Raw genomic sequence first — 115,343 nt, 5'->3', positions numbered from 1 at the left:
CGACGACGAGCTTCTCGCGCACCACGTTCGGGAGCGGCGTGAACTCGATGATCGATGTCGCCGGGATCTGGCGGAGGTAGTGGGGAAAGAGCAGCGATGCGACCGAGTGGATCACCTCGGGGAGCTCGTCGTCGAGCTTCTGGCGGATCTTGCCGGTCAGGAACGCGACGCCCTCGAGCAGGCGCTCGACGTCGGGGTCCCCGCCTTTCTCCGCGAGCATGGGCGCGATCCCGGGGTAGGCGGCGGCGAACTCGCGCCCCAGATCCCGCAGGTAGGTGAGCTCGTCCTGGTAGTACTTGTTGAACATCCTCTCGCCACCGCCAGTCGACCGCCGGGGCCGAAGGCTGTCAACCGCCGTGAGCCGGGCCGCCGGGCGGGGGCTACGTCATCCGGACATTGCCGCTCTGGTCCACTGCAGCGCCGAGCCGGAGCGCCTGCCGCCGGCCATCGGGAAAGTGGATCTGCGCGGTGATCTCGAACTCGAGGACCATCGACTGGATCGCGTCCGTGCGCAGGTGCCGGACCTGCACGTTCTTCAGCCGCGGCTCGTAGGTCTGGATGCAGTTCTTGAGCGAGCGCTGCACCAGGCCGATCGCCTCGGGGAACTCATGCAGCACCTCCGAGACCTCCATCAGGCCGTAGTCCGGGCAGGTCAGCGAGCTCCCCTGGCGGGTGTTCAGCATGTGCCCGAGGTGCGTCAGGATGGCCGACTCGAGGTCGTGATCCCGGTAGGTGTGCCGCTCCGTCGAGTGCGGGTCGGCCGCGTGCGCGATTCGGGTGAGGAGGGAGGCACCGGCCACGGCGGGATCGTAGATCAGCTCGCGCCTCGAGCGGAAGCCCGCCCGCTCAGCGCGGCGTGAGCCAGTCGTCTTCCGCGGAGACGCCCCCGTCGTTCCAGATCCAGACGACCTTCTGGTACGTGAACGCGACCTCCTCCTGCTCGGGCGCGCGCGCTTGCGCCGGGTTCCTCACGTTGAGCATGTGGAACTGGATGCTCGAGATGTTCGCGTTCGTGAGCTGGACCGTGAAGACTGGCTTCTCGATACCGATCGCGATCGACCTGTAAAACTGGAGCTCCCAGCGGGGGATGCTCTCGTTGTGGCTGAGGACGTTGAGGAGGAGCGGGGTGGACCGATCGAGGTCCTTCGTGACGATGAAGGGCTTGTGCATCCGCTTGCCCGTCGGGCGTCCGGTGACCGGGTCGCGCGGCCCCACCAGCGAGTGGAATACCTCGGTGACGAGGATGCTACCTTCTCGCCCCTTCTGGGTGACGGATCCCCTGATTTCCCCTTGTCTTTCGCCGGTGAGTCTGAGGTAGGCGCTGAGGGGCATGCCAACATTCTGAGCTTGCTGCGGGTGATGGCCATGCCTGATTTTGAGGAACCCCCTGGAGCGGGGCGCATCTTCGTGCGCTACGGGTTCATCCGCAGAGTGAAGCTCGCTGCGGCGTACTTTCGTACGCCTCACTCGCCTGCCTAGCGGCCAAGCCCGTAGCGCACGAAGCTGCGCCCCGCTCTGATGCCCCAACGTCAGGACGACAAACGCAACCGGGCGACCCGAAGGCCGCCCGGTGCGACGAGACATCTACCGCTAGACGCTACTGGTTCGGCGTCTCCCAGTCGTCGTCCGCCTGGCGCGCGCCGTCGCCGTCATCGTACGACCACTCGATCTTCTGGTACGTGAACGAGATCCGCTCGTACTCCGGCCGGTCCTTGCTGCCGTCCGTGAGGCGGGTGTTGTCCATGTGGAAGTCGATGCTCGCGACCGTCGCGTTCGTGAGCGTGACCGTGTAGTGGTTCTGCTCCTTGCCGACGTTCTTCGAGGCCGCGGTGCCCGGCGTGTAGAACTTGAGCTTCCACTCCGAGATGCTCTCGTTGGTGACCAGGGCGTTGTAAAGAAGGGGGGTCGACTTGTCGAGCTCCTTCGTGATCACGAAGGGCTTGTGCTGGCGCTTCCCGCTGGGCATGCCGGTCGCCGGATCACGCGGGCTCACGACCTGATGCTGCACCGAGATGACAGCGATGGTCTTCTCGCGACCCTTCTGGGTGACCGAACCATCGATGGGGCCCTGGGTAACGCCCTTCAACTGGAGATGAGCTTGCAACGCCATGATCAGATGCCTCTTCCTTCAAGAACTCGCCGCCTGGGCTCAGTCTACGCCCCATTGCGCGCTGGCAGACGGTCCGCCCCGTCGGGACTAGGAGTTAAGAGACGTAGAGATAAGACTCTCATCGTATCTCTACCCCTGTTCGTCTCAGGGAGTCCAGAAGGTAACTCCCTCCTTGGGAGCGTCAAGACTTTTGTGTCCCGGGGCAGCGCGGGTTTCTTGGCATTCGGTTCGCTTTTGGTTGGGGTTTGGTTCGCGTTTGGTTCCTGAGAGCGCGCAATATTCCGTCGCGAAGCCATCGCTTCCATAAGAGGACGCGGGCGTGTCCATCGCGTTGCGGGCGTGTGGGGAACGTGACGACGCGCGGGACGGCAGCGTGATCTGGCATGCGTGCGACCGCCGACACCGAGAACGAGGCGGGCTGGCCGGCCAGAGCCGTTGGCCGGCCAGAACCGTTGGCCGGCCAGAGCCGTTGGCCGGCCGGCCCCGTTGGCCGGCCAGGGCGTTGGGTCGCGAACTCGCCTTGGCGACGCCTTGCATGATACGAAGAGCGCGTGAGCATCGTTCGCTTCGGCTCCGTCGTCGGCCTGGGGCTCGCCGCCGCCCTCGCGGGCTGCGGATCGTACCCAGAGCAGCCACACGGCGAGCTCCAGACACGCAAGCAGAATCCGATCCCGGTGTGCACGACCCAGCTGCCGCCTGCGAAGCGCGGGGCAGGCGGCAAGGCGGCCGTCCGCACCCTCGACCCAGACCAGTGGCTGAGCGTCGTCATTCCCGGCTACAGCGAGGAACGCGGGATCGGACCGACCGACGTCGACTGTACCGGCCACTACGTGTTCGCCAACGAGACCCTGCGCGGCGGCATCTCCAAGTCCGGCTGGCCGCGCAAGATCGATCCCGACGAGGTCGAGATCCGCTCCGGGCCGGAGGGGCTTCGCGCCGTATGGGTGCGCGTCCTCAAGTTCGAGAACGGCGACGAGGGCGGCCTCGTGGCGCTCGTGCGAGCGGCCGGCGATCGCGCGGACGTCTACGGGGTCGGCAGCTTCCGCGCGCCCGCCAAGGGGACCAAGCTGTCCCCGGTGCGCCTCGGCAACGACAACCTCGTCGTGGCCGAGACGAAGAGCTGCCCTGATCCCGACGACTGCCGACAACGAGCCCACTTCTACCTCGCGCGAAGGGGACGGCTGATCGAGGCGGCGTCCGTCGACCTGGAGCGGACGGCGGTGGTGCCCTCCGTCACCGAGCGCGGGCTCTACGCTCGCTACGTGCTGCGCACCGACGTCTCCTACAAGCCGAACGGCATTCAGCTGCTCGAGCAGGTGCGGGTGAAGATCGTGAAGCACGACGACGGCAACCGCGACAGCGACCGCGAGCTCCGCCGCGTCGAGTTCCAGCGATTCCTCCGGGTGGAGCGAGATACGCTCTTCTCGTCGAACGATCCGCTCTGGGAGCGCGTCGTCGGACAGGACTAGAGCGGCGGTCACCCGCTTCGGATACGGGCCCACCTCGACGTTTTCGGTGCTCAGCGCACGGGAGTGCGCTTGCGCGCCGAAAACGCCGATCTGGGCCCGTCTCCTGTGCGGGTGACCGCCGCTCTGCTCGGCATGGTGCAGAGGGGGGCGGAAGCCGCTGGAGAACGGCAGGCGCGGCCAGGGGGTCGTAGAGGGAGCGCGGGGGGCGGGGGGCGGGGGGCCGCCGGACGCGCGCCTTGCCTGCGCATGGCGCGGACGCGGCGCGCGTGATCTGCTCGAGCCTCGACCTGCCCCCCTGCGCTCCCCCCACGACCCCTGGCCGCTCCAGGGAGCAGAGGGAGGCTTGCCAGCGAGGGGGAGTAGGGAGGCCTGCGGGAGAGGGGAGGGGGCCTGGCGGAGAGGCGGCTACCAGCAGAACAGCGCGTTGCCGTAGCCGCAGTTCGGGCGCTGGAGCATCGCGTAGGCGGTGCCGACGGCGAGGCCGCTCAGGAAGCCGGTGACGCCGCCGATCGCGATCTGACCGGCGTTCTCGTGCGGCCGCGTGTCGCCGGGGGCGACGCTCCGGGCGATGGTGGTGACGACCGAGGCGGTGAGAGGGAAGGCCACATTGCCGATGAAGCCGCCGGCGTTGAAGCGGCCAGACGAGTAGCGGAACGTGTCGACCACGAAGATGCCCGTCCCCGCGCCCGTCGCGCCCCAGGAGGCGAACGCGTGCGTCGACGGGCCGCCGAACGACTCGCAGCCCGAGTCGGACACAGCCGCCTTCGTCTCGTCGATCGAGCAGCCAGGGCGCGTCGACTCGAGCGCGTTCTTGATCGGCAGGTCCACGAGCAGCGTCAGCGCGGTCATCGTCATGGCGGGCGCCATGACCGAGAAATGCCAGCGCCCCTTCCAGCCGACCGTGGCCTCGGGATCGCTGTAATAGACACGCGGCATCAGGAAAACGACGGAGCTTCCCAGCACGAGGCTCACGTCCGAGACCGTGGCCCAGTTCTTATCGCGTTGGACCGTCGTCTGCGCGGCCGCCTCGAGAGGGGCGAGGAGGCACGCGGCCACCGCCAGACATCCTGCTGCTACGACTTTCTCCCTGATTCGCATGAACGGCGCCTCGCGTTCGGCCGCGCCTCCGGCGAAGATCGGCGAGCCCAAGACGCGGCTCGCCGCGCGAAGCCCCGCCGTGTTGGGGCGCTAGCGTTTGTTCGGATTCCCAGAGCCGGGGAAGCGGACGATGCTCCGGCCTCCCGACTCGCCGGACGACCCATAGTCCTCTGCGGCGGTCGCAGCGTACGCCCGAGAGAACTGCTCGCCAAATATTTCCCGAAAAGTCTCCTTGTCCTCCCCCGAATAGTCGCCGTGGCGGCGCTCGTAGAGCTTCCAGAGCTCCTCGTACCTGTTCGAGAACAGCCCGCCTTTCTTGCCCGCGCGCTCGAGCTTCTCCTCGAGCGTCTTCGGGGAGAGCTTGACGAGCAGCGACCTCACGCCCCCCATCACGCCGTTCAAGAGCGCGATCTGGTGGCTCATGACATCCACGAAGATCTCGTGCAGGTGCCGCGCGGCGTCCGGGCCCCCGACCGGCGTGAGCAGGACCGTGCCGAGCTCCTTCGCGTCCTGCGCGTTCGCGACCTTGTCCGTCTCCGCGGAGCGATCGCGCGCCAGCACCTCGGCCTCGAACTCCTGATAGCCGTCGCGCAAGCTCACGAAGCACTTCAGGAAGACCTCCATCGTGTCGCGGAGCCGCCGCGCGAAGTTGACGATGCCCGCGACGTCGTCGGGCGGCTTCGTGCCGGGCGCGAGGGCGCCCGCCAGCTCGGAGAGCGCTGCGAACGCCGCGTTCGCCGGGGCCAGCTCGCCGAGCGTGCGGTAGTCCACGCCGTAGTACTGAGAGATCTTCTGGAAATCCCGCTCCGCGAGCACGCTCGGGTGCTCCTCGCCGAGCCGGCGCAGGTAGCTCTGGCGCGCGTCGGGCGGGAGGCGCGCGAGGTGATCCCAGATCATCCGGTAGACCGCGGCCCACGCGGTCCGGTACGCCTCCAGGTACGGGACCACCTGCCGCAGGTACGGGTCTTCACCGCCGGGGGCGGCGCGCTTCTGCGGGCTGATCAGCGCGGAGAGGTTGTCTCCGCCCGTGCCGAGCAGCGTGCCGTCGTTCGGGCTCTCGGACTTCAGCGGCGCCTCGATGATCGCGAGCCGGATCTGGATCGGGCCGATCGTGATCTCCGGCTGGCCGCTCACGTCCACCGAGGTGTCGCGCGCCAGCCGGTGCCCCGCGAACATCGTCCCGTTGGTGGAGCCGAGGTCGCGCACGAGGATCCGGCGATCGCGGACGTCCACCGCCGCATGGAACTGGGAGATGTAGGGCCGGTCGATGTGAAGGTCGTTCAGCTGATTCCTGCCGATCCGGACAGGGAAGCGCTCGAACGAAGCGTCGAAGCTTTGGTTGGCCTGGGTGTCGGACACGCGGGCCGAGAGCGCCGCCGGCATGGGTGCAGACTAGCAGACCCGCTCCGCCGGACGGGAGTGCCTGACATCCATCCGCACCATGCGGCCCGCCAGTCCGCGTGCGGCCCACCCAGAGGCCACGCCGAGGCCGGCCCGCCCAGAGGGCGCCGAGGCCGGCCCGCCCAGCCCCCGCCCACCCGGGCCGGCCGGTTTGTTGACCGGTTTGCCTACATGGTGCGACGTTGAACCACACGCAAATGAGCCTCGTCCACAAGATCCCTCCCCTGGTCTCGGCCCTGGCGTTTGGCTACGGGGTCGGGATGGCGGCGCCCCAGTCGGCGATCACGTCGGTCCAGTCGGCGGTGTCGACCTACCAGCTCGGGGCACCGCGGGCGACGGCGCCGGTCGTGGCGCTCGCCGCGGCGCCGCCGCCGACCGCGGCGCCTGCGCGCGGGCTCGACGGCCCGGCAGCGCCGCCGGGGGGCGAGTCGCGGGAGCTGTGGCGGCTGCGCGAGGCCGCGGGGCGCGACGCGCGGGAGGGCGCCGCGTGCGAGGTCGACCGGCCGAGCTTCTCGCGGCCGCCGCGCGCGTTCTCGGCGGAAGGCAGCTACGCCGACGACGTGGACGATCTCGACGCGGCCGGCGCCGAGGCGCTCTCGAAGCTGCAGCTGCCGGACCTCCGGCTCGCCGTGTCGCGCCGCACCCTCAAGTACGTCCGCTTCTTCACGCGCACCGACCGCGGGCGGCAGATGTTCGAGACGTGGCTGAAGCGGAGCGGGCGGTACCAGGAGATGATCCAGGCCGAGCTCAGGGAACGACGGCTTCCGGAGGATCTCCTCTGGGTGGCCATGATCGAGAGCGGCTTCGACCCGCGGGCGAAATCGCCGGTCGGCGCCGTCGGGCTCTGGCAGTTCATGCCCGCCACCGGCGCGGTCTACGGGCTCCAGCAGACGCGGCACCTCGACCAGCGGAAGAACCCGCGCCTCGCCACGCAGGCGGCGGCTCACCACCTGCGCGATCTCTACCTGCGCTTCGGCAGCTGGGATCTCGCGCTCGCGGCCTACAACATGGGCTACGAGCAGCTGCTCGACCGCATCGATCGCTACGGGACGTCCGACTTCAACGAGCTGGCGCGCCAGGAGGCGATCCCCTCGGAGACGGCCGCGTACGTGCCGAAGATCGGGGCGGCGGCGATCGTCGCGAACAACCTGGAGCGGTTCGGGTTCGATGAGGTCGCGGTGAGCCGGCCGATCGACGCCGCCGAGATCGCGGTGTCCCCGGGGACGCCGCTCAAGACGCTGGCGAAGGCCGCCGGCGTCGGGACCTCGACGCTGCGGAAGCTGAACCCCGACATCCTGGGGGACCGCGTGCCGCCCGGACGGGGGGACTTCCTCGTGATGCTCCCGTCGGACACGCTGGCGCGAGCGCAGGCCGCGCTGCCCGCGATGCTCTCCACGGACGTGCTCTCCACGGACGACGCGTCGATCCTCGATCCGGTCGACCTGCTCGGCGGGCGCGACTTCGCGCCGCGGAGGGGGAGCCGGGACGACGAGAGCCTGCTCTCGCTCCTCCCGAAGCCCGCGCGGAAGCGGGCGGCCGAGACGGCGGAGACGGACGTGGATGACGACGGCCGGCCTGCGCTCGGCAAGCGACGCTCGATGCGTGATCCCGTGGCGATGTCGTCGCTCGACGACGGCCCGGAGGGCTCGTCCGACGACGACGCGGCCAGCGCCCCGCCGCGGACGCGCGCCGCGCGCGGGCAGTCGCGGTCCGCGCGCGAGGTGATGCTCTACCGCGTCGCGCCCGGCGATACGCTGATCGGCGTGGCGCGGCAGTTCGTCATAGACGTCGAGGACGTCGCGCGCGATAACCGTATTGAGCCGGACCAAAAGCTCCGCGTCGGCGCCCTGCTCAAGCTGCGGATACGGCCCGACATGGTGGACCGCGTCGCGGCCGGCGAATCGCTCGCCGCGCAGGAGAAGGACGACGGCGCCCGCGACGCGGCGCCGGCGCCGCGCGGCGACGCGACCCGCGGGGGGGCCAAGGCGCCCGCGCGGGAGCGCGGAGACGCGAGCGGGGCCGAGGGCCGCGCCCCGGAGGCCGCGGAGAAGAAGCGCAAGGGGCGAGGCTGACGAGGCGCTTTCGGACGAGGGCGCGCCTCGGTTAGCATGCCGCGCATGCAGCTCGTCGACACCAAAGCCATCGTCAAGCGACTCACAAAGAACTGCACCTCTGCCCTCGAGGCGGCGATTGGCCAGTGTGTCAACGCGCGCCACTACGAGGTCACGCTCGAGCACCTGCTCCTCGCGCTGCTCGACGACGCGAACTCCGACATCGCGTTTCTCGTATCCCACTATGATCTCGACCCGTCGCACCTCCGCGCCGCGCTCCAGCGCAGCCTGGAAGAGCTGAGGAAAGGCAACGCCGGGAGGCCCGTGCTCTCGCCGACGATGCTCGAGTGGATGCAGGACGCCTATCTCGTCGGATCCATGGAGTACGGCTACCAGCGGGTCCGGAGCGGCGTGCTCTTCCAGCGCCTCGTCCAGCAGCCGACCCGGTACTCGGTGAGCAGCATCGGCGCGTACCTCGAGGGCATCTCGAAAGACGATCTCAAGAACAACCTCTCCAAGATCGTCTCCGGCTCCAAGGAGGAGGCCGAGGCCGCGGCGGCCTCGGCGGGCGCGGGCGCGCCCGGGGCCGGGAAGCTGCCGGCCGGGATGGCGAGCGCCGGGCCCGATTCGGCGCTGGCGAAGTTCTGCGTCGACTACACGGGGAAGGCGCGCGCGGGGCAGATCGATCCGATCTTCGGCCGCGAGCGGGAGATCCGGCAGGTGATCGATATCCTCGCGCGGCGGCGCAAGAACAACCCGATCATCGTCGGCGACGCGGGCGTCGGGAAGACGGCGCTCGTCGAGGGGCTCGCGCTGCTCATCGTCGAGAGCACGCCGGAGAACCCGAAGGTGCCGCCGCTCCTGCAGGGCGTCGACATCCTCGGGCTCGACATGGGGCTGCTCCAGGCAGGGGCCGGCGTGAAGGGCGAGTTCGAGAACCGGATGAAGCAGGTGATCGCCGAGGTGAAGGGGTCGTCGAAGCCGATCATCCTCTTCATCGACGAGGCGCACACGCTCATCGGCGCGGGCGGCCAGCAAGGCGGCGGCGACGCGGCCAACCTGCTCAAGCCGGCGCTCGCCCGCGGCGAGCTCCGGACGATCGCGGCCACGACGTGGAGCGAGTACAAGAAATATTTCGAGAAGGACGCCGCCCTCGAGCGGCGCTTCCAGCCGGTGAAGGTCGACGAGCCGAGCGAGCCGGCGGCCGTCGTCATGCTCCGGGGGCTCCGGCCGAAGTTCGAAGCGGCCCACAACGTCATCATCCAGGATGAGGCGGTGACCGCGGCCGTGCGGCTGTCGGCGCGCTACCTGACCGGGAGGCAGCTGCCGGACAAGGCGGTCGACCTGCTCGACACCTGTGCGGCCCGGGTGAAGGTCGCGCTGCAGCAGCGCCCCGCCGCGGTCGAGGACGCCGAGATCCTCATCGTGAACACCGAGACCGAGCTCAAGGCGCTCGAGCGGGATCGGGACAAGGGCGTCCACATCGATCAAGAGCGGGTCGCGGAGCTCAAGGACAAGCTCGCCAAGGCGAAGGCCGAGCTCGAGTCGGTGCGCGCCGACTACGCGAAGGAGACGGCGGGCACGCAGCGGGTCATCGACGCCCGCAAGAAGATGGACGAGGCCAAGACGAACGAGGAGCGGGACGCCGCGCGCCGTGACGTCGTGAAGGCCCTCGACGAGCTCAAGCAGAGCCAGGGCGAGGTGCCGCTGATCCGGCCGGACGTCGATGAGGCCATGGTCGCGAGCGTGGTCGCGGCGTGGACGGGCATCCCCGTCGGCAAGATGGTCCAGGACGACGTGAAGGCGCTCCTCGAGATGGAGGACCGGCTGACCCGGCGGATCAAGGGGCAGACGCACGGCATCGTGAGCATCTCGAAGGAGCTCCGGAGCGCGCGCGCGGGCCTGAAGCCGCTGAGCACGCCGCAGGGCGTGTTCCTGCTCGTGGGGCCCAGCGGCGTCGGCAAGACGGAGACCGCGCTCGGGATCGCCGACCTCATGTTCGGCGGCGAGCGGATGATGACGGTCATCAACATGTCCGAGTTCCAGGAGAAGCACACGGTCTCCCGGCTCATCGGCTCGCCCCCGGGCTACGTCGGCTACGGCGAGGGCGGCATGCTCACCGAGGCCGTGCGCCAGCGGCCCTACACGGTGGTGCTCCTCGACGAGGTCGAGAAGGCCGACCCCGACGTGATGAACCTGTTCTACCAGGTGTTCGACAAGGGCATGCTGAGCGACGGCGAGGGGCGGCTCGTCGACTTCAAGAACACGGTCATCATCCTGACGAGCAACCTCGCGACCGATAAGATCACGAACATGACGGTCGCCGCGCGAGAAGAAGACCCGTCGCGCCGCCTCGACGCGGACGGCGAGTTCATCAAGGAGATCGTCGAGTCGATCAAGCCGACGCTCTCCGCGCACTTCAAGCCGGCGCTGCTCGCGCGCATGACGACGGTGCCGTACCTGCCGATCTCGCCCGACGCGCTCGGCGAGATTACGCGGCTCAAGCTCGACGCGCTCGTCGACCGCCTGCGCAAGAGCCAGCGGATCGAGGCGTCGTACTCGGACGCGCTCGTCGAGACGATCGCGGCGCGCTGCACCGAGGTCGACACGGGGGCGCGCAACATCGACCATATCCTCCGGGCGTCGCTCCTCCCGCTGCTCTCGGTCGCCGTCCTCGAGAAGATGGCGGAGGGGCCGCTTCCGAAGCGGCTCCAGATCGGGGTCGACGCCGAAAAGAACTTCACGATCGCGTTCTCGGACTGAAACGGACTGAATCAGACCGATCGACGCCGCTCGCACACCGAAAGTTGTACTGGCCGCGAGACTCCGCATAAATTGGGCGGAGCATGGTCCCGTTCGCCAAGCTCCTACAGCGTTCGATGTGGATCGGGGAGCCGCGTTCGCCCTCCCCCGCAGGGGAGGGCTCGGCGCGCCGGCCGGGGCCTCGACGTCGGCCGGCGTCGCTCCTCCGCGGGGCGGCCCCGGCGAAGGTCGCGGCGGCCATCGCGGCGGCGACCTTCGCCGTCGGCCTCGGCGCCGCGCTGCCCGCCGCGGTCTCGGGCTGCACGTCCGCCGCGCCGCCGCCCGCGGCCCCCGAGCCGTGCGACGTCCAGATCGTGACGCTCTCGATCTACGCGTCCGACAACATCAACCCCAACGAGAACGGGAACCCCCGGCCCGTGGTCGTGCGGCTCTACCAGCTGAAGAGCAGCGCGCGCATGGAGAACGCGACGTACGACCAGATCCTCCTCAAGGACAAGGAGACGCTCGAGGACGACCTCGCCAAGGTCGACGAGGTCGAGGTCTTCCCGAACGACCTCGTCGAGGTGAAGTTCGAGCGCCTGCCCGACGCGAGCCACCTCGTCGGCGCCGCCCTGTTCCACAGCCCGAAGGGCAACAGCTGGAAGACCTTCTACGAATTCCCGCTCCCGCCCGGAGAGGCCCAGTGCGGCGGCCGCGAGCCCGACGCTGGTCCGCCCGTGGCCGATCCGCGGGTCGCGTTCTTCATCGACTCGACAAAGATCGACAACGGGGTCGAGTTCGACGAGTCGATGTTTCCCAACGCGAGCGCCGTTCGCCGGCTCAGCCTGCCGAAGAAGGTGGCCGCGCCGGAGGCGCCCGCTCGCCCGGGGAAGTGATGGCCGTGGCGCGCGCAGGTCGTCCTCCCAGCTGCAGTCCACGCGACGTGCGCGACGTGACCGCGCGGTCCCCGTCGACGACGAGCGGTCCGATGCGCGCAGCGCAGCGTCGTCGCTCCCTGCGCCCGACCCGCTTTCGCGACGCCGCGCACGGCACATCTGATAAGACTGGACGGGCGACATGATTCACCCGCGCAAGCCGGTCTGGACCGAGGGGCTCTTCATGACCCCTCAGCACCTGCAGCAAACGGACGCCTACCACGAGACGCTGCTCCACGCGCGTCTCCACGCCGTCGTTGGCTATGACTGGGGCATCACGTCCGCCCAGTTCGATGAGCGAGCGCTCTCCGCCGGGCAGTTCAAGGTGGTCAAATGCCACGGCGTCTTCCCCGACGGCACGCCGTTCTTCATCGGCGATCGCGGCGAAGACCAGGTCGAGGCGCGGCCGCTCGAGGGCGCCTTCCCGGCCGCCTTGAAGACGCTCGACGTCTTCCTCGGCATCCCGAACCTGCGCGAGACCGCCGCGAACATCAGCCTGGACCCTGCGAAGGTAGGCCCCGCCCAGCGGTTCGTGGCCGCCCAGACGACGGTCCCGGACGTGAACTCCGGGCGCAACGAGCAGTCGGTCACCTGGGCCCGCACCAACCTGCGGCTCCTCTTCGGCACCGAGCCGCGCGACGCCTACCAGACCGTGCGCATCGCGCAGCTCGTCCGCGACAGCTCCGGCGCGATCGCCCTGCGGAAGAGCTTCATCCCGTCGGTCCTCCGCATCAACACGTCGGATCACATCATGTCCGGCCTCCGCCGCGTGCTCTCGGCGCTCGTCGGCAAGCAGAAGTCGCTCGTCGAGGGGCGGCGCATGCGGAGCGCGGCGTCGGTCGACTTCCAGGCCTCCGACCTCACCAAGTTCTGGCTGCTCCATACCCTGAACTCGTACATCCCGATCGTGTCGCACCTCGTCGACCACGGCGGCGCGCACCCGGAGCAGTGTTATGTCGTCCTCGGCTCGCTCATCGGAGAGCTCTGCACCTTTGCAGCGACCGACAGCGATCCGACGACGATCCCCAAGTTCAACTACCTCGAGCTCGATGGCGTCCTCGAGCCGATGTTCGACCGGGCCTGGAGGCTCATCAACGAGGTTGTCACGGAGCAGTTCGTCATCGTGCCGCTCGAGAAGCGCGAGGACGGCATGTACCTCGGCAGGTTCGAGGACCCGAAGCTGCCCCGCAGCCACGAGATGTTCCTCGAGGCGAAGGGCACGGACGAGGCCACGCTGCGCGAGCGGCTCCCGCGCCTGCTCAAGATCGGCTCGTGGACGCAGATCGGGCACATCCTGCACTCCGCGACGCCCGGCGTGAATGTCGCCATCGAGTACCGGCCGCCGGGCGCCATCCCGATCAAGCCGGGCCTCGTCTACCTCCGCGTCAACCAGAACGGCGATTACTGGAACGATATCCTCGGCTCTGGCACGATCGCTATCTACCAGCCGATCGAACCGCAAAAGGTCGATCTCCGGCTGATCGCCGTCCCGGCAGGAAAGTGAACGTGTCAGGCCGCCCCCTCCGGGTGAGGAGCCCATGAGCCTCTCGCAGACGATGTACTTTGTGTGCTCCGACGTGCTCTCGCTGATCCTGCAGCTCAGGAACTCGCGCGACCTCCCGGCGCCCGACATCCTCCAGCGGCGCGTCCTCGGCCTGTTCGACACGATGATGCAGAACGGGCGGGAAGCGCGCATCCCCGAGCAGGACATGATCGACGCGAAGTTCGCGCTCGCGGCTTTCGCCGACGAGGTGATCTTCAACTCGAACTGGCCGGGGAGGACGCAGTGGCTCCAGAACCCGCTGCAGTTCCAGTTCTTCCAGCTGAACACGGCCGGCGACGGGTTCTTCACGAACCTCGACAACCTCTACGGCCAGCGCGGCAGGAACCACGTCGCGCAAATCTACTTCCTCTGCTTGGCCCTCGGCTTCCAGGGGAAATATCGTCTGCGCCAGCAGGAGGGCCTCGGCGCCGTGATCGAGGGCGTGGGCAACCACGTCGCTGTCTCCGAGGGCGGCGGTGAGGTCCTCGCGCCGAACGCGGAGCGCAAGGACGGCGGGGCGAACGCGGTGCGCCGCGAGCTGCCCTACCTGGCCATCGCGCTCGGGCTGCTCGTGCTGGCCGTCCTCGTGGTCATCGTGCTCCGGCTCGTCGTGGCCTCGGACGCGGAGGGCGTGGCCGACCAGATCAAGAAGCTGATCAGCACGGGGACCTAGGCGACTCCGCCGTTCTCTGCTGTTCCCGAGGGAGACTTCCGATGTGGCTGTGGATCCTGAGCGCCCTGTTCCTCACCGCCGTGTGGGGAGTGTGGTTCATGCTGCGCCCGGCGGCAGGGGAGGGGGCCGAGGCGTTCCCGATCGAGATCCCGCTCGTGGCGACGGCGGTCGTCCTCGCGGTGCTCGTCGGGCTGGCGATCTATAGGCGCATCCGCGCGGCGCGCGCCGCGCGGGCGCTCGAGAAGGCGATCGCGCAGCAGGCGCAGGAGCAGGTGATCAACGCGAAGCCGGAGCGGCGCGCGGAGATCCAGGAGCTCAACCGGCAGATGCAGGAGGGCATCGCCGCGCTCAAGGCCTCGAAGCTCGGCGGGGGCAAGCGGGGCGCCGACGCGCTCTACGTCCTCCCCTGGTACGTGATGGTCGGCCCGCCCGGGGCAGGCAAGACCACCGCCCTCCGGCACTCCGGGCTCGTGTTCCCGTACGTCGACCCCGAGCGCACCGGCGTGCGCGGCGTCGGCGGCACGAGGAACTGCGAGTGGTGGTTCACGAACGAGGCGATCCTCCTCGACACGGCCGGCCGGTACACGACCGAGAGCGATGACCACGACGAGTGGATGGCGTTCCTCGAGACGCTGCTGCAGCACCGCGAGCACAAGCCGCTGAACGGCGTCATCGTCGCGGTGAGCCTGAGCGAGCTGCTCGACGCGAGCGACGAGCAGATCGATCAGACCGGCAAGAAGATCCGCGCGCGCATCGACGAGATGCAGCAGACGCTGCACATGGTCCTGCCGGTCTACGTGCTCTTCACGAAGAGCGACCTGGTGGCGGGCTTCACCGAGTACTTCGGCGACCTGAAGAAGAGCGAGCGCGCCCAGGCGTGGGGCGCCACCGTGCGGCTCGACGAGAACAAGGACGAGCCCGGGAAGATCTTCGACCGCGAGTTCGACGTGCTCGTCGAGAAGCTCCACGCGCGGCTGACGAAGCGGCTCATCGGCGAGCGCAACCGCGAGGTGAAGGAGAAGAGCTACCAGTTCCCGCTCGAGTTCGCGGCGGTGAAGCGCAACCTGTCGGACTTCATCGCGGCGGCGTTCGCGCCCAAGGCGGGCGCGGCGCCCACGCCGATCCTGCGCGGGTTCTACTTCACGAGCGGCGTCCAGGAGGGGCGGCCGCTCGACCGCGTGGTCGGGGCGATGGGGCGCGCGTTCGGGCTCCGCGCGGGGCTCGGCGAGGGCGAGGAGGACGCCGCGGTCCCGAAGGAGTCGAAGAGCTTCTTCCTGCACGACGTCTTCACCAACGTCGTCTTCCCGGATCAGGACCTCGCCGCGCGCTCCGAGGCGGAGCTCCGGCGGCGGCGGATGCAGCGGATCCTGGTCGCGGCGGCCGCGGCGCTCGTGGCGCTGCTGTTCCTCCTGCCGGCGCTGATCTCGTACTTCAACAACAAGGCGCTCGTCGCCGAGACCCGGCGCATCTCGGACGAGATCGCGTTCGTGGACTGGTCCGGGCGGGCCGGCACGCCGCCGAACGTGCGCGCGAACATCGACAAGCTCGATCGGCTGCAGGAGCACGTGGGGAAGCTCGACGGTTACGTCGAGAACACGCCGATCGAGTACGGCTGGTTCATGTTCCAGGGGGACAAGCTGTTCCCGCCGACGATGGGCCAGTACATCATGAGCTTGAAGCAGGGCTTCGTCAGCCCTGCGAAGGCGCAGCTCGAGGCGAAGCTCGAGAAGGTGCGCGAGGGGGAGTTCCTGGACGGCTACAACGCCCTGCGGAGCTACCTCCTGCTCGGCAAGGAGTACCAGGGCCACATGGATGAGCAGGCGGCGCGGTGGCAAACCGGGCGGCTCGTCCAGGTCTGGGCCGACACCCTGAAGCCGTTCACCGATCTGCCCGAGAGCGAGCTCAAGGAGCGGCTCACGCCGCACGTCGCGTATTACATCGACCTCGTGCGGCGGAAGAAGCTCGAGGCCGAGGAGCTGAACGAGCCGCTCATCGCCCGGGCGCGCGCCGACCTGCTGCGGGTCGACCCGACGAAGCGCTACTACGATCAGTTTGTAACGAGCCTGATCGATCAGAAGTACGACGAGTCGGGGCCGAACACGCCGGAGAACCTGAAGTACCCGCCGGTGTCGCTCAACGAGATGTTCGCGGATCGGTCCGAGGTGCTGACCGTCATCCACAGCGCGCAGAAGAACCGGGGCGGGACGTGGTTCGAGGTGCAGGGGCCCTACACGGCCAAGGGGCACGCGCAGGTGCTCGAGTCGCTGAAGGAGGGGAGGAAGAAGCTCGAGCGCGAGCTCTGGGTGCTCCCGCTGTCGAGCGACGAGAAGCGTCAGGGCGACCAGATCCAGAAGGAGCTCGACCGCGTCCGGCAGGACTACGACAACGCGTACATCGCGCAGTGGGAGGCGTTCTTCCGCGACATCCAGGTCGACGTCCCGAAGACGAACCGGGACGCGATCCACGAGTTCAGGGTGCTCTCCACGCCCGACTGGCCCTACCGGCGGCTGCTCCAGCGGCTCTCGGACGAGACGCAGTTCGGGAAGGACGAGAAGCCGAGCCTGCTGACGGCGGACGGCGGCCTGCTCGACAGGGCCAAGGACATGATCGCGCAGAAGGTCGATCGGCGGACGGGCGTGCGGGTCGACTCGATGCTCACGGGGAACCAGCGCGAGCACTACGATCCGGTGCCCGACAAGTTCGAGTCGATGGCCAGCTTCGGGGTGCCCCAGCCGCCGGCAGGCGAAGGGCAGCCCCCGCCGCCCCCGCCCAAGCTCGGCCAGTACGTGGGCCACCTCGAGCGGCTGGCAGGGGAGATGAGCGTCGTCGAGGACGGGCCGCCGGACGCGGACACCTCGAAGGCCACGGAGGCGTTCCAGGACGCGGTGAAGGAGACCCAGGGGCTGCTGCTCTCGATGGACCAGAACGGGCAGCGGCTGATGGAGCCGCTCCTCATGAACCCCCTCCGGCAGGCGTACAAGGCCGTCGTGCGGCGCGCAGGCGGCGCGGCGAGCGGGATCTGGGAGGTCGAGGTCTGGCCGCACTACCGCGACAAGATCAAGGACCGCTACCCGTTCAACCTCGCCTCGTCGCGCGACGCGTCGCTCGAGGACGCGATGGCCTTCTTCAAGCCGAAGGACGGGGTGCTCTGGGGCTTCTACGAGACGTACCTCAAGGGCTTCCACTACCAGGTAGGGCACGAGTTCTTCCCGAAGGCCCACCTGTCGGGGCAGCCGCAGGCGGCGAAGCCGTTCACGCCGTTCAGCCCGAACCTGTACAACTGCCTCCGGCGCTCGAACGAGATCTCCGACGCGCTCTTCGGGAGCAGCGGCGGGGCGGAGCCGAAGGTCGTCTTCCACATCAACATGAAGACGGTCAGCCCGATCGTGAGCGAGGTGGTCTTCGAGGTCGACGGCCAGAAGAGGCTCTATCGCAACGAGAAGGAGTTCTGGCACACCTTCAACTGGCCGGGCGAAGGCGCGAAGGGCGCGAGGATCCAGGTGCGCGGCGCGGGCGGGCTCGACGAGGAGCTCGTGCGCGAAGGGCCGTGGGGGATCTTCCGGCTCTTCGAGGCCGGGACGACCACCGCCCAGAAGGACAACGACGAGCTGTTCACGGTGACCTGGCAAATGACCGCGCCGCCTGTGATCGTGACCATGGAGATCCGGCCGACCCGCGGGAACCACCCGTTCCCGACGAGCTTCTTCCGGGCGACCAACTGCCCTGCCAGCATCGGCGATCGCTTCGGCAAAGGGTGAGGTAGACAGCAACGGAGCCAGCGGGGGAGGGGGTGTCGTGCGGGGGGCCGGCGGGGGCCCCTCCCGCGAACTCGCGCCTTTTGGGGGGCCGTTGCCGTGAGAACGGGGGAGCCGAGACCGGGCGCGAGGCGCTCCGATGCGGGCCGGCGCTCGGATTCGCGGGGCCCTACCCCGCCGGCCCCCCGCACGACACCCCCTCCCCCGCTGGCTCTTTGTGAAAAGGGGGGGAGAGGGGGAGGCAGCGCGGATCCTGGTCGGGGTGACGGGTCGCGCGGACTGGAACGGAGCGTGCGGGGAGGGGGCCGGGCGCGCGGGGGCGGCGGGGGAGGGCCCCGCGAATCCGAGCGCCGGCCCGCGCCGGAGCGGGACGCGAATGATCTCGGCTCATCCGCGCATGTGGCAATGGCCACCAAAAGGCGCGAGTTCGCGGGAGGGCCCCCCGCCGCCCCCGCGCGCCCGGCTCCCTCCCCGCACGCTCCCCCCCGCAACCGGGAAGGTGGTAGCGCTCGGTGAGCGGTTCGTGGTTCACTCCCAGCAGTCATGTTCTGGCGCCGCAAGAAGGGCCCTGCCGCTCCGCCGCAGATCGGCTGCTTCGGCAAGCTGCCCGCCACGGGCGATTTCATCCGGCTGAACGCAGGCGGAGAAGAGCTCGCGGCCTTCGACCGCTGGCTGGGCGCGTCCATCGATTTCGCCCGGCGCGCCATGGGCGCCCATTTCGACGCGCACTACCAGACGGCCCTGGGCCTCTTCGTCTTCCACGGCGAACCGAAAGGCGACGAGCCGCCCACCCGCGGGCTCGTGGGCGCCTGGGCCGCCAGCGGCGATAACGCCGGGCGGCTCTACCCGATGGTGGTGTTCGGGTCCTACGATTACGATCAACTCGTCTCCGCCGGGCCGTCGCTCCCCATCACCCTCTTCCCCCTCCTCGCCGCAGCCCACGACGCCGCTGCGAACGGCAGGACCCTGCCCGTCGACGCCTTCCTCCACCGCGTCTCCCAGATCGCGCCGCCGTCGCTCGACGACCCCGACGCGGCGCACGCCGCCTACCGCGCATGGCTGAGGACCCAGCCGATGAAGGCGCTCTGGGACGCCGGCTTCGGCACCGACGCGAGCCGCTTCTGGGTGCTGCAGAACATCCTCGACTCGGTGATCCCATTCCGCGGTCAGGAGCTCCCTAGGACAGGGCTCGCCCTCAGGCTGCCGCTCGGCGCAGGAGACGCCTACGCCGCCGCCGTGTGGATGGACATGACCCGCCGCCTGTCGAAATGGGGTCGCACGCTGATGAACGCGTTCTGGACACCCCAGCGCACCCTGCTCCTCCACCTCGGTCCCCCCCACGTGGGCTCGTTCCGCGAGATGATCGCGCCGACCACCCAGGCCGAACACATCGCCGATCTCTGCGGACCTCCACGGGTCGAGGAGCACGTTTCCCGACATGCGCTCGGGCCGGAGCTCGACGCGCTCGTCGCCCGGACCGACCTGTCGCTCGACAGCTTCCTGGAAGCCCTCGGCTGAGCCGATGGCCGGGCCGAAGGCACCCGCTCCACCCCGCGCGCGGCCGCTCCGGTGCGCCGTCCGGCTCACCGCCGGAGTCGCCATGCAATCGTCGTCTGATTCGCCGTCCACACCCAGGACGCCTTGATATCCTGCGCGCCCCATGGCCGCTGAAGACGCCGTCCAACAATCCAAAGAGCGGATCGAGGCGCTGTTCGCGCCCATCAACGGCGGCGTCGGCGCCGACGTCACCTACGACGAGGCGTTCGAGGGCCTCAAGAACGAGGTCGACAAGCTGCAGTCGCTCGCGGGCGGCAAGGTCGACTGGGGGCGCATCGCGAGCGTCGCCGATGAGCTCCTGAGCGAGAAGTCAAAGGACTTCCGCGTCGCGCTCTACTACGCGGCGGCGAAGTCGCAGGTCGACAAGCTGCCCGGCCTGCTCGACGGGCTCGTGCTCGTGCAAGAGCTGAGCAACGCGTTCTGGGACACCATGTATCCCGCGATCAAGCGGCCCAAGGCGCGCGGCAACCTGTGCTCCTGGTTCGGAGACCTCGCGGCAGGGACGCTCTCCGGCCTCGCCGTCTCCGCCGCGGACCGCGACGTTGTGAACGCCATCGACCAGGTGAGCCGCGCCCTGGACGTCGACCTCGCCGACAAGCTCGGCGACGCCTACGGAGGGCTCGGCCCGCTGCGGAACGCGGTCCGCAGCCTCGTCGCGAGCCTGCCCGCGGAGGCGCCGCCGCCTCCTCCTCCTCCGCCTCCGCCTCCGCCGCCGCCTCCTCCTCCGCGGGTCGAGCCGCCGAAGGTCGAGGCACCGCCGGCGGCCACGCCGGCGGCCGCCGCGCCGCCGCCCGCGCCCGTGGCCGTGGCCGCCGCGGGCGATCCGGCGCTCAGCCTCGAGGCGATCGTCGACGAGGACTCGGCGCTCACCGCCCTCGGCAAGTGCTCGCCCCTGATGGCGCGCGCGGGCGACGCGCTCCGGGCGGCGGATCCGAAGCGGGCGTCCGCGTACCGCATCCTGCGGGTCGGGCTCTGGGTCGACCTCCTCGACGATCCGGGCGCGTCGTCTCCGACGGGCAGCACGGCGATCCCGCCGCCGCCCGAGCACGTGCTGCAGACGCTCCCGGCGCTCACGAGCCAGGGGGCGTTCGCCGATCTGCTGCAGGTCGCCGACGAGTACGCGCAGAGCTACCCTCTCTGGCTCGATCCGCACCGGTACGTCGCGAACGCGCTCGAGCAGCTCGGCGACGACTACGCCGACGCCAAGCGGGCGGTGCTCGTCGAGGTGGGCGCCCTGCTGCTCCGCGCGCCGCTCCTGCCGACCCTCAAGTTCAGCGACGGTACGCCGTTCGCGGACGGCGAGACGCAGGCCTGGCTCTCGTCCGAGGTCGCGGCCGCGCTCGGCGGCTCGGGTGCGAGCGGCGCCGCAGCCCCGGCGAGGCCGCGGAGCTACCTCGACAAGCCGCTCTCGGAGGCCCGAGGGCTCGTCGCGAACCAGCAACCCATCGACGCGATGGCGCTCCTCGAGAAGGCCGCGGCCGCGGCTCCGTCGGCGCTGGACCGCTTCCGCGTGAGGCTCGCGATGGCCCAGATCAACATCGAGCTCTCCCAGTTCCTCGTGGCGCGGGCGCAGCTCGAGGCGCTGGAGCACCTCGTCGACCACCACCGACTCACCACCTGGCAGCCGGATCTCTGCGCGGAGCTCTACGCCGCGCTGTACACGTGCTACCGGGTCCTGAACCAGGGCTACGAGGCCACCCCCGAGGCCAAGGCGAAGGAGACGCTCTGCTTCGAGCGGGTCTGCCAGCTCGACGCGGCGCTCGCCTTGAAGCTGTCGCTGGGGGAGTGAGCGGGATGCCGAGGAACCCAGGTTGGCGACGAGGGGCACGAGGGGCACGAGGGCAAGGAGGGCGGATGCGCGTCGCGCCGAGAAGCTTGCCCGAGGGGCGGGGGTTTTGTTCTATGCTCGTTCGGCCTGCGGGCGCTCCGCCCGCTGCTGACGGGGAAAGGAGCCTGCGATGAGCGGATCGAAAGAGGGATCGGTCGCGCCGAAAGAGCGCGTGAACATCACCTACAAGCCGGCCACCGGGAACGCGAAGGAGGACGTCGAGCTGCCGCTGAAGCTCCTGATGCTCGGCGACTACACGCAGCGGCCGGATCCGCGGCCCCTCGAGGACCGCAAGCCCATCAACGTGGACAAGGACAACTTCCAGAAGGTCATGAGCGAGCAGAAGCTCGCGCTGACCTTCAACGTGAAGGACGTCCTGTCCGAGCAGGAGAACAGCGAGCTCACGGTCAACCTCAAGTTCCGCCGCCTGAGCGACATGGAGCCCGAGGCGATCGCGAACCAGGTGCCGGAGCTCAAGAAGCTGCTCGACTTGCGCGCCGCGCTGACGGCCCTCAAGGGCCCGCTCGGAAACGAGAAGGCGTTCCGCAACAAGATTCAGCAGATCCTGAGCGACCCGGCTCAGCGCAACAAGATCGTGAGCGAGCTCGGGCTCGACAAGGAAGGGGAGTAAGCGATGGCGACGGAGACACAGGCCGCGGGGAGCGCGGGCGTCCAGACCCTCGAGGGCGGGTCGCTGCTCGACGAGATCCTCGCCGAGACGAAGATGACGCCCGGCGATGAGGGGTACGATATCGCCAAGCGGGGCGTGCAGGCCTTCATCTCGGAGCTCGTCGCCCCGCGGCGCGAGGGGGAGAAGGTCGACAAGGCCTTCGTCGACGCGCTGATCGCGGAGATCGACGTCAAGCTGTCGCGGCAGATCGACGAGATCCTCCACAACCCGAGCTTCCAGAAGCTCGAGTCCGCGTGGCGCGGCCTCAAGTTCGTCATCGACCGGTGTGACTTCCGCGAGAACGTCAAGGTCGAGATGCTCAACTGCTCCAAGGAGGACCTCCTCGCCGATTTCGAGGACGCCCCCGAGGTGCCGAAGAGCGGCCTTTACAAGATCGTCTACTCGGCCGAGTTCGGGCAGTTCGGCGGCAAGCCGGTCGGCGCGATCATCGCGAACTACGAGTTCGGCCCGGGCCCCCAGGACATCGCGCTCCTGCAGAAGTGCGCCGCTGTCGCGACGATGTCGCACGCGCCCTTCATCGCGGCGGCCGGACCGCAGTTCTTCGGCCTGAAGGACTTCCAGGGGCTGCCCAACCTGAAGGACCTCAAGGCGCTCTTCGAGGGGCCGCAGTACACGAAGTGGAACGCGTTCCGCGAGACCGAGGACGCGCGCTACGTCGGGCTCGTGATGCCGCGCTTCCTGCTCCGCCTGCCCTTCGGCGCCAACACCGTCCCGGTGAAGGCGTTCAACTACGAGGAGGACGTGGTCGGCAAGCACGACGCGTACTGCTGGGGCAACGCGACGTACGCCTTCGCCACCCGGCTCGCCGACAGCTTCGCCAAGTACCGCTGGTGCCCGAACATCATCGGCCCCCAGGCGGGCGGCTCCGTGGAGAACCTGCCGCTCCACCAGTACGAGGCGATGGGCGAGATCCAGACGAAGGTGCCGACCGAGATCATGCTCACCGAGCGGCGCGAGTTCGAGCTCTCCGAGGAGGGCTTCATCGGGCTCACGTTCCGCAAGGACTCGGACAACGCCTGCTTCTTCTCGGCCAACTCCGCCCAGAAGGCGAAGTTCTTCGGGCAGAGCGACGAGGGCAGGGCGGCCGAGATGAATTACCGGCTCGGCACGCAGCTGCCGTACATGTTCATCATGTGCCGCATCGCGCACTACCTGAAGGTGCTGCAGCGCGAGCAGATCGGTACGTGGAAGGAGCGCGCCGATCTCGAGAAGGAGCTCAACGACTGGATCGGCCAGTACGTCGCCGATCAGGACGTCGTGTCCGCGGCGACGCGCGGGCGCAGGCCGCTCCGCAAGGCGCGGATCATCGTGACCGAGGTGCCGGGGAACGCCGGCTGGTACAAGGTCGACATGCAGGTGCGCCCGCACTTCAAGTACATGGGCGCGTTCTTCACGCTGAGCCTCGTCGGCAAGCTCGACAAGGAGTGAGCCGCCGGCCACGGCACCGCCGCCACGCGGCGGTGCCAGGCCGCGGCGCAGGGGGGGCGAGGGCGCGCCGCCGGGGGGAATGTTACCTCCCACGGCGCGCCGGCCCACCGATCCCCGCTTGGACGAGCTCGCCTGCCGGCGTAGGCTCGCGCCCATGAGAACGCTCTCCAGGATCTGCGTTTACTGCGGGTCGAACCCCGGCGTATCGCCGGCCTACCGCGAGGCGGCGGTGCGGCTGGGTGAGCTCCTGGCGGCGAGAGGGATCGGGCTCGTGTACGGGGGTGGCCGCGTCGGGCTCATGGGCGCGGTCGCCGACGCGGCGCTCGCGCGCGGCGGTGAGGTGATCGGCGTCATCCCGGGGTTCCTCAACCAGCGGGAGATCGAGCACCGCGGGCTGACCGAGCTCCGCGTGGTCGAGACGATGCACCAGCGCAAGGCGGAGATGGCCGCCCTCGCGGACGCGTTCATCGCCCTGCCGGGGGGCGTCGGGACGCTGGAAGAGCTGTTCGAGGTGTGGACCTGGACGCAGCTCGGCTCTCAGGACAAGCCGGTCGGGCTGCTCGACGTGGCGGGGTATTACCGCCCGCTCATCGCGTTTCTCGATCACGTCGTGGCCGAGCAGTTCATGAAGCCGGCTCATCGCGCCGTGCTGCAGGTCGCCGACGATGCGCCGGCCCTCCTGGAGCTGCTGGCCGCGTGGCGCCCGAGCGCCGAGGCCAAGTGGATGACGCCCGGCGAACGGTAAGCCCATCGCTCGATGTCCGGCTGAACCCTCCTGCCCGCCCTGGCTGGCGGCGCCCTGTCGGCGAGTAAGCAGCAAGGAGCGCGCCATGACCGCCGCTGCGGCGCCCGTCGGGCCACGAGCGGCCCTGTTCCGACGGTCGCTCTCGCTGCCGAGCGCACGGCGTCAGCAGGAGCGATCTCTGCCGCCGTTCTCCCGTGTGCCGGCCGCTGAGCCTCGGCAGGCGCGCAGCCTCGGCGGCGCCGCGGGGACCAGGAGCGATGTGCATTCCGTCGATTCGAGCCCTCTTCTCTCGCCCCGCGCGCCGACGCGCGGACACGGAACGCGCGGACAGCGCCCTGCCGGAGAGAGCCCCGGCAAGCATCCTGCATCCACAACCGTTCTCGCCTCCTGAGGCGCCTATCAGGGTGCAGCCCAGTTGCGGCTTTTGCGAGGCTCCAGCAGGAAACGCCTGAACGCGGCGCGTTTTGCTCATCCGCGACAAGTTCATCCGTATCGCGCTCACCGAGCACAACGCAGGCGAGAGCACCTCGCTGTTCAGCGCGCCGCGCGGGTCATGTAGCGGATTGGCGCAGTTTTCAAGGCGGTGACCTCGCCCGGTCGCGACGTGACGGTCGATGGCTCCATCCCGTCGCCGGCGCGTAACTTGCTAAGACCTGGCGCGGTACGATCCCAATCACAGAAATCGGAGACAAGATGAAGCAGGCCGGGCCGGATCTCCTCTGTTTCTCGCACCTGCGCTGGAACTTCGTCTTCCAGCGACCCAACCACTTGATGAGTCGCTTCGCGCAGGAGAGGCGGGTCTATTTCGTCGAAGAGCCTGTGTTCGGAGACGGGCCCCCGAGGCTCGACGCGAGGCACGTCGAGGCCAATCTCACCGTCATCGTCCCCCACCTCCGCCACCGCGCCGAGCCGGAGGAGGCCCTCGCGCAGCAGCGACACCTGCTCAACTCCTTCGTGCGGGAGCAGGACATCCGCCAGCCGATCCTGTGGTTGTACACGCCGATGTCGCTGCCTATCGCCGCCGACGTGGAGCCATCGCTCGTCGTTTACGACTGCATGGATGAACTTTCCGCCTTCCGGGGCGCCCCGCCGCTGCTCCGGGATCGGGAGCGCGAGCTGTTCGCGCGCGCCGATCTCGTGTTCACCGGCGGCCAGAGCCTCTACGAGGCGAAGCGCGCCCACCACCCTTCGGTGTACGCCTTCCCGAGCAGCGTCGACGCGGCCCACTTCGCGAAGGCGCGCGGGCAGACCTCGGAGCCGGACGACCAGCGCGGCGTCCCGAGGCCGCGCCTCGGGTTCTTCGGCGTCATCGACGAGCGGCTCGACATCGATCTCGTCGCCCGCGTGGCCAAGGAGCGGCCTGACTTCCAGCTCGTGATGCTCGGGCCGGTCGTGAAGATCGACCCCGCCACGCTGCCCCGGCGGCCGAACATCCACTGGCTCGGCCAGAGACCCTATCAGGATCTCCCGGCCTATCTCCGCGGCTGGGACGTCGCCATCATGCCGTTCGCGCTCAACGAGGCGACCCGGTTCATCAGCCCGACGAAGACGCTCGAGTACCTCGCCGCGGGGAAGCCGGTCGTCTCCACCGCCATCCGTGACGTGGTCACGCCGTATGGCGACAAGAAGGCGGTCCACATCGCCGACGCCTCCACCTTCGCGGCCGCGGTCGAGGCGGCGCTCTCCGGGCCGCGGGAGGAGCACGTCGCGATCGCGGACGAGATGGTGAGCGCGACGTCATGGGACAGGACATGGCGATCGATGTCGACGCTCATCGCCGACACACTCCAATCCAAGCGTCCATCGGCCGCCCGGACGGGAGGGGAGGTACCGTGTTCGACTACCTGATCGTCGGCGCCGGGTTCGCTGGCAGCGTGCTCGCGGAGCGCCTCGCCTCGCAGATGAACCGGTCGGTCCTCCTGTGCGACAAGCGGCCTCACATCGGCGGCAACGCGTACGACTGCTACGACGACGCCGGGATCCTCATCCACAAGTACGGTCCCCACATCTTCCACACGGCGTCGCCGCGCATCTTCCGTTACCTGTCGCAGTTCACCGGCTGGCGCACGTACGAGCACCACGTGCTCGCGCACGTCGACGGCAAGCTCGTCCCGTTCCCGATCAACGTGGATACGGTCAACGCCCTCTACGGAACCAGCTACTCGCCCGCCGAGGTCGAGGCGTTCTTCGCGCGCGTCGCCGAGCCGATCAAGCACTGCCGCACCTCCGAGGACGCGGTCGTCAGCAAGGTGGGCCGGGAGCTCTATGAGAAGTTCTTTCGCAACTACACACGGAAGCAGTGGGGCCTCGACCCGTCGGAGCTCGACGCCGCGGTCGCCTCGCGCGTGCCAGCGCGCACGAACCACGATTCCCGGTACTTCACGGACGAGTTCCAGGCGATGCCGCTGCGCGGCTATACGCGGATGTTCGAGAACATGCTCGACCACAAGAATATCCGTGTGCTCCTGAACACCGACTATCGCGAGTTCATGAACGAGGTGAGCTTCAGGGAGATGATCTATACCGGGCCTGTGGACGCGTTCTTCGACTTCCGCTACGGGAAGCTTCCCTACCGATCAATCGAATTCAAGTTCGATACGCACGACAGGGAGGTCTTCCAGCCGAACGCGGTCATCAACTACCCGAATGAGCACGAGTACACCCGCATCACGGAGTTCAAGTACCTCACGGGGCAAGAGCACCCGAAGACGAGCGTCGTGTACGAGTTCCCGAGAGACGAGGGCGACCCCTATTACCCGGTGCCGCGGCCCGAGAACGGGGAGCTGTACCGGAAGTACAAGGCCCTCGCCGAGGCCACGCCGAACGTCCGCTTCGTCGGGAGGCTCGCGACCTACCGGTACTACAACATGGACCAGGTCGTCGGTCAGGCCCTCGCCACCTTCGACCAGATCCGCGAAGCCACGCTCGACGGCGCGGCGGTGACCGTCGCTGCCTGAACGGACCCATGTCTCGACAGCACCTCGCACAGATCGGTATTCCAGGTTCGGTGCCGCCGACGGCCGACGGCGGCGGCCAAGGTTACCCGCGCCCTCTGCTCCGGCGAGAGGACTGGACCTCGCTGAACGGGCCCTGGGAGTTCGCCCTCGACCCCCGGGCGGAGTGGTCCTCCCCGGCCGACGCGCGCTTCGACCGGACGATCGAGGTGCCGTTCGCCCCGGAGACGCCGCGGAGCGGGATCGGCAACACCGGCTTCTTCAAGGCCTGCTGGTATCGGCGGCGGGTCAAGGTGCCGGAGCTGGACGCGTCCGAGCGGCTCATCCTGCACTTCGGCGCCGTGGACTACCTGGCCAGGGTGTGGATCGACGGCAGCTTCGCCGGCGACCACGAGGGCGGTTACACGCCGTTCGAGATCGACATCACGGCGCACGCCAAGGGGCGTGAGGGCGTCACGATCGTGGTGCAGGCGTACGACGATCCGAACGAGCTCGCGAAGCCTCGCGGCAAGCAGGACTGGAAGCTCGAGCCTCACTCCATCTGGTACCCGCGGACGACGGGGATCTGGCAGACGGTGTGGCTCGAGCGCGTGCCGCGCATGCACGTCGATTACCTCAGGTGGACCCCGAACCTCGAGCGCTGGGAGATCGCGGTCGAGGTCCACGTGGCCAACGCGCCGGTGGAGGGCGCGCGCGTCGGGGTGCGGCTGCGGATCGGCGACATGACGATCGCGAACGATCAGTACACGATCGTGGCCGGGGAGGTTCACCGGCGCATCACGCTCTCCGATCCGGGCATCGACGACTTCCGCAACGAGCTCCTGTGGTGCCCCGAGCGCCCGACGCTGATCGACGCCGATATCGTCCTCTACGATCAGGCCGGCATCACGATCGACCGCGTGAAGAGCTACACGGCGCTGCGCTCGGTGGCCGTCCGCGGCGACCGCTTCCTCCTGAACGGGCGGGCGTACCTGCTCCGGATGGTGCTCGACCAGGGCTACTGGGACGGGACGGGGATGACCGCCCCCGACGACGAGGCGCTGCGCCGCGACGTCGAGCTCACGAAGCAGATGGGCTTCAACGGCGCAAGGAAGCACCAGAAGATCGAGGATCCGCGGTACCTGTACTGGGCCGACAAGCTCGGCCTGCTCGTCTGGGAGGAGATGCCGAGCGCCTACCGCCACACGCGCAGGTCGATCGAGCGGCTCGCGCGGCAGTGGCTGGAGGCGATCCGGCGGGATCTCAGCCACCCGTGCATCGTCGCGTGGGTGCCGATCAACGAGTCGTGGGGCGTCCCGAACCTGCCCGACAACGCGAACGAGAGGCACTACGTGCAGGCGCTCTATCACCTGACGAGATCGATGGACTACACGAGGCCCGTCATCGGCAACGACGGGTGGGAGAGCGTGGCGACCGACATCATCGGGATCCACGACTACGATCCGTCGCCCGAGCGCATCGCTGGCCGCTACTTCGCGCACGACGTGGTGCCCAGGCTGCTGAAGCGGGAGAGGCCCGGGGGCCGCGCCCTCGTGCTCGATCCGTCCGTCAGCCACGAGACCGCGATCGTGCTGTCGGAGTTCGGCGGGATCGCGGTCGCGCCCGTGAGCGGCGAGAGCGGCACGTGGGGGTACTCGGCGTGCAGGACCCCGGAGGAGCTCGCCGAGCGCTACTCGGCGCTCATGAAGGTGATCAACTCCCTCGAGCTCCTGGCCGGCTTCTGTTACACGCAGTTCGCCGACACGTACCAGGAGGCGAACGGCCTCCTGTACGCCGACCGTACGCCGAAGTTCCCGCTGCACAGCATCGCGGCGGCGACGCAGGGGATCTCGCTCCTCGGCCCGAACGAGGCGCCCTCGGCGTCGATCGACGGGGGGCTGGCGGACATGCCGGCGCTGGCGGACATGCCCGGGTTCGCGGACATGGGCGCGCCGCGATGACGGCGCGCGGGCAGGGCGGGGCGGGTCGTCGTGGCGGCCCACGGGCGCGCGCCGGACCGGCGGGCGACGGTGCTGGCGGGGGGCTCGCCTCATGAGAGACGGCGCCGGGATCGCGCTCTGGGGCGGCGTCGAGTGCACGATCAACCGCGTCGGCGACCGGTACTTCGACCAGCTGGAGCGCACGGGCCACCACGAGCGCATCGCCGACCTCGACCTGCTCGCGGGGCTCGGCATGCGGGCCGTCCGGTATCCGGTCCTCTGGGAGCGCACGGCGCCGAGCGGCCTGCGGAGCGCCGATTTTTCCTGGGCAGACCAGCGGCTCCACCGGCTGAGGGAGCTCGGCGTCGACGTGATCGTCGGGCTCGTGCACCACGGCAGCGGGCCGCCGTGGACGAGCCTGATGGACGACAGCTTCGCGAGCGGCCTCGCGGAGTTCGCCGGCGCGGTGGCGGAGCGCTACCCGTGGGTGCGCGATTTCACGCCGGTCAACGAGCCGCTCACGACCGCGCGCTTCAGCGCGCTCTACGGACACTGGTACCCGCACCGCCGGGACTCGGCCTCGTTCCTGCGCGCGCTGCTCGTGGAGACGCGCGCTACCGTGGCCGCGATGCGCGCGATCCGGCGCGCGCGCCCGGACGCGCGGCTCGTGCAGACGGAGGATTTCGGCGCGACCGCCAGCACGCCCAGGCTCGCGTACCAGGCCGCGTTCGAGAACCACCGGCGCTGGCTGAGCCTCGATCTCCTGTGCGGGCGCGTGAGCGCCGCGCACCCGCTCCACCGGCACCTCCGCGGCTGCGGCGCGACCGAGGAGGAGCTCGCGCAGCTCGCGGCGGAGCCGTGCCCGCCGGACGTGATCGGCGTGAACTATTACCTGACGAGCGAGCGGTTCCTCGATCACCGCCTCGAGCTTTACCCCTCCTGGACGCACGGCGGGAACGGGCGCGATGCGTACGCCGATGTGGAGGCGGTGCGCGTGCGGGAGGAGGGGATCCTCGGACACCGCGACGCGCTGCGCGAGGTGTGGCAGCGGTACATGACGCCCGTCGCGATCACCGAGGTCCACCTCGGGTGCACGCCGGAGGAGCAGATCCGCTGGCTGGTCGAGGCCTGGGAGGGCGCGCACGCGGCCCGCGCGGAGGGCGCGGACGTGCGGGCGGTGACGCTGTGGTCGGCCTTCGGGGCGTACGACTGGGACAGCCTGGTCACCCAGGCGCGCGGCCATTACGAGCCGGGGGCCTTCGATGTGCGGGGGCCCGCGCCGCGCCCCACGGCGCTCGCGGTGGTCGCGAAGGAGCTCGCGTCCACCGGCCGGACCGAGCACCCGCTCGCCGGGGCTCCGGGCTGGTGGGGCCGCGACGAGCGGCTGCTCTACGGGGCGCCGCGCTCCGCTGCGCGGGGCATCTGCAGGCCGCGCGAGCGCCCGATCCTGATCACGGGCGCGGGCGGGGCGCGCGGCGCGGCGCTGACGCGCGCGTGCGAGGAGCGCGGCATCCATGTCCGGGCCATGGCGCGCAGCGACCTCGACATCGCCGACGCGTCGGCCGTGGATCGCGCGCTCGTGGAGGTCGGCCCGTGGCTCGTGATCAACGCGGCGGGCTACACGCGCGTGCACGAGGCCGAGGACGAGATCGAGGCGTGCCGCCGCGCCAACGTGGTCGGGCCGACCCTGCTGGCGGAGGCGTGCCGGCGCCGCGGCGCGCGGCTGCTGATGTTCTCGTCGGCCTTCGTGTTCGACGGGAGCAAGCCCGAGCCGTACATCGAGGATGACCCGGTCGCGCCCATCAACGCGTGCGGCGAGGCGCAGGCGCTGGGGGAGAGGGGCGCGCTCGACGCGCTGCCGGGCGCGCTGGTCGTCCGCACGGGCAGCCTGTTCGGGCCGCTCGAGGCGCGCAGCTTCGCCGCGCTCGCGCTGTCGATCGTGCAGCGCGGGGAGCCCTTCCGCGCCGCGGACGATCTCTTCGTGTCGCCCACCTACCTGCCGCACCTGGCGCACGCGTGCCTGGATCTCGCGATCGACCAGGCCGAGGGCGTATGGCACGTGGCGAACGATGGGGTCATGAGCTTCGCCTCCTGGGCGAGGATGATGTGCGACGCGCTCGGCCTGCCGTCGCGCGCGGTGCACGCCTGCCCCGCGCGCACCCTCGGGCTCCGGGCCAACCTGCCTCGCCAGGGAGGGCTCCACAGCCGCCGCCGCGCCGCATTGCCGTCCCTGCCCGAGGCCATCGAGCACTATGCCCGGCACCGGGCGGGACCGATGCTGGCGGCCGGATAGCGCTGGCCCGCGAGGCGCAATCAGAGGGGCGGCGGAGGGGCGGCGGAGGGGCGGCGCGCGCGCTGCTCGCGTGCGCGGCGCTCTCCAGGCGAAGAAGCGCCGACGTCGAGCGCCCTCGTCAGACCACGCGCGCGAGGACCACGACCGAGTAGCCGACCGCCGGCTGCTTGCCGGGGTTGTTGTACGAGTGGCGCTGATCGCCGCGGAACACGGCGACGTCGCCCGCGCCGAGCGTGAACCGCTCGCCCCCGACCACGAGCAGCAGCCCCCCCGACTCGCACGTCAGGTACTCGCGGGTGCCCGGGGTGTGCGGGACGCCCGTCATCCGCCCGCCCGGGGGGATCTCGATGCGATCCATCTCCATGCCCGGGATCGGGTCCGGCAGGAGCTTGCGGACGAACGCCTGCCCGGGAGAGCGCGTGGGGAGCGTGTCGCGCGCGTAGAGCTGGCACGTGGCGCGGGGCGCGGAGAGCATCTCCTCGATGGAGACCTGGAGCGCGGCGGCGGCCCGGTGCAGCACGCCGAGCGTCGGGTTCGCCGCGCCGGACTCGAGGTGCGCCCAGGTCGCCCGGGGCACGCCGGCGAGCTTGGCCAGCTGCTGCTGCGTCAGCCCGCGCGCCTCGCGCAGCTGCTTGATGTTCTTCGCGAGCCGCCCCGAGAGCTCCGTGTCCTGGTCCATGACCGGAGATTAGCACTCTTCCAAGACATTGGAGAGCGCTCCAACAAGAGGACCGGCGCGGATTAGGCTGGTGTCGAGGAGGAAGGCACCATGAACGACGAATCGACCGGAAGCGAGGGGCTGATCCAGGCCGGAGCGAGCTCCCGTCCGTCGCTCCCCCGCGCCGCGCGGGGCGAGCGGTTCGCGCCGCGGGCGGCGCTGGTCACCGGGGCGAGCCGCGGGCTCGGCGCCGCGCTCGCCCGGGAGCTCGCGCGGCAGGGCGCGAAGGTGGTCCTCGTGGCGCGCGAGCGCGCGGCGCTCGAGGCCGTCGCGGCCGAGATCGCCGCGCAGGGCGGGGAGGCGCACGCGCTCGCGGCGGACATCGGGGACAAGGGCCAGACGCACGCGATCGCCGGCGCGGCGGCGGCGCTGGTCGGGCCGATCGACCTGCTCATCCACAACGCGAGCACGCTCGGCAAGACGCCGCTGCCGATCCTGCTCGACACCGAGTGCGAGGATCTCGGGCGCGTGCTCGAGGTCAACGTGGTCGGCCCGTTCCGCCTGACGAAGGTGATCGCCGGCGCGATGGCGCTGCGGCGGCGCGGGGTCGTCGTCCACATCAGCTCGGACGCGTCGGTGAACGCCTATCCGCGGTGGGGCGCCTACGGCGCCTCGAAGGCGGCGCTCGATCACCTGAGCCGCACCTGGGCCGCCGAGCTCGAGGGCACGGGCGTCTCGTTCTACGCGGTGGACCCGGGCGAGATGAACACGCGGATGCACGCCGAGGCCATCCCCGACGCCGACCCGAGCACGCTGGCCGATCCTGCGGACGTGGCGAGGCGCGTCGTCGGGCTCGTCGGCCGCGCCGGCGAGGTGCCGAGCGGCGCGCGCGTAGAGGCCGCGCGGCTCCCGGAGGCGCCATGAGCCCCGCCACGTGGCCCCGCGAGAGCCCGCTGGAGGAGCGGCTCCTCCACGTGGACCCGCGAGAGGGGCGCCTGCGCGACGCGCGCATCGCAGATCTGCCCGCGCTCCTCGAGCCGGGCGATCTCCTGGTCGTCAACGACGGCGCCACGCTGCCGGCCTCGCTCCACGGCGCGACCGAGCGCGGTGAGGAGGTGGAAGTCCGCCTCATCGGCGAGCTGTCCGAGGGGCGCTATTCGGCCCTGCTGTTCGGCGCCGGCGACTGGCACACGCGCACCGAGGATCGCCCGGCGCCGCCCGCCCTCGACGCGGGGGACGCGGTGACGTTCGGAGGCGATCTGTCGGCCGTGATCGAGCGGAGGACCGCGGCGCGCCTCGTGGAGATCGCCTTTCGGGAGCGGGGCGCCGCGCTCTGGTCGGCGCTCTACCGGAGGGGGCGCCCGATCCAGTATGCGTACGTCGCGGGCCCGCTCGAGATCTGGCATGCGCAGACGCGTTATGCGAGCCGGCCTCTCTGCGCCGAGCTCCCGTCGGCCGGGCGGCCGCTCGTCTGGGGGCTCTTGCTCGAGCTGATCCGCCGCGGCGTCCGGATCGCCTCGCTCACCCACGCCGCGGGGATCTCGTCGACCGGCGATCCGGCGCTCGACGCCTTGCTCCCGCTGCCGGAGCGCTTCGACATCCCGGAAGAGACGGTGGCTGCGGTGCGTGAGGCCAAGGCGAGCGGGCGCCGCGTCATCGCGGTCGGCACGACGGTGACGCGCGCCCTCGAGGGCTGCGCCGCCCAGCACGGGGGTGAGCTGCGGGCCGGGCCGGGGATCACCGATCTGATCCTTCACCACGGCTTCCGGCCGAGGGTGGTCGACGGGCTCCTGACCGGCGTGCACGATCCGACCGAGAGCCACTTCCGGCTCCTCGAGGCCTTCGCGCCGGCCTCGCTGCTCCACCGCGCGAACGCCCACGCGGAGCAGGCAGGGTATCTCTGTCACGAGTTCGGCGACTCCTATCTTGTCCTGAGCTGACCCGGGCGACGGAAAATCATCGCGCGGAAACGACGGCGAAACCCCTGTCCGCACATCATCGACCGCGTTGCGTGTCGCGGTTCGGCCGGCGCGGCGAGCCCGAGCGCAGCGGCCTTCCCGGCGCGCTCTCGCGCCGAGAGGGCGTGTGATCGGGCCGCCCTACCGTCGGGCGGCGATGGCGTTCGTCCCGCATTGCCGTCATCTCGGAGCGAGCCATGGAAGGAAATCCTGTTCGGGTGAGTTTCGTCGCGGGTCCCGCCGGGGAGTGGCGGGTCGAGCGGATGATCACGGTGCGAGGCGAGGGGCTACCCGCGGCGCCGCGGCTGCAGCGCATCGAGGGGGGCAGCTTCGTCGCGCCGCCGGAGGCGACCTGGGTGCTGGGCGGCGTGAGGAGCAACGAGCGTTATGTCGAGCTCGAGGAGAGGAGGCGCCTCGTCGCGGTCCAGGAAGACCTCGGCCGGGCGTCGAGCGCGCAGGCGGCGCTGATCCCGCTCAGAAAATCGAAGGCGTGGTGGGCGCTCGCGCAGGACGAGCGGCGGGCCATCTTCGAGGCGCGGTCGCGCCATATCAAGGTAGGCCTGGAATACCTGCCGGCGGTCGCCAGGCGGCTCTACCACAGCCGGGACCTCGGTGGCCCGTTCGACTTCCTGACCTGGTTCGAGTTCGCCGAGGGCGACGCCGGCGCCTTCGACGAGCTCGTGGGCAGGCTGCGTGAGACGGAGGAGTGGTCCTACGTGGAGCGGGAGGTCGAGGTGCGCCTGTCGCGCGCATAGTACGGAGTCAGCCTGCGACGGCCGACCCGTCTTTGCGATCGTTCTCGCCTCGATGTCTGCTGCACCCCGAGCACGCGGGCAAAACGAAGAAGGCGCCCAGGTTGCCCCGGGCGCCTTCTACGCCGTCGCGATCACTCGCAGGCGTTCGTCGTCGTGTTGCACGTGGCCGGCGAGGTGCAATTGGAGTCGTCGTTGCACTCGACGCACGTGCCAGCCGCGAACCCGCTGCCGCACACCGTCTTGCCAGGCTGGCCGTCGGCGGTGCAGTCGGTGCCCGCCGGCGCCGTCGTGAAGCTCGGCGTGGCCGGCGTGCCCGTGCACGCGGGGTCCGTCGAGCAGACGGTCGCTGACACCGGGAAATCGGTGACGTCATCGTCCGTCGTGATGCCACCGGCGCCGTTGCACACGAGCCTCTGGCAATCGCCCGGTGTCTGCAAGGACGGCACCTCCGTGCCCGCTGCGTAGCGCTGGCAGGCGCCTGTACCGTCGCAGAGCCCGTTGGTCCCGCACGACGCCGCGCCCGTGTCCGGGCACTCGTCGTCCGGATCGCTGCCGGCCGCGATGTCGCCGCAGGCGCCGTCGACGCCGCCGAGCTTCTTGGCGGCGGAGCACGCCTGGCAGGGGCCGGTGCACGCCGTGTCGCAGCAGACGGCGTCAACGCAGCGCGCGCTGGAGCACTCGGCGCTGGTCACGCAGGACGCGCCGTCCGGCTTGGCCGCGCAGGTGCCGCCGCTGCAGACGCCCGTTGTGCAGTCGTCCGCGACGCCGCACGCCCTCCCGACACCGCACTTGTCGCAGGCCGGAGCGCCGTGGAAGGAGGCTCCGCCGCAGTCGATGTCGGTCTCGTTGCCGTTCTGGTCGGTGTCCATGCAGCCGGGCGTCGCGCACCTGCCGGCCGTGTTGCAGTAGCCGCTCGCGCAGTCCGAATCGCGCGCGCACTCCAGGTCGTCGGCGCAGGGCGCGCAGCCGGAGCCGTCGTCGATGCCGCCGCAGTCGACGTCGGTCTCGCCGCCGTTCAGCAGGCCGTCGGTGCACGACACGTCCACGCACGTGTGCGTGCCACTCGGATCGCAGAGCTGGGGCGCGGTGCAGTCGTTGCCCGAGAGGCAGCCGACGCAGGCGCCGCTGCCGTCGCAGACCTTGCCGCCGATGGTGCACCTCGTGCCAGCGGTCTTCGGTGAGCTGCCCGGAGTGCCGCCCGGGCACGTGCCGACGTTGCATTCGTCGTCGGCCGGCTTGTCGGCGTCGTCGCGGATCGACGTCGTGCCGCCTCTGCCGTCGCAGACCTGCTGCTTGCAGTCACCCGCCGCCTGGCCCGCCATCGTGACGGTGCCGTCGGGCACATTGATCGTGCCGCAGCACCGCGCTTCGCACGTGGCCTTCACGCACTCCGTGGCCGGGGCCGGGCAATCGCCGATCGTGTCGCACGGTGTCGCGCCGCCGGGGCATGCCATCGAGCCACCGGTGCCATCCGAGCCGCCGGTGCCGCCCGAGCCGCCGGTGCCATCCGAGCCACCGGTGCCATCCGAGCCGCCGGTGCCGCCCGAGCCGCCGGTGCCGCCCGAGCCGCCGGTGCCGCCCGAGCCGCCGGTGTCTGACGACGAGCTGGCGCTGCTGCTCGTCGTCGTGTCGCCGCCGGAGCCACCGGACCCGCCGGCGCCCCCAGCGCCGCCCGTGTCGGAGATCCGGCTGCGATCGACGGCGACGATGAGCTCGCAGCCTGTCAGGTTCACCGTGAGCGCGCCCGCCGCGAGCAACAACGCAGGGAGGAATGTCGTTTTCTGGTTCATGCCAACAAGCACATTGGTCAGGGGCCAGACCTGACCTGGGGCCGAGCCTACAGCAAGAGACCCAAGGAATCGCCGGTTTTCTCTGACGAGTCGACTCGGTGAAGTCTGGCGCCGCTCGCGGCTCGATCGCGCGTTGTCCGCGGCGCCGAGCTCCGCGTCCGGTGCGCCGTGCTGGAGGCGGCCGGTTGAGCCCACATCGGGCCACAGCGGAAGAGGACCCAGCCGCCCGGGAGGCATGGACCCAACGCGGGCCCGACCGCCGAGGCCGAGATGGAAGAGCTCGCGCCGGGCGCCTCGTCCCCTCGAGAGGGGACGCGGCCGGATCGCGCCCTTGACCGCCGCCCGTTCATGAGTAAATAAACATTTACCTGATGCCGGCAGACGAGAAAAAGGAGACGCGGCGGGCGCTCCTCGACGCCGCCGCCGAGGAGTTCGCGCGGCATGGGCCCGAGGGGGCTCGCGTGCACGCCATCGTGGCGCGCGCCCGGGTCAACGAGCGCATGATCTACCATCACTTCGGGAGCAAAGATGGCCTCTACCGCGCGGTCCTCGAGGACCAGTGGTCCGGCCTCATCGAGGGGTGGCGGCCGGCGCTCGAGGCGTCGGCGGCGCTCGAGCCGCGCGAGGGGCTCTGGCGCGCGTTCACGATGTTCTTCCGGCTGCTCCTCTCGCGCCCGCTGTGCATGCCGCTCGCGATGCACGAGGCGATGAGCGGCTGGCAGGCCGCGCCGCCCGCGACGCTCGCGATGCTGCCATCGCAGCTGCGCGATCTCTACGAGCGAGGTCAAGCCAGCGGGGTGTTCCGGCGAGACTGCGATTTCGAGCTCCTTTATTGCACCGTCGTCGGGGCGCTGGCCGGGATCGGCATCTTCGGGCCGCGCTTCTCGGACCTTCGGGCGCGCCTCTCGTGCGATCTCGAGCTCGCCGCGCGCCTCGGCGAGCAGACCGTGAGCCTCGTGCTGGATGGCGCGACCACGCCTGGATGGGGCGGCCGCGCGGGCGCCGGAGAGACCACGTGACGTGAGCCTCGTCGATCCGCCGTCACCCGCGGGTCGTCGCTGATCAATCGTTGTCAATCGATCGTTTCTCAACAAGGAGAGCGCGTATGAACGTCGATGTCGTCATCGTGGGCGGCGGTCCGACCGGCCTGATGCTGGCCTGCGAGCTGCGGCTGGCCGGCGTGCGTCCCGTCGTGCTGGAGCGGTTGCCCGAGCCCACCGGGCTCTCCAAGGCGCTCGGCCTCGGCGGGCGCGCCGTGGAGATCCTCGACCACAGGGGCCTTCTCGATCGCTTTCGCGCGGAGCAGAGCGCCGCAGAAATGACGCGCTTCGTGCACTTCGGCGGGATCCCGCTGGCCCTCGGCGGCGAGCACGCGCGCGTCTCCAGGCGCTTCCTGAGCATCCATCAGGCGCGCATAGAGGCGCTGCTGGAGGAGCGCGCGCGCGAGCTGACGACGGAGATCCGTCGAGGTCACGAGCTCATCGGGCTGGATCAGGACGGGGAGGGCGCGACCGTCGCCGTCCGAGGCCCGGACGGCGACTACCCGCTTCGAGCGCGCTTCGTGGTGGGGTGTGACGGCGGCCGCAGCGCGGTGCGCAAGCTGTCCGGGATCGGCTTTCCTGGTCTCCCGCCCTCTCGGCTCCTGCGCCTCGCCGACGTCACGCTGGCCGAGGGCGCGACGGAGGACGGGCACCTCGTCCTCTCCGGTGGTCGCCGCGTTCGCTTCGGGCTCGGCGGGATCGCCCTGGTTCCCCTGGGAGCGGGCGTGTTTCGCGTGGTCACGTCGGAGCCGTATCCGCAGGACTTCGACAGGGACGCGCCGATGACGCTCGACGAGCTGCAGGCCAGCGTTCGCGCGGCGCTCGGCGAGGATCTGCCCGTCCGCGAGGTGCGGTGGTTGTCTCGGTTCACCGACGCCAGCCGGCAGGCGGATACGTACCGCGCGGGCCGCGTGCTGCTCGTGGGCGATGCGGCGCACATCCATCTCCCCGCCGGCGGGCCAGGCCTCACCACCGGATTGCAGGACGCGGTGAACCTCGGCTGGAAGCTGGCCGCGGAGGTCCGCGGCTGGGCGCCGCCGGGGCTCCTCGACACCTACCACGCGGAGCGGCACCCCGAGGGCAAACGCGTGATCATGCACACCCGGGCACAGGGCGCGCTGATGATGCGGGACGAGCGCGTCGCCGCGCTGCGCGAGCTGGTCGGCGAGCTGCTCAAGCACGAGGAGAGCCTGCGGTATGTCGTCGAGATGCTGGACGCGGCCGACGTCCGTTACGAGATGCCGACCGAGCCCGGCGAGCAGCATCCGCTGCTCGGGCGATGGGCGCCGGACGTCCGGCTGACGACGCAGAAGGGGGAGGCGCGGGTCGCGCAGCTCATGCACGGGGCCAGGGGCGTGCTGCTGGACCTGACCGGCGGTGCCGCGCTCGGCGACGTGGCTGCGCCCTGGGGCGATCGCGTGGACGTCGTGAGCGCGCGCTGCGCTGGGCTGCCGCGCCCGGCGGAGGCGATGCTGATTCGCCCCGACGGCTACGTGGCCTGGGCGGCCGCGGCAGGCGAGCCCGAGGCCTCTTCCCACCGCCGGCTGCGCCGCGCGCTCACCGCGTGGTTCGGCGCGGCCTGCGGCAGCTCGGTCGCGGCTTGAGCCGGCGGCGTGCAGCGCCGGCGCAGATCCGGTAGAGGGCATCGCCCATGGCCGAGCCGTCCGAGACCCCTTTCGATCTGCTGGGCGGCGAGCCGGCGGTGCGCCGGCTCGTCGAGCGCTTCTACGACCTCATGGGCCGCGACGAGCCGGCGCTCGCGCGCCTCCACGTCTGCGACGAGGGCGGCCAGGTCGCGCGCGAGAGCCGCGATCGATTCGCGCTCTTCCTGATCGGCTGGCTGGGCGGGCCGCAGGACTACATCGCGGCGCACGGTCACCCGCGGCTGCGGATGCGCCACGCGCGCGTCCCGGTCGATGTGGCGATGCGCGACGCCTGGATGCGCTGCATGCGGGCCGCCATGGCCGAGCTCGACGTGCCCGCGCCCCTCCGCGCCTTCCTCGACCAGCGCTTCGCCGAGGTGGCGGACTTCATGCGAAACCGTCCTGGCTGACGGGAAGCGCAGGCCGGCGCGGCGTGCGGGGTCGCGCGCGTCTCGACGCCCCCATCGCTCCCCGATTTTCCGTACGATACGTCGTCCGCTCTCGTGAGGTCGCGCGAGACGCCTGCCGCCAGCGCACGGGGATCCGCTGCGCCAGGCAGGCCTGCGGCGCCTGGAACCCGTGCGGGGAACGATGTCCCAACTCGACGAGCACCCGATGACCAAGCCCGCTCCGCCGGACGGAGAGCGCACGCCGCCGCAATCGGGAGCCCTCCCCGGTCACGAGCCGGATCGGCAGGGGCCGGGCAAGGGGGAGCGCAGCCCATGGCCATGGGTGAAGCGATTCTTTCGCGAGGTGGACTGGCCCAATCGGGTGGTCCTGGGCGTCTCGGGCCTCGTCTTTGGGGCGGTGCCGTTCTTCTGGTCGCCGGAGCGCTTCACTCCGGTCATCGAGGGGCGCGGCGAGCTCGTGGACGCCGCGGTCTCCGCGGTCCCGCTCGCCATGGTCTTCGTCGGGGCCATGGCGCCTCAGGCGTTCGTCGTGGGGCGCTTCCTTCGGCGCCTGTGGCGGGATTCACCCCCAGGGACGGGCTTGATCCGGCTGAAGCCCATGGGCCGCGGCGGCGTCTTGATCGCCGTCGGTCTGCTGGTGAGCACGTTCGTCACGGTATGGGGGGTGGCGTTGTGGTACGCGGTCCACGGGGACCAGCACACGAGCCCGCAGTACAGGGTTGTCTCCTCGGTCATCGCTGCCCTCATGCTGACGCTCGGCACGCTGCTGACGATCCTGCAGTCCTGGGAGTCCGCCGCGAGGCCTTCGAGGGGCGAGTCCGAGTACAGCACCATCGGTGACCTTCGCGCGCTCGAAGCCAAGTGGATCGGGGCGCGGCGCTGCGCGGCCAACCTGAAGCACCCCTCCACGGGCGATGGCGATGATCCGCGCGGCGCGCACCTCATCGGGCTGTCGCTCTCCGGCGGAGGGATTCGCTCGGCGACCCTATGCCTCGGCTTCCTGAAAGGACTCGCCACGATCCCGACGAAGAGCGGCGAGGTGATCCTCAAGTACGTCGATTACATGAGCTCCGTCTCCGGCGGCGGCTGGGCGGGGGGCGCGCTCACGGCGCTGACGTCCGGCGTTCACCCGGAGGGGGACGCGGAGCCCCGCTTCAAGCCGCTGGAGGCCGACTCATGGAACCGCCTCCTCGACAGGATCCGCCTGCGAGGCGACTACCTCGTCCCCGGCGGGATCGGCCTCACCGCCAACACGCTCCAGCCGCTCCTCATGATCTTGGTCGGCGCGATCGCCAACGCGCTGTCGCTCCTCACGGCCGGGTTCGCGGCGCTCGTTCTCCTCTACCACTCGAGCTCGAGGTCGGGGTTCCTCGCGCGCGCGGTCAAGCGCGGCGTGGCCGAGGTCGTCTCGCGCTTCGATGGAGCGCGATCTCTGTTCTTCACCACGGCTCCCGCGGAGCCGGGCACGCTGCCCGGCGCGATCGCGGCAGAGCTCCCTGTGCTGGACATCCTCGTGTTCGTCCTCGCGTTGGCGGGAGGTGTCCTCCTCTTGGCCTTGCTCGTCATGTACGCCGGGATCCTCCTCTCGCGGCCGTCCGTCCACGAGGCGGGGACCCGGGTCGCCGCTCGCGTGGCGCTGCTCGCGGCGCTCACGTGGTGCTCCCTGCTCGCGCTGCGGGCCGATCCCCTGCTCACCCTCCTCGCCCTGTGCGCTGCCCTGGCCCTCGCGCTTGCCGTCCTGCTGAGCCGCCTGAAGCGCGAGCAGCTCCTCGCGATCATCGGGGTCGCCGTCAGCGGACAGGTGTTCGCGCTCGGCTTCACGGCGCTCTACGATGTCGTGAAGGGCGTCACGTCGGCATGGGCGAACGTCCTCCGGTGGCTGCTCTTCGCGCCGATCCGGCTCACTCAGTCGATCGACGGGCTCGTCCGCGTGCCTGGCCAGCACGACCCGCTGCACGTCGTCGAGCTGATGGTCGTGGCCGCGCTCAGCCTTGTGTTCATCGGGCTCAGCTTCATGACGTCGAGGAACCATACGGGCCTCCACCGGTTCTGGGCCAACCAGATCCGCCGTGCGTACCTGTCGCTGCCGGGCGACTCCGACCGGCCGGCCAGCGATTCTCCCTCCGCCTGGCCGCTCGCCGCGTTGAGGCCCTCGAACCAGCCGCGCGTCGAGAGGACGTACGCGGCGGATCCAGCGCCCTGGAACCTGGGCGGGCCGCACCGCGGCGCGCCGCTCCACGTCGTGACCGCCACGGTCAACACCCCGGGGTCGGACGACCCTGTCCTCTACAAACGGGGCACCGCGCGGTTCGAGTTCAGCCCCTATGCCGTCGGCGGGCCCGCGACCGGGTGGGGGCCAGCCGAGGCCTACGGCGACACGCTCACCCTGGCCCATTCGATCGCCATCAGCGCTGCAGCCGTGAACAGCCAGGGCGGCACGCTGATCCCGCGGTGGGCGCGCGTCGTCCTCACGGTGCTCAACTGCGGTCTCGGCCTCTGGGTCCAGAACCCGCGCTTCGCGAGGTCTGCCGGCGATCCGCACGTGCTCTTCCGGAGGTGGGCGCACTTCTGGAGCGCCTATCAGTTCAAAGAGATCTTCGCGCGGAACAAGGAGAGCGACACGCTGGTCTTCGTCTCCGACGGCGGTCACCACGACAACCTGGGACTGACCACGCTCGTCGAGCGGGAGTGCGAGCTCATCCTGTGCATCGACGCCAGCGCCGACCCCGAGCGGACGTGCGACGAGCTCGCGAAGGCGGCGCGGATCCTGCGCGTGGACCGCGGGCTCGACTTCGAGCTGAGGCGCGAGGACCTCGAGCGCGTTCGCCCGAACGATCCGCGAGGCACCTGGGAGCAGCGCACACCGCGCACGCCGATCCTGGTGGGGAAGTTCAAGCTGGATCCGGGCGCGAAGACCGGGGCGACCGAGAAGGATACGGCGACCAAGGAGGTCACGGTCGTCTACGTCAAGGCCGGCCTCTTGCCGGGGCTGCCGCTCGACGTCCAGCGTTATGCGGAGTCTTACCCCGAGTTTCCGCACCAGACGACCGCGGATCAGTTCTTCGATGAAGCGCAGTTCGAGGCGTACCGGCTGCTCGGCGAGGCGCTCGCTCGCGAGGTCGTGCGCACGCTGGACGACGCGACGGGGAGCGCGGGCCAGAGTTGGGCGAGCACGGTGAATGATCTTCGCCCCGAGCCCCGCGCCGTCGGACCCGGCGACGTCGCCAGCCGCGTCACTCCGGCTTGAGCGCGGCGGGCGTTGGCCGTGGCCGGCGCGCTCGATAGCCCCTGGAGCTGCGCGGCGTGGACGCGTCGCGTAGGCGTGGATGCGTCGCGCAGGCGTGGACGCATCGCGTAGGCGTCGCTCGGTCGCTTTCTGCGCCACCGGCGCAACGATTTCGTGAATCCTCCACCCCGCGTCGGGGCTTCTCCGGACGAAGGATGGAGGAGCTCATGAAAAGCAATGTGGGGAAGATGGATCGGTTGCTGCGTGGTCTCGGTGCACTTGCGCTGCTGGTGTGCGCCTGGGCGGCGCCGCTGACGCTCGTGACGCGCCTCACCGTGTTCGGTCTGTCGGGTGTGTACATGATATTTACGGCGCTCTCGGGCACGTGCTTCGGGTACGCTCTGATCGGCAGATCCACATGCCCCCTCCAGCGGAGCTGAGGCGCGGAATGGAAGCATCGAGAGCACACGAGCCGGTCTTCACGGCGGCGGCGCGCGGCGATGACGGCGCGCTGGAGCTGCTCGTCCGCGCCTACCACGATCGCGTGTATCGCTTCGGGCTGCGCGCGTGCCGCGACGCCTTCGACGCCGACGATGCGGTCCAGGAGGCCTTCACGAAGCTCGCGCGCCGCCCCGACGTGGCGCGCGATCCGGGCGTCCTCTCCTGGCTGATGACGGTGGTCCGGAACGCGTGCCTGCGCATGCTTCGCCCCTTCGCGCAAGAGCGCTCGCGGCTGGGAGATCGGGTGGACGACATCGACGCGGTGCCCTCGGGCGATCTCGACCCTCAGGCAGCATTCGAGCGCTGGCGGCTGGTCCGCGCCGTGCATGAGGCCATCGCCGTGCTGGAGCGGCCCTATCGAGAGGTGCTCGTGCTGCGCGACGTCGAGGGGCTGACGGGCGAGGAGGTGTGCCAGATGCTCGGGCTCGGCGAGGCGGCCATGAAGAGCCGTCTGCACCGGGCGCGGCAGCTGGTGCGGCGGGAGGTCCTCCGGCAGGAGGGCGCGCCTTCCGCCTCGTGGGTGCGGGGAGGGGAGGAGAGGAGAAATTAGCCATGTTCATGAGCAGGAGCCTTGTGGAGCACTTCGCGCGTGGGGCGATCTGCCTCGCGGCCCTCGTGGCCTCGGTGCTCGTCGCGCGCGCTTCCCTCTGGCTGTCGATGGCGCTGTTGCCAGTCGCGCTCGTGGCGGTGGGCGGATGCCCGATGTGCTGGACGCTGGGGTTGATCCAGATGGTCAGCGCCAGGGCGCGAGGGGAGCACCTCGAAGAGCCGTGCGACGACGGCGGATGCGCCTGGGCGCCGCAGAGCCGCCGGTGAGCTAGCGCGAAGCGCTGGTCCCGGGGGCGCGGTCGGCGTATGGACACGGCCACCATGCATCGGGTGTTCATCGACGGGCAGGAAGGTACGACGGGGCTCCAGATCCGCGAGCGGCTGCAGGGCCGCCGCGACCTCCAGCTGCTCGAGATCGACCCGGACCGCCGCAAGGACCCGGCGGCGCGCCGCGCGCTGATCAACGAGGCGGATGTGCTCATCACGTGCCTGCCCGACGACGCCGCCCGCGAATCCATCGGGTGGATCGAGAACCCGAGGACGCGCGTCATCGATCCGAGCACCGCGCACCGCACGGCCGACGGGTGGGTGTACGGCTTCCCGGAGCTCCGCCCCGGCCAGCGCGAGGCCGTCCGCGGCGCGCGGCGCGTCGCCGTCCCCGGATGCCACGCGACCGGGTTCCTCGCGCTCGTGGCGCCGCTCGTCGAGCAGGGGCTCCTTCCCAGGGACGCCCGCGTGATCGCGCACTCGCTCACCGGCTACAGCGGCGGCGGGCGCAAGATGATCCAGGCCTACGAGCAGGCCGACGGGGCGCGCCGCGAGCAGCTCCGCGGCCCGCGCCCGTACGGGCTCACGATGCAGCACAAGCACCTGCCGGAGATGCAGGCGATCGCCGGCCTCGACAGGGCGCCCCTGTTCCAGCCGGTCGTGGGCGACTTCTACAAAGGCATGCTCGTCTCGGTGCCCCTGTTCGCGGACGCCCTGGCGCGGCCGGCGACGCCCGCCGCGGTCCACGAGCTCTACGCGTCCTATTACGCCGGCGAGCCGTTCATCCGGGTGATGCCGCTCGGCGGCCAGGGCGCGCTGGAGGACGGCTACCTCGGCGCGCTGGACTGCAACGACACGAACCGACTCGACGTGTTCGTGTTCGGCAAGCCGGACCAGATCCTGGTCGTGGCGCGCCTCGACAACCTCGGCAAAGGCGCCTCCGGCGCGGCGGTGCAGAACCTGAACCTGATGCTGGGCGCGCCGGAGGCCACCGGCCTCGACTGAGCGCCACCCGGGTCACCCGGCGCGCGTGTAGAGCCGCGGCGCCGAGCTCTCGAGGGCGGCGATCAGGCGCTCCGCGGCGTCGGCGAACGCGCGCCGGAACGCGATCCGCCAGGGCCGGCGGAGCGGGCCGCTCGAGAGCCGTTTGACAACGAGGTCGCCGCTGCTGAGATAGGCTTCCGCCACCCATTCCGAGAGGGTCGCGATCCCCATCCCGGCGCGCGCCGCGTCGACAACGGCCTCCGTGAGCGGGAACCGCAGGAGCTCGATCTTGGGCCGCTGCCGTCCGAAGACGGCGCTCATGAACCAGCGCGCCTCGGCCGGCGTCGCGTTCGGCGTGATCAGCGGGCCCTCGCGGAGGTGGTCGCGCGTGAGCGAAGCCCGCCCCGCGAGCGGGTGCGAGGTCGAGATCACGAAGATGATCTCGTCCGAGAAGAGCGGCCGCTCCACGAGCGCGCAGCCCGCCTCGCGGTCGCTCGGCAGGGACGACGTGGTGAGCAGCGCGACGTCGATGTCCCCGCGGACGAGCGCGGAGACCGGATCGTGGGTGTGCTCGACCGCGAGCACGATCTCGAGGCGGGGCAGCCTGCGCCGGAGGCTCGTCATCGCGGAGGGCAGCCAGCGGTACGCCGTGTAGCACTCGCACACGAGGCGGACGCGCGTCGTCGCGGCGACCGGCGCCGCGACCTCTCGCTCGAGCTCCCGGAGCTGCGCGAGGACGAGCCCGGCCCCCGCGATGAGCCGCTCACCCGCGGCCGTCGGCGTGACCCCGCGCGCGGTGCGCTCGAAGAGGAGCGCGCCGACCCGCTCCTCCGCCTGGGCGAGCGCCCGGCTCACGGCGGACTGCGTGATGTGCATCGCCGAGGCGGCGCCGGCCGTGCTCCCGGCGGCCGCCAGCGAGAGGACGAGCTCCAGATCGCGGATCTCGAGCTGAGGCCGCGGTCCGATGGCAGGAGGCGCAGGGGGAGGCGGTATGCGTGACACGCATAGACCCTATCACGACGATGCGTTGGACGCACAGCCCCGCGAGGCGCACCTTGGGCGCCGTCAGGAGGTTTTCATGAAGCTCTATTTCGCTCCGCTCGCATGTTCTCTCGCCACGCGCATCGCCTTGTACGAGGCCGGCGCGGAGGCCTCGTATGTGGAGGTCGACCTGAAGACGAAGCGGACCGTGGGGGGCGCCGATTACCATGCGATCCACCCGCTCGGGTTCGTCCCTGCGCTCGAGATCGAAGGAGGCGAGATCCTCGCCGAGAACGCGGCGATCCTTCAGCTCGTGGCGGATCGGTTCCCGAAGGCGGAGCTCGCGCCGCGGGATCCGCTCGGCCGGGCGCGCCTCCAGCAGTGGCTCGGCTTCATCGGGAGCGAGCTCCACAAGGCGGTCTACAGCCCGCTGCTGAACAAGACGGCCGCGCCCGAGGTCAAGGCCTATGCGCTGGCCGGGGCGCCGCGCCGCCTCGGCTGGGTGGCCGAACGGCTCGAAGGGCGGGAGTTCCTGCTCGACCGCTTCTCGGTCGCCGACGCCTACCTCTTCGCGGTGCTCAACTGGTCCGTGGTCACGCCGATCGACCTGAAGTCCTGGCCGGCGCTCGCCGCGTACCATGCGCGCCTCCACGGACGTCCCGCCGTGGCGCGCGCCTTCGCCGAGGAGCGGGAGGGCTACTTCCGGGAGCAAGCGCGGCACGCGAAGGCCGCCGAGGCCGTCGACGCGCCGGCGCCGAACGGTTGACCCGAGCGGATCGCGCCCGGCCCGCCCGGCGAGGGGCGCGCCGGGCGCGGCGCGATCTCGGAACGGCCCGGGCGACGATGGCGTGTGATGCGAGCCGACAGCGGGGATGGCATGCGAGAGCAGGCGACGGCAGGCGCGAGGCGATGAGGGCGACGAGAAGCGGCGAGGCGATGGCCGGGGGGGAGGCGACGGCCGCGATGAATGATGGCGGGGGATTGCGCAACCAACCATAGATCGCCGGAGGCTGACGGCCGGCGGCCGGCGACGCACGACCTACGCGCCACGGGCAACGCGCAAAAAGCAACGGCCGCGCGACGTTATGGATCGCTCACGAATGCCGCTTCTCACGCGCGGCCGGCTCTGATACGAGGGTCAATATGAGACACTTGCGACAACTCTTCGTATGTTCGGTCCTGGCCATTGCTGCGATCCCGGTCGGCTGCACGGCGGACGCGCCGGATGAAGCCGAGCAGGAGTCGGATGTCGGCTCGCTCAGCCTGGCCCTCGTCGGGAGCAGCTCCTCGGGCGCGACGTACCGCCTGTCCCACGCATGGTTCGATATCTACGGCCCGACGGCGCGGACCATCTACGGAGGGGGTGACGCGCCGGTGCTCACGGAGGTGCTGCCGGTCGGCGGCTACAACGTATTGCTCCAGCCGGGCTGGGTCCTCGAGCGGTGGACGGGCGGCGGCTACCAGCCCGTCTCGGCGTCCCTCACGTCGGCGAATCCGGTGGGGGTCTTCATCGGCGAAGGCACGACGACGACCGTGGCGTTTCAGTTCCGGGCAGACAGCGATGTCATTTCCGTCGGGCATGGAAGGATCGACATCGTCATCGGGGTCGACGACACGCCGCTGTACGAGAACACCGATGTGGCCTGCAGCAACGGCTACGATGACGATCTGGATGGCCGCGCGGATTGCGCCGATCCGGACTGCCAGGGGCAGCCATTCTGCGCGCCGGTGGGCGAGGACACCGATTGGGAGTGCAGCAACGGCTGGGACGACGACGGGGACGGCCTCCCGGATTGCGCCGATCCGGACTGCCAGGGGTATCCGTACTGCTCGCCGGTGTACGAGAACACCGATGTGGCCTGCAGCAATGGCTATGACGACGACGGGGATGGCCTCGCGGATTGTTCCGATCCGGAATGCCAGTGGCAGCCGTACTGCGTGCCGGTGGGCGAGGACACCGATTGGGAGTGCAGCAACGGCTGGGACGACGACGGGGACGGCCTCCCGGATTGCTCCGATCCGGACTGCCAGGGGTATCCATACTGCTCGCCGGTGTACGAGAACACCGATGTGGCCTGCACCAACGGCTACGACGACGACGGGGATGGCCTCGCGGATTGCTCCGATCCGGACTGTCAGTGGCAGCCCTACTGCGCACCGGTGCGCGAGGACACCGACTGGACGTGCAGCAACGGCGCCGATGACGACGGGGACGGCTTCGCGGATTGCGCTGATGCGGACTGCCAGTCGCAGCCGTACTGCGCACCGGGGCTCGAGAACACCGATTGGGCGTGCAGCAACGGCTATGACGACGACGCGGACGGTCTCGCGGATTGCTCCGATCCGGACTGCCAGGGGCTGTTCATCTGCGCGATATGAGGCCTCGTCATCGAGGATTTCGAGGACGGCGATTTCCACAGTGCCCCGCCGTACGCCAGCGGCATCCCGCCGTTCACGGGGCCCCGGGTGACGTGCAACGACGGGACCGCCCTGCCGATTGACGTGCTCCCCGTTCCGGGGCCTTTCAGCTCGACGGCGCTCGCGGCGCCGCGCGCGGGGTCAAGCGCTGCATGCAGTGCATCAGGCCGGCCCGCAGGTTGGCCTTGGTCACGATGGCGCTGAGGTCGAGACCCAGCGCCACCATCGTCTGGGCCACGGTCGGGCGGATGCCGCAGATGATCCCCTCGGCGCCGAGCAGCTGGATGGCCCGCACGAGCTTGATCAGGTGATCGGCGACCTTCGTGTCCACCATCTGCACGCCGGTGAGGTCGAGGACCGCGAAGCGCGCCCCGCGGCTCGAGATCGCCTCGAGCAGGCTCTCCATGGCGTCGGCCGTCCTCGCGCTGTCGACGACGCCGATCATGGGCAGCGCCAGCACGCCGTCCCACACCTCGATGATCGGCGCCGCGAGCTCCCGGATGACCCGCTGCTGCGCCTCGATCACGTCGAGCTTCGTCTGGAGTGCCTGCTGCGCGCGCTGCCCCTCCGTCACGTCGAGCGAGAACCCGACGACGGTGCTGACGTGCCCCTCTTCCTCCGCGAGGGGGACCATCCAGCTCTCCCATACACAGCCGTGCGCCTCGGCCAGCCCGTGCACCGAGTCACCGGCCAGCGCGCGCGTGACGGCGCCCCCGGCGTCCCCGTAGAGCTCAAAGATGTTTTCCCCGACGTGCTGTCCAGGTTGATGGCCGACAGCCTCCAGCCCCTTGCCTTCATGGTAGAGATACGTCCCGTCGGGATCGACGGCCCACATCGCTATCGGAAGAGCGTTGATCAAGGCGCGGAGCATCTTGTCCCGTGCCCTCAGCTCGGTCAGCTCGTCGAGCGCGCCGTCGCCGATCGGCGGGTCACGAAACGAGCCATAGACCAGTCCATCCGAGCGCGCGCTGCGCACGACGCAGGCGAGCGGTCTGTAACTACGCTCCGCGCTCATGACGCGGCCGTGGACGTGAATGGGGGCCGTGCTCTCGCGTACTTGCTCCCACCTTGTGGTGAGCGCGCTGCGGTCCTCCGGGTGGAAGAGCTCGGTCAACGGGGTTCCTTGCGCCAGCGCGGGCCCGATCGTCTGGCCCAGCGCGTCGCTCCATCGCAGCAGCGCGCCGTCGCCCCCGGCGACGAACAGCATCTCCGTGGAGTGTGCGATAAAATCATCCAGCGAGCTCAGTGCTCCGTTTGCGTCAGCCATCGTTTTCCCCTCCGCAACCGGACAGGCATACCGGGATTGCGCATAGCAAGGTAGATCGATGACCGCACGCGAATAGTAGGGCGCAATCCGCGACGCGCAGGAAGGCAAGACCTTAAACCAATCGTTGGAGCGCACGAGGGGGACATACCGCCTCGGGCGACGCTCGCCGCGCGATCTCCGGCGATCCGTACGACCGGTACGTACCGGTTCGTCCGCGCCGGAGCGGCTCAGCCGCCGGAGCCGGCGTCGCCCATAGGAATGCCGAGCAGATAGAGCTTCTTTGCTCTCCCGCCGGTCACTCCCTTCTCCCATCTGTAATCTTCACTCCGGAGCCCGCTCAACAGCTCATCCAGGTCATCGAGCGTGTAGGTCCTCGCGTTCGAGACCGCTCCATCCCATGCGAAGCACAGCGGGATGATCGGCACGATATAGGTGAAGACGAGCTGCCGCACGGTCATGGGCCTCGCCATGGGCGTGATGAGGAGGCACATCACGAAGTTGATGGGGAGGGCGAGCCACCAGAGAAACGTCGGAGTCCTGTTGTCGCTGATCTCGAATATACAGATCGGCTGCCTGCTCCGCTGGGCCGACTCCAGTATCTTCCTCGCGTCCTCCGGCCTCATGTGATGAAAGCTGCTGACCATTGTCCTGAGGCTCCTGAGACCCACAGCCCCAGCCACTTCGCTGCCGATCTTCGTGGCGTCAACCGGGGTTGTCTGGTAGGATACGTTGCTCCCTTCCTGGTTGTTGATGAGCTCCGCCGCCTCCTTGCTCGGGTACAGGTCCGTGAGTGTCAGCTGGATGCCCTCGAACCCGGGCCTCTCGCGCAGGATCCGCACGACGTCGATCATCGGCCCGCCGCTCCCGGAGCAGAGGTCGATGATGTTCGATGTGTTCGACTCCTTCAATGCTCTGGCGATCAGCCCGGCCAGCGCCTCGCTCGTGCCCAGCGCTCGGTGCATGATCACGATCAGGCGAGTCAAGCAGGCCCGTAGCCACCCGGGAAACCAGCTGAAATCCTCTATCTCGAACAGGTGTATGCGCTTCATTCGCTCCTCGGGGTCGTGCGGCCTGGCCGCGCGCAGCGGCGCGGGTCGAGCGCTGGCTCCGTCGGGCGGCCGGTCGTCTCTCCGGCTGCCCGCGCGGATCGAGTCTATTCAATTTTGCTCTTCGGCGCGATGGCATGGAGGTGCGGCGTGAAGCGCATGATCTTCGAGATGGAGACCGCGGACCCGGATGACTTCATGACGCTGCTCTGGCTCGCCGATCACCCCGACGTCGAGCTGCTCGGCGTGCTCGTCACGCCCGGCTCCGAGGATCAGTGCCGGCTGGTCCGCTGGGGGCTGGATCGCTGCGGGCGGCCGGAGGTCCCGATCGGCGCGCTGCACGGCCCCGCGTGGTGGGAGACGAGCGAGGGCAAGAAGGCGCGGGTCTCCGGCTTCCACCAGGCGTGCTACGGCCCCGGCATCCTGGAGCACCCCGTCGGCGAGGTCGCGGGCGGCCCCGCGCTTCTGGCCGAGCTGCTCCGCGACCCGGACGCCACGGTGCTCGTCGGGGCCGCGCCCAAGAACATCGGCAAGGCGTTCAAGGACGCCCCCGGGCTCCGGCTCGCTCGCTGGGTCCAGCAAGGCGGCTTCGCGGGGGACAACCTGGTCGCCGAGCCGCTCGAGAAGTTTCGCGGGCGCCTCACCTGCCCGAGCTATAACCCCGGCGGCGCGCCCCGGGAGACGCTCGCACTGCTCGCCTCACCGCAGATCGGAGAGCGCAGGTTCGTCTCGAAGAACGTCTGTCACGGGGTCGTCTACACCGAGGCCATGCGCGAGGCGCTGGGCCGCCGGGTCTCCGGGCGGTCGCCGCGGAGCGGCCTGACGGGGATGATCGACGCGCTCGATCGGTACCTGGCAGACAAGGGCGTCGGCAAGGCGATGCACGATCTCGTGGCGGCCGCCTGCGCGCTCGACGAGCGCGTCTGCGACTTCGTCGAGGTCGAGATCTACCGCGAGAAGGGCGAATGGGGGGCGCGGGCCATGGAGGGCACGAACACGCGCATCTCGGTCGCGTTCCACGAGGAGCGCTTCCTCGACGTGCTCGCGCGCTGAGCCGCCGGCGGAGCCCGCCTCACCGGGCTGCGCAGGCCTTGCGGAGGGCGCGCGCCCTGTCGATGCACGCGGCGAGGGCGTCCTCGGGCGGCTCGTCCGGGCACGCGGCCTCGAAGGCGCGAATGGCGTCGCGGAGCCCCCCTGTGCCGCCGACGCCCAGATCGAGCTTGTGCTTGTGGTCGTCGTCGTCGCCGCCGGCGAGCAGGAGCGTTCCGACGACGGCGCCCACGACGACGACGCCCGTGACGACGCCCGCCACGATCACGCCCGTCTTGCCGTCCACGTCCGGCGGCTCCGCGTCCGGGAGCGACGGCGTGCCCACCGGGGGCGGCTTGGCTTCGAGGCCCGCGGCGAGCGCGGTGGTGGCGATGCCGCCCGCGAGCCCCAGGCCGCCGATGACGAGGCTCGACAGCGTGAGCGCGCTCGGCCCCGCGTCCGCGCGTGCGCTCACGCTGGCGGAGAGGCGCACCTGCGCCGCGTTGCACGCGGCGTAGGCGTCGAGGCGGTGGATCTCGAGCGACGCGCGGGGCGCGGTCTCGGGCGGCAGCTTCGCCGCGAGGATGATGTCGTCCGCCGATCGCCGGAACGTGAGAGGTGCGAGCGGCTCGGGGGCGGCCGCGGGCGGCGTGGAGGCCTTGCCGCAGCCGGCCAGTCCACACGCGATGAGCAAGAGCGTCGTGCAGGAGAGGGCATGATCGCGCCTTCGGGTCATACAGCCACGCTACGCCGATCGAGCGCGGCTTCGTCGAGCGAAATTGGCTCGTCGCAGATCGGAACGATCGCCGGCGAGCGGGCTGAGCCTGGATGACAACGTGGTGGGGTCGACGCGTCGAGGAGCGGAAGGTGCGATATGCGCAGGCCTGTTGGCCGTCTCGAACGTGAGCCCCACCGCGTGTGTTAAGATACCACCCCTGGCGGCCGGCCTCGCGTTTCGCGGGAAGATGCCCGGTCACGGCGAGGGTCTTCGCAGGATGGGATTCGAGCGGGCGTTGCGCGAGGTCAGGAGATGAGCACGGCCGATCGCCGGCGGCCGGCGGATGTCCTCGAGGCGCTTCTCCGGGAGCCGCAGCGTCGCGCGCTGTGGCACGCGTCGGCCAGAGCGCTCATGCCGTTCGGCCGCGGTCCGGTGCCCGCCGAGCTCTCGGCCGACCTTCTGGTGCGGGCTCTCGACCTGCGACGTCCTGCCGAGGGGTACGACGAGAAGCTCTATGCACGTCTGGACGTCGCGCACCTGCGCGGCCACGTTGCGCGCGCGCTCGGGAGGATGGGCCGTCGCGCCGCCGTCGCGGTGCCGGTGCTCGTCGAGACGCTGCGCGAGCCGCTCGGGGAGCGGTGCTCGCCCATGTGCTGCTCGGCCTCGTCCGTGCGTCACGAGCAGATCCTCGCCCGGGTCAGCGTGCTCGATGCGCTGCGCCGGCTGGGCCCGCAGGCGGGGAAGGGCGTGCCGGCCGACGTCGTGGCGGCGCTCCTCGCGCCGGCGTCCCGCAGGATCGCCCTGAGCGCGGCGGAGCTCCTCGCGCGACATCCGGAGAGCGCGCTTCACCACCGCGCGGCGCTGCTCGAGGCGCTCGAGCATCCGTACGCGCCCGTGGTCGAGGCGGCCGCGCGCGGGCTCTCGCGGGCGGCCCCGAGCGCCGCGCGCGAGGCGGTGCGTCCTCTGACGACGCTGCTCCGACACGAGCAGGGCGGCGTGCGGCGCGCCGCGATCCGGGCGCTCGTCGCGATGCGCCCGGGCGCGAAGGGAAGCGAGATCGCGCGGGCGGAGGAGCGCTTCGTGTGGCTCGCCGAGCGCGATCCGGACGCCGCCGTGCGGGCGGTGGCCCGCCGCGCTCTCGGGTCGCTCGAGGGCCCATCGGGGGTCGACGGTGGCTAGGACTTCCGCTCGCGGCGCGCGCGCTCGTTCTCCGCGTTGGCCTGGATACGGAGCGCCTCCGAGCCCGGTTCCCTCTGGGCCCCTCGATGGCTGGCGGGGGGTGTCGGCCCATCACGGGGTGAATGCCCGCAGCAGCCGATCGCGCTGCGCCCGCACATAGCGGATGTCCTCTTCGTACAACGCAGGGTGGCCGGCCGCGATGTGTGCCTGGGATGCGGTGTCGCCGGCCGCGGCCCGCGCGCGCATGGAGGCGAGCAGCGCCGCCAGCCGGTCGGCCACGGTGTCGAGCAACAGGGGCCCGGGCGCGAAGCCATAAGCGCGGCAGAACCGAGCTGCGTGCCGCGCCTGGTCCTCGGGGCTGCCGGCGCTGTCCGGGTTGCTCGGCGCGTGCAGCGGCGCGAAACGATAGACAGCGTACGCCACGTCCCACACGCGCGGTCCCGGATGAGCGGTATCGAAATCGATGAAGCCGACGACCCGGCCGTCGCGGACGACACAGTTGTAGGGCGCGAGGTCGCCGTGACAGATGACCTCGGCCGGTGGGCGGGGCGGGAGCTGCCACCGGTCGTCCGGCCCCGACACGAACGTCGCGCTGGCGTCGTGGAACCGGCGCAGCAGGGTGGCGGCGGACGCGAGGAGCTCGGGAGTGCGCAGCTCGGCCGGGAGCGGGTTGTGTACCTCGCCATCGAGGTACGACAGCACCTCGTTCCCCTCGTCGTCGCACCCGAGCGGCTCCGGCGCCGCGTCGAAGCCCGCCGCACGTAGGTGCCGCAGCAGCCGGTGGATGGCAGGCGTGGCCGCCGTCGCGGGCCGGTGGACCCTGTCGCCGCGCCGGCGCACGGTGTTCACGCCGCCCTTGAATACCTGCTCGTCGACCATCCAGCCTCGGCGCGCTACGGCGGGAGAAGGAGCTCCTCGAGGACGGTGGTCAGCTCGTCGACCCTCACCGGCTTGGTCAGGTACCGGTAGAACCCGGCCTGCTCGGCGCGGCGGGTATCCCGGGCCATCGCCGCCGCGCTGAGCGCGATCACGGGGATATCGCGCGTCTCCGGCCACTCCTCGAGCTTGCGCATGGCCTCGTAGCCGCTCATCCCGGGGAGGTTGATGTCCATGATGACGACCTCGGGTTGACGCGAGCGCGCGAGCTCGATGCCGATCTCGGCGTTCGGCGCGGTGATCAGGTGGACGCGCTCGAACTCGGAGATGAGCTCCTCCATGAACGCGATGTTCGACGGGTTGTCTTCGACGTACAGGACCGAATGGCGGACGCCGCCGGGCCCGGCGAGCGGCGACGCCTCCAGGCGCGCGCCCGCCTGCGCCGGGGCGGCGACCGCCGGCGGCTCCTGGTGGGCCGGGAGCTCGATCCAGAACTCGGACCCTTCGCCCGGGATGCTGGCGAAGCCGACGCCGCCGCCCATGAGCTCCGCGAGCCGCTTCGTGATGGCGAGGCCGATCCCGGTCCCCTCGATCGGCCCCGTCTCCTGACCGGCGCGCTGGAAGGGCTGGAAGATCTTCGCGTGCTGCTCCTGGGGGATGCCGATGCCGTTGTCGATCACGCAGATCTTCACGACCCCGTCCTCCGGCATCGAGACCGCGATCGTGGCGCGGCCCCCCCTGCGGCCGTACTTGATCGCGTTCGAGCCGTAGTTCATGAGGATCTGCGCGAAGCGCGTGCGATCCGCCGTGATCTTCGGGAGCTCCGCGGGGAGGGGCGCGAGCGCGATCTCGATCCCGGCGCGCTGGGCCATCGGGTCGAGCGTCGTTTTCACCTCGGCCAGCACCTCGGAGACGTTCACCGGCTCGATCGATACAGTGACGCGGCCCGCCTCGATGCGCGAGAGGTCCAGGATGTCGTCGATGAGCTTGAGCAGGTGCTCGCCGCCCTTGAGGACGTGCTCTATCCGCTCCTTCTGGCGATCGGTGAGCGGCGTCTTCCTGTCGCGGTGCAGGAGCTGGGCGAAGCCGAGGATCGCGTTGAGCGGCGTGCGGAGCTCGTGGCTCATCGAGGCGAGGAACTCGCTCTTCGCGGAGCTCGCGGCCTCGGCGATGCCCCGCGCCTTGCGGAGCTCCTCCTCGCGCTGCACGTCGCCGGTCATGTCCCAGAGGGTGCACACGGTCCCGCCCTCGGCCGTGCGGCGCTCTGTCGCGCGCAGGCTGCGCCCGTCGCTCGTGCAGAGATCCAGCGTGCCATTCGGCTCCGCGTGGTAGGCGAGCATCCTCTCGCGGAAGGCGGCCGGAGGCTCGCCGCCGAGGGCGAACAGCCCCGCGGCGAGGCTCTCGCCGAGGATCTCATCATAGCTCCGCCCCACCATGGGGCCGTCCACCCGCGCGCCGAGCCAGTGCCGGTACACGCTGTTGCAGAGCGCGAGCCGATCCTGCGCGTCGAACACGGCGAACGCGCCCTGGAAGCTCTCCACCGCGCTCCGCAGGAGGTCGCTCGTGCGTTGCGCCACGGCCTCCAGGCGCTTGCGATCGCTGATGTCGCGGATGGCGCTCGAGAAGAGGGTGCCCCCCTCGGTCGCCAGCGGGCTGAGGCTGATCTCGACAGGGAACTCGCCGCCGTCCCTCCGGCGGCCGAACAGCTCCAGCCCCGACCCCATGGGGCGCGCCTTGGGCGAGGCGATGAACGCCGAGCGGTTCGCGACGTGAGACCGCTGGAATCGCTCCGGGAGCAGGATCTCGATCGCCTGCCCGATGAGCTCGCCGCGCGTGTAGCCGAACATTCGCTCGGTCTGGACGTTGACGAACACGATACGTCCCTGTTCGTCGACGACCACCATGGCGTCGGGCGCCGCGTCGATGAGCAGGCGGAACGTGCCGTCGTCGAGCTGGCGAGCGCCAGGTGCCTGGGGCGCCGGCTCGGGTGCAGGCAGGCGCTCGGCGGAGGAGATTTCATGGGTCATCGGGGAACCTCACACAGAACACGGCGCCAGGCGCGTTGTCCTCGATCCGGATGGTCCCGCCGTGCGCCTCGACGGCCATCTTGCAGAACGCGAGCCCGAGGCCGCGGCCGGCGCGGTGGAGGGCTGGAGCGTCGCCTCCGAGCTGGACGAAGCGATCGAACACCTGCTCGCGCAGCTCGGCGGGGATGCCCGGCCCCGAGTCCGCGACGCGGATCTCCACCGCGGCGCCGCGCTTCATGGCGCTCACGGTCACCGCCGTCCCGGGCGGGGCGTGGACGATCGCGTTCTCGAGGAGGTTCTCGATCGTGCGGCGGAGCAGGTCCGGGTCGGCCCGGACGGCGGGCGCCTCGACGGCCTCGCGCAGCGAGATCGAGCGGGAGCTCGCGCGCAGGTCGAGCGCGGCGAACACCTCGAGGACGAGCGCGCGGAGATCGACGCTCGCTCGCTCGGGGACGAGCCTCCCCTCCTCGCTCTTGCTGATGTCGAGCAGGTTGTAGATGAGCCGCAGCAGGGCGCGCGCCTGGTCGCGGATGTGCCGCGCGGAGTCGCGCGCCTCCTCCGGGAGCGCGCGGTCCCGGAGCAGGAACTGCGCGTGCAGGTCCATGCTGCTGACGGGGTTCTTCAGATCGTGCACGACGAACGCCGTGAGCCGCTCTTTCTGGAGCTGGAGGCGCATCAGCGCGTCGCGCTGCTGCCGGACGAGCTCGACGTGGTCGCGCAGCTCCGCGCCGAGCCGGCGCAGCCGCAGGGCGGCCTGCACCCGCACGAGCAGCTCCGACGGGCGGATCGGCTTCGTCAGGAAGTCGTCGCCCCCGGCGCGCAGCGCGCTGTCGAACGTGTCGACGTCGCGGAGCGCCGTCAAGAACACGATCGGCGTGCTGGCGCCCTCGGGCAGGCTGCGGATCCGGGAGCACACGGCGAACCCGTCCATCCCCGGCATCCGCACGTCGAGGAGCACGCAATCGGGCTTGTGGAGCTCGAATTGCTGGATCCCCTCCTCGCCCGTGACGGCGAGCACGACCTCGTAGCCGTCGTCCTCGAGCGTGGCCTGCGCCAGGGCGCGGTTCTGCTCATTGTCATCGACGACCAGCACCTTGGATCTCGGCTCGTGCTGTTCCATACGCCCTCGGCTACGGGCGCAACGTTACATGAGCGGCAACGGCCCTACCATAGCGTTCAGGTCATGGTCGTCCGCTGGACGGCGCCCCGAACCTGTCGTGACAGTGCCAAGATTGCCGTATTTGCCCGTTCTCCGCGCTGCGAGGCGCTACGTCAGCGTCCCGTTACATCGTTTCCCTCGTGGCTTCTGGTGGCGCCGGCTCCGCGAGGGAGGGAGTGCAGCGCAACGCATCGAAAGGAGGCTGTCATGAACATCATTCGTCGCCAGGAGAACAAACTGGCTCTGTCGGGAGCCTCCTTGGATTCGAGTCTCTGGACGCCCATCGGCGGCGTGACGCTCAACCCCTCAAGCTCACGGCGCGAAACCACGCATGAGGTTGTGACCCGCTCAGCGGTCAACGCTCTTGATTCCCATTGCACGCACCGCGAGCGCCGCGAGCAGCGCGCACAGCCACGCGAAGCCGTAAGCGGCCGCCGGGGACACCCACGCGAGCCCCACGTGCAACGCCACGAAGAAGGAGGCGAAGCCGAGCAGGCCGCGCACGAAGCCCGCGAGCAAGGCCACCGTGGCGGCGGCGCCGTGCCTGGGCAGGGTGAAGCACGGCAGGACGTTGCCGGTGATCGGGATCGCGATGAGCAGGCCGCTGAAGCCCGCCGGCGCGGCGCCAGCGCTGCGCACGATGCACCAGGCCATGGCCATCGCCGCGGCCACGCGGCAGGCGAGCTCGACGCGGGGGATGGTCACCGCCGCGGGCGGCTCGCGCCGGCGTGGCAGGGCGAGCGCGCCCAGGGCGGGCGACACCAGCGCTGCGGCGCACGCGAGCGGCGGGGGCAACCGCAGCGCGAGCAGCGCCGCGCCCACCGACAGGAAGGCCGCGTTGGCCGTGAGCAGCGCCACGCCCCAGCGCCGCCCCCACCGCGCGCACCAGGCGAAGGTGAGCACATGAACGATCGTGGCCGGGACACACGCCAGCGTCGCGAGCGCGATCGCGCCGGCGTGGGCCGGCGTCTCCTGCATCAGCACGAAGCCCATGATCGGGCCCACGATCATCGGCAGTCCGGCGAGCGTGCCGCCCACCGCGTGGCCGAAGCGGCGCGCCGCCAGCGAGGAGAGCAGCACCGACGCGCCCACCAGCGCGAGCTTCAGCAGCACGAAGGCCCGTGCCTCCATCGATCGCGCCGCACGGCACGCATGGGTCGCGGGGCCCTGTAGGGGCACACCTCGTGTGAGACAATGCCAGAGGCTCTCCTGCTCGACGCCGCGAGGTGGTCAGACCTCCGGCGCGCGCCGCACCACGCAGCGCAGCGCGGCGAGGCCGGGCCTCGACGCGGCGAGCGGCGAGCGGCGAGCGGCGACGAACGACGCGGCGCCGAAGGGACGCGCCACGTTGCGCCCGCCCGCCGGAGCGCGGGGCTCTCGCCGGTTTGCGACGCTCGGGGCTCTGGGCTGCGCCGCGCTCCCCGTGTACGCTCTCCGTGGATTTCTCATGTCGACATGCCCTACGTGCCGAACCGAGCATGCGGACGGCGTCGCTGCCTGCGCGACGGACGGCGAGACGCTCGCGGCGGAGCCCGCGCCGCCCGGCGCCGATCCGGAGCTCGCGCCGGGCACCCCGGTCGGCGAGTACCGCGTCGAGGCGAAGATCGGGGCGGGGGGCTTCGGCACGGTCTACCGCGCGATCCACCCCGTCATCGGCAAGGCGGCGGCCATCAAGGTCCTGAGCCGCCAGTGCTCCGCGAACCCGCAGCTCGTCTCCCGCTTCGTCGCGGAGGCGCGGGCCGTGAACCAGATCAGGCACCGCAACATCATCGACATCTTCTCGTTCGGCGCCCTCGAGGACGGCCGGCACTACTACGTGATGGAGCTGCTCGAGGGGATGACCCTCGACGCCTACCGCCGCAAGCGCGGGCGCCTCCCGCCCGCAGAGGCGCTGCCCATCCTCGTCAAGATCGCGCGCGCGCTCGACGCCGCGCACGCCGCGGGCATCGCGCACCGCGATCTCAAGCCCGAGAACGTGTTCCTGGTCTTCGACGAGGACGGCGCGATCTTCCCGAAGCTGCTCGACTTCGGCATCGCCAAGCTGCTCGGCGAGTCCTCGGGCGCGGTGCACAAGACGCGGACGGGGCACCTGATCGGGACGCCGCTCTACATGTCCCCCGAGCAGTGCCGCGGAAAGAACGTCGATCACCGGACGGACATCTACTCGTTCGGGATCCTCGCGCACGAGCTGCTCGCCGGCGCGCCGCCGTTCGACGCCGAGAACGCGTTCGACCTCCTGATCAAGCACACGTCGGAGGCGGCGCCCCCCGTGTCGACCGTGGCGACGCACCTCTCGCCGGCGCTCGACGCGCCGCTGCTGCGGATGCTCGAGAAGGACCCCGCGAGCCGCCCGGCGTCGCTGCTCGAGGCGACCGTGGCGCTCGTGGAGGCCGCGCGCGGCGCGGGGTACGAGCTGCCCGGGGGCCTGCTGCGGGCGAGCGACGCAGCCGTCGGGCGCGGCGCCGGCGAGGCCGCCGCGGGGCGCCGCGCGCGCGCCGCGGCCGCGGCGCCGCTGGACGCTGGGCTCGCACCGACGCAGCGCGGTCCCGTCGCGGAAGCGAGCTCGGGGCTGCACGGGAACGAGACGCTCCTGCAGGGATCGCTGCCGGGCAAGCTGGAGAGCACGCCGGCTGCGGCGCCGCGGCGGAGGGCGGCGCTCGCCGCGGCCGCCGTCCTCGGCGTCGCCGTGGCCGCGGCGCTCACGCTGCACTTCGGGCACATGCACCTCGGGCACGGCGAGCCGGTGGCCGATGCGCTGCGCGCGCACGCATCGGCCGCAGCGGAGTCGGCCGCGCTGGTCGCCCCGGTCCTGCCGGCTTCCGCCGTCGCCGCGGCCGCGCCGGAGTCGGCCGCGCCGTCTCCGTCGCTGGAGGCGACCGCCGCGACCGCGCCCGCGGCGAGCGCCGACGCGGCGCCGCCCGACGTCGAGCTGCGGATCCAGGCGACGCCGAAGGAGCTCGAGGTGTGGAGCGAGGGCAAGCTCGTCGGCAAGGCGCCGGGGCCGCTGCGCCTGGCGCGCGGTCGCGCCGTGAAGCTCACCTTCAAGGCGCCCGGGTACCAGGACCAGGCGCAGGAGGTCCCGGCCGAAGCGGACGGCGCGCTCACCGTGGCGTTGAAGAGGGCGGCGTCGACCGCGCGGGGCGCCGTCAGGAAGGGCGACCTGGAAAACCCGTTCCAGTGAGCATGCGCGCGCGGCCCAGCTTCAGGCGACGGGTGCGGGCGATCGGGGGTGCCGCGGCGCTGCTCGTCGCGGCTGCCGGCTCGACCGGATGCGAGGAGCTCGGCGAGATCTCCCCGGGCGTGTGCGGCAACGGCGTCATCGAGCCGTCGCGCAACGAGGACTGCGACTGCTTCGAGGCCAGCGAGCCCTGCGAGGTGACGACGCGGGATGCGCAGGGCGCGACCTCGAAGACCATGTGCAACCCGGCCGGAAGCGAGAACGAGTGCCGCTTCTCGTGCGACGACGTGGACCACGAGTGCCCGAGCGGGTGGGGCTGCGGGGTCGACCGCGTGTGCCGCGTCTCCACGGGCAATTTCAAGCCGCTCGGCGCCGCGCTGCCGCTCGGCGCGCAGCGGCTGATCACGGGTGATCTCGACGGCGATGGCCGCGGCGATCTCGTTGGCGTCGGCTCGACGAGCCTCGAGGCGCTCTATTTCGATGCGAACAGCACGGTGGGGACCCAGGTGTCGATCCCCTCCGCGGGGGACACGCCCGCGCTCGCGCGCCTCACCGACGACGGGACGACGGACATCGCGCTCAGCGTGGGGCCTGGCGTGGCGATCCTGAGCGGCGAGCCCGGCCGCACGTTCGCGCCGGTCCCCGTGCTCGCGTCCGTGTTTCGCCTGGGTTCGCTGCTCGGCGCGGCGTCCGAGACGACGACCCTCCGCGGCGCGCGGCTCTTGCCCGTCGGCAGCACGCGCGACGACGGACAGACGTGGGTCGCCCTGGTCGTCGGGACCGACATGCGTGGGGCGGCGCCGGAGGACGTCATCGCCGTCGTGCAGGGGTCGGAGAGCGGCCGGCTGTCGCTCATCGATCGGCAGCGCGGGCTGCGCGACGTCGCCGGTCCGCTCGCAAGCGCGGAGCTCGGCGGCGGCCCGCTCCACGAGGTGGTCGTCGCCCTCACGGACGACTCGGCCGTGCATATCTACTCGCCGGACGACGGCGCGCACACCGCGGTGGAGCTCCCGGCCGGCGCGCGGATCGCGGGCGCGGCCTTCCTCCGGGACGTGACCGGCGACGGCGTCCTCGATCTGCTCGTGGGCGCCACGTGCGCGCAGCCTGACCCCCGCTTGCCCGCGGACGCGCCCTGCTACGAGCTCGACGTCGCGGAGGGCGCAGGCGGCGGCGCGTTCGGCGAGTTGGCGCCGTACGGCGATCTCTCGTACCCGGCGGGCGACATGAGCTCCGAGCGCTTGCCCGGCTTCGGGGCCCCCGTCGCGATCGGTGATCTCAACGGCGACGGCGTGATCGACATCGTGGATCCCGACGCCGTGAGGCTCGGAGAGGCCCGGCCGTCTCCTCCCTACCAGGTCGAGTTCGGCCGGCTCGCGCCGGCGAACGGCCGGCGCTGGACCAGCGCGGTGATCGCAGACCTGACCGGCAACGGCGCGCCCGACGTCGTCGCCGGCTCCGCGGACGCGACGGATCTGACGTTCTTCAACGGCGTCCCCGGCGCGCAGGCCTCCGACTTCAAGCTCAACGAGCTCAAGATCCCGACGCTGGGCAACGTCTCGAGCTTCGTCGTGGGCGACTTCGACGGCGATCTCCTGCCGGACCTCTCGTTCGCCGAGAGCGCCGGGAGCTCGCTGTCGAGCGCGGATCACCCGACGCTGGCCGTCTGCTTCGGCCGGTACATGAAGGCGCCGGAGCCGCCGGTGCGGCTCGGCGCCTTCGAGGGGCTCCTCGACATCGCGGCGGTGCGGCTCCCCGAGCCGGACGACGCCGTGGACGACATCAGCGTGCTCTTCTCGCACGGCGGGGACGTCGCGTTCAGCCTCATCGAGGGCAGCAGCTCGCGGTCGCTGCTGCCGCCGCTGCCGCTCGTCCGCTCGGGCGACGTGCGGCAGGCAGGCGAGCTGCGCGCCGTGAGGAGCATCGCCGGCCGCTTCGGGGGCGATCGGGCGGAGGTCGCCTCGCTGACGATCGCGCCTCCGAACCCTGGCTCCTCCCGGGGCTCGGCCGAGCTCTGGCTCCTGCCGGCGGTCGACTCGGGCGCCATCGCCATGGCCGACGAGGCCAAGCACCGCGTCTCGCTCCCCGCGGAGCTCGTTCCCTCCCGGGAGCCCGCGTGGGCGCTGGATGGGGTCGCCGTCGATCTCGACAGCGATGGAACCGATGAGCTCGTCCTCTCGCTGCCGATCGAGGTCGCGGAGGAGGACGCAGCGGCGGAGGCGGGGACGCCGGCCCTGGCCGGCGCGATCGCCCTCGTGCGCCGTAGCGCGAGCGGCGCCTTCGAGGCGCCGGAGGCGGCCTTCGCGCCCGCGCCTCACAGGCTGTACGGGGGGCTCCGCGCCGGCGACATGGACGGCGACGGGCACGCGGACGTCGTGGGCATCGCGTACGAGCTGGCGCCAGGGACCCGCAGGATCACGGCGAGCCGGCTCGCCGTCTTCTGGAACACGGGCGATGGCACGATCGAGGCGCCGATCGAGCTCGAGGCGCCCGACCCCAGCCTCGAGGACCTGGCGAGCGAGGTCACCAGCGCCGACTTCGCCCGCGTGGACGCGGGGGCAGGGAGGTCGCTCGTCGTGCTCACGCGCAGCGCGGCCTACGCGCTCGACGTGTGCAGCGAGGGCGCGGCGGACTGCCATGACCTCGGCCAGCGCGAGATCCGCAAGCTCGATGGCCTCCCCGGCGGCTCTGCGATCGCGACGTGCGACGTCCTCGGCGATGGGGTCGACGATCTCGCGGTGCTCAGCGACGGCGCGCTCCGCGTCCACGAAGGAGTCCCGATCCGCCGATGAAGACCTCGCTATGCGCCGTGCTCATGGCCCTCGCGGCGACCGCGCTCGCGCCGAGCGCGGCCTCGGCGGAGGAGGACATCGAGCAGGCGAAGGCGCTCTACAACGCCGGCGCCCAGGCCTACGCCGCGACACGGTACCGCGACGCGGTGCAGTCGTTCGAGGCGGCGTACAGGAAGGCGCCGCGCCCCGCCCTCCTGTTCTCGCTGGCCCAGGCCTACCGGCGCCTGTACGTGGTCGAGCAGAGCCCCGAGGCGCTGCGGGCGGCCATCGCGAACTACCGGCGCTACCTGGAGCAGGTCCCGCAGGGCGGGCGACGAGCGGACGCGACCGAGGCCCTGAGCGAGCTCGGGGTGATGGCCGCGCGCCTCGAGGCGAGCGCTCCGTCGTCGCCCGCCGCGCCCGCCGCGGCGGAGGCGACGCCGGCCGACGTCAGGCCGCGGACCCGCATCAACGTCACCTCGCCGACCGCGGGGGCCCGCGTGTCCATCGACGGCGGCGCGCTGGCCGACGTGCCGCTGATGGCCGAGGTGCAGCCGGGCAAGCACCGGATCAAGATCACGGCCGACGGCCACGTCGACGAGGAGCGCGAGGTGGTCGCGATCGAGGGGGACATCCTCGGGATCGACCGGGAGCTGCGCGAGCGGCCGGCGCTCCTCCAGGTGAAGGCCCCCGTCGGCGCGCAGGTCACGCTGGACGGGCGCCTCGTCGGCACGACGCCGCTGCCGCCCCTCCAGGTCGCCCCCGGCAAGCGGTTCTTCGTCGCCACGAAGAACGGCCACACGCCGTTCTCGCGCGAGCTGACGCTCCGCCGCGGCGAGCGCCGTGTCATCGAGGTGAGCCTCTCGAGCTCCTTCCAGCGGAAGATGTCCTATGGCCTCGTCGCGGTGGGGGTCCTGTCCGCCGGCGTCGGCGTGCTGACGCTGACCTCGAGCCTCGCGGAAGAGGAGACGGCGCGCGAGATCGCGGACAAGCGCGCGGTGCAGGGGATCTCCGAGGAGGAGCTGGGCGACTACCAGGCTCACCTCGACACGCGCGACGAGCTCGCGAACGCGACCATGGGCCTGTTCGGCACGGCCGCGGCGTTCGCCCTCGGCGGCTTCGTGTTCTACGCGTTCGACACGCCGAACCCGCCGCCGCTGCCCGCGCGCACGGACCCTGCGCCCGCGCGCACGGGCGGCCCGATGCTCGAGCTCTCGGCCGTGCCGATCCTCGGGCCGGGGCTCGGCGGGGCGGGGCTCGTCGGCCGGTTCTGGTGAAGGCACCGCGGCGCGGGTCGCCGAGGGCGGCCGTCGCGGACGAGCGGCGGCGATCGATCGCGAGCTAGCGGCTGTATCTGGGAGGAGGTCGACCCGAGCGACGCGCGGTGCTCGGGCGTCGCGGGCCCGCGGGGGAGGCGTCGAACGACGCCTTCGCCCCGCGCGCCCGCCGTCGCTCGATCAGTTGGGGAAACCGTCGAACTGGCAGGTCAGGCTGCAGCCGTCGCCGCCCGTGCGGTTGCCGTCGTCGCACGCCTCGTAGGGTTTCTGCACCTTGCCGTCGCCGCAGTACGGGCCGTAGACGCAGCCCGGCGCGCACTTGCCGTAGCCGCCGGTGTTCTTGCCGTCGCCGTCGTCGCACTGCTCCGGGCCGTTGCGGATGCCGTCGCCGCAGCGCGGGCCGAGCTGGCAGCGCGGGCCGCACTGGCCGTAGCCGCCGTCGTTCTTGCCGTCGTCGCACTGCTCGCCGGGCTGGACGACGCCGTCGCCGCACTGCCCGCCGAGGCGGCAGTTGTTGCTGCAGCCCGTGGCCTCGTTCGGGGGATCGCACTGCTCGCCCCACTCCTCGTCGACGCGGCGGTCACCGCACTTCGCCGCCGGGCTGCAGTCGGGCATGCAGCTCCCGTAGAAGCCGTCGTTCACGCCGTCGTCGCAGGTCTCCGTGCCGTTGACGCGGCCGTCGCCGCAGTACGGCCCGTACTGGCAGAGGGCGTCGCACCCGTTGTATTCGCCGCTGTTCTTGCCCTCGCCGAGATCGCAGTCCTCCTCCACCGGCTGGACGATGCCGTCTCCGCAGCGCGGCCCGAAGATGCACGAGGGACCGCACTTGCCGTACTCGCCGTCGTTGATCCCGTCGTCGCACTCCTCGCCGAACTGCGGCTGGATCACCCCGTCGCCGCAGTGCGCGCCGAGCCGGCAGCTCACGCAGTTCGGGTCGGTCGTGCTGTCGCACTCCTCGCCCCAGTCCGCGTCGACGCGGTTGTCGCCGCACCTCGGCGCCGGCGTGCAGCCCGGAGCGCAGGTGCCGTAGGTGCCGTCGTTCACGCCGTCGTCGCACGCCTCGGCGCCGTTCCTGATGCCGTCGCCGCAGTACGGCCCGTAGTCGCAGGTCGCGGTGCACCCGCCGTACCCGCCGGTGTTCTTGCCTTCGCCGAGATCGCAGTCCTCCTCGCCGGGCTGGACGATGCCGTCGCCGCAGCGCGGCCCGTTGAGGCACGCAGGGCCGCACTGGCCGTACCCACCGTCGTTGACGCCGTCGTCGCACTCCTCGCCGAGGTTCGGCTGCGTGATCCCGTTGCCGCACTGCTTGGGGAGCCGGCAGCTCACGCAGTTCGGGTCGGCCGCGTTGTCGCACTCCTCGCCCCACTCGGTGTCGACGCGGTTGTCGCCGCACCTCGGCGCCGGCGTGCAGCTCGGGTTGCAGGTGCCGTAAGCGCCGTCGTTCACACCGTCGTCGCACCCCTCGGCGCCGTTCCTGATGCCGTCGCCGCAGTACGGACCGTAGTTGCAGGAGGCGGTGCACCCGCCGTACCCGCCGGTGTTCTGCGCGCTGCCGAGGTCGCACTGCTCTTCCTCGGACTGGACGATGCCGTCGCCGCAGCGCGGCCCGTAGAGGCACGAGCGCCCGCATTCGCCGTAGCCGCCGTCGTTCACGCCGTCGTCGCACTCCTCGCCGAGGTTCGGCTGCGTGATCCCGTTGCCGCACTGCGGGGGGAGCTGGCAGTTCAGGCAGTTCGGGTCGGCCGCGTTGTCGCACTCCTCGCCCCACTCGGCGTCGACGTGGTTGTCGCCGCACCTCGGGGCCGCCGTGCAGTTCGCGTTGCAGGTGCCGTAAGCGCCGTCGTTCACACCGTCGTCGCACCCCTCGGCGCCGTTCCTGATGCCATCACCGCAGTACGGACCGTAGTTGCAGCTGGCGGTGCACCCGCCGTACCCGCCGGTGTTCTGGGCGCTGCCGAGGTCGCAGCGCTCTTCCTCGGACTGGACGATGCCGTCGCCGCAGCGAGGCCCGTAGAGGCACGAGCGCCCGCACTGGCCGTAGCCGCCGTCGTTGACGCCGTCGTCGCAGTCCTCGCCGAGGTCCCGCTGCGTGATCCCGTCGCCGCAGTGCTCGCCGCGCTGGCAGCGCACGCAGCTCGGGTCGGTCGTGCTGTCGCACTCCTCGCCCCAGTCGGCGTCGACGTGGTTGTCACCGCACATCGGCGCCGGCGTGCAGTTCGGGTTGCAGGTGCCGTAGAAGCCGTCGTTGACGCCGTCGTCGCACCCCTCGGTGCCGTTCCTCTTGCCGTCGCCGCAGTACGGCCCGATCTGGCACTCGCGCGTGCAGCCGCCGTAGCCGTTCGCCGTGTTGCCGGAGCCGAGATCGCACGCCTCGTACGGCGCGTTGACCGCGCCGTCGCCGCACCGGGGCGGGGCCACGCACCCCGGCGCGCAGGCGTTCGAGGCGTTGGCGTACGTGCTGTTGTTGACCCCGTTGTCGCAGGTCTCCATGCCGTTTCTGATGCCGTCGCCGCAGTACGGCCCGAGCCGGCAGTTGTTGCACTGGCCGTAGGCCGTCCCGTTCTTGCTGCCGTCGTCGCACTCCTCGCCTGGCGTCACGACCGGCGGGTCGACCCCGCACTGCGGCGTGCACACCGACGTGCCGGCGCTGAAGCCCGACAGCGTGAGCTGGTAGTTCGACCCGGTGATGTGGCGCTCGGCCTGGAACACCGCGATCTCGTAGACCTTGCCCGCCTGGAGGTTCAGGTTGACGGGGTAGGGGGTGCGGGGGGCCGGGCAGACGTTCTGGGTGCAGGGGGTCACCTGGGCGTTGCCGTTGTCCAGGATGGTCACGCTCTCCTGGAGCTGCCCGTGGATGCCGCCGATGTCCGCGGTCAGCGTGTTGTTGATGAACACCCAGACGTCGTCGTCACCGAAGAAGGTGAGCACCGGATCGGCCGCGGCGCCGTTCGGCGTGAACTGGAACCAGTACCGCACCTCGCTCGTGAAGTAGAAGTTGTGCCCCTGATCCTGCGCCTTCTCCTGCCCGGAGGAGACCAGGTTGTTGAGCACGGGATCGCCGTTCGGCGGGGCGCGGTCCACCGGCCAGAACGGGTTCCGCTGGTACACGTACCTGCCGGCCTGCGGGGTCAGCTCGATGGTGGTAACGAGCGTCCTGTTGTAGGTCGGGTTGTCCCGGTACCACCACTGGAAGTTGTTCTGCCCCGAGGTCCAGCCGTTCGCGTCGCTCGGCGTGACGAAGCCGGGGCCGAACCTGCTCACGGGCTTGCCGGCGGCGTCGAGCGTCGCCTGGACCGTGTTGTCGATCTGATTGCCGCTCGGGGTGATCTCGAAATCGAAGTGCCCGACGAGGGTGTCGTTCAGGTTGTTGTCACAGGCGGTGTTGCTGACGTTGCGGTTGTAGTCCTCCGGGCACCAGCCGATGAAGTCGCGGATGACCATCGGCAGCCGCATCTCGCTGGGCTGAACGGCGCAGGTGTAGCCCGGCTCGATCGTGCACGTCGCGGAGCAGCCGTCGCCGCTCACGGTGTTGCCGTCGTCGCACGCCTCGGTGGCGTCGCCGGGCAGGAGCATGCCGTCGCCGCACTTCGAGATGCACGCGCCGCCGCTGCAGTTCGGCTCGCCCTTGCAGTCCGGCGTGCAGCCGTCGCGCCAGTTGCGGTTGCCGTCGTCGCAGGCCTCGGTGCCCTCGCGAATGCCGTTGCCGCAGACGGAGAAGCCCGTGCAATCCTGGGGCTCTCCGTTGTCGCAGACGCTCCCGGGCTCGATCCGGCAGGTCTCGTCGCAGCCGTCGTCCGAGAACGGATTGCCGTCGTCGCACTGCTCGGCGCCGTTCTTGACGCCGTCGCCGCAGACGGTCTTGCAGGGGAACCCGACGCGCGAGCAATCCCACCCGTTCTCGATCGTCTTGCAATCGGCGCTGCATCCGTCGCCGCTCGCCGGGGGCTGCTTCCCGTCGTCGCACACCTCGGTGCCGCCGATCTTGCCGTCGCCGCACACGGGCGCCGGCGGCGGGGTGCAGCGCCCACCGCCCGGCGGGCACGTCCAGCCGACCTCGATCTTGCACTGCGCTGTGCAGCCGTCGCCGCCGACAGGGTTTTCCCCGCCGCCGTCATCGCACTGCTCGCCGAGCTGCACCGTGCCGTCGCCGCAATAGGTCCTCACGGTGCAGGGCTGGCCAGGCTTGCAGATCCAGCCCTGTTCGAGCCGGCAATCCGCCGTGCAGCCGTCGCCCGACGCGGGCGGTTTGCGGCCGTCGTCGCACTCTTCGCCGTTGTTCACCCGGCCATCGCCGCACTGGAAGACGAGGACGCAGGCCTTGCCGGGCTCGGGGCACACGTACGCCGGGTCCACCGTCTTGCAATCCGCGCTGCAGCCGTCGCCGCCCGCGGTGTTGCCGTCGTCGCAGATCTCGCCGGGGTTCACGGTGCCATCGCCGCACCGGAACAAGAGCACGCAGGGCTGCCCCGGGGTCGGGCAGCTGTAGAAGGACTCCTGCCGGCACAGGCTAGAGCAGCCGTCGCCGCCCGCGGTGTTGCCGTCATCGCACTGCTCGCCGGTCTCCTTGAGGCCGTTGCCGCAGGCCGGCAGCCGCGTGCACGGCTGGCCCGGCAGGCTGCACTGATACCCCTGCTCGCGCATGCAGTCCGCGCTGCAGCCGTCGCCGCTCCGGGTGTTGCCGTCCTCGCACTGCTCGCCGTCGTTCACGCGGCCGTCGCCGCACCAGTAGTTGAGGGTGCAGGGCTGGCCCGGCGTGGTGCACGTGTAGATCGGGTCCACCCCGCTGCAGTCGGCGCTGCAGCCGTCGCCGCCCACGGTGTTGCCGTCGTCGCAGACCTCGCCCGGGCTGAGCACGCCGTCGCCGCACCGGATCAAGAACTCGCAGGGCTGCCCCGGGGTCGCGCAGTTGTAGAAGGCCTCCTGCCGGCACAGGCCCGAGCAGCCGTCGCCGCTCGCGGTGTTGCCGTCATCGCACTGCTCGCCGGTCTCCTTGAGGCCGTTGCCGCAGGCCGGCAGCCGGGTGCACGGCTGACCGGGGCGGCTGCACTGATACCCCTCCTCGCGCATGCAGGTGGCGCTGCAGCCGTCGCCGCTCCGGGTGTTGCCGTCCTCGCACTGCTCGCCGTCGTTCACGCGGCCGTCGCCGCACCAGTAGAGGCGGGTGCAGGGCTGACCCGGCTTGGGGCAGGTGTAGATCGGGTCGACCGCCTTGCAATCCGCGCTGCAGCCGTCGCCGCCCACGGTGTTGCCGTCGTCGCAGACCTCGCCCGGGTTGATCGCGCCGTCGCCGCACCAGTAGAGGAGGGTGCAGGGCCGACCCGGGGTCGGGCAGGTGTAGAAGGCCTCCTGCCGGCACAGGCTCGAGCAGCCGTCGCCGCTCGCGGTGTTGCCGTCATCGCACTGCTCGCCGCTCTCCAGGGCGGCGTTGCCGCAGACCGGGAGCCGCGTGCAGGGCTGCCCGGGCCGCGAGCACACGAAGCCGGGCTCGCGCATGCAGGTGGCGCTGCAGCCGTCGCCGGACGCGGGCGGGTCGTCGCCGTCCTCGCACTGCTCGCCGTTGTTCACGCGCCCGTCGCCGCAGCGATAGAGGAGGATGCAGGGCTTCCCCGGCTCGGAGCACGCGTAAAGCGGGTCCAGCGTCTTGCAGTCCGCGCTACAGCCGTCGCCGTCCTGGGTGTTGCCGTCGTCGCAGATCTCGCCCGGATCCACCGCGCCGTCGCCGCACCGGATCAGGAGCTCGCAGGGCTGCCCGGGCGTCGTGCAGACGTAGAAGGACTCCTGTCGGCAGAGGCTCGAGCAGCCGTCGCCGCTCGCGGCGTTGCCGTCGTCGCAGAGCTCGCCGGCCTCCTTGAGGCCGTTGCCGCAGACCGGCAGGCGCTCGCACGGCTGCCCGGGCCTCGGGCACACGAAGCCCGCCTCCCGCTTGCAGTCCGCGCCGCAGCCGTCGCCGGCCGTCTCGTTGCGGTCGTCGCACTCCTCGGAGCCGTTCACGCGGCCATCGCCGCAGTCGTAGAGCAGCGTGCACGGCTCGCCCGGCCTCGGACAGACGTACGAGGGATCGACGAAGATGCAGTCTGCGCTGCAGCCGTCGCCGTCCGCGGTATTGCCGTCGTCGCAGAACTCGCCGGGATCGACCACGCCATCGCCGCACGCGATGGTCAGCACGCACGGCTCGCCGGGCGTCGGACACGCGCAGTAAGGCTCGATCTCGCACAGACCGGAACAGCAATCGCCGGGCAGGCTGTTGCCGTCGTCGCACGCCTCGCTGGCCTGGTTGATCTCGCCGTCGCCGCAGGCGGGCTCCTGGGGCAAGAGGCACTCGGGGGGCGGGTCGTCGACGGCGCAGGGATCGGGCCCGCCGCCGCTTCCGCCGCCGCCAGAGGCGACGCCCGAGCCGAAGTCATTGCCGCCGTCGCCGGAGCCGCTGGAGGTCACGCTCCCCGCGCCGCCTGTGCCAGGCTCGCCCGTGGAGGGCGCGCCCCCACCACAGGCGGCGACTATTTGCAGCAATCCAACGGCCAAAGCCAGATAAGACGTTCTCAAACTCACGACACACCTCGACGAACACGAGCGGCTGCGCTCGGGCAGGACCAGGACGAACACGAGCGGCTGCGCTCGGGCAGAAAGGCCGACGACCCGTTTCCAGGGTAGCCCGGCCGCCCTTCGCACCTCTAGGCGAAAATCACTTCATCCTGCGCCACTCGGCCACTCCCGCACGGGTTCCCGTTCGCAGCGGAGTCTGCGGAGCGCCGCTGACGAATGACGCGCGTTGCGCGACGCAGCGACGGATGGACACGGTGTTTCATTTCAGCTGCTGGTGCACGGGCCCGCGGGCCAGGCTGGCAACCCGGTTCGGTCTTGACATTCGCTCTGCGACGGGACGTCGGAGATAGTTTGCGTCCCAAGAGGGCGCGGAGATCTCCGCGCCCCGCGGATCCCGCGGCGGCGCGCTATCCGCCTGCTCGCCCGAGCACGCCGCCGAGGCCCATCCACGCGATGTACGCCCGCTGCACGTCCGCTGTCTTTCGGTTGATCTCCTCCACGGCGCCGTTGCCCAGCGGGTCGAGCACCGTGCGCAGCGGCCGCTCCCCGGTCGGCAGCGCCGTGAGCCTCAGGATCGCGTCCGCGACCTGCTGCGGGTCTGGCGGGCCTTGGCGCTTCATCGTCTCGATCACCGGCTTCCACAGCTCCGTGGCGAGCGCGAACAGGGCGCCATACTCCGCCGCTCGGGCCTCGTCGGCCTGCATCGCGTTGGCCATCACGCCGGTCGTCGGGAACGCGCCCGGCTCGACGATGGCGACGTCGATCCCGAGGGGCGCGAGCTCGTAGCTGATGCACTCGGCCATCGCCTCGAGCGCGAACTTGCTCGCGCTGTAGTGGCCGAAGAGCGGCGTCACGACCCGCCCGACGGCGCTGCTCACGTGGACGAGGAGGCCGCTCTTCTGCCGCCGCATCGAGGGCAGCACGGCGCGGTTGACGCGCACGGCGCCGAGGTAGTTCACCTGGAACGTGGCCTCGGCCTGCGCCACCGTGAACGCCTCGAGCGGCCCCTGGGACAGGACGCCCGCGTTGTTGATCACGACGTCGACGCCGCCCGCCTCGTCGAGCACGCGCGCCACGGCCGCGTCGACCGAGGCGTCGCTCGTCACGTCGAGCTCGATCACGCGCAGCGCGAGCCCCTCGCGCGCGGCGAGCTCCGCGAGCTCGGACGCCGGCCCCGCGTTCTTCGACGTGATCGCGCGCATCGCGGCGAAGACGCGGTGTCCCGCGCGGGCGAGGGTGACGGCGGTCGCGCGGCCGAAGCCGCTGCTGGAACCTGTGATGAGGGAACGGAGCTCTCGGGTCATTCTCGCGCTCGCTTTCGAAAGGGGGAGCAAGGAGCGTATCGCGCTGGATCCACCCGGCGGAACCGGCGAACGGCGATCGTCTCGCTTCTGCGCGCCGAAATAGTTCCACTGGGCCTGGAGCGATCGACTCGTTAGATGGCCGGGCGGCGCGATGCACCCGCGGATTGCCCTCCTTGACCCCTTTGGGTTGAACCGTATAGTCAGCCAGACGGTCGGGCTGCTCACAAAGCGTGTCTGCCGGACCGTCGAGCCCACGACCGCAGCCCTGCGCGGGTTGTGGACGTGTGCGCCGTGGTTGCATCGTCCACCATCACATCATCGGAGGTTCGAATGGAACACTTGATTCGCCAGATCGCCCAGGATCGTCTCTGGAAGCAGTGGATTGCGGCCAACTCGTCCGGTGGGCCGACCCTCGACGCCGGCTGCATCTCGCGGAAGGAAGGGTGCATCTCGAAGAAGGCCGGCTGTATCTCGAAGAAGGCCGGCTGCGTCTCGAAGAAGGCCGGCTGCATCTCGCGGAAGGAAGGCTGTATCTCGAAGAAGGCCGGCTGTATCAGCTGACGGGGCTCCGGGGGCGCGGGCGAGGCGGCAGGACCACGTTCATCTTCTCGTGGTCTTCTGCCTCGCCCGCGCGCGCCCGGAAGAATGGGTGCTGCGCTTCTCGATGGCCGTTCAACCTTCTTCCTGGAGTCGACCCATGGACGCCCACGGACCGACGCTCGCAGCGATGATCGATCAGGTCAGGGACATCCCTATCTACCGCCAGTCGATCGAGGAGGGCTCCTTCCCGATCCTGGAGAAGCCGGAGATCGCAAGAGGCTTTCCGGACAACTGGATGACCCCGAGGCTCGCCGAGGCGCTGAAGGTCGGCGAGGCAGAGCTCGTGCTCTCGACAGGGACCAACCACGCGCGGATGCAGATCATCCGCCCGCCGTTCTTCCTCCTGAAGTCGTACTACCGGCTGTGGAGCGAGCACCCCGACATCGCTGTCACCTGGCATGAGGGCTGCCAGCGCGCCTCGATCACCACGGTGCTCGCGACAGAGCACGTGGCGCGGCTCGCCGCGAGGCGGCGCGGCGCCGAGGTGCCGGCGCTCCCCAGCCTCGAGGATCGCCGGCTCGACGCGCGGACGCTCTATATCAACCTGCGGCTCGACCCGGCGCTCTGGGATCGCGGCGACGTCGAGCGCATGCTCGCCGAGATGACCGCCGTCCGAGAGGCGCACCCGCGACGCCTTTACCACGTCGACTGCGATGGCTATCACCTGGCTCACCTGGTGAAGAAGGCGCTCGATTTTGGAGCGTGGGAGCGCTTTCCGAGGCCGGCCAGCATCGTTCACGCCTACGAGCTCACGCCGAGGAACGTGCGGCGGTTCCTGGCGCAGCACTTCGAGTGCCCGATCGTCGACCTGTTCGGCAGCACGGAGCTCGGATATCTGTATTACAGCGATCGTCACGGCCGCTACTGGCCTCACCTCGACCAGATGCACCTCGAGCTGATCCCTGTCGAGGAGGGCAGCGCGATCTACAGCCTCATCGTCTCGAGCGTCCGCAACCCCTGCATGCCGCTCATCCGCTATCGCTCGGGCGACTGCGCCGAGACGGTCGGCGGCACCCCCGATCCGCTCCGGATCCGCCGGTTCTGCGGGCGCGAGCGGGAGCTCCTCTGGGCGCAGCCGAGGGGCCCGATCTCGCAGGCCGATCTCGACGACTGGATCGCCGTCTCCGCGCCGTCCATCTTCGTCTATCAGCTCCACGCGGAGGGACAGCGGCGGGGCCGATTGCTCTATACAACCTTCGACGGCGCGCCCGTCGCCCCGGCCGCGGCGCGCGCGCTGCGAGAGCGGATCTGGGAGGGCGCCGGCCTCGACTGCGTCCTCGATCACCGCGCCCACATCGCGATCGGCAAGTCCGGGAAGTACGCATGGCTGGTGCAGGGCGGCGAGGCCGCGGAGCGAGGTGGCTCGTGACGATGGAACGACCCAGGGCGACGGCCGCCGCGCTGAAGGCGCTGCTCGACGGCGCGTTCTTCTCCGGCGTGGTGCGCCATTTCGTGCGGACCACCGGCGAGGAGCCCGCGACCGTCGAGCGCCAGGTGCTCGAATGCCTGCGGTACCTCTACCTGATATCGCGCTACCCGGAGCCGCTGGCCGGGCTGTTCTTGCCCGTGGAGCAGGCGATCGACGAGGTCTGGCACTACCTGATCTTGCAGACGCGGGAGTACCGTGAGCTGTGCGAGGAGCGCCTCCCGGGCCGCTTCTTCATCCATCACCGCAGCCTGCCCTACGAGGACTATCAGGAGGCGCAGGCCAGCCGGGAGCAGGCGATCGAGGAGGCGCTGCGCTGGCTGCCGCTCTACCGGGACGAGTTCGGCCCCTTCGACGAGGGCGCGCTGCCTCACTGGACGATGGTGCGGTTTCTCCACCAGCGCCTGGGCCTCTCTCTCGAGGCGATCGCGGCGCTCGACGCGGGAGACGGGGCCGCCCTGCCTGGCGTGGAGCGCGTCACTTGAGCCGTCAGGCTGTCGTCGTCTCGCCCGCGCCCGCCACGTCCGTCAACACGCTGGTCCTGCTGCTTTGCCAGGTCCTGGGGATCGCTTCTGTGGTGTCGGTCCAGTTCGCCGGCAGCGTGGTCGGTGAGCGGCTCGCGAGGGACATGCGGCTCGCGACGCTCCCGGTGGCCGTGCTCGTGCTGTCCTCGGCCCTGGGCACCTGGCCGGCCAGCCAGCTGATGCGCCGCTTCGGGCGCAAGCCCTGCTTCATCGCCGCGGCGCTCCTGTCCGCCGGCTGCCTCGCGCTCGCGGCGCGCGCGGTGGACCGCTCCGATCTCCCGCTGTTCTGCGCGGCGGTCTCTGGCGTCGGCCTGCACGGCGCCTTCGTGCAGCAGTACCGCTTCGCGATCCTCGAAGGGCAGGAGAGCCACAGGGCGCCGCGCCTCCTGACCATGATCCAGCTCGCCAGCGCGCTCGGCATCATCCCTGGGATCTCGCTCTTCGGCCTGCTGGAAGGGCGGACGTCCAGCGAGCTGCCCTCTGCCCTGCTCGTCCTTTCGGCGCTCCAGGTCGTCGCGGCGCTCGCGTTCGCCTCGTACCGGCCGCAGGAAGCGCGGGTCGCGGAGGCCTCCGCCGCGCCCGAATCGGGGGCTCGCGCGCTGTACTGGCCCATGGTGGCGATGGGCGCCGGCGCTTTCCTGGTGATGAGCCTGATCATGGTGCCGACGCCGCTCCAGATGTGCGGCGTCGAGCAGAGCTCGATCCGGCAGGCGGGCTGGGTGATCGAGGTGCACCTCCTGAGCATGTACCTGCCTTCGCTCTCGGTCGGCGCCCTCCTGAAGCGGATGTCGATCGCGGCGCTCCAGGGGCTCGGGCTGCTGTTCCTGCTCGCGGGGTTCGTCATCAGCCTGGCTCCAGGGCTCGAAGGGCACCTGGTCGGGCTCTCGCTGGTCGGGGTCGGATGGTGTTATGTGTTCGTGACCGCGACGACCCTTGTCGCGCGCAGCCGCTCGGGTCCCGAGCGTTTCCGGGCGCAGGGCGTCAATGATCTGTGCGTGTTCGCCGCCAGCGGCGCGGCGTCGCTCTCGTCCGGCGCGCTGCTGGCGGCGCTGGGGTGGAGCGGCCTCGTGCACCTCGGGGTGGCGCTGGTCCTGGGCTTGATGGCGCTCGCGCTTCGCGTCCACCGCGCCTCACGCCCGGCGCCAGCGCAGGGCGGCGCGCGTCTCTGACGCGATCGCGCGGGGCCGCGATCGACGTTTCGCGCATTGGGCGCATTTTGCGCATTTTGCACCTTTCGCGCCTTTCGCGCGCCGATGTCCGGAGAGGGAGGTGAACATCATGTCTGACATGCAGTCGAATCGTTCAGGAGGCGACCCGGCGCCCGTCGGCCCGCTCGACGCCGTCGTCGTCGGCGCCGGGTTCGCGGGCCTGTACATGCTCTACCGCCTGCGCCGGCTCGGCCTCTCGGTCCGCGTCTACGAGGCGGGCGGCGGGGTGGGCGGCACCTGGTACTGGAACCGCTACCCCGGCGCGCGCTGCGACATCGCCAGCATGGACTACTCCTATTCGTTCTCTCCGGAGCTCCAGCAGGAATGGACGTGGACCGAGCGATACGCCACGCAGCCGGAGATCCTGCGTTATCTCGATCACGTCGCGGACAGGTTCGAGCTCCGCGCGCACATCCAGCTCCGGACGCGGGTGACCGCGGCTGCCTTCGACGAGGCGACGGATCGGTGGGCGATCCGGACCGACGACGGCGCCAGCGTGTCCGCCCGGTTCTTGATCATGGCGACCGGCTGCCTGTCCGCCGCGAAGGTGCCCGATCTCAAGGGGCTCGAGGCGTTCCGGGGCGAGCGATACAACACGAGCCACTGGCCGCACGGCGGCGTCGACTTCACCGGCAAGCGCGTCGGCGTCATCGGCACGGGCTCGTCCGGCGTCCAGGTCATCCCCGCCATCGCCGAGCAGGCGGCGCGCCTCTTCGTCTTCCAGCGGACGCCGTGCTTCAGCGTGCCCGCCCGCAACGCGCCCCTGGAGGCCGCTCACGAGTCGTGGATGAAGGCGAACTACGCGGAGCACCGGCAGAGGGCCCGCGAGACGCGCGCCGGGGTCATCATGGACGTCGACCCGCGGTCGGCGCTGGAGGTGTCGCCCGAGGAGCGGGAGCGCGCGTACCAGGCTCGCTGGGAGCAGGGCGGCACCGGCTTCCTCGCCACGTTCTCGGACGTGATGCGGTCCCGGGAAGCCAACGAGACCGCCGCCGAGTTCGTCCGATCCCGGATCCGCGCGGCGGTCCGCGACCCGGACGTCGCCGAGGCGCTCTCGCCGAGGGGGTATCCGCTGGGGACCCGGCGGCTCTGCGTCGACACCGGCTATTACGAGACCTTCAATCGGGAGAACGTCACGCTGGTCGACGTCAAGGCGTCGCCGATCGAGGAGATCACGAAGGCGGGGCTCCGGACGCGCAGCGCCGAGTACGCGCTCGACAGCCTCGTGCTCGCCACGGGCTTCGACGCCATGACGGGCGCCTTGACCCGGATCGAGCTCCGCGGGAGAGGCGGCGAGCCGCTCAAGGCGAGGTGGGCCGACGGCCCGCGTACGTACCTCGGCGTCGCCATCGCCGGCTTCCCGAACCTGTTCACGATCACCGGCCCTGGGAGCCCGTCCGTGTTCAGCAACGCGATCGTCTCCATCGAGCAGCACGTGGAATGGATCGCGGACTGCATCGCCTACCTGCGAGAGCGCGGCTTCGCGCGCATCGAGGCCACGGCCGAGGCGGAGGACGGGTGGGTCGCGCACGCAAGAGAGGTGGCCGACGGCACGCTGTATCCGCTGGCCAGCTCCTGGTACGTCGGGGCGAACATCCCTGGCAAGCCGCGCGTCCTCATGCCCTATGCCGGGGGCGTCGGCGCCTACAGAAAGCGGTGCGAGGCGGTCGCGGCTCGGGGATACGAGGGGTTTTGCCTGTCGAGAGCAGGGTAGCCGCGTCCAACCGGGGAGGGCGCTCGTGATGGGCGCGATCGGCGGGGAGGCCGAGCACGTCGGCTCCCGCTTGCCCAGCCCCACCGGCGCCGCTCGCTGGCGCGAAGGATGACGCGCGAGGGGACCATCTGCAGCGCGCGGCCGTCGGCTGCCCATCGCCTGGCGATCGTGGTAGCTGACCGCGGTGCCAGCCACACACGAACCGTCGTATCTGGTCCCGGAGGCCGTCGTCGCCTTCGATGAGGGCGCGCGGCAGGCGGTCTACGACGTCATCGCCCTGCGGCGCGACGTCCGGCAGTTCGAGCCCGGGCGCGCGCTCGACCGGGCTGTCCTGCGGCGCATCCTCGAGGCCGCGCACCTGGCGCCCAGCGTGGGATTCTCCCAGCCCTGGGGCTTCGTCGTCGTGCGCGACGAGGCGCAGCGCGCGCGCATCCGCGAGAGCTTCCTTCGCTGCCGTGAGGCGGAGGCCGCCCGTTTTCCGGCGGGCCGGCGCGAGCAGTACCTCTCCTACCGTCTCGAGGGGATCCTCGAGGCGTCGCTCAACGTGTGCGTCGCGGTCGACCTGAGGCCTCGGGGGGAGGCGATCCTGGGCACCATCGTCCAGCCGGAGGCGGTGCGCGCGAGCGCGTGCTGCGCGGTGCAGAACCTCTGGCTCGCCGCGCGCGCCGAGGGGGTCGGCGTCGGCTGGGTCAGCATCGTGGAGCCCGCCGTCCTCCGCGCCGAGCTGCGCCTCCCGCCGGGCGTGGAGCCGATAGCGTATCTCTGCCTGGGCCACCCGGTCGCCTTCCGGCGGCGGCCGATGCTGGAAGAGAGCGGCTGGCGAGAGCGGCGCGCGCTCGATGAGGTCGTCCACGAACATGGCATCTGGCGAGACCGCGAGGACGCCGCCACGCCGGCGGCGGGCCGCGCGAGCGAGGCGCCGCGCTCATCGCTCCGGACGACGGCGATCCCACCGCTGGACGCCGCCGCCATGGAGGCCTGTCGTGCGCACCAGGCCACGCTCGGCCTGCCGGCGGGCAGCCTGGGGCGGATCGAGCAGCTCGCGGCGTGGTGGGCCGGCGTGCGTGGCGAGCTCCCGCTCCCGTCGCCCGCGCCGGGGCTGGCCGTGTTCTGCGCGGACCACGGCGTCGTCGCCGAGGGCGTGAGCGCTCACCCGTCGTCGGCGACGACGGCGAGGCTCGCGGACGTGATGGCCGGGGGCGCGGCGGTCTCGGCGCTGGCGGCGCGCCACGGCGTGCGGCTCGTTGCGGTGGATGTCGGCCTCACGGGCGATCTCTCGGCGCTGCCGTGTGCGCCGGTCGTCCCGCTGGTACCGCGGGTGGTGCGGCGCGGCACCGGAAACCTGCGGCGCGAGCCGGCGATGACGCGCGACGAGGCGGCTCGCGCGATGGGGGCCGGCGCCGAGACCGCCCGCGCGCTCGCCGCGGAGGGCGTCACGCTGGCGGGCGTCGGCGACATCGGGATCGGCAACACGACGGCGGCGACAGCGATCCTGTGCGCCCTCACGGGCGCGCCGCCGGCGAGCCTCGCGGGACCGGGCGCCGGCCTCGACGCGGAGGGCGTCGCGCGCAAGGCCGGCGTCGTCGCCGACGCGCTCGCGCGTCACGCGCCTGATCCCGCGGACCCTCTCGACGTGCTGGCGAAGGTCGGCGGGCTGGAGATCGCCGCGATGGCCGGCTTCGCGCTCGAGGCCGCGCGGCTGCGCGTGGGCGTCGTCGTCGATGGGCTGACGGCGTGCGCCGCGGCCCTCTGCGCCGTCAGGATGGCCCCGGCGCTCCGGCCATGGCTCCTCGCGGCGCACCGCTCGGCCGAGCCCGCGGCGGCCCTCGCGCTCACCGAGCTCGGGCTCGAGCCGCTCTTCGATCAGGGACTATGGGTGGGCGAGGGGATCGGCGCCGTGCTCGGGTTGCACCTCGTCGGCGCCTGCGTCTCGACGCTGAGCGGGCTCGACCCTCGTCGCGAGCTCGCGCGCGGCTCCGGCGCTCACGGGGCCGTGGTCTCCGTCCCCGCCTCGGGCGCCGGATCCTTGTAGAACGCCACGTCGTCGATCCACACGCTGAATTGACGGCTCGCTGCGAAGCGGAACTGGACGGCCCAGACCTTCGTCAGGTCGACCGCCTCGAACGCCTGGCCCCAGCCGGACTGCTTGAGGCTGGCGAAGGGCACCTTGATTTGAGTCCAGCAATTCGTCAGCGTGATGGTCTTGGTGAAGTGATCGCTGCATCCGCCGTCAGCAGAGGTGCAGACGCCGCCATCCTGCCAGGTCTGCGTGTCGACGACGTCCACGAGGACCTTGTTGTAGGAGCCTTTGTCGGCGTAGGCAAAGAAGGTGACGCCGCTGAACTCGGAGGCGTTGTAGAGGCCCAGCTGGGACGACGAAGCGCTGTTCAGCTGGAAGCCGAAGAGGGCTCCCCAGCTCTCGAACAGGTCGTCGGCCACGACGTGCGCTGCCAACGTGCTGTCGCCGCGCGGCGCTTCGAGGAGGCTCATCACGAACTGCTCGCCCACTCCGGGCGTCTGCGTCCCCTTGCCATCGTTCGCTACGAACCAGAGCCCTTGCCGTGGGTTCGTTTCATCTTCCACGTCGATGATGAAATGGTCGTCATCTTCCATGTCGTCGATCAACGACAGTTCCAGCGTGGGGTCGCCCAGCGGCGGCTCTGGGCATGCGCCCCCTGCTCCTCCACCTCCCGCATCCCCGCCGGCGCCGCCTTCGCCGCCAGCGCCCCCGCCTCCCGCGTCCGTGCCGCCGGCGCCGCCTTCGCCGCCAGCGCCCCCGCCTCCCGCGTCCGCACCGCCGGTGCCGCCTTCGCCGCCGGCGCCCCCGCCTCCGGCGCCGCCCTTCCCTACCTCGTATGACTTATCGAAGCCGAAGATCTGGGCACATCCAACCCCGAGCACCGCAATGAGGCACCCGCTGGTCCACCGCGCAAAAGCCAGCTTGCTGTTCATGGTCATGGAAGGGATCTCCGAGAAGCTTCGGCCAATCACGATAGGACGCTGCGTGCCAGAATGGAAGCGCGTCGGTCGCGACGCGAGCCGCCGCGGCGCGGGCGCGAGACAGCGGCTTTCGGCCCCTCGCCGGCGCAGCGCTGCTCAGCCTGTCGAATCAAGGCAGCTCGGCAGCGCGCGGCGACCGTTCCCTACATGATATATCGGCGTGAGGAAGCCTCCGCCATCGCCTGTTGGCGACTCGGCAGCTCTGGCGAGCTCCCTGGCGACAGCCCTGTGACGTCAACCGTGTCACGGCGCTGCGGGCGCGCTCTTCCTCGACCGCGCATCGCAATACCGTAGGTGCCGAGTCGCGCGGACGCGCGGCGCGGAGCGTTCGAGCGAAGTCGATGAGCCGAGCGCGTTACCGATCGTGGCGCGGCATCACCGGGTGTTACCGATCGCGGCGCGGCGTCCGTCAACAGGCGCCCTCGGCGCGGCGCCCGCGGGCCGCGCCGGCGAGCGCGAGCCCGAGCAGCGCCGCCTGGACGAGGCATGTCTCCACCGCAGGGTAGATGCCGAGCGCGGTGAATCGAGGGAGCGGCAGCCGGTGGACCGGCAGCAGCCCGCAGAGCTGGAAGGCGGCCACGGCGCGGCCGGCGAGCGGGACGCACAGCAGACAGGCGAGCCAGGCGGGAGGGCTCCCCCAGCGGCGCGCGGCCGCCCGGCTCGCGCGGGAGACCAGCGCCGCGCCGGCGGCGAGCAGCGCGAGCGTGATCGACGCGCCGGCCACGGCGGCCGGCGCGACGGGGAGCGTCACCCCGAGCGCAGCATCGAGCGCCGAGAACCCCGCGCCGAAGCCGGCCAGCAGCGCGGCCGCGAACACGGCCGCTCGGCCGCCTCGCGACAGGCCGTCATGCGACGGATCGTGCGAGCGCATCTGCCGCGCCTCGCGCCGCCGGGCCAGCGCCGCCGTACCGGCGAGCGCCGCGAGCGCGAGCGCGAGCGTCGCGCCTGCCGTGAGCGTTCGCCAGAAGCCGGCCATGTGCCCGAGCGCCGCCGCGACCCAGGCGGCGAGCGCGAGCAGCAGCGCCGCGCCCGACGCGACGTGGACGACACGCCGGCTCCGCGACGAAGCGACGGCGGCGAGGGCGACCAGGAAGAGCGCCGCAGCGGCGAGCTCGCGCAGCGACAAGCGGCTCGAGACCTGGGCCACGAGCCGACCTGGCGCGCCCCCGGACCGCGCGAGCGCCACCTCGGCGTACGTCGCGTCGCGCAGGAGCGTGGCCATGCCCGCGTCGAGCGCCTCCGTCGTCGCGCCTGCCGAGAGCTCCGCTCGCAGGGCAAAGGCGCCGTCGCCGAGATCGTTCGCGAGCGCCTCGTTCACGGTGCGGACGCTCGCCTCGGCCGCGTCGATGCCGTCGAGCTGGGCCGTGCTGAGCGCCGCGCGCGCATCGGCGAGCCTGCCCTCTCGCAGCGCGGCGCGCCCCCTGTCGAGCGCCGCGCGCGCGGCGGAGAGGGGATGTGACGCGGCCTCGCGGCCATACGCGACGCGCCGCCGGAGCTCCGCGAGGAGCGCCGCGTGCCGCTCGGCGGGGATCCCGCGCGCCGAGAGCTCGGCGCGCAGGTCCGCGTCGGAGCGGACCGCGAGCTCGACCATGGAGTAGTCCGGCAGATCGCGCGGCCTCGGGCTCTCGCCGGGCTGCGGGTGGTGGAGGCCGGCGACGTGGAAGGCGAGGTCCCAGCGGTCGCGGGCGGAGAGGAAGGTGAACGGGACCATGGCCGTGCCGCTGACGCCGAATCGAACCGCGGACTCGATACCGACGGGCGCGAGCTGCTCGGCGATGATCGCGTCGTGGAAGTTCGCCGGGTGCGGGACCAGGGTCGCCGCGCGCCGGGTATCGGCGTATCCCGTCGGGCCGTGGCAAGTGGCGCAGTTCTCCTGGTAGAGGGCCGCGCCGCGCTCCGCGTCGGGCCGCGAGAGCGGCGCTTCCGCCAGCCGGAAGGCGGCCGCGACCCGGTCGCGCGCGCCCCTGGACGCGATGGCCACCTGATCCGGAGCGACCTTCGCCTCGACGAGCTCACGCACGCCGACGATGCCCTGCGCGAGGTCGCCCGCCTCGCTCTCGAGCGCGGACGGCTGGATGCGGGTGGCGACCTGGATCGCCTCGCCGAGCAGCGCCAGCTGCTCGTCATACTCGATGACGCTGGTGACGGCGCCGTTCGCAACGCACCCGCCATAATCCATGGCGACGTAGCCGAGCACATGGACGAGGCGGCGCGCCTCGACCTCGGCCGGCTCCCCCGGGTCCGCCAGCGCGGGGCGCTCGCCCAGGAGCAGGACGGCGGCCATGGCGGTCGCGCTGACCGTCGCCATGGCGGTGAGCCCGGCCGTCGCTGCTCGCGGGAGGCGCGGGAGACGTGGAAGACGCGAGGTGGAGCCGGCCCGCGTCGGCGATCCAGCGCACAGTCCCGTCGCGATCATGCGCCCAGGTCGCGCGCGTGGAAGTGGAATCAGAAATCGCGATGACACATATCCCTCATACAATCGAAAAAGAGTTCATGCTAGCTTCCCTCGATCGTGCAGCGACCTCGCTGCTCGACGACAATGCTTTGAGGTCCTCCTGATGATGATCATGCTGCGTGGCGCTCCGGGGCGCTGCGCCAGCTGGCCAGGGAGCAGAAAGGTTTTGCAAGACTGACCCACCGCTGTCGCACGGGGCGGCTACGGGCGAAGGCCCGGCGTCTGTCCTCCGTGCGAGCCTCCGTAACGAGAGCGAGCGGACGCGGCAGGGTGCTGGGGCCACGAGCGCCAAGCGCCAAGCGCCAAAGGCCAAGCGCCAGCGCCGGGCGCCCATTCAGTGAGGGGCAGTGATGGCGAACGCGCGCTCGTCCGACAGTGACGACGGAATTCCATTGTGCTTTGAGCGCGCCCCGGCAATCGCTGCCCTCCGGCGTCGCTCAGAGACCGGAGGGGCGCTGCGCGCTGCGCGCTGCGCGCTGCGCGCTGCGCGCTGCCATCGACGCAAGGCTCTCCGATTTAAGATGATCTCTCATATCTGTTTTCGGTAAGATGGTAGCAGCGCATTCACGTCCGATGCGCTGATCGCGCAGGGTCTGAGGCGCGATGGGATCGTTGGCGTGACCGCGCCGGGAAGGCGCCCTGCTCGCCGCATGGCGAGCGTTCGTTGGAGGCAAGGCGGGATGAATCAGGAAGCACGGAGGGTGAAGCAGTGAAAATGAACCCCGGACATCTGGCCGCAGCGTCGGTGGCAGTGACGATGGCGTGGGCCGGCCAGGCGGCCGCCCAGTCGGTCATGAGGCAGCCCTATCTGCAGTCGTTGACGCCCAGCTCGGTCTACGTGGTGTGGACGACCGACGTGGGCACGAACAGCCGCGTGCGCTACGGCACCGATCCAGCGAATCTGACGCAGACGGTGGATCTCGGCGCGATCGCGACCCAGCACGAGGTGCTCGTCGGCGGGCTCACGCCGAACACCCGCTACTACTACAGCGTCGGTACATCGAGCGCGGTGCTGGCCGGCGGCTCCTCCTCCTTCTACTTCGAGACGGCGCCGCCCGTGTCCACGCCGAAGAAGTTCCGGGCGTGGATCATCGGCGACACCGGCTACGGCGGCACAGCGCCCTGGGCGACGCGAGACGCGATGCTGAGCGTCGTCGGCGCGTACCGCCCCAACCTGTTCCTGCACATGGGGGACATGGCGTACAACTTCGGCACCACCGAGGAGTTCACCAACGGCTTCTTCAATCAGTACGCAGCGATCCTTCGCAACACGGTCGTGTGGCCGACGTTCGGCAACCACGAGGGCCTGAGCTCCGACTCGGCGACGCAGACCGGTCCTTATTACACCGCCTACGTGCTCCCCGCCGCCGGGGAGGCCGGAGGGGTCCCCTCCGGTACGGAGGCTTACTACTCGTACGACTATGCGAACGTCCACTTCGTCGTGCTCGACGGCTATGGCTCCTCGCGTTACTCGACCGGCGCGATGGCGGACTGGCTCGCCGCCGATCTCGCCGCGACGGACCAGGACTGGATCGTCGCGTACATGCACTTTCCCATGTACACGAAGGGCACCCACGACTCGGACGAGGACTGGCTGACCATCGAGCACCGGGAGTTCCTCGCGCCCATCCTCGACGCGGGCGGGGTCGACCTGGTGCTCTCGGGCCATTCGCACAACTACGAGCGCTCGTTCCTCGTGGACGGCGCCTACGATACGCCGACCACGGCGGCCGGGCACATCGTCGACGGGCGCGACGGCAAGCCGCTCGGCGACGGCCCCTACGTGAAGCTCCCTGGCAAGGGGAGCCACGAAGGCGCGGTCCATGTCGTCGCCGGTCACGGCACGTACGTGGGCGGCTCTGGAGGCCACCCGCTCATGTACTTCAGCGAGGCGCAGAGCGGCTCGTGCCTCCTCGACGTCGAGGACAACCGGCTCACGGTGTCCAACGTTCGTTACGATGGCGTGATCACCGATCGCTTCGCGATCGTGAAGGGAACGGCCATCGACGTTGCGGCGCCCGACGGCGGGGAGCGCCTGCCGCCGGGCGGCATCTTCCCGATCCGCTGGGCGACCGTCGGGAACATTCCCTCCGTGCGGATCGAGTACACGACCGACGACGGCGCGACCTGGAACACGATCACGAGCAGCGCGGCCAACACGGGCCGCTACAACTGGGTGGTTCCCTCCATCGACACGGCGACGGCCCTCGTGCGCGTCTCCGACGCCGAGCACCCGCTGCTCTCCGACGAGAGCAACGCCGGGTTCACGATCCAGAGCCTCCCCCGCACGCCTGTCTACTTCGGCGATTACTGGGTTTACGACGACCTGGGCGTCGACCGGGGTACGGCCTGGCGAAACCTCACGTACGACGACTCCTCGTGGAAGGGCGGCTGGGGGCAGCTCGGCTACGGCGACGGCGGGGAGGGCACGACCCTCTACCGGGCCACGCCGTCGTATCCCACGGCCTACTTCCGGAAGATCATCCCGATCGACGGGCCGGTCGCGCAGGCGACCATGAAGCTCATCCACGACGACGGCGTCGTCGTCTGGCTCAACGGCACCCAGGTGGCCTCGAAGCGCGTGACCGGCACGGCCTACGGTGACTATGCGTCCGCGGAGTCGCGCGACGACGAGCTCACCACGGTGACGCTCCCCCCGAGCTCTTTCGTGGTCGGAAGCAACATCCTCGCCGTGATGGTGAAGCAAGCGGCCCCCAATTCGACCGATCTGTCCTTCGACATGGAGCTGACGCTCACCTATGCGCCACCTGGCAGCGGGAGCAGCAGCAGCTCGAGCTCGTCCAGCAGCTCGAGCTCGTCCAGCACGAGCTCGTCCAGCAGCACGAGCGTATCGAGCTCGTCCAGCAGCACGAGCGTATCGAGCACGAGCAGCGGCAGCTCGAGCGCGTCCAGCACGAGCACGGGCAGCGCCATGATGACCAGCGCGATGAGCGTGGGCAGCAGCGGGTCGGGCGGGGCCGGCGGCGCCGGCGGCGCCGGCTCCGGAGGCACGCCCGTGTGCAGGACCGTGCAGCGCGGCACCTTCGGCACGGTCTGGGACGCGACGCTCTGGTCGGGCTCGCCGACCTACAAGGAGGGGTCGTACCCGTCGATCTACACGGGCGGAGTCGGCACCGGAGGTTTCCGTGCAGCGCTCGTCTGGTTCGACCTCTCGTTCATCCCCGCGGGCGCGCCGGTCTACTCGGCTACCTTGACGATCAATCAGGTGTACAAGGCGGCGGTCACCACCGTTCGTCTCCACGAGGCCCTCGCGCCCTGGGGCGAGACGACCGTGAGCTGGAACAGCTACAACCAGAGCTGGGAGCAGCTCAGCTTCGCGTCGATCGTCACCATCAACGGCACAGGCGATCGGACCGCGGATCTCACCGACCTGGTGCAGGACTGGGTGAGCGGCGTCCTCCCGAATTACGGGTTCGTGATGGAAGAGGACGCGGCGGGGGCGACGCAGTGGCGGGCCAGCGAAGACACAACGGCGTCGCGCCGCCCGCGCCTCGAGGTCTGCTACGCACAGTGACAGCGCAGGGCGACGCCCCGGCGGGCATCGCCGGCCGGCCTCGTCGCCCCCTGCGCGTCCAGGATCTCCGATCCATCCCTGTTGAGCGCTGAGCGCCGCGCTGGCCAGCTCGGTTGCGCGGCCCAGCCGCACTGTCTACGCTCGTCCGCCGAACAGCGAGCGATCCGCGAGCGCCGCGGCGGGCTGTCGAGGCCCGCCGCTGGCGCGCGGCGGCGCTGAGAGGGAGGGGAGCGTCCATGTGCGGCATTGCTGGATGGGTGGACTACGAGCGCGATCTGACGCGGGAGCGCGATGTCCTGCAGACGATGACAGCGACGATGAAGCTCCGCGGCCCGGACGACGAAGGAGTATGGCTCGCTCCGCGCGCGGGCCTCGGGCACCGCCGCCTCGCCATCATCGATCTCGAGGGGGGCCGCCAGCCGATGATCGCCGACGAGGACGGCGCGCCGGTGGCCGTGCTCATCTACACGGGCGAGGTCTACAATTTCCGCGAGCTGCGCGGCGAGCTCGAGGCCCGGGGCCACCGCTTCAAGACCCACAGCGACACCGAGGTCGTGCTCCATGCGTATCTCGAGTGGGGCGCGGGCTTCCCCCGGCGGCTGAACGGAATGTTCGCCTTCGCCCTCTGGGACGTCCGCGCCGAGGAGCTCCTGCTCGTCCGGGATCGGCTGGGCATCAAGCCGCTGTTCTACCAGCAGATCGGCTCGGCGGTGCTCTTCGGCTCGGAGCCCAAGGCCATCCTCGCGAACCCGCTCGCGTCGCCGGTCGTGGACGTGGGCGGCCTGCGCGAGCTCCTCGCCTTCGTCAAGACGCCGGGGGCCTCCGTGTTCCGCGACATGCGAGAGGTCCGCCCTGGCCATGTCGTGCACGTGCGGAGGGATGGGATCTCCGAGCGCCGCTACTGGGCGCTCGAGTCCAGGCCGCACGAGGACGACCTGCAGGCCACGATCCGCGTGGTCCGCGAGCTGCTCGAGGACACCGTGGCGCGACAGCTCATCTCCGATGTGCCCCTTTGCTCCCTCCTGTCCGGAGGGCTCGACTCGAGCGCCGTGACCGCCCTCGCGCAGCGGGCGCTCAGGGCAGAGGGCGCGGGGCCCGTGCGCTCCTTCTCGGTCGAGTTCGCGGGGCACGCCGAGCACTTCACGCCGGACGCGCTGCGCAGCACGCAGGACACGCCGTACGTCGCCGAGGTCGCGCGGCACGTCGGGTCGGACCACGCGGGGATCGTGCTCTCCGCAGCGCAGCTGGCCGACCCCGAGGTCCGCGCCGCGGTGCTCCGCGCACGGGATGTCCCGGTCGCGTTCGGCGACATGGATGCTTCGCTGTACCTCCTCTTCCGCGCCATCCGGGAGCGCTCCACGGTGGCGCTGTCCGGCGAGTCGGCCGACGAGGTCTTCGGCGGATACCTCTGGTTCCACGACCCGGAGACGGTGGCGGCGGAGACGTTCCCCTGGATCGCCATGCGCAGGAAGATCCGGGGCGCGAGCGCCGCCTCTCAGCTGCTCGCCCCCGCGCTCCTCGCGCAGATCGACCTTCCGGGCCACGTCGCCGCGCGCTACCGGGAAGCCCTCGCCGAGGTCCCGCCCCTGCCTGGCGAGGACGGAGCGGAGCGGCGCATGCGGGAGATAAGCTATCTGCACCTGACGCGGTTCCTGCCGATCCTGCTCGACCGCAAGGATCGCATGAGCATGGCGACCGGCCTGGAGGTCCGTGTCCCGTTCTGCGACCACCGGCTCGTGGAGTACGTCTTCAACGCGCCCTGGTCGATGAAGACCTTCGATGGGCGCGAGAAGAGCCTGCTGCGCGCCGCGTCCGAGGATCTCCTGCCGCGCTCGGTGCTCGACCGGCGCAAGAGCCCGTATCCGTCGACGCAGGATCCTGCCTATTCGGAGCGGCTCCGAGGCCAGCTCGCTGGGCTCCTCGCCCGGAAGGACGCGCCGGTGCTGCCGCTCCTCGACATGGCCCGCGCCCGCGCCGTCGCCTCGGAGTCGGGAGGAGCGGTCGATGAGATCCTCCGGTCGAGCATGCATCAGGTGCTCCTGCTCGACGACTGGCTGACGCGTTATCGGATCAACCTCGCGCTCTGAGCCCCGCGGCTGGCGCCGGCGGCGAGCGCGACAGCGGCCGCGCCGGGAGGGCAGGGTCGCGCCGCCGAGCCGCCGGCGGGCTCATGTGTCAACCGCCGGTTGACGTCGTTGACGGCGGCCCATGACAGCGGCGAGCATGCCTGTTCGCCGAAGCGGGTGAAACCCTGTCCTTCAGCGGAAAAGTGCAATCATGGTGCCCTGAACAGCGGCCGCGGTCGATGGCGCGCTATGGCCCGGGCATTGCTCTCACGTCATGACAAGACATCACGAAGACATGGCGAGGACATGACGACCCGCGGGGGAGGGGTGCGGAGAGGGAGTGAAGGGTGGGGGTCGTCGGTCGCGCGCAACGTCAACGATTGAGGGATAACATCATGAGCTTGAGATTGACCTATGCTTTCGGTGCCCTGTTGTCGTTCGGTCTCGTCGGCTGCCTCGCGGCAGACGGCGCCGACCTGGATGTGGACGTGGACTCGGCGAGCGACGCGCTCAGCGCCGTCAGGATCGAGGCCGAGAACCAGAACTGGTCCATCTCGTCGGGCGACAAGATCGAAGACAACGCGGACAACGTGAAGCTCCGCGCCAACCAGAGCGGCGATACCTTCAAGTTCTCCGCGTCGGTCGCGTCCGGCACGTACAAGATCGTCCTTCGTTACGCCAAGCGGAACGTGTACGGCAATTACGAGCTCTCCGTGAAGGGATCGTCGGTGAAGTCCTTCGACGCGTATGGCTCCTCCACCGGCGACAGCTGGACGACCGCGACGCTCGGGGAGAAATCGCTCTCTGGCAACGTCGAGTTCGCGCTCACGTGCAAGGGCAAGAGCTCCTCGTCGTCCGGGTACGACCTGAAGGTCGACTACATCGAGCTCGTGCCGGTGGGCGGCGGCGACTCTGGCGGGAGCTCGGGCGGCAGCAGCTCTGGCGGCACCACGACGGCGGGGAGCGGCGGCGTCGTCAGCTCGACGATCGTCGTGAAGGCGGGCGAGACGTTCGACGGCGGCGGCAAGCGGTACATCGCCGACAAGAACACGCTCGGGGACGGCAGCCAGGCCGAGGACCAGAAGCCTGTGTTCAAGCTCGAGGACGGCGCGAAGCTGAAGAACGTGGTCCTCGGCGCGCCGGCGGCCGACGGCATCCACACGTACGGCAACGTCACGCTCGAGAACATCGTCTGGGAGGACATCGGCGAAGACGCCCTGACGGTCAAGAAGTCCGGCACCGTGGTGCTGAACGGCGGCTCCGCGAAGAACGGCGACGACAAGGTGTTCCAGATCAACGCGGCCAGCACGTTCAAGGTGTCGAATTTCACGGCGCAGAACGCCGGCAAGTTCATCCGGCAGAACGGCGGGACCGACTTCAAGGTCGATGTCTTCATCGACCGGTGCGACATCTCGAAGATGAAGGAGTCCATCTTCAGGACGGACAGCAGCAGCAGCAGCGTGACGATGACGAACACCCGCTACAGCGGCATCGGCAAGGAGCTCTTCATGGGCGTGAGCTCCTCGAAGATCACGACGTCCAACGACACGCAATACTGACCCGGCGGACGTCTGGCTGTCCATGGCCAGACGTCGCGCCACGGCGAGGGGACGGTCCGCGGCGTGCTCCGGAGGGACGAGCGCTGGCCGGCCGAGCTCTCGCCGCATCACCAGGGCCGGCGCGTCCTAGCGGGCGCGCCCGAGCGCTCTGGCGCGGTGTCAAGGGTCAAGGAGACTCCGCTCCGGATCCATCGCTCCGGCGGAGTGGCGAGCCGCTCGGAGCGGTGCGTCGTCATGAGAACGTTCACATTCTCTTAGCGATTGCCTCCATCGCTCACCACTCCGGAAAACTACCGCAATATTGCGGATCTTTGTCACGAGGGGAAGCGACTGCCATCGCGGTAGGAACGCCGACGTGGCATCATGCGCCAATGCGTACCATTACGGATAGGCTCACACGTAGCGCTCGATACCTGGCCTTCGTGGCCATGCCATTCGCCATCCTGAACTGCTCCAGCAGCGATCCCGATGAGTCCGGGAACGGCGGGGGCACGACGACGAGCACCAGCTCCCAGAGCGCCAGCAGCGGCAACAGCAGCAGCAGCAGCAGCGCCAGCAGCTCGAGCTCGAGCGGAGGCGAGCCCGCGACCACCACGACGTCGGGGGCCGGGGGCAGCGGAGAGGGTGGCTCGGCGGGACAGGGCGGGAGCGGAGAGGGCGGCTCGACGGGAGATGGCGGCAGCGCGCCCTCCGAGGACTTCGCGCTCGCGAGCACCAATCACGCGGAAGGCGCCAAGTTCGCCGACAAGTACACCTGCCAGACCGCCGGCTTCCAGAACAGCGTCATGCCGGAGCTCCACTGGACCCCAGGGCCTGCGGGCACGAAGAGCTACGCCATCACCTTCATCGATGTCACCCTGGCGCACGGGACACCGTCGCAGGCCAACGGCTATCACTGGGTCCTGTACAACATTCCTGCCACCACCACCTCGCTGCCCGAGGGGTTCAAGCAGGCGGACGCGGCGCAGCTCGGCGCCAAGCAGAACTCGAACTACCTCGGGCCCTGCCCCAATTTCGGCAGCACCACCGGCACGAAGACCGACACCTACGAGTTCACGATCTACGCGCTCGCCGAGGACTCGATCACGATCACGGGCACCGGCACGGCTGCAGTGAAGGACGCGGAGACCAAGCTCGAGGCGAAGCACCTGGACAGCGCGAAGCTCACCGGCACGTCCAACGCCGCCTCGACGCGATGAATCGGTAGCGGCGTCGACGCCCGCGGGGGCCTTGCGGCCGCAGGACGGCGCGAGGCCCCCCGCGCTCGCCGCGCGATAACGCTCGCTCTTTCGTTCAGCGGTGTGAATGGGGACCGAGATGTTGGTCCCCGTCGATTCGCGGGGCAACCTCGTCATTGCGCGAGGGGCGCCTCGATAACCACCCTCGTTTTGTGTGACTGCGGGGCCCATCGCTGACCGGGTTCAGGGGGCCGTGGTGCGGTTCACGCCGAGCCGCTTCATGCGGCTCTGCAGCGTGGTGGGCGGCAGGCCCAGGATCGCGGCGGCCCCGCCTTCACCGTAGATCCGCCCGCCGGTCGCGCGGAGGACCCGCTCGATGTGGCGGCGCTCGTTCTCGGCGAGCGATACCAGCGCTTCCTCCCCGCCTCCCGCGCGACGCCCGCGGCGGAGGTGCCGCGGCGGGTGCCCCGCGAGGCCCAGATCTGCCCCCTCGATGACGCCGGAGGTCGCGCGGATGGCGCCGCGCTCCAGCAGGTTCGAGAGCTCGCGGATATTGCCTGGGTAATCGAGCTGCTGCATCGCCTCGAGCGCCTTGTCCGACAGGCGCAGCTCCACCTTGCCCACGCGCGGACCGATCTCGCGCAGCAGCGCCCTGCACGGCCTCGGGAGATCACAGAGGCGCTCGCGGAGGGGGAGGAGCCGGAGCGGGAACACCGAGAGCCGGTAGTACAGATCCTCGCGGAAGCGCTCCGCGGCCACGGCCGCCTCGAGATCGACGTGCGTCGCCGCGACGACCCGCGCGTTCACCTTGACGCGGCGCTCGGCCCCGACAGGCAGGACCTCGCCCTCCTGCAAGGCGCGCAGCAGTTTGCCCTGCAGCTCCAGCGGCAGCTCGCCGATCTCGTCGAGGAAGAGCGTCCCGCCGTCGGCGGCCCGGAAGAGCCCGGGGCGGGCGCGATGGGCGCCGGTGAAGGCGCCGCGCTCGTGGCCGAAGAGATCGCTCTCCAGGGTGCCCGAGGGCAGCGCCGCGCAGTTCACGGGGACGAAAGGGCGCTGCCGGCGCGGGCTCTGCTCGTGGATGAAGCGGGCGAGGCGCTCCTTGCCCGTGCCCGTCTCGCCGACCAGCAACACCGTCGAGTTCGTCGAGGCCACGAGGAGCGCCTGACGGGCGAGCTCTCGCACCTGCGGGTCCGCGCTCCCGCTGAAGACGCCGGCCTCCTCGGTGATCTCCCCGATGCGGCGATCGAGCGCCGCGGCGCGCTCCTCGCTGGCGAGGCTCCTGCGCGCGAGCTCTTGCCCCTGCCGGACGCAATGGAGAGAGCGCAAGGAGGCGCCCGAAGACCTCTGCGAGGTCGACCACGTGGCGCGGGTAGTCGACGCATTCGGCGCGGTCGAGCGACATGATCCCGAAGACCTCGCGCCCCGTCACCAGGGGCACCACCATGCACGCGTGGCCGGGCGGGAAGTCCAGCACGCCGTCGAACGGGTCGCCGTCGCCGTGGGTGTGCTCCTGCTCGGTGAAGACGCGGCAGCGGCGCTCCTCGATGGCCATCCGAATCGAGGGGAAGGCGTCGAGCCGGAGCCTGTGCCCGCGCACCGCCGGGCTGACGAGCGGCCCGCGCGCGGCCCGCGCCCGCAGCTCGTCGCCCTCCAGCTCGAAGACCACCGCCAGGTCGTACGGCGCGATGCGGCCCAGCCACTCGCTGTCGTTCACCGCCCTCGACGCGCCCTTCGATCGCTACCTCGCCGGCGACCCAGCGGCCCTCTCGGACGCGCAGAAGCGCGGCGCGCTGCGCTTCTATCGGCGGGAGAGCTGCTCGTCGTGCCACCGCGGGGGGAAGCCGACGGATTTCGGCTTCCACAACGTCGCGACACCGCAGGTGGGCACGGGCAAGGGAGACGAGGCCCCGCTCGATTACGGTCGCGGGGGCGAGACGGGCAAGGTCGACGACAGCTATCGATTCCGCACGCCGGCGCTGCGCGACATCGAGCTCGAGGGGCCATGGATGTACAACGGCGTGTTTGCGACCCTGGAAGCCACGGTCCGCCATCACCTGAACCCGGCGGCGTCGCTCGGCGCCTACGATGACGGTCAGGTCGAGCCGGAGCGCGAGGGGACGTACCAGGACGACCGGGCGATCATCGACGAGCTGCTCGACACGGTCGACCCAGAGCTCGCGCCGGAGGGCGATCCGCTCACGGATGCGGAGGTGGCCGATCTCATGGCCTTCCTCTAGGCGCTGACCGATCCCAGCTCGCTCAACTTGCACCACCTGATCCCGGAGAGCGTGCCGAGCGGGCTGCCCGTCGACGATTGAGCCGCAGGAGCCGCGGCTGCTCCCGTCATCGCGTCCGCCATTCTGCCGATTGGCGTTGACAGAACGGCTCCGGCGCGAGCCGACGCTGCTCCAGGAGCTCGAGCCCGTCGCGACAACGTATCGTGCGTCAACGGCTTGCGCGGAGCTAAGCGGCGAGGTGCCTCGACTCGGCGCAGATCCCGCGCTGGGATCCAGGCATCGTGCTCGCGAGCCGATGTTCAGATCACCTCGGAACCGTGCGCAGGCTGCTGGGACGTGCGCAGGTAGTTGAGCGGCGAGTGATCTCCCCAGGAGACACCCAGAGGTATCCAGCCGATAAATGGAATGCCTATGAGTTGCTTCCGTAACAGTGCCAGGATGCCAAGTGCATTGCTCATTGCAAACGTGTGCAGCTGCCTTACGACGCTGCCCCGGCGCACCCAACCGGTATCGCTGGACGCGTACTCTTTCCCGATGTGGAAAAACTTCCCCGTGGTCTTGGGGGGCATGCGCGGCACGAGATCGTTGCCATAGATGTGTCGAAAGACCATTGGTCCGAGTTTTTCTTCAAAGTGTGCACGGAAGCCCGCGTCGCCCACCATGGGCTGCCCATAGGTATAGATACCGCGCAGTTTCTCACGAAGCGGTTCGAAAAGTGGGTCAGACCAGATGAGCGCCGCGGCGAGGACAGCGAGTGCGCCGCCGAGGCTATGACCGGTGATGTAGAGCGCCTTCAGCCTGTCCTGTCGCTCGGTCATGAATTGCGAAGATCCCGCGCCCGGGGGCTCCGGCGCACCTCCTCGCTCGGCGACCGGCTCAGCGCAGCCGATGCCTCGCGGGTCATCCTCGGAACGCCTCTGGATCATGGCACCCGGCGAGCGTACGGCATCGCAGATGGACTGGCCGCAAAGCGCGTGCATCAGCAGCTTGCCGAGCATGGGCCAGAGCGTGAGGAGCCCACGAAGGAACCCGCCATGGACCCTTCCCATCGACATGAAAGGCTCGGGAGAGACGCTCGCGTCGGCCAGCCAGTTGACCACGTTCTGTAATCCCGTTCCACGAAAGCATAGGATCGCGACCTTCCGATCTTCGCTCTGGATGAGGTACGCGATCGTGTCGATGAACAAGGCTGGGTTCGTGTTGGTGATGCCGACCGTTTCATGCTTTGGCATCAGGCCGCGACAGTGCATCACCCTGGACAAAGTGTCGATGTCGGAATATGCCCACGCCGACGCAGTGCAGAGGATATTGGATACGTGGTAGTCATGGAGTGTGGGATCCACGGTGAGCAAGCGATCCATGTTCGCCTCTCCCGGTGGTGATCCCCAGGAACTGACGCCACAAATGTCCTCGCTGTAGATGTGCTCCATCCCTCGTGTGAGCTCACCTGTCTCCGGTATGTCGGGATTCTCCTCGCGATCGACCACCCGGATACAACGGATCTTCATCGTCAACCTCCTGCCCTGTGCGGCTCACAGCGAGCAGATTCGGCGCCGCAGCAACCGGTGGCATTCACAGGAGCTCGCTTCCAGGCGCCATCCTTTGAGAGACGCGCAAGTAGTTTATTGGGTAGTTCTTTTGTAAGAGTTGCCTCGGGAATTGAACCCGTGGCAAGATCGCCTGGATCGTGAACCCCCAAAACGGTATGGTGCTGGAAGCTTGCGGTGCCAGGTACACGCCGATGATGCCGCCAGCGGCAGTGTTGTTGATATATATGGTCATGAATTTCAGTATCAATTTGAACGACATCGGCAGGAGCGTGGTTAAGGGTGCCCAGCCTGCCTCGGACGGGATGAGTGTCTGCCCAAGGGGCCAATACAGACGACCGATGAAGTTCTTTGGTCGATAGAATTTCAATAGTTCTATCGGTGACCATATCTTTGTGGGCAAGTTTATGGGTAGGTAGGTGACAAAGTCGTCGAGGTCAACATGTCTAAAGATCTTGGATCCGAATCTCGGCTCAAATGTGCGAGCAAAATCGCGATCTCCGACATTGGTCTGTCCGTATGTGTAGATGCCTTGCAGTTTTCTTCTTATGGAATGTAGTGTGGGGGTCATCTCGATCAGCGCTGCCGCGAGGACGGCGAGAGCGCCGCCGATGCCGTGGCCGGTGATGTACAGCGCTTCCAGCTTGTCGCCGCCCTTGTCCATGGGAGACGGGAGGATTCGACTCAAACTGTCGGCGTCCAACGCCTGTTCAGGGAGTTGTTGGGGCGGTCGACCATAACGCGTGGCTTCCTCGACGCAGCTGTGCGCCCTGGATTTTGCTCGCATGGCAGCGTCGCAAATGGATTTTCCTTTGCATGCATGCATGAGCAAGAACTCGATCAGCGGCCACAACGACAGGATGCTACGGTAGAGTCCGCCGTGTACGCGACCCATTGACATGAGCGGTTCTTGTGAATCCAATTGAAGCAGCGAGTCGATGGCGTTCTTTATCTCCGCTCCGCAGAAGCACAAGATCGCGACTCTCCGATCCTTGCTTTGGGTGAGGTATGCTGTTGTGTGCTCGAACAGGACGGGGTTGATGTTCGTGATGCCGACGGTCTCGCTTCCGCGCATGGATCCGCGACAATGCATCACCCTCGCGAAGGTGTCGATGTCGGAATATGCCCATGTTGATGCGATGCATAGGATGTTTGCGATGAGGCGATCGTGTTCCCCTGGTTTTGTCTCCAGGAGCCGCTGATATCCTCTGTTCTCGCGTAGGGGTCCCCAGGGGCCACGGCCACAGATTTTGTCCTCGTCGATGCCGTCGCTCCTCGAGCCGCGCTGGCCTGCGACGATTGCGCTCGGATCCTCTGCGTCATCATCCATGCGGATGCCTTTTATGTCCATGCCCCACCTCGCGATGTCTCGGGTTAGCCGCTGTCGGGGCCGAAAGCGGGCGTCCTCGGACGCGCCTCGTATGGCGCCATCCGCTCCGGCCACACAAGCCCCTTCCACACGCCGGCTAGCGCATTTCTCTACGGTACCACTCGCACTTTGCGATGCAATTGATGGCAGCGAAGGCGAGCGGTTGTCGAGATGCCTGGCTGTTGGCGGCGCACCTCTTGTCGATGACCGCCAGTTCGCAGTAGCTCCGGGAGCATGCTCATCGCGCATGGCGCGTCGTCGACGTGACGCCGACGTGTGATGACGTGATGGACGTCCTGCCGGACGCAGCAGGGCACGGCCTTCGCGATGGCCATCCTGGACGGGATGCGACACCGCCTGCGAAAGGTATTCGCTCTGCCGCCGAGTCTCTGGAGGAGATAGGCCACGAGGTGCGCCCCCGGGGTGCACATCTGCCGCGCACTCCATCTCGGGCAGAGGCCGCGCCCGTCGCAGGAGAGAGGGAACAGGAGACCCTGACTCAATCTGTTCACCACCATCAAGCCTGTGCAGCAAGGCAAGCGCCTGGGTGAGCTTTATCGGGATCTCATGAACACTCGCTCTTCCACCGGCGCGCCTAGGTCGTCACACGCCTGCGGAGCGTGGGTGTCGCGCTGTGGACAGCGATCGCTTCAGGTCCCCTCCATGCCCTGGATCTCTCCACGCGACGCGGTGCTGGCTGCCGAGGCGACTCCGCACACGGCGTTCCCCGATGCGCTCCCTCGTGTTCCCTAGGAGTCTGACCCGGGCGGTCGCAGGTATAATGGCTCGATGGCTGTCGCCACGCGCTCCGGGTCTGCCGACTCAAGCCGTCATCCAGAGGCGGGGTTCCGGCGGCGGCCCTCCGGACGCTTCGTGGCCTGTTGCGCCGAAGACAGGCTCTCTGCCAGCCTGCCGTTCTCCGTGTCGATCAGCTTCTTCTCGTACCAGGGACGCGTGGCGTGCGCGCGAGCGAGATACGCGAGCGCGATGACGCCGAGCAGCGGCAAGGCGGCGTAAGCCACGGAGTGGGCCGTCACGTCGGGGCCGATCGCGCTGGCTGAGCTCCACGAGGGGACATAACGCGCCTTCACCGTCTCGCCCTCGCGGAGCCGGGCGAACGCGCCCTGGGACACCTCGTCGGAGAAGGCGGCGCCGCCTTTGCCCCGCATCGTGACCTCGAAGCGGGTGTGGTCGCCGTCCTCGCTCTCTCGGAGTTGCGTCACGGGGACATCCACCGTCTCCCCCAGCCAGCGGCGCGCGTGGAAGGCCGCGAACGCCATGTTGAACGCGAGCGACGCGACGGCCGCGGCGACGGCCCACCGCTTGTGGAACGCCGCCCTGCGCGCGAACCGCTCGCCGAGCGGCTCGGACGAGAGGAGCATGCGCCCCCCGCGCGGGGGCACGAGCAGGTATCCCTGCGCCTGCTCGCGGTACCCTTGAGCTTGAGCCTCGGGATCGGGCGCGCGCCGGAGCTCGCCGATCGCGAAGACCCTCTCGCCTGGCATGAGCTCGGCCACCCGGACGCGCCGGGTGAGATCGACCCGGATCATGCCGTCGAGCGCGTCGACGAGCTGCACGTCCTCGCCCGGCGCGACCCGGATGCGCGCGCCGGACGCGTGGCGGAGATAGAAGGGGTGGACACGGACCTTGCGGCCGCTCTCGGCCCACTGGTGGCTCCAGACCCCGGATGTCTCGGACTCGGAGCCCTCTTGCTCGACCTCGACGCGCACCGCCACGTCCGCGCCTTGCTCCCGCTCGACGGTGCCCATGACGACGGCCTCGCCGGGCGCGAGCGCGGCGCCGGGCCTGAACGAGGCCTCGGCCTGCGCGGCGGCGCGGCGCTGCCGGCGCGAGCGCCGGAGCGCGAGCGCCGCGAGGGCGAGCAAGCCGGCCGTCGCGACGCCGTCCACCAGGAGCGACGACAGCCCGGCGTCGAGGTGATATCGGCTCACGAGCAGCCAGATCCGGGGTTCCATGGCCCGCCATGAGAGCGCAAACCGGCGCGCCCGTGCGAAAAACCCGGCGCCACCTTCCAGAGGAACGATGCCCGTGCCGCCGTCTCCTTTCCGCGTTCACGAGCCCGAAACGCCGGGGCCGATCGTCGTCGAGGTCCCGCACGCGAGCCTCGCCGTGGACGAGCTCGCGGCGCGCTTCACGCGCGTGCCGGAGCGCGCCCTCGCGGCCGACGCGGACGTCGCGGCGGACGCGCTCTTCGGCGACGTCACGCTCGAGGGGGCCGCGCTCGTCGTCGCGACGGCGAGCCGCTTCGTCATCGACCTCAACACGGCCCCGCGCGTGCCCACGCCGTACGAGGACAAGCTCCCGTACGGGCTGCGGGAGGTGCGGCGGCGCTCCGCGAGCGGCGAGCAGTGGCTCGAGAGCCCGCCGCCACGCGCCGAGGTCGAGCGCCGCGTCCGCGACGTGTTCGAGCCGTACCACGCGGAGGTCGCCGCGCGCCTCGCCGACGCGCGCGCGCGCCACGGCGTCGCGATCCTCGTCTCCGGGCACACGTACCCCGACGTGATGTTCCCGAGCGCGGCCGACGTCGTGCTCGGGACCCGGCGCGGCGAGAGCGCGGCGAGCTGGGCGCGCGACGCGGTCGCCGAGGTCGCGCGCGCGCACGGCCTCTCGCTCGCGCTCGACGATCCGTTCCCCGGCGGCCACGCGCTCGACCGGCACGCGCGCCGCGACGAGGGGGTCCACGCGCTCCAGATCGAGATCGCCCGCAGGCTCTACTGCGACGCGCGCACCCTCGCCCTCCGCCCCGACGATGTCGCGCGCCTCCGGGGCTTCACCCGCAGCGTCATCGCCGCGCTCACGAGTGCAGCAGCGCGATAACGCGGCACGCACACGGTACGGCTGCAGAGCGCACACGGTACGCGCGCAGGGCGCACACGGTGCGCGCGCAGGGCGTACAAGGACGCGGAGCGCGCGCGGTGAGGGCGCGGCGCACGAGCGCAACGAGCTCGGCAGGCGCGCGCGATCGAAGCCCGCGCTGCTCGGCGAATGTCGCACAGGTGCGCGCTCGTCCCACCACCGGATCCGCTGTTCCACAGCACTGTCGTGGCGCATCCGGACGTTGACACCGCGACGCGATGCACGGAGATTCCGCCCTCAACACCAGGCCAGGGATGGGGAGGCTCTCCATGCGCCCAGATGGTTTCTCGCTCTCGTGCTCGGCGCTCGCCAGCGTCGCTTTCATCGGCTTCCGCGGTACCGAGCACGTCTCGCAACCGTACGAGTTCGAGCTCTTCTTCTCCGTCCCGACGAGCACCGACGTGCGCAAGGCGGTGGGTGAGCGGGCGACGGTGCGCGCGAGCCGCGGCGACGGGAAGGACCCGCTCGTCGTGCACGGCGTCATCGCGAGCGTCCGCCTCTTGCACCAGAACGCGGATCGGGCGCTGTACCAGGCGCTGCTCGTGCCGAAGCTCTGGTTCCTGCGCCACTTCTGGCGCAGCCACGTCTTCACGAACCAGCCCGTCAAGGAGTTCCTCTCGGCGACGCTCCAGAACGGCGGGCTCGCGGGCAGCGACTTCCGCTTCTCGATCAACGACGGCGACTACCCGGTCGAGGAGTTCGTCGCGCAGTACCGCGAGACGCACCTGGCGTTCTTTCACCGGTGGCTCGAGCGCGAGGGCCTCTACTACTTCTTCGAGCACCCGGAGGACGGGCCCGGCGAGGTGCTCGTCATCGTCGACGACCGCGGGCTGCACGACGATTTCCCGGGCGGCGGGGCGGTGCGCTACGTCCCGCTCTTCGGCGACGACGTGACCGCGCCGCCGGGCCTGCACCAGATCGAGCAGAACGTGCAGTGGCTGCCGAAGACGGTCACCATCGCCGACTACAACTACTCGAACCCGTCCGCGTCGGTGAAGGGCGAGAGCAGCATCACCGCGAACGGGGTGGGCGCGATCCGCGAGTACGGCTTCCGCGTCTTCGTGCAGAGCGACGCCGAGCGCCTCGCGCAGGTGCGCGCGCAGTCGATCGGCTGCCGCGAGGTGACCCTGCGCGGGAGCGGCGATGCGCTCGGGCCGCGGGCCGGGTACCGGTTCTCGCTGGACGACCAGCCCGCCGACATCGTCGACCAGTGGCTCGCGCTCGAGGTGCAGCACAGCGCGTCGATCGCCGGGATCACGCCCGAGATCGCGCGGCTGACGGGGCTCTCGGGCAAGGACATCTACGCGATCAAGCTGCTCGCGATCCCGGCCGACGTGCAGTTCCGCGCGCCGCAGTCGACGCCGTGGCCGCGCATCTACGGGTTCGAGAACGCGATCGTCTGCGGCCCCGCCGACAGCCAGTACGCGCAGATCGACGCCGACGGCCGCTACCTCGTGCGCTTCGAGTTCGACACGAGCGGCCTGCCCGACGCGCGCATCTCGACGCGGGTCCGCATGATGCAGCCCCACGGCGGGACGACGGAGGGCTTCCATTTCCCGCTGCGCAAGGGCACCGAGGTGATGATCGCCTTCCTCGGCGGCGACCCGGACCGGCCCTTCATCGCCGGCGTCGTGCCCAACGCGCACCGGCCGAGCGTCGTCGCGGAGCGCAACCTCAGCCAGAACATCATCCGGACCGGGAGCGGCAACCAGCTCGTGCTCGAGGACGAGCAGGGCAAGGAGTTCATCTTCCTCCACACGCCGAACAACCGCACCGGCATCTACATGGGGACGCCGAGCGGCAACCACGGGTCGGTCTACACGGGCGACGGCGACACGAAGACCGGCACGTTCCTGTCCCCCGAGAACGCCGACCCGGCCATCGCCGGCAGCAGCCTCGTCGACATCACGTTCAGCTACCTGGAGACCACCGCGGGCGACGGCGGCTCATGGATCGGCGGCGACTCCTGGGAGAACGTCACCGGCAACAAGTTCAGCATGGTGGTCTGCAACCTCTGGGCGGGCGTCGGCGGGACGTACACGTACCAGGTCACCGGCGCGGCGACGGAGACGTACTACGCGACGCGCACGACCACGATCAAGACGGGCCGCGTGGACACGGTCGAAGCCGGCGGCATGAAGCAGACGATCACCGACGGGCTGACGCTGACCATCACGAGCGGCGGGATGAAGCACGACGTCCACGGCAAGTTCGAGCAGACGATCGAGCCGGAGGGCTCGTCGACGGTGACCGGGCCGTGGAAGCACAAGGTCACGGCCGAGAACTTCGACGACTACAAGAGCTGGAAGACGGAGGTCGCCACCACCTGGAAAGGCCACTTCGGAGGCGACGTCGACCTGAAGTCCGACACGAACTTCCTGATCAAGGCGCCCAACGCGAAGATCACGGCCACCAACCTGAAGTGGGAGGTGCTCGGGCTGACGTTCGACCTCACGCCGAACAAGCACGAGCTCTTCTTCTACAAGGGGGCGAGCGGCGTCATCAAGACGGACCACGCCGTGCTCGCCCAGCAGGCCTACTTGCTCAAGCTCGAGACGTCGTTGATCAAGCTCGACTACTACGCGTTCGATAAGAAGGCCGTCGGCGCCAAGATGGATCAGTTCGGCACTTACCTGAAGCAGCAGGCGATCGCCCTGACCCTCGCGGGGGTCATCGCGTGGAACAGCGCCTTCACGAAGATCTGAGCGCGGATGCGAGTCGTCAAACCCCTCAAGGTCCCGGCGCTCACCCGCGTCGTCGAGGTCGCGCGGCGCACCAGGTTCCACGTGGGCGCCATGCTGGCGTTCCCCCTCGACGCGCCGCGCGCGCTCGTCGACGAGATGACGTTCTGGCAGGCCGCGACCGCGCAGCTCGGGAGCCTCCCGCTCGACGACGGCATCACGAAGGCGCGCGGCGAGCTCCTCGTCGCCGGCCGGTGCTACGCGCCGGAGGGCCGCCGCGTCGGCGCGTCGTTCGTCCGCGCGCGGCTCGGCTCCGTCGACAAGCGCCTGGCCGTGCTGGGCGACCGGTACTGGAGCGGCCACGGCTTCACGGAGCCGGAGCCGTTCTCCGAGATGCCCATCGACTGGGCGCGCGCGCTCGGCGGGCCGAAGGACGCGGCGAACCCCTACGGGAAGGGGATCGAGGAGGTCGAGCGCGGCGGGCAGCGCGTCCGGCCGCTGCCGAACGTGGAGCACTACGGCGCGCTGATCCGCTCGCCCGGCGACAGGCCGGGCCCGGCGTCTTTCCTCGCGATGGACGTCACGTTCGGCCAGCGCCGCGCCCGCGCGGGGACGTACACCGCGGACTACGCCGAGAAGTGGGCGCCCGGCCTGCCGCCCGACGTCGATCCCGCCTTCTTCAACGTCGCGCCGAACGATCAGTGGGTCGCCGAGCCGCTCCGCGGCGACGAGGCGTTCCTCGTGGAGAACATGCACCCGACGCGCCCGCGCATCGAGGGCGCGCTCCCCGGCCTCGCCGCGCGCGTGCTCGTCACCCGCCGCGACGCGAGCGGGGAGGCGTTCCAGGAGCTGCCCGTCCGCTGCGACACGGTGTGGCTCTTCCCGTCGGCCAACCTCGGCGTGGTGATCTTCCACGGCTCGACGCCCGTGGCCGACGACGACGCCGGGGAGATCGTCGACCTCGTCGTCGCCTGCGAGGAGATCGGCCGCCCCCGGCCGATCGAGCATTACCGCGAGGCGCTCGCCCGGCGGATCGACAAGGACCGGGGCTCGATCGCGTCCCTCAGCGACAGCGATCTCATGCCGCCGCGCGAGTCGGGCGTCGCCGCGAACGTCGCCGGGATCGAGATGGTGCAGTGGCTCAAGAGCGAGAACCTCGCCGCGCAGAACCTGCGGCGCGGCGCGGAGCGGGAGCGCGAGCGCCGCCGCGAGGAGCTCCTCGCGGACGGCATCGACCCGGCGCGCTTCGGCCTCGACGCGCCGCTGGCGGAGGAGGAGGCGCCTCCGCCGGTCGACGATCTCGACGCGCTGGTGACGTACCTCGACGCGGCGTCGCGGAAGATGGAGGAGGAGAAGGCGAGGGCCGAGCGCCTGAAGAAGGAGGCCGAAGAGCGCATGAAGGCGCAGGCCGCCGAGATGGACGTGTCCGAGGAGGCGCTCCGGCGCGGCCAGACAGGGGAGGAGCCGCCCGGCGGCCCGCCGCGCTTCTCGGCCAAGGCGCAGCTCCAGCAGTACGCGGAGCTCGCCGAGGCGGCGCGCCTCGGCGGCGTGCCGAACCTGGAGCTGGAGGCGATGCTCGCGGATCCAGGGTTCCCCGAGCAGCTGCTGCGCCTCGAGCAGGCGGCGCGCGAGGGCTACCGCGGCTCGGCGCACCTGAGGACGGCGGCCCTGCCGATGACCGCCGAGGCCGCGGAGATGGCGCGCGTCGTCGTCGATGCGGCGCGCGAGGCGGGTGAGCCGCTCGACGAGCGCGACCTCACCGGCGCCGACTTCCGCGGGATCGACCTGCGGGGGATGCGCTTCGCGCGCGCGTTCCTCGAGGGGGCCGACCTGCGCGGCTGCGACCTCTCGGGCGCTGTGCTCGAGGGCGCGGTGCTCGCGAAGGCCGACCTCTCGGGCGCGAACCTCACGGGCGCGCGGCTCCGGGGCGCGAACCTTGGCAAGGCGAACCTCGAGGGCGCGGTGCTCGACGACGCCGATCTGACCGAGGCCGTCCTGATGGGCGCGAAGCTCGCCGGGGCGAGCCTGAAGCGGGCGCGGCTCGAGCGCGCCGACGCCCTCCAGGTGAGCTGGGCCGGCGTGGATCTCTCGGGCGCGGATCTCTCGCTCTGCTCGTTCCTCCAGACGAGCTTCGCCGGGGCGAACCTCGCCGGGGCGAACCTCGAGCGGGCGACGCTTCTCGAGTGCTCGCTCGACGAGACGGATTTCTCCGGCGCGCGGCTGCACAAGACGTCGCTGATGAGCTGCACGGGGGCGAAGGCGCGCTTCGCGGGCGCGCGCTTCTCCGAGGGGGTCGCCGTCCACAAGAGCGGCCTGCCGGAGGCCGACTTCCGCGACGCCGTGCTCGACAAGACCTGCTTCCGGACGACGGACCTGCGCGGCGCGCGCTTCGATCGAGCCCAGATGACGATGACCGATCTCTCCGAGGCCGACGCGACGGGCGCGAGCTTCGACCGCGCCGTCATGAAGAACGCCCTCCTGATCCGGACGAACCTCGACCGCGCGTCGCTCCGCGGGTGCAACCTGACGGAGGCGATCCTCTCGAAATCGCGCCTGGCGGGGGCCGACTTCACGGGCGCGCAGCTCTGCCGGGCCGATTTCAGCCGCGCGCGCGGGGACAGCCGGACGACGTTCGCCGAGGCGAGCGTCGAGTTCACCCGGTTCGACCGGCAGACGGCGCCGGCTCCTGGAGGCGCGACATGAACCGCGACGAGCTGCTCGACAAGGTCCGCCACGGGGACCCGATCCAGACCGTGGACATCTCCGGGCTCGACCTGACGGGCGCGGATCTCTCGGGCGCGGTGTTCGACCGGGTCCGGATGCCGCGCGCGATGCGGGGCGCGCTCGTCAAGGAGTCGACGTTCTCGGAGTGCGATCTGTCGGGCGTGGACGCGGCGGGCGTGGACCTGCACCTGACGACGTTCTTCCGGAGCCGCCTCGACGGGGCGACGCTCTCGGGGGCGAGGCTCGTCGGCGCGAGCTTCATCGAGTCGACGTTCGTGGGCGCGGCGCTGTCGGGCGCGGAGGCGCCCGTCGCGACCTGGACGACGTGCTCGCTCGAGCGCGCCTCGTTCGAGGGGGCGAACCTCGACCGGGCGAACCTGGTCGAGGTCAAGGCCGGCGGCGCGAACTTCTCTCGCGCGAACCTCGAGAAGGCGACGTTGTACAAGCTCGACCTGCGCACCGCGCTGCTCGACGGCGCGAACCTGACGCTCACGACGCTTGTCGAGGCGGCGCTCGGCGCGCGGGCGTTCCAGGGAACCAAGCTGTTCCGCACGCAGTTCATGCGCGGCAGCGTCGCTGGCTCGAGCTTCGCGGGCTGCGACGCGACGCAATGCAACTTCACCGGGGTCGACGTGTCCGACTGCGACTTCTCCGATGCGATCCTGACGCAGGCGCTCTTCGGCGAGGCGATCGCGGCGAAGGCGCGGTTCTCGCGGGCGAAGCTGCAGAACGCCATCTTCGAGCGGGCCGCGCTCGCGGAGGCCGACTTCTCGGGGGCGGAGCTCGTCGAGGCGTACCTCGCCTTCGCGTCGTGCCCGGGCGCTCGCTTCGTCGGCGCGAAGCTCTCGTACGCGGACTTCTCGCACTGCGATCTCTCGGGCGCGGACTTCACGCAGGCAGGGATGTTCCGCGCCAAGCTGCACCGCGCTCGCCGCGACGGGGCGAAGGTGCCGGCGGGCGCGGGCTGGCTCGGCGACGACGAGAAGCTCGCCGCGATCGAGGACTGGAAGCCGCGCCGCGGCGGCGAGCGCGACGGGCAGCGCGCGTGACCGGGCATGCTGCGCGCATCGTGCGTAGTCACGAGACTCGCGAGACTCACGAGACTCACGAGACCGAGCGCGCGACCGCGACCCGTGAGACTCCGATGCGAGGCCGCGTTCCACGAACTACGTTGATTTCTGCCTTGAAATCATTGAAACTAGCGTTGCGGCGCGCACGTCCTGACCGGGCGGATCCAGGCCGAGGAGACCCGAGATGCAGAGCATGGCGGCCCGCGAGCCCCTGACGGTGGCACACGACGACAGCGCGCAGGACGACCTCCTGGCCGCTGTGGATCTGCCGGCGATCGAGCGCTCACCCTCGGCGCGACGCGTGCCGTCGCTGGAGACGGGCGTCGTCCGGGGCACGGCGTCGGGGCTCGTGGTCGAGCTCGGCGGCGGTCCGGTCGCGGCGCGGCGCGCGAAGAGCTGCCTCGTCGCGCCGGACGCGGGGGATCGGGTGCTCTGCGCCGTGGACGGCGATCAGGTCTTCGTCCTCGCGGTGCTGGAGGGCGAGGCGGGCGCGACGACGCGGATCGTCGCCGAGGGCGACATGAAGGTGCAGGCGACGGGGCGGCTCGGCCTCGGCGCCGGCGACCAGATCGAGATCGCCGCCGCCAGGGAGGTAGGGCTGTTCGCGGGCAAGCTCCAGGTCCGCGCGCAGGCGGCGGCGGCGGCGATCGAGGAGATCGGGCTCGTCGGCCGGTCCCTCGAGGCGCACATCCAGAAGGCCGTCGTCGTCGCCGAGCGCATGGAGACGCGCGCGGACCGGCTCGTCCAGCGCGCGAAGCAGGCGTTCCGCTTCGTCGAGGCGCTCGAGCAGGTGCGCGCGGGCGTCTTCGATCTCCGCGCGGAGGGCCTCGCGGCGGTCCGTGGGGAGAACACGATCGTCGCCGCGCGGACGCTCGCGAAGCTCGACGGCGAGCAGGTCAAGATCGGCTGAAGGGGCGCGCGGCGCGGGGCCGCGGGCGCCAGCAACGACGAGGGGTGAAGCGATGCTCGCGAAGACGACCGCAGGGGGGATGTGCCTGGCGTTTCCGGACGTGTGCCTGACCCCGACGCCGGCCCCGGTGCCGATCCCGTACCCGAACATCTCGCTCCATCCGATGAGCGTGCTCTTCGTGCCGAACGTGCTCGTCACGTGCGCGCCGGCGCACAACATGCTGACGGTCGCGCCGCTCACGATGGGGGACAACCCGGGCGTCGCGCTCGGCGTCGCGTCCGGGATGGTGATGGGCCCGTCGCGCAACGTGACCGCGGCCTTCACGGTGATCGTCGGCTGCGCGCCCATGACGCGCCTGACGAGCATCTCGATCCAGAACAGCACGAACGCGCCGGGCATGGCCATCGTACCGAGCGTCACAACCGTCCTCGTGCTCGCGCCGTGAGGGGCGAGAGCAAGGGGTCCGCCACGGAGGCTGCGACGGCGCCGGAGAAGAGCTCGCTGAACGAGGCGCTCGCGAAGCTCGACGCCGCGATGCGCAGGCCGACGGGCAGCAGCGCCGATCCGGATCGGCGCCGCGTGGCGGCCCGGCTCGCGGATCTCGTTCGATGCGAGGACGACGAGCTCACGGCGTTCGCCAGGCGGCACCTGCCCGGCCGCGCGGCGGACGAGGCGGCGCTGCGCGCCGCGCGAGCGATGCTCCTGGCGATCGGCGGCGTCCTCGGTCCGGAGGGCGAGAGCGCCGAGGCGCTGGTCGTGCTGAAGGACACGCACGGGACGCTCGACGAGCGGCTGGCGGAGGCGAAGCGGGCCGCGGCGCAGCGCGCGGCGGACGAGGCGGCGGCGAAGCGCGCGGCGGAGGAGGCCGCCGCGACGACGGGCGCGCCGGCGCTGGTCGAGGCGCAGGGGCCGCTGTCTCGCCTGGGCGGAGGGCTGCCCTTCGTGCCGGCGGCCGCGGCGAGGCGTGAAGCGGAGGAGGCCACCGCGACGACGAGCGCGCCAGCGCTGGTCGAGGCGCAGGGGCCGCTGTCTCGCCTGGACGGCGGGTTGCCCTTCGTGCCGGCGGCGGCGCCGATGCCCGCGGCGATGGCGTTGCCAGCGGCGGCGCCGATGCCCGCGGCGATGGCGTTGCCAGCGGCGGCGCCGATGCCCGCGGCGATGGCGTTGCTAGCGGCGGCGCCGATGCCCGCGGCGATGGCGGTGCTGGCGTCAACGGCGGTGCCTGGGCTGACGCCGCTCGGTGTGCCTGGGCCGGCGCCGCTCGGTGTGCCCGCGGCGGCGCCGCTCAGTGTGCCCGCGCCGATCGCAGTAGCCGCGCCGGCACCGATGGCAGTACCGGGTGCCGCGCCCGCATCGGTGGCCGCGCCCGCACCGGTGGCCGAGCCTGACCCCGCGCCGGCGTCCACACCCGCACCCCAATCCGTCACCCAGCCCGCGATCGTGCCTGTTCCCGCGCCTGCGTCGGTTCCTCGGACGGACCCGCCGGTGAGCGGCGCGGAGTCGAAGCCTCTGAGCAAGACGCTCCCCGATACGCCGCGGGTCATCGATTCCGCGTTGCCCTTCATCCCGGTGGCGTCCGAAGAGCGCCCTCGGCCGTCCGTCGCTCGTTTCGACTCGGCACTGCCATTTCAGCCCGTCGCCAGCCCCGATGGACAGCCGGTGCGCGAGCCTGGTCCGGCGCCCGCGCACCACTCCCCGGCGGTGCCGCTCCACGACGAGCGTCATTCCGTTGTGGCCACGCCGAGCGCGCAGGCCGCTGCCACGGCGAGCCCGCTGCCGGTCGCCGCGTCGAGTGCGCAGGCCGCTGCCACGGCGAGCCCGCTACCGGTCGCCGCGTCGAGTGCGCAGGCCGCTGCCACGGCGAGCCCGCTGCCGGTCGCCGCGTCGAGCGTGCCGCCGGTCGCCGCGTCGAGCGTGCCGCCGGTCGCCGCGCCGAGCCCGCTACCGGTCGCCGCGTCGAGCGTGCCGCCGGTCGCCGCGCCGAGCGCGCTGCCGGCATCCGCGTCGGGCGCGCTGCCGGTCGCCACGCCGAGTGTCCCGCCCGCCTCCACACCGGCCCCCGTGAGCGTGGGCGACCCGCTCAGCGCGCGCCCGCCACCCTCTCTCACGCTCAACCAGTACGCTGGCCTCGTCGTCGCGTGCGAGCTGTACCCCGCCTACGTGGAGAGCACGAACGCACGCTACGGGGTACCGACCCCCGCTGCGCGCGCCGCCCTCGACGCCTTCTGGGCAGGCCGCTTCGCAGCAGATCCCGGGCTTGCCCAGCGCTGGCCCGAACTCTGCGAGGCCGCGCGCAGGTACTTCCTGCAAACGCGCTGAACGCCGGCACCGCACGCGCAGCGCCTCGCAGGAGCACCTCGTGGAGCAGCAAGCGCATCGGAACGCTGAAGCCGGCCGGGACTCGAGACCACAAGTCGCCGGATGCCAGGAAGAGATCCAGAGTTCGGCGTCGTCGACGCCCTGGCAGATCATTCCTTCTTTGAACGGTGTGCCGGCGCCAGCGTTCAGCCGGCGCCGCTCGAGCAGGCTCGGATGAGCTCGGCCACGAGCGGCGGCAGCCGGCCGGCGAGCGCGGCGCGCTCCGGCTGGAACAGCGTGGCGACGAAGAACGGATGTCCGTCCAGCTCCACGGCGCGCACGTCGCCGGCGTCGTCCTCCGCGCCGATGCGCAGCGGGCCCGAGACCAGCGCGGCCTGGAACTCCGGGTTCAGGCCGTAGCGGCACCGGTATCCTTCCGTGGCCTCAGGGCGGCCGTACGCCCGCGCGATGCGGGTTCCGGCGCTGAAGCGGATCGTGCCCGTGGCCTCCACAAGCGAGCATGCAAGCGGCGCGATCACCGCGCGCTGCGCCTCTGGCGCGGTCTCCGCGTGCTCGGCGTCAGACCAGCCCAGCACATGGCGCGCATACTCGATGATCGCGTGCTGGAAGCCCCCGCAGGTGCCGAGGAACGGGCGCCGATGCTCGCGGGCGAAGCGGATCGCGCGCAGCGCGCCATCCATGCTCCGGTACGGGCTCGCCGGCACGCACCACAGGGCGTCATAACGAGCCACCCGCGAGGCGTCGGTCACCTCCTCGGTCGGCACCCATTCAAAGGAGAGCGGCGTGGATAGCGCCTCTCCCGCCAGCCGCAGCGCTACCGGGATGGCCCGGTGGGCCGTCACGGCGTCGTCGTGGTCACCGATGAGCCCAACATGAAGCATCGGCTGCATCCTGGCCTCAACGCCGCCAGGTGTACGGCGGTGCGACCGTCACCTCGGTGACCGTCGAGACGCCCGCCCAGTCGTCGGGGACGAACCCGTAAAACGTGCTGCTCGACTTCGACGTGGCGACGAACTCGACATCTCCGAGCAGCTGTGCTGTTCCGGAGACAGACTGGCGATCGCCGAACCAGCCGAGGGGATAGAAGGTGGTCTGCACGATCGCCGAGCCGCTCACGTTGAATCCGCGCGCCTGGATGCCCGAGCCGCGTTGCCCGACCAGGCTGAGCGCACCGACGCGGCCGCCGGAGATCACGCCGTTGACGATGGTCGCGTGATCCTCGACGCGGACGTCGCCGCTCACCTCTCCGCCGAGGATGGTCGCGTAAGGACCGACGTAGACGCTCGACGGCGTGCCCTCGGGCGCGCAGCCGCCGCCGTTCGCGTGCCTGGCCGTGCCCCGCGGACACGCGTCGAGCTGGCCGTCCTGGAACCCGGCGGGCCACGCTCCGTCGATCTCCACCATGTACGGATAGCGATAGATCGACGGGTACGCTGGGCCGTCCGAGGGGTTCGTCCAGATCAGCTTCTGGTACTCGGTCGGCGTCGCGACCACGACCAAGTAGACGTTCTCGCCGGGGCTGATGCAGAAGTCCAGCTCGCCGTCGCTCCCCCGCTGCAGCGGGCTGTAGCGCGATGTGGTCAGCTCCGGGTCCGTCGCCACGAGGCCCCAGCGCCAGCCGGAGTCGGCGCCGGCCTGGGTCACGCCCCGGAACACGACGCGCACGCTGGTCGCGTCCGGCTTCGGGTGCAGGCGCACGACGTTGTAACCCCAGCGCTGCGGCGCCCAGTGATACGGCGAGACGAAGCGGCGACTCTGCGCCCAGTCCGCGTCGAGCGCCTCGAGCCGCGTGAGACGAAGTCGCCGATCCGTGCGGCCGTTCGACGTCATGTCGGCCTCGATCGAGCCGTATTTCTGTCGATACACGCTGGATGGATCGCCTCGGTCCGTGGGCGGCGGGTCCTTGTAGTCCCAGGTGACGTTGTGCATCGCCCACTCGCCGAACTCGTCGTTGAGCCGCTCGATGTCCCAGCCACGGCTCAGCATGAGCTTCTGCCACGGGTCGCCCTGGCCGCGTGGCGCCTCGTAGGCCCACATGTCGTTGACGGCGCTGTAGCAGTGTTTGTCCTTCAGGAACTCGAAGAACTGCCAGTTGCAATAGCGGTTCCGGGTGTTGCCGTAGTAGAGGTGCGGCATGTTCGGCAGCATGTCCGAGCAGTGCACGTTGTCCCGCCATATCTGATGCGGCATCCAGTTCGCGTGGCTCTCGAAGATCCAGCAGCCGGTGCCGCCGCAATCGGGGAATGCCTGCGTCATCGACTGGACGCCGTGCATGAACTCATGGGCGAGCCCCCACGGGTCGCGGGCGGCGCCGGGGCCGATCCACATCCCCATGTAGTTGACGCCGTTGCGGCTCCACCCGCCGCCCCAGAGCGGGAAGCTGTCGTCGAAGTGGACCGCGGCCTTCCACTTGTCCGCCGATTTGCAGTACGGCTCGGGGAAGAAGATCGGGCTGCCGAAGTATGCGCTCCAGATGGTCTCGAGCGTGTCCGCGGCCTCCTCCGCCTGGCCCAGGTCGATGTCCGTCCCATCGGGCCAGTAGAAGGCGAAGTGCGCCGACTCGTGGCGCAGCGGCGCGCGCGTCTCGCCGCCGTCGCGCGGCGCCTTCCAGGTACCTGCTGTGCAGCTGGCTCCCGTGCTCTGGCAGCTCGTCGCCCACTCCGTGCTCGTCGTGCCCTGCTCGCAGGCGCCGGGGCCGCCGCCCGCGGCCCCGGTCGAGCCGCCTGTTCCGGCCGCGTCGCCGGTCGATTCACCGGTGCCGGCGGTGCTTCCGGTGGTGCCGGCGCCGGCGGTGCCTGAGGTCGCCGTCGTGCCGCCGCCGGACCCCGATGCCGGAGCAGGTTTCTCCGACGCCTGACCGCACGCAGCAAGGAGCGCGGCGACAGCGAGCGTCCTGCTGTTCGCGAGAAGCCGCTGGAACGATGTGCGGGTCGCCCGACGAACGCCCGCGGGGGTGCGGAATATGTAAGTGAAGCTCTCACTGGCTGCGCGTTTGTGTATCGCGGATGAGCCATAAGCTTGGTCGAACATGCTGTATTCTCGTTCGGAGCGCGCTCGCCATGCAAAAGAAAACAATGCTTGCCAAGGTCCCTGATGCACGGCGGAAGTGAGTGGCCCGGCGTGGCCGCGCCATCGTGACGGATGCTGGGCGCGACCCGACCCTGGCCCGGCGTGGCCGCGCCATCGTGACGGATGCTGGGCGCGACCCGACCCAGGTTGGACCCATCCAGACCCGACCCGTTTGAGACCCGACCCAGATTGCATAGACCCGACCAGGTTGAGACTCGGCTCCCAAATCTCAACCCGGGTGGGGTTGTGGGGTGGTGATGTGCCATCCGATGTGGTGGGTGGCATGGCGGCCGCCACCTCTGCCGCTATGATCGTCACCTGTGGTGCATGACAAGTGCTTGAAATGATTGACTACAGTTTCTGGCACAGCGTTTGTTGGTGTGGACGGGCCATGAGCCACCCCCGCGAGATCTCGCCCGGCGCTACCTATATGATCACCCGTCGCGTCTTGCGTCGGCATCTGCTCCTGCGCCCTGACGCAGCCATCACCCAGCTCTTGGTTTACGCCCTCGCGGTCTCGGCCGGTCGCTTCGGGATTGAGGTTCACGCGTTCTGCGCGATGTCAACGCATCTCCACCTGGTGGTGACGGACGTGAATGGAGTCCTGCCGCGCTTCTTGCAGTTCTTTCATCGCATTGTGGCGCTCGGGACCAAGGTGCTTCGCGCGTGGGAAGGACCGGTATGGGACCACGAGGCCACGAGCGTTGTGCGCCTCCTGACGCGCGCTGCCGTGGTGGAGAAGATCGCCTACGTGCTCGCGAACCCTGTGGCCGCTGGCCTTGTCCGGCATGCGCGTGAGTGGCCGGGGGCGAAAGTCGATGTGAGCGAACTCGGCTGCGGCGTGCTGCGCGCGGCGCGTCCTGTAGCGTATCTCGACCCGGAAAATCCACAGTGGCCCGAGGAAGTGATGCTGCCTCTCGCGTTGCCACCGGCGATCGAGCAGGACAGTATCGATGACTTTCGCCACTCGGTCGCCGCCTCGCTCCGGGAACACGAGGCGCAGGCCCATGCGGCGCTGCAGCAGCAAGGGCGTCGCTTTCTTGGTGCTGAGCGAGTCAGCAAGATCTCCCCGTACGAGCGCGTCACGAGCTTCGAGGCGCTGGGCGAACGTAATCCGACCTTTGCGGTCGGTCGCGAGCAGGGTGATGCACGGCGAATCGCTGGCGCTGCGGTGCGGGCGTTTCGTGCGTCGTACCGCGCTGCGCTTGAACGGTGGCGCGCCGGGGTACGCAGTGTGGTGTTCCCGGCGGGAACTTGGTGGATGCGCACGTTCCACGGCGCCAGCGTGACGGTCTTCGAACTTCTGGTGTAGATACCGCGTAGCGCTGTTCACAATGATGCGAAAAACGCGGGATCGACTTCGATCTGGTGTTGCCGTGCTTCGGGGAACGTCCGTCTGGAGAGGTCGGAGCGGGCGCGAAGAGCGTGTGTATGGCACTACACGCACGCCTACGAGCGGGGGCCGGGTCGAGTGTGTACGCAGCGATTGGGCCTGTGACTTCAGATAAACTCTGACTGACAGAATGGGACGGTTATGGACGGGTAGGAGTGCTGAGTTGATTGAATCAATCCGGATCGATCCATGGATTGGGGGCGCCCAGATCCGGTGACGGTCAACCCGGGTCGAGTCTCCTCTTACGTACGCTTTTGAGCGATCGCTCCGATCGCTCAACCCGGGTCGGGTCGTGCGCGGGTCGGGTCGTGCGATCGCTCAACCCGGGTCGGGTCGGGGCCGTACATTCGGTCGATCCGCTCTTCGGGTGCGCGCGGATCGAGCAGCAGGAGCGTCAGATAGAACGCCCACTCCAGCGGCTTCATCGCGAGATAGACGAGATCGGCAGCCCACGCGGCGCCGATGTACCGGCTCACGGGTAGCCCCATCCGGTCGTAGAGCTGCCGCGCCGCGCGGCCGAAGCGCGGCCAGCGCTCGTGCAGCAGATCCTCGAAGGCGTTTGCGATGGCGAGCTGGCGATTGACGAGGATCGGCGTGCCTCCCCGCCGTCCGAGCCGGATTGGGCGCACAAGCCAGGTGTGGCCGCGCGCAGCGACGGTGCACAGGTAGTGGCAGTCGCCGGGCAGCTCCACGATCGGGAGCTGCGACAGTGTGTATCCGCACGTGCGGGTGAAGACCTGGAGGGCGGCTGCCGGATGTCCCAGCCAGGCCGCGTGGAGGACGGCGTGAACCCCGAGCAGCAGCGGGGAAGCCGCGAGGGCGCGCCACAACGTGGGTCGGTGAATCGCGGGCGGTGGCGGAAGCGGGACTTGCCTCGGCCCCGTGCGATAGGCGGGGTCGGCAGCAGCCAACGGAGCGGGCGCGCTGGCCTCGACGCCCCGCCGCACGAGGCGAGCGCGCAGCTCGGCGGAATAGAAGACGACAGTGAACACCGGCGCGACGCATGGCAGGAGCAGCGGCGGCACGAGCAGGCCGGCCCCGACCCAGGGGCCGAAGTGCACCGCCAGCAGGACGTGGAGCGCAATTCCGACGATCAGCGCTGCATGGACGACGAGCTCTGCAGGGCCAGGCAGCGCTTC

At 70.4% G+C, this 115,343-nt stretch carries 79 protein-coding genes and 1 pseudogene (2 of these 80 cut by a window edge); 52 read left to right on the top strand and 28 right to left on the bottom strand.

The features are described 5' to 3' along the window. From tssF to WMF14_RS27715, 4 genes are all read right to left on the bottom strand, one after another. A protein-coding gene (gene tssF / locus WMF14_RS27730; RefSeq protein WP_272093901.1) for a type VI secretion system baseplate subunit TssF crosses the window boundary here: on the bottom strand, positions 1 to 307 show its start. The gene continues 1,463 nt to the left of window position 1, outside the view; only the first 307 of its 1,770 coding nucleotides appear in the window; its start codon is at positions 305 to 307; the stop codon falls past the left edge of the window. A 73-nt stretch (positions 308 to 380) separates the two neighbouring features. Continuing rightward, positions 381 to 800: a type VI secretion system baseplate subunit TssE gene (gene tssE / locus WMF14_RS27725; protein WP_272093900.1), complete on the bottom strand. Its 420-nt coding sequence runs from the start codon at positions 798 to 800 to the stop codon at positions 381 to 383. A gap of 46 nt (positions 801 to 846) precedes the next feature. Continuing rightward, entirely contained in the window at positions 847 to 1,332 is a 486-nt protein-coding gene (gene tssD / locus WMF14_RS27720; RefSeq protein WP_437790820.1) for a type VI secretion system tube protein TssD, read from the bottom strand. Between the two features lie 265 nt (positions 1,333 to 1,597). Continuing rightward, positions 1,598 to 2,110, bottom strand: coding sequence for an Hcp family type VI secretion system effector (locus WMF14_RS27715; RefSeq protein ID WP_272093898.1), 513 nt, complete (start codon positions 2,108 to 2,110; stop codon positions 1,598 to 1,600). A gap of 551 nt (positions 2,111 to 2,661) precedes the next feature. On the opposite strand from WMF14_RS27715, the gene WMF14_RS27710 reads away from it, so the two are divergent. Next, positions 2,662 to 3,579: a hypothetical protein gene (locus WMF14_RS27710; RefSeq protein ID WP_272093897.1), complete on the top strand. Its 918-nt coding sequence runs from the start codon at positions 2,662 to 2,664 to the stop codon at positions 3,577 to 3,579. 405 nt (positions 3,580 to 3,984) lie between these two features. On the opposite strand, the gene WMF14_RS27705 is transcribed toward WMF14_RS27710, so the two are convergent. Together WMF14_RS27705 and WMF14_RS27700 are read right to left on the bottom strand one after the other, a co-directional pair. Beyond that, positions 3,985 to 4,635 carry a hypothetical protein gene (locus WMF14_RS27705; protein ID WP_437790818.1) on the bottom strand — a complete coding sequence of 217 codons (651 nt, stop codon included), beginning with the start codon at positions 4,633 to 4,635 and terminating at the stop codon, positions 3,985 to 3,987. Positions 4,636 to 4,767: 132 nt separating this feature from the next. Then, positions 4,768 to 6,060: a type VI secretion system-associated FHA domain protein gene (locus WMF14_RS27700; protein ID WP_272093895.1), complete on the bottom strand. Its 1,293-nt coding sequence runs from the start codon at positions 6,058 to 6,060 to the stop codon at positions 4,768 to 4,770. Between the two features lie 200 nt (positions 6,061 to 6,260). On the opposite strand from WMF14_RS27700, the gene WMF14_RS27695 reads away from it, so the two are divergent. From WMF14_RS27695 to WMF14_RS27625, 15 genes are all read left to right on the top strand, one after another. Continuing rightward, positions 6,261 to 8,150, top strand: coding sequence for a transglycosylase SLT domain-containing protein (locus WMF14_RS27695; RefSeq protein ID WP_437790816.1), 1,890 nt, complete (start codon positions 6,261 to 6,263; stop codon positions 8,148 to 8,150). A 36-nt stretch (positions 8,151 to 8,186) separates the two neighbouring features. After that, positions 8,187 to 10,892 carry a type VI secretion system ATPase TssH gene (gene tssH, locus WMF14_RS27690; protein ID WP_437790814.1) on the top strand — a complete coding sequence of 902 codons (2,706 nt, stop codon included), beginning with the start codon at positions 8,187 to 8,189 and terminating at the stop codon, positions 10,890 to 10,892. Between the two features lie 83 nt (positions 10,893 to 10,975). Further along, entirely contained in the window at positions 10,976 to 11,767 is a 792-nt protein-coding gene (gene tssJ / locus WMF14_RS27685) for a type VI secretion system lipoprotein TssJ (protein WP_437790812.1), read from the top strand. A 181-nt stretch (positions 11,768 to 11,948) separates the two neighbouring features. Next, positions 11,949 to 13,310 carry a type VI secretion system baseplate subunit TssK gene (gene tssK, locus WMF14_RS27680; RefSeq protein WP_272093891.1) on the top strand — a complete coding sequence of 454 codons (1,362 nt, stop codon included), beginning with the start codon at positions 11,949 to 11,951 and terminating at the stop codon, positions 13,308 to 13,310. Between the two features lie 34 nt (positions 13,311 to 13,344). Then, entirely contained in the window at positions 13,345 to 14,022 is a 678-nt protein-coding gene (locus WMF14_RS27675; RefSeq protein ID WP_272093890.1) for a DotU family type IV/VI secretion system protein, read from the top strand. Positions 14,023 to 14,063: 41 nt separating this feature from the next. Further along, the gene (gene tssM / locus WMF14_RS27670; protein ID WP_437790810.1) at positions 14,064 to 17,780 is read left to right on the top strand and encodes a type VI secretion system membrane subunit TssM; all 3,717 of its coding nucleotides are present in this window, start codon (positions 14,064 to 14,066) and stop codon (positions 17,778 to 17,780) included. Positions 17,781 to 18,320: 540 nt separating this feature from the next. Then, on the top strand, positions 18,321 to 19,295 hold the full coding sequence (tagF, locus tag WMF14_RS27665) for a type VI secretion system-associated protein TagF (protein ID WP_272093888.1): 975 nt from the start codon (positions 18,321 to 18,323) through the stop codon (positions 19,293 to 19,295). Between the two features lie 142 nt (positions 19,296 to 19,437). Continuing rightward, complete coding sequence (tssA, locus tag WMF14_RS27660) at positions 19,438 to 21,123, top strand: type VI secretion system protein TssA (protein ID WP_437790808.1); 1,686 nt, start codon at positions 19,438 to 19,440, stop codon at positions 21,121 to 21,123. A gap of 169 nt (positions 21,124 to 21,292) precedes the next feature. Further along, positions 21,293 to 21,793, top strand: a complete 501-nt coding sequence (tssB, locus tag WMF14_RS27655; protein ID WP_272093886.1) for a type VI secretion system contractile sheath small subunit — start codon at positions 21,293 to 21,295, stop codon at positions 21,791 to 21,793. A 3-nt stretch (positions 21,794 to 21,796) separates the two neighbouring features. After that, positions 21,797 to 23,281, top strand: coding sequence for a type VI secretion system contractile sheath large subunit (gene tssC, locus WMF14_RS27650; protein WP_437790807.1), 1,485 nt, complete (start codon positions 21,797 to 21,799; stop codon positions 23,279 to 23,281). Positions 23,282 to 23,435: 154 nt separating this feature from the next. Then, positions 23,436 to 24,026 carry a TIGR00730 family Rossman fold protein gene (locus tag WMF14_RS27645; RefSeq protein ID WP_272093884.1) on the top strand — a complete coding sequence of 197 codons (591 nt, stop codon included), beginning with the start codon at positions 23,436 to 23,438 and terminating at the stop codon, positions 24,024 to 24,026. A gap of 693 nt (positions 24,027 to 24,719) precedes the next feature. Next, positions 24,720 to 25,874, top strand: a complete 1,155-nt coding sequence (locus WMF14_RS27640; protein WP_437790806.1) for a glycosyltransferase family 1 protein — start codon at positions 24,720 to 24,722, stop codon at positions 25,872 to 25,874. After that, positions 25,859 to 26,983, top strand: coding sequence for a UDP-galactopyranose mutase (gene glf / locus WMF14_RS27635; RefSeq protein WP_437790804.1), 1,125 nt, complete (start codon positions 25,859 to 25,861; stop codon positions 26,981 to 26,983). The genes WMF14_RS27640 and glf overlap by 16 nt, the downstream gene beginning before the upstream one ends. 8 nt (positions 26,984 to 26,991) lie before the next feature. After that, positions 26,992 to 28,920 carry a glycoside hydrolase family 2 protein gene (locus WMF14_RS27630; RefSeq protein WP_437790803.1) on the top strand — a complete coding sequence of 643 codons (1,929 nt, stop codon included), beginning with the start codon at positions 26,992 to 26,994 and terminating at the stop codon, positions 28,918 to 28,920. Positions 28,921 to 29,011: 91 nt separating this feature from the next. Then, positions 29,012 to 31,192, top strand: a complete 2,181-nt coding sequence (locus tag WMF14_RS27625) for a family 1 glycosylhydrolase (RefSeq protein WP_437790802.1) — start codon at positions 29,012 to 29,014, stop codon at positions 31,190 to 31,192. Between the two features lie 118 nt (positions 31,193 to 31,310). Here the strand turns inward: WMF14_RS27625 and WMF14_RS27620 are convergent, their stop codons facing one another. Further along, positions 31,311 to 31,871, bottom strand: coding sequence for an XRE family transcriptional regulator (locus WMF14_RS27620; protein WP_272093879.1), 561 nt, complete (start codon positions 31,869 to 31,871; stop codon positions 31,311 to 31,313). Between the two features lie 90 nt (positions 31,872 to 31,961). Here WMF14_RS27620 and WMF14_RS27615 point away from each other — a divergent pair, with 90 nt between their 5' ends. The 3 genes from WMF14_RS27615 to WMF14_RS27605 all read left to right on the top strand — a co-directional run bounded on the left by WMF14_RS27615 (position 31,962) and on the right by WMF14_RS27605 (position 34,563). Beyond that, complete coding sequence (locus WMF14_RS27615; protein WP_437790800.1) at positions 31,962 to 32,774, top strand: SDR family NAD(P)-dependent oxidoreductase; 813 nt, start codon at positions 31,962 to 31,964, stop codon at positions 32,772 to 32,774. Beyond that, positions 32,771 to 33,790: an S-adenosylmethionine:tRNA ribosyltransferase-isomerase gene (locus tag WMF14_RS27610; RefSeq protein ID WP_437790798.1), complete on the top strand. Its 1,020-nt coding sequence runs from the start codon at positions 32,771 to 32,773 to the stop codon at positions 33,788 to 33,790. Before WMF14_RS27615 ends, WMF14_RS27610 begins: the two co-directional genes overlap by 4 nt. A gap of 215 nt (positions 33,791 to 34,005) precedes the next feature. Continuing rightward, entirely contained in the window at positions 34,006 to 34,563 is a 558-nt protein-coding gene (locus WMF14_RS27605; RefSeq protein WP_437790797.1) for a chlorite dismutase family protein, read from the top strand. A gap of 131 nt (positions 34,564 to 34,694) precedes the next feature. Here the strand turns inward: WMF14_RS27605 and WMF14_RS27600 are convergent, their stop codons facing one another. Beyond that, positions 34,695 to 36,353, bottom strand: a complete 1,659-nt coding sequence (locus WMF14_RS27600) for a hypothetical protein (RefSeq protein ID WP_437790796.1) — start codon at positions 36,351 to 36,353, stop codon at positions 34,695 to 34,697. 371 nt (positions 36,354 to 36,724) lie between these two features. Here WMF14_RS27600 and WMF14_RS27595 point away from each other — a divergent pair, with 371 nt between their 5' ends. The 8 genes from WMF14_RS27595 to argC all read left to right on the top strand — a co-directional run bounded on the left by WMF14_RS27595 (position 36,725) and on the right by argC (position 44,994). Then, positions 36,725 to 37,372 (top strand): TetR/AcrR family transcriptional regulator, encoded by a 648-nt coding sequence (locus tag WMF14_RS27595; protein ID WP_437790794.1) that lies wholly within the window; start codon positions 36,725 to 36,727, stop codon positions 37,370 to 37,372. Positions 37,373 to 37,458: 86 nt separating this feature from the next. Further along, complete coding sequence (locus tag WMF14_RS27590) at positions 37,459 to 38,997, top strand: FAD-dependent monooxygenase (RefSeq protein ID WP_437790793.1); 1,539 nt, start codon at positions 37,459 to 37,461, stop codon at positions 38,995 to 38,997. Between the two features lie 47 nt (positions 38,998 to 39,044). Beyond that, positions 39,045 to 39,446: a group II truncated hemoglobin gene (locus WMF14_RS27585; protein WP_012237604.1), complete on the top strand. Its 402-nt coding sequence runs from the start codon at positions 39,045 to 39,047 to the stop codon at positions 39,444 to 39,446. 205 nt (positions 39,447 to 39,651) lie between these two features. Further along, positions 39,652 to 42,693: a hypothetical protein gene (locus tag WMF14_RS27580; protein ID WP_437790792.1), complete on the top strand. Its 3,042-nt coding sequence runs from the start codon at positions 39,652 to 39,654 to the stop codon at positions 42,691 to 42,693. Positions 42,694 to 42,899: 206 nt separating this feature from the next. Then, positions 42,900 to 43,112 (top strand): YgaP family membrane protein, encoded by a 213-nt coding sequence (locus tag WMF14_RS27575; RefSeq protein WP_272093871.1) that lies wholly within the window; start codon positions 42,900 to 42,902, stop codon positions 43,110 to 43,112. An 8-nt stretch (positions 43,113 to 43,120) separates the two neighbouring features. After that, positions 43,121 to 43,723 (top strand): RNA polymerase sigma factor, encoded by a 603-nt coding sequence (locus WMF14_RS27570; RefSeq protein ID WP_437790790.1) that lies wholly within the window; start codon positions 43,121 to 43,123, stop codon positions 43,721 to 43,723. Between the two features lie 2 nt (positions 43,724 to 43,725). Further along, positions 43,726 to 43,989: a hypothetical protein gene (locus WMF14_RS27565; RefSeq protein WP_437790788.1), complete on the top strand. Its 264-nt coding sequence runs from the start codon at positions 43,726 to 43,728 to the stop codon at positions 43,987 to 43,989. A 54-nt stretch (positions 43,990 to 44,043) separates the two neighbouring features. Continuing rightward, positions 44,044 to 44,994 (top strand): N-acetyl-gamma-glutamyl-phosphate reductase, encoded by a 951-nt coding sequence (argC, locus tag WMF14_RS27560; protein ID WP_437790786.1) that lies wholly within the window; start codon positions 44,044 to 44,046, stop codon positions 44,992 to 44,994. 12 nt (positions 44,995 to 45,006) lie between these two features. Here argC and WMF14_RS27555 read toward each other — a convergent pair whose 3' ends face one another. Further along, positions 45,007 to 45,975, bottom strand: coding sequence for a LysR family transcriptional regulator (locus WMF14_RS27555; RefSeq protein WP_437790784.1), 969 nt, complete (start codon positions 45,973 to 45,975; stop codon positions 45,007 to 45,009). 76 nt (positions 45,976 to 46,051) lie between these two features. On the opposite strand from WMF14_RS27555, the gene WMF14_RS27550 reads away from it, so the two are divergent. Beyond that, positions 46,052 to 46,720, top strand: coding sequence for a glutathione binding-like protein (locus WMF14_RS27550; RefSeq protein ID WP_437790782.1), 669 nt, complete (start codon positions 46,052 to 46,054; stop codon positions 46,718 to 46,720). A 377-nt stretch (positions 46,721 to 47,097) separates the two neighbouring features. Further along, on the top strand, positions 47,098 to 48,333 hold the full coding sequence (locus WMF14_RS27545; RefSeq protein ID WP_437790781.1) for a hypothetical protein: 1,236 nt from the start codon (positions 47,098 to 47,100) through the stop codon (positions 48,331 to 48,333). A gap of 145 nt (positions 48,334 to 48,478) precedes the next feature. Here WMF14_RS27545 and WMF14_RS27540 read toward each other — a convergent pair whose 3' ends face one another. Both WMF14_RS27540 and WMF14_RS27535 read right to left on the bottom strand, forming a co-directional pair. Further along, positions 48,479 to 49,639 (bottom strand): PAS domain-containing protein, encoded by a 1,161-nt coding sequence (locus WMF14_RS27540; RefSeq protein WP_437790780.1) that lies wholly within the window; start codon positions 49,637 to 49,639, stop codon positions 48,479 to 48,481. 227 nt (positions 49,640 to 49,866) lie between these two features. After that, positions 49,867 to 50,688 (bottom strand): hypothetical protein, encoded by an 822-nt coding sequence (locus WMF14_RS27535; protein ID WP_437790779.1) that lies wholly within the window; start codon positions 50,686 to 50,688, stop codon positions 49,867 to 49,869. Positions 50,689 to 50,835: 147 nt separating this feature from the next. Here WMF14_RS27535 and WMF14_RS27530 point away from each other — a divergent pair, with 147 nt between their 5' ends. Next, positions 50,836 to 51,738, top strand: a complete 903-nt coding sequence (locus WMF14_RS27530; RefSeq protein ID WP_437790778.1) for a nucleoside hydrolase — start codon at positions 50,836 to 50,838, stop codon at positions 51,736 to 51,738. A gap of 19 nt (positions 51,739 to 51,757) precedes the next feature. Here WMF14_RS27530 and WMF14_RS27525 read toward each other — a convergent pair whose 3' ends face one another. Next, positions 51,758 to 52,450, bottom strand: a complete 693-nt coding sequence (locus WMF14_RS27525; RefSeq protein ID WP_437790776.1) for a transcriptional regulator — start codon at positions 52,448 to 52,450, stop codon at positions 51,758 to 51,760. A gap of 294 nt (positions 52,451 to 52,744) precedes the next feature. Between WMF14_RS27525 and WMF14_RS27520 the strand changes: the two genes are divergently transcribed. Next, positions 52,745 to 53,611 carry a HEAT repeat domain-containing protein gene (locus WMF14_RS27520; protein ID WP_437790774.1) on the top strand — a complete coding sequence of 289 codons (867 nt, stop codon included), beginning with the start codon at positions 52,745 to 52,747 and terminating at the stop codon, positions 53,609 to 53,611. A gap of 111 nt (positions 53,612 to 53,722) precedes the next feature. Here the strand turns inward: WMF14_RS27520 and WMF14_RS27515 are convergent, their stop codons facing one another. The 4 genes from WMF14_RS27515 to WMF14_RS27500 form a co-directional block, all read right to left on the bottom strand. Further along, positions 53,723 to 54,490 carry a phosphotransferase enzyme family protein gene (locus WMF14_RS27515; protein WP_437790773.1) on the bottom strand — a complete coding sequence of 256 codons (768 nt, stop codon included), beginning with the start codon at positions 54,488 to 54,490 and terminating at the stop codon, positions 53,723 to 53,725. Positions 54,491 to 54,504: 14 nt separating this feature from the next. Next, the gene (locus WMF14_RS27510) at positions 54,505 to 56,514 is read right to left on the bottom strand and encodes a PAS domain-containing hybrid sensor histidine kinase/response regulator (RefSeq protein WP_437790772.1); all 2,010 of its coding nucleotides are present in this window, start codon (positions 56,512 to 56,514) and stop codon (positions 54,505 to 54,507) included. Next, positions 56,504 to 57,634 carry a hybrid sensor histidine kinase/response regulator gene (locus WMF14_RS27505; protein WP_437790770.1) on the bottom strand — a complete coding sequence of 377 codons (1,131 nt, stop codon included), beginning with the start codon at positions 57,632 to 57,634 and terminating at the stop codon, positions 56,504 to 56,506. The genes WMF14_RS27510 and WMF14_RS27505 overlap by 11 nt, the downstream gene beginning before the upstream one ends. A gap of 387 nt (positions 57,635 to 58,021) precedes the next feature. Then, complete coding sequence (locus tag WMF14_RS27500; protein WP_437790768.1) at positions 58,022 to 58,804, bottom strand: hypothetical protein; 783 nt, start codon at positions 58,802 to 58,804, stop codon at positions 58,022 to 58,024. 316 nt (positions 58,805 to 59,120) lie between these two features. Between WMF14_RS27500 and WMF14_RS27495 the strand changes: the two genes are divergently transcribed. Genes WMF14_RS27495 through WMF14_RS27485 form a run of 3 tightly spaced genes read left to right on the top strand, consistent with a single transcriptional unit; the run spans position 59,121 to position 64,896 of the window. Next, a complete protein-coding gene (locus WMF14_RS27495; RefSeq protein ID WP_437790767.1) occupies positions 59,121 to 60,854 on the top strand; it encodes a serine/threonine-protein kinase in 1,734 nt (577 codons plus the stop codon). Positions 60,855 to 60,856: 2 nt separating this feature from the next. After that, positions 60,857 to 63,640 (top strand): FG-GAP repeat domain-containing protein, encoded by a 2,784-nt coding sequence (locus WMF14_RS27490; RefSeq protein ID WP_437790765.1) that lies wholly within the window; start codon positions 60,857 to 60,859, stop codon positions 63,638 to 63,640. After that, on the top strand, positions 63,637 to 64,896 hold the full coding sequence (locus WMF14_RS27485) for a PEGA domain-containing protein (RefSeq protein WP_437790764.1): 1,260 nt from the start codon (positions 63,637 to 63,639) through the stop codon (positions 64,894 to 64,896). Before WMF14_RS27490 ends, WMF14_RS27485 begins: the two co-directional genes overlap by 4 nt. A 180-nt stretch (positions 64,897 to 65,076) precedes the next feature. Here the strand turns inward: WMF14_RS27485 and WMF14_RS27480 are convergent, their stop codons facing one another. Both WMF14_RS27480 and WMF14_RS27475 read right to left on the bottom strand, forming a co-directional pair. Then, positions 65,077 to 71,406, bottom strand: a complete 6,330-nt coding sequence (locus tag WMF14_RS27480; RefSeq protein ID WP_437790763.1) for a DUF4215 domain-containing protein — start codon at positions 71,404 to 71,406, stop codon at positions 65,077 to 65,079. A 440-nt stretch (positions 71,407 to 71,846) separates the two neighbouring features. After that, entirely contained in the window at positions 71,847 to 72,743 is an 897-nt protein-coding gene (locus tag WMF14_RS27475; RefSeq protein WP_437790761.1) for an SDR family oxidoreductase, read from the bottom strand. Between the two features lie 330 nt (positions 72,744 to 73,073). On the opposite strand from WMF14_RS27475, the gene WMF14_RS27470 reads away from it, so the two are divergent. The 6 genes from WMF14_RS27470 to cobT all read left to right on the top strand — a co-directional run bounded on the left by WMF14_RS27470 (position 73,074) and on the right by cobT (position 80,247). Beyond that, positions 73,074 to 73,304 carry a hypothetical protein gene (locus WMF14_RS27470; RefSeq protein ID WP_437790760.1) on the top strand — a complete coding sequence of 77 codons (231 nt, stop codon included), beginning with the start codon at positions 73,074 to 73,076 and terminating at the stop codon, positions 73,302 to 73,304. A gap of 136 nt (positions 73,305 to 73,440) precedes the next feature. Beyond that, the gene (locus WMF14_RS27465; protein WP_437790759.1) at positions 73,441 to 74,712 is read left to right on the top strand and encodes a hypothetical protein; all 1,272 of its coding nucleotides are present in this window, start codon (positions 73,441 to 73,443) and stop codon (positions 74,710 to 74,712) included. A gap of 2 nt (positions 74,713 to 74,714) precedes the next feature. Further along, a complete protein-coding gene (locus WMF14_RS27460; RefSeq protein WP_272093849.1) occupies positions 74,715 to 75,254 on the top strand; it encodes a glycine-rich domain-containing protein in 540 nt (179 codons plus the stop codon). Next, positions 75,251 to 76,462 carry an MFS transporter gene (locus WMF14_RS27455; RefSeq protein ID WP_437790758.1) on the top strand — a complete coding sequence of 404 codons (1,212 nt, stop codon included), beginning with the start codon at positions 75,251 to 75,253 and terminating at the stop codon, positions 76,460 to 76,462. Before WMF14_RS27460 ends, WMF14_RS27455 begins: the two co-directional genes overlap by 4 nt. Before the next feature lie 109 nt (positions 76,463 to 76,571). Next, positions 76,572 to 78,215 (top strand): flavin-containing monooxygenase, encoded by a 1,644-nt coding sequence (locus WMF14_RS27450; RefSeq protein ID WP_437790757.1) that lies wholly within the window; start codon positions 76,572 to 76,574, stop codon positions 78,213 to 78,215. Positions 78,216 to 78,399: 184 nt separating this feature from the next. Continuing rightward, positions 78,400 to 80,247 (top strand): nicotinate-nucleotide--dimethylbenzimidazole phosphoribosyltransferase, encoded by a 1,848-nt coding sequence (cobT, locus tag WMF14_RS27445; protein ID WP_437790755.1) that lies wholly within the window; start codon positions 78,400 to 78,402, stop codon positions 80,245 to 80,247. Here cobT and WMF14_RS27440 read toward each other — a convergent pair. Further along, entirely contained in the window at positions 80,199 to 81,173 is a 975-nt protein-coding gene (locus tag WMF14_RS27440) for a hypothetical protein (protein ID WP_437790754.1), read from the bottom strand. The genes cobT and WMF14_RS27440 overlap by 49 nt on opposite strands. Before the next feature lie 451 nt (positions 81,174 to 81,624). Continuing rightward, on the bottom strand, positions 81,625 to 83,523 hold the full coding sequence (locus WMF14_RS27435) for a c-type cytochrome (RefSeq protein ID WP_437790752.1): 1,899 nt from the start codon (positions 83,521 to 83,523) through the stop codon (positions 81,625 to 81,627). 862 nt (positions 83,524 to 84,385) lie between these two features. Between WMF14_RS27435 and WMF14_RS27430 the strand changes: the two genes are divergently transcribed. The 4 genes from WMF14_RS27430 to WMF14_RS27415 all read left to right on the top strand — a co-directional run bounded on the left by WMF14_RS27430 (position 84,386) and on the right by WMF14_RS27415 (position 92,029). Beyond that, positions 84,386 to 87,205 (top strand): DNRLRE domain-containing protein, encoded by a 2,820-nt coding sequence (locus tag WMF14_RS27430; protein ID WP_437790751.1) that lies wholly within the window; start codon positions 84,386 to 84,388, stop codon positions 87,203 to 87,205. 236 nt (positions 87,206 to 87,441) lie between these two features. Then, on the top strand, positions 87,442 to 89,292 hold the full coding sequence (gene asnB / locus WMF14_RS27425) for an asparagine synthase (glutamine-hydrolyzing) (protein ID WP_437790749.1): 1,851 nt from the start codon (positions 87,442 to 87,444) through the stop codon (positions 89,290 to 89,292). An 875-nt stretch (positions 89,293 to 90,167) separates the two neighbouring features. Further along, the gene (locus tag WMF14_RS27420) at positions 90,168 to 90,830 is read left to right on the top strand and encodes a pectate lyase (protein ID WP_437804309.1); all 663 of its coding nucleotides are present in this window, start codon (positions 90,168 to 90,170) and stop codon (positions 90,828 to 90,830) included. A 428-nt stretch (positions 90,831 to 91,258) separates the two neighbouring features. Beyond that, positions 91,259 to 92,029 (top strand): YbhB/YbcL family Raf kinase inhibitor-like protein, encoded by a 771-nt coding sequence (locus tag WMF14_RS27415; RefSeq protein ID WP_437804308.1) that lies wholly within the window; start codon positions 91,259 to 91,261, stop codon positions 92,027 to 92,029. A gap of 222 nt (positions 92,030 to 92,251) precedes the next feature. Here WMF14_RS27415 and WMF14_RS27410 read toward each other — a convergent pair whose 3' ends face one another. The 5 genes and pseudogenes from WMF14_RS27410 to WMF14_RS27390 form a co-directional block, all read right to left on the bottom strand. Next, on the bottom strand, positions 92,252 to 93,334 hold the full coding sequence (locus tag WMF14_RS27410) for a sigma 54-interacting transcriptional regulator (protein ID WP_437790747.1): 1,083 nt from the start codon (positions 93,332 to 93,334) through the stop codon (positions 92,252 to 92,254). Positions 93,335 to 93,386: 52 nt separating this feature from the next. Beyond that, a pseudogene (locus tag WMF14_RS27405) lies at positions 93,387 to 93,674 on the bottom strand (sigma 54-interacting transcriptional regulator); the annotation flags it as partial. A gap of 870 nt (positions 93,675 to 94,544) precedes the next feature. Continuing rightward, a complete protein-coding gene (locus tag WMF14_RS27400; RefSeq protein ID WP_437790745.1) occupies positions 94,545 to 95,753 on the bottom strand; it encodes a lipase family protein in 1,209 nt (402 codons plus the stop codon). A gap of 64 nt (positions 95,754 to 95,817) precedes the next feature. Further along, the gene (locus WMF14_RS27395; RefSeq protein ID WP_437790744.1) at positions 95,818 to 97,143 is read right to left on the bottom strand and encodes a lipase family protein; all 1,326 of its coding nucleotides are present in this window, start codon (positions 97,141 to 97,143) and stop codon (positions 95,818 to 95,820) included. Between the two features lie 848 nt (positions 97,144 to 97,991). Beyond that, positions 97,992 to 99,137 (bottom strand): hypothetical protein, encoded by a 1,146-nt coding sequence (locus WMF14_RS27390; protein WP_437790742.1) that lies wholly within the window; start codon positions 99,135 to 99,137, stop codon positions 97,992 to 97,994. A gap of 67 nt (positions 99,138 to 99,204) precedes the next feature. Here WMF14_RS27390 and WMF14_RS27385 point away from each other — a divergent pair, with 67 nt between their 5' ends. The 7 genes from WMF14_RS27385 to WMF14_RS27355 all read left to right on the top strand — a co-directional run bounded on the left by WMF14_RS27385 (position 99,205) and on the right by WMF14_RS27355 (position 109,742). Further along, a complete protein-coding gene (locus WMF14_RS27385) occupies positions 99,205 to 99,999 on the top strand; it encodes an N-formylglutamate amidohydrolase (protein WP_437790740.1) in 795 nt (264 codons plus the stop codon). A 308-nt stretch (positions 100,000 to 100,307) separates the two neighbouring features. Further along, positions 100,308 to 102,743: a type VI secretion system Vgr family protein gene (locus WMF14_RS27380; protein WP_437790738.1), complete on the top strand. Its 2,436-nt coding sequence runs from the start codon at positions 100,308 to 100,310 to the stop codon at positions 102,741 to 102,743. A gap of 6 nt (positions 102,744 to 102,749) precedes the next feature. Next, complete coding sequence (locus tag WMF14_RS27375; RefSeq protein WP_437790737.1) at positions 102,750 to 105,422, top strand: DUF2169 domain-containing protein; 2,673 nt, start codon at positions 102,750 to 102,752, stop codon at positions 105,420 to 105,422. Continuing rightward, complete coding sequence (locus WMF14_RS27370; protein ID WP_437790735.1) at positions 105,419 to 106,492, top strand: pentapeptide repeat-containing protein; 1,074 nt, start codon at positions 105,419 to 105,421, stop codon at positions 106,490 to 106,492. Before WMF14_RS27375 ends, WMF14_RS27370 begins: the two co-directional genes overlap by 4 nt. 205 nt (positions 106,493 to 106,697) lie before the next feature. Continuing rightward, complete coding sequence (locus tag WMF14_RS27365; RefSeq protein WP_437790733.1) at positions 106,698 to 107,423, top strand: DUF3540 domain-containing protein; 726 nt, start codon at positions 106,698 to 106,700, stop codon at positions 107,421 to 107,423. Between the two features lie 52 nt (positions 107,424 to 107,475). Then, on the top strand, positions 107,476 to 107,868 hold the full coding sequence (locus WMF14_RS27360) for a DUF4150 domain-containing protein (RefSeq protein WP_012237562.1): 393 nt from the start codon (positions 107,476 to 107,478) through the stop codon (positions 107,866 to 107,868). Beyond that, a complete protein-coding gene (locus tag WMF14_RS27355; protein WP_437790731.1) occupies positions 107,865 to 109,742 on the top strand; it encodes a hypothetical protein in 1,878 nt (625 codons plus the stop codon). The genes WMF14_RS27360 and WMF14_RS27355 overlap by 4 nt, the downstream gene beginning before the upstream one ends. Before the next feature lie 185 nt (positions 109,743 to 109,927). Here WMF14_RS27355 and WMF14_RS27350 read toward each other — a convergent pair whose 3' ends face one another. Together WMF14_RS27350 and WMF14_RS27345 are read right to left on the bottom strand one after the other, a co-directional pair. Further along, entirely contained in the window at positions 109,928 to 110,632 is a 705-nt protein-coding gene (locus WMF14_RS27350) for a CTP synthase C-terminal region-related (seleno)protein (protein ID WP_437790730.1), read from the bottom strand. Between the two features lie 7 nt (positions 110,633 to 110,639). Then, positions 110,640 to 112,772 carry a DUF6055 domain-containing protein gene (locus WMF14_RS27345; protein ID WP_437790729.1) on the bottom strand — a complete coding sequence of 711 codons (2,133 nt, stop codon included), beginning with the start codon at positions 112,770 to 112,772 and terminating at the stop codon, positions 110,640 to 110,642. A gap of 430 nt (positions 112,773 to 113,202) precedes the next feature. Here WMF14_RS27345 and WMF14_RS27340 point away from each other — a divergent pair, with 430 nt between their 5' ends. Then, positions 113,203 to 114,123 carry a transposase gene (locus WMF14_RS27340; protein WP_437790728.1) on the top strand — a complete coding sequence of 307 codons (921 nt, stop codon included), beginning with the start codon at positions 113,203 to 113,205 and terminating at the stop codon, positions 114,121 to 114,123. 356 nt (positions 114,124 to 114,479) lie between these two features. Here the strand turns inward: WMF14_RS27340 and WMF14_RS27335 are convergent, their stop codons facing one another. Further along, positions 114,480 to 115,343: the 3' portion of a DUF6688 family protein gene (locus WMF14_RS27335; protein WP_437790726.1), read on the bottom strand. The gene runs 378 nt beyond the window's last position; 864 of the gene's 1,242 nt are visible here — the last part of the coding sequence; its start codon lies beyond the right edge, outside the window; the stop codon is at positions 114,480 to 114,482.

This window comes from Sorangium sp. So ce693 (assembly GCF_051521375.1).
In the GTDB taxonomy this organism is placed as follows: Bacteria; Myxococcota_A; Polyangia; order Polyangiales; family Polyangiaceae; genus Sorangium; species Sorangium atrum.
The sequence above is the reverse complement of the archived record's forward strand: the minus strand, read 5'-3'. Positions and strand labels throughout refer to the sequence as shown.

What these genes read in the sequence shown, in the direction of transcription:
- tssD (WP_437790820.1), bottom strand. Translation starts at nt 1,332, where the DNA reads ATGCCCCTCAGCGCCTACCTCAGACTCACCGGCGAAAGACAAGGGGAA.
- WMF14_RS27715 (WP_272093898.1), bottom strand. Translation starts at nt 2,110, where the DNA reads ATGGCGTTGCAAGCTCATCTCCAGTTGAAGGGCGTTACCCAGGGCCCC.
- WMF14_RS27700 (WP_272093895.1), bottom strand. Translation starts at nt 6,060, where the DNA reads ATGCCGGCGGCGCTCTCGGCCCGCGTGTCCGACACCCAGGCCAACCAA.
- tssH (WP_437790814.1), top strand. Translation starts at nt 8,187, where the DNA reads ATGCCGCGCATGCAGCTCGTCGACACCAAAGCCATCGTCAAGCGACTC.
- tssJ (WP_437790812.1), top strand. Translation starts at nt 10,976, where the DNA reads ATGGTCCCGTTCGCCAAGCTCCTACAGCGTTCGATGTGGATCGGGGAG.
- tssK (WP_272093891.1), top strand. Translation starts at nt 11,949, where the DNA reads ATGATTCACCCGCGCAAGCCGGTCTGGACCGAGGGGCTCTTCATGACC.
- WMF14_RS27675 (WP_272093890.1), top strand. Translation starts at nt 13,345, where the DNA reads ATGAGCCTCTCGCAGACGATGTACTTTGTGTGCTCCGACGTGCTCTCG.
- tssM (WP_437790810.1), top strand. Translation starts at nt 14,064, where the DNA reads ATGTGGCTGTGGATCCTGAGCGCCCTGTTCCTCACCGCCGTGTGGGGA.
- tagF (WP_272093888.1), top strand. Translation starts at nt 18,321, where the DNA reads ATGTTCTGGCGCCGCAAGAAGGGCCCTGCCGCTCCGCCGCAGATCGGC.
- tssA (WP_437790808.1), top strand. Translation starts at nt 19,438, where the DNA reads ATGGCCGCTGAAGACGCCGTCCAACAATCCAAAGAGCGGATCGAGGCG.
- tssB (WP_272093886.1), top strand. Translation starts at nt 21,293, where the DNA reads ATGAGCGGATCGAAAGAGGGATCGGTCGCGCCGAAAGAGCGCGTGAAC.
- tssC (WP_437790807.1), top strand. Translation starts at nt 21,797, where the DNA reads ATGGCGACGGAGACACAGGCCGCGGGGAGCGCGGGCGTCCAGACCCTC.
- WMF14_RS27645 (WP_272093884.1), top strand. Translation starts at nt 23,436, where the DNA reads ATGAGAACGCTCTCCAGGATCTGCGTTTACTGCGGGTCGAACCCCGGC.
- WMF14_RS27640 (WP_437790806.1), top strand. Translation starts at nt 24,720, where the DNA reads ATGAAGCAGGCCGGGCCGGATCTCCTCTGTTTCTCGCACCTGCGCTGG.
- WMF14_RS27630 (WP_437790803.1), top strand. Translation starts at nt 26,992, where the DNA reads ATGTCTCGACAGCACCTCGCACAGATCGGTATTCCAGGTTCGGTGCCG.
- WMF14_RS27625 (WP_437790802.1), top strand. Translation starts at nt 29,012, where the DNA reads ATGAGAGACGGCGCCGGGATCGCGCTCTGGGGCGGCGTCGAGTGCACG.
- WMF14_RS27620 (WP_272093879.1), bottom strand. Translation starts at nt 31,871, where the DNA reads ATGGACCAGGACACGGAGCTCTCGGGGCGGCTCGCGAAGAACATCAAG.
- WMF14_RS27615 (WP_437790800.1), top strand. Translation starts at nt 31,962, where the DNA reads ATGAACGACGAATCGACCGGAAGCGAGGGGCTGATCCAGGCCGGAGCG.
- WMF14_RS27610 (WP_437790798.1), top strand. Translation starts at nt 32,771, where the DNA reads ATGAGCCCCGCCACGTGGCCCCGCGAGAGCCCGCTGGAGGAGCGGCTC.
- WMF14_RS27605 (WP_437790797.1), top strand. Translation starts at nt 34,006, where the DNA reads ATGGAAGGAAATCCTGTTCGGGTGAGTTTCGTCGCGGGTCCCGCCGGG.
- WMF14_RS27600 (WP_437790796.1), bottom strand. Translation starts at nt 36,353, where the DNA reads ATGAACCAGAAAACGACATTCCTCCCTGCGTTGTTGCTCGCGGCGGGC.
- WMF14_RS27595 (WP_437790794.1), top strand. Translation starts at nt 36,725, where the DNA reads ATGCCGGCAGACGAGAAAAAGGAGACGCGGCGGGCGCTCCTCGACGCC.
- WMF14_RS27590 (WP_437790793.1), top strand. Translation starts at nt 37,459, where the DNA reads ATGAACGTCGATGTCGTCATCGTGGGCGGCGGTCCGACCGGCCTGATG.
- WMF14_RS27585 (WP_012237604.1), top strand. Translation starts at nt 39,045, where the DNA reads ATGGCCGAGCCGTCCGAGACCCCTTTCGATCTGCTGGGCGGCGAGCCG.
- WMF14_RS27580 (WP_437790792.1), top strand. Translation starts at nt 39,652, where the DNA reads ATGACCAAGCCCGCTCCGCCGGACGGAGAGCGCACGCCGCCGCAATCG.
- WMF14_RS27575 (WP_272093871.1), top strand. Translation starts at nt 42,900, where the DNA reads ATGAAAAGCAATGTGGGGAAGATGGATCGGTTGCTGCGTGGTCTCGGT.
- WMF14_RS27570 (WP_437790790.1), top strand. Translation starts at nt 43,121, where the DNA reads ATGGAAGCATCGAGAGCACACGAGCCGGTCTTCACGGCGGCGGCGCGC.
- WMF14_RS27565 (WP_437790788.1), top strand. Translation starts at nt 43,726, where the DNA reads ATGTTCATGAGCAGGAGCCTTGTGGAGCACTTCGCGCGTGGGGCGATC.
- argC (WP_437790786.1), top strand. Translation starts at nt 44,044, where the DNA reads ATGCATCGGGTGTTCATCGACGGGCAGGAAGGTACGACGGGGCTCCAG.
- WMF14_RS27550 (WP_437790782.1), top strand. Translation starts at nt 46,052, where the DNA reads ATGAAGCTCTATTTCGCTCCGCTCGCATGTTCTCTCGCCACGCGCATC.
- WMF14_RS27545 (WP_437790781.1), top strand. Translation starts at nt 47,098, where the DNA reads ATGAGACACTTGCGACAACTCTTCGTATGTTCGGTCCTGGCCATTGCT.
- WMF14_RS27540 (WP_437790780.1), bottom strand. Translation starts at nt 49,639, where the DNA reads ATGGCTGACGCAAACGGAGCACTGAGCTCGCTGGATGATTTTATCGCA.
- WMF14_RS27535 (WP_437790779.1), bottom strand. Translation starts at nt 50,688, where the DNA reads ATGAAGCGCATACACCTGTTCGAGATAGAGGATTTCAGCTGGTTTCCC.
- WMF14_RS27525 (WP_437790776.1), bottom strand. Translation starts at nt 52,450, where the DNA reads ATGACCCGAAGGCGCGATCATGCCCTCTCCTGCACGACGCTCTTGCTC.
- WMF14_RS27520 (WP_437790774.1), top strand. Translation starts at nt 52,745, where the DNA reads ATGAGCACGGCCGATCGCCGGCGGCCGGCGGATGTCCTCGAGGCGCTT.
- WMF14_RS27515 (WP_437790773.1), bottom strand. Translation starts at nt 54,490, where the DNA reads ATGGTCGACGAGCAGGTATTCAAGGGCGGCGTGAACACCGTGCGCCGG.
- WMF14_RS27510 (WP_437790772.1), bottom strand. Translation starts at nt 56,514, where the DNA reads ATGACCCATGAAATCTCCTCCGCCGAGCGCCTGCCTGCACCCGAGCCG.
- WMF14_RS27505 (WP_437790770.1), bottom strand. Translation starts at nt 57,634, where the DNA reads ATGGAACAGCACGAGCCGAGATCCAAGGTGCTGGTCGTCGATGACAAT.
- WMF14_RS27500 (WP_437790768.1), bottom strand. Translation starts at nt 58,804, where the DNA reads ATGGAGGCACGGGCCTTCGTGCTGCTGAAGCTCGCGCTGGTGGGCGCG.
- WMF14_RS27495 (WP_437790767.1), top strand. Translation starts at nt 59,121, where the DNA reads ATGTCGACATGCCCTACGTGCCGAACCGAGCATGCGGACGGCGTCGCT.
- WMF14_RS27490 (WP_437790765.1), top strand. Translation starts at nt 60,857, where the DNA reads ATGCGCGCGCGGCCCAGCTTCAGGCGACGGGTGCGGGCGATCGGGGGT.
- WMF14_RS27485 (WP_437790764.1), top strand. Translation starts at nt 63,637, where the DNA reads ATGAAGACCTCGCTATGCGCCGTGCTCATGGCCCTCGCGGCGACCGCG.
- WMF14_RS27475 (WP_437790761.1), bottom strand. Translation starts at nt 72,743, where the DNA reads ATGACCCGAGAGCTCCGTTCCCTCATCACAGGTTCCAGCAGCGGCTTC.
- WMF14_RS27470 (WP_437790760.1), top strand. Translation starts at nt 73,074, where the DNA reads ATGGAACACTTGATTCGCCAGATCGCCCAGGATCGTCTCTGGAAGCAG.
- WMF14_RS27465 (WP_437790759.1), top strand. Translation starts at nt 73,441, where the DNA reads ATGGACGCCCACGGACCGACGCTCGCAGCGATGATCGATCAGGTCAGG.
- WMF14_RS27460 (WP_272093849.1), top strand. Translation starts at nt 74,715, where the DNA reads ATGGAACGACCCAGGGCGACGGCCGCCGCGCTGAAGGCGCTGCTCGAC.
- WMF14_RS27450 (WP_437790757.1), top strand. Translation starts at nt 76,572, where the DNA reads ATGTCTGACATGCAGTCGAATCGTTCAGGAGGCGACCCGGCGCCCGTC.
- WMF14_RS27440 (WP_437790754.1), bottom strand. Translation starts at nt 81,173, where the DNA reads ATGACCATGAACAGCAAGCTGGCTTTTGCGCGGTGGACCAGCGGGTGC.
- WMF14_RS27435 (WP_437790752.1), bottom strand. Translation starts at nt 83,523, where the DNA reads ATGGCGACGGTCAGCGCGACCGCCATGGCCGCCGTCCTGCTCCTGGGC.
- WMF14_RS27430 (WP_437790751.1), top strand. Translation starts at nt 84,386, where the DNA reads ATGAACCCCGGACATCTGGCCGCAGCGTCGGTGGCAGTGACGATGGCG.
- asnB (WP_437790749.1), top strand. Translation starts at nt 87,442, where the DNA reads ATGTGCGGCATTGCTGGATGGGTGGACTACGAGCGCGATCTGACGCGG.
- WMF14_RS27415 (WP_437804308.1), top strand. Translation starts at nt 91,259, where the DNA reads ATGCCATTCGCCATCCTGAACTGCTCCAGCAGCGATCCCGATGAGTCC.
- WMF14_RS27400 (WP_437790745.1), bottom strand. Translation starts at nt 95,753, where the DNA reads ATGAAGATCCGTTGTATCCGGGTGGTCGATCGCGAGGAGAATCCCGAC.
- WMF14_RS27395 (WP_437790744.1), bottom strand. Translation starts at nt 97,143, where the DNA reads ATGGACATAAAAGGCATCCGCATGGATGATGACGCAGAGGATCCGAGC.
- WMF14_RS27390 (WP_437790742.1), bottom strand. Translation starts at nt 99,137, where the DNA reads ATGGAACCCCGGATCTGGCTGCTCGTGAGCCGATATCACCTCGACGCC.
- WMF14_RS27385 (WP_437790740.1), top strand. Translation starts at nt 99,205, where the DNA reads ATGCCCGTGCCGCCGTCTCCTTTCCGCGTTCACGAGCCCGAAACGCCG.
- WMF14_RS27380 (WP_437790738.1), top strand. Translation starts at nt 100,308, where the DNA reads ATGCGCCCAGATGGTTTCTCGCTCTCGTGCTCGGCGCTCGCCAGCGTC.
- WMF14_RS27375 (WP_437790737.1), top strand. Translation starts at nt 102,750, where the DNA reads ATGCGAGTCGTCAAACCCCTCAAGGTCCCGGCGCTCACCCGCGTCGTC.
- WMF14_RS27370 (WP_437790735.1), top strand. Translation starts at nt 105,419, where the DNA reads ATGAACCGCGACGAGCTGCTCGACAAGGTCCGCCACGGGGACCCGATC.
- WMF14_RS27365 (WP_437790733.1), top strand. Translation starts at nt 106,698, where the DNA reads ATGCAGAGCATGGCGGCCCGCGAGCCCCTGACGGTGGCACACGACGAC.
- WMF14_RS27360 (WP_012237562.1), top strand. Translation starts at nt 107,476, where the DNA reads ATGCTCGCGAAGACGACCGCAGGGGGGATGTGCCTGGCGTTTCCGGAC.
- WMF14_RS27350 (WP_437790730.1), bottom strand. Translation starts at nt 110,632, where the DNA reads ATGCAGCCGATGCTTCATGTTGGGCTCATCGGTGACCACGACGACGCC.
- WMF14_RS27345 (WP_437790729.1), bottom strand. Translation starts at nt 112,772, where the DNA reads ATGTTCGACCAAGCTTATGGCTCATCCGCGATACACAAACGCGCAGCC.
- WMF14_RS27340 (WP_437790728.1), top strand. Translation starts at nt 113,203, where the DNA reads ATGAGCCACCCCCGCGAGATCTCGCCCGGCGCTACCTATATGATCACC.